117 protein-coding genes and 4 tRNA genes (2 of these 121 cut by a window edge) are annotated in these 109,462 nt (G+C 71.0%); 66 read left to right on the forward strand and 55 right to left on the reverse strand.

The window, feature by feature from the left end; genetic code table 11:
• On the forward strand, positions 1-903 hold the 3' portion of the coding sequence (locus tag ABJI51_RS20790; RefSeq protein ID WP_348952812.1) for a M28 family metallopeptidase. 639 nt of this gene lie to the left of the window's left edge; the window shows 903 of its 1,542 coding nt (coding positions 640-1,542); its start codon lies beyond the left edge, outside the window; it ends in the stop codon at positions 901-903.
• A gap of 48 nt (positions 904-951) precedes the next feature.
• On the opposite strand, the gene ypfJ is transcribed toward ABJI51_RS20790, so the two are convergent.
• A complete protein-coding gene (gene ypfJ, locus ABJI51_RS20795) occupies positions 952-1,887 on the reverse strand; it encodes a KPN_02809 family neutral zinc metallopeptidase (RefSeq protein WP_348952814.1) in 936 nt (311 codons plus the stop codon).
• Between the two features lie 511 nt (positions 1,888-2,398).
• Here ypfJ and ABJI51_RS20800 point away from each other — a divergent pair.
• A complete protein-coding gene (locus ABJI51_RS20800) occupies positions 2,399-2,872 on the forward strand; it encodes a MarR family winged helix-turn-helix transcriptional regulator (protein ID WP_348952816.1) in 474 nt (157 codons plus the stop codon).
• A gap of 32 nt (positions 2,873-2,904) precedes the next feature.
• On the opposite strand, the gene ABJI51_RS20805 is transcribed toward ABJI51_RS20800, so the two are convergent.
• Both ABJI51_RS20805 and ABJI51_RS20810 read right to left on the reverse strand, forming a co-directional pair.
• Positions 2,905-2,991 (reverse strand) — tRNA-Ser (locus ABJI51_RS20805).
• 54 nt (positions 2,992-3,045) lie between these two features.
• Complete coding sequence (locus ABJI51_RS20810; RefSeq protein ID WP_348952818.1) at positions 3,046-3,522, reverse strand: hypothetical protein; 477 nt, start codon at positions 3,520-3,522, stop codon at positions 3,046-3,048.
• Positions 3,523-3,592: 70 nt separating this feature from the next.
• On the opposite strand from ABJI51_RS20810, the gene ABJI51_RS20815 reads away from it, so the two are divergent.
• Positions 3,593-4,027 (forward strand): VOC family protein, encoded by a 435-nt coding sequence (locus ABJI51_RS20815; protein WP_348952820.1) that lies wholly within the window; start codon positions 3,593-3,595, stop codon positions 4,025-4,027.
• Position 4,028: 1 nt separating this feature from the next.
• Here ABJI51_RS20815 and ABJI51_RS20820 read toward each other — a convergent pair whose 3' ends face one another.
• Positions 4,029-4,310, reverse strand: coding sequence for a DUF2277 domain-containing protein (locus ABJI51_RS20820; protein ID WP_348952822.1), 282 nt, complete (start codon positions 4,308-4,310; stop codon positions 4,029-4,031).
• A gap of 102 nt (positions 4,311-4,412) precedes the next feature.
• On the opposite strand from ABJI51_RS20820, the gene ABJI51_RS20825 reads away from it, so the two are divergent.
• Positions 4,413-5,354: an Ldh family oxidoreductase gene (locus ABJI51_RS20825; protein WP_348952824.1), complete on the forward strand. Its 942-nt coding sequence runs from the start codon at positions 4,413-4,415 to the stop codon at positions 5,352-5,354.
• 139 nt (positions 5,355-5,493) lie between these two features.
• On the opposite strand, the gene ABJI51_RS20830 is transcribed toward ABJI51_RS20825, so the two are convergent.
• Entirely contained in the window at positions 5,494-5,718 is a 225-nt protein-coding gene (locus ABJI51_RS20830; protein WP_348952826.1) for an RNA-binding S4 domain-containing protein, read from the reverse strand.
• Positions 5,719-5,735: 17 nt separating this feature from the next.
• Positions 5,736-6,533, reverse strand: a complete 798-nt coding sequence (locus ABJI51_RS20835) for a trypsin-like serine peptidase (protein WP_348952828.1) — start codon at positions 6,531-6,533, stop codon at positions 5,736-5,738.
• Positions 6,534-6,669: 136 nt separating this feature from the next.
• Between ABJI51_RS20835 and ABJI51_RS20840 the strand changes: the two genes are divergently transcribed.
• Together ABJI51_RS20840 and ABJI51_RS20845 are read left to right on the forward strand one after the other, a co-directional pair.
• Positions 6,670-7,488, forward strand: a complete 819-nt coding sequence (locus tag ABJI51_RS20840; protein ID WP_348952830.1) for an SDR family oxidoreductase — start codon at positions 6,670-6,672, stop codon at positions 7,486-7,488.
• Positions 7,489-7,579: 91 nt separating this feature from the next.
• Complete coding sequence (locus ABJI51_RS20845) at positions 7,580-8,209, forward strand: hypothetical protein (RefSeq protein WP_348952832.1); 630 nt, start codon at positions 7,580-7,582, stop codon at positions 8,207-8,209.
• A 1-nt stretch (position 8,210) separates the two neighbouring features.
• On the opposite strand, the gene ABJI51_RS20850 is transcribed toward ABJI51_RS20845, so the two are convergent.
• Positions 8,211-8,870, reverse strand: a complete 660-nt coding sequence (locus ABJI51_RS20850) for a response regulator (protein ID WP_348952834.1) — start codon at positions 8,868-8,870, stop codon at positions 8,211-8,213.
• Positions 8,867-10,450, reverse strand: coding sequence for a sensor histidine kinase (locus ABJI51_RS20855; protein ID WP_348953045.1), 1,584 nt, complete (start codon positions 10,448-10,450; stop codon positions 8,867-8,869). Before ABJI51_RS20855 ends, ABJI51_RS20850 begins: the two co-directional genes overlap by 4 nt.
• A gap of 191 nt (positions 10,451-10,641) precedes the next feature.
• Here ABJI51_RS20855 and ABJI51_RS20860 point away from each other — a divergent pair, with 191 nt between their 5' ends.
• From ABJI51_RS20860 to ABJI51_RS20875, 4 genes are all read left to right on the forward strand, one after another.
• Positions 10,642-11,448, forward strand: coding sequence for an ABC transporter ATP-binding protein (locus ABJI51_RS20860; RefSeq protein ID WP_348952836.1), 807 nt, complete (start codon positions 10,642-10,644; stop codon positions 11,446-11,448).
• Complete coding sequence (locus tag ABJI51_RS20865; RefSeq protein ID WP_348952838.1) at positions 11,438-12,325, forward strand: ABC transporter permease; 888 nt, start codon at positions 11,438-11,440, stop codon at positions 12,323-12,325. The genes ABJI51_RS20860 and ABJI51_RS20865 overlap by 11 nt, the downstream gene beginning before the upstream one ends.
• Before the next feature lie 23 nt (positions 12,326-12,348).
• Positions 12,349-13,380: an ABC transporter substrate-binding protein gene (locus ABJI51_RS20870; protein ID WP_431605643.1), complete on the forward strand. Its 1,032-nt coding sequence runs from the start codon at positions 12,349-12,351 to the stop codon at positions 13,378-13,380.
• 220 nt (positions 13,381-13,600) lie between these two features.
• Positions 13,601-14,308 (forward strand): G1 family glutamic endopeptidase, encoded by a 708-nt coding sequence (locus ABJI51_RS20875; protein WP_348952842.1) that lies wholly within the window; start codon positions 13,601-13,603, stop codon positions 14,306-14,308.
• Position 14,309: 1 nt separating this feature from the next.
• Here ABJI51_RS20875 and ABJI51_RS20880 read toward each other — a convergent pair whose 3' ends face one another.
• The gene (locus tag ABJI51_RS20880; protein WP_348953046.1) at positions 14,310-14,918 is read right to left on the reverse strand and encodes a hypothetical protein; all 609 of its coding nucleotides are present in this window, start codon (positions 14,916-14,918) and stop codon (positions 14,310-14,312) included.
• Positions 14,919-15,099: 181 nt separating this feature from the next.
• On the reverse strand, positions 15,100-18,009 hold the full coding sequence (locus tag ABJI51_RS20885; protein ID WP_348952844.1) for an ATP-binding protein: 2,910 nt from the start codon (positions 18,007-18,009) through the stop codon (positions 15,100-15,102).
• 445 nt (positions 18,010-18,454) lie between these two features.
• On the opposite strand from ABJI51_RS20885, the gene ABJI51_RS20890 reads away from it, so the two are divergent.
• Positions 18,455-19,558 (forward strand): S1 family peptidase, encoded by a 1,104-nt coding sequence (locus tag ABJI51_RS20890; RefSeq protein WP_348952846.1) that lies wholly within the window; start codon positions 18,455-18,457, stop codon positions 19,556-19,558.
• 210 nt (positions 19,559-19,768) lie between these two features.
• Here the strand turns inward: ABJI51_RS20890 and ABJI51_RS20895 are convergent, their stop codons facing one another.
• The 3 genes from ABJI51_RS20895 to ABJI51_RS20905 form a co-directional block, all read right to left on the reverse strand.
• Positions 19,769-20,173, reverse strand: a complete 405-nt coding sequence (locus ABJI51_RS20895) for an SsgA family sporulation/cell division regulator (RefSeq protein WP_348952847.1) — start codon at positions 20,171-20,173, stop codon at positions 19,769-19,771.
• 155 nt (positions 20,174-20,328) lie between these two features.
• Positions 20,329-21,567 carry an MFS transporter gene (locus tag ABJI51_RS20900; RefSeq protein ID WP_348952848.1) on the reverse strand — a complete coding sequence of 413 codons (1,239 nt, stop codon included), beginning with the start codon at positions 21,565-21,567 and terminating at the stop codon, positions 20,329-20,331.
• A gap of 38 nt (positions 21,568-21,605) precedes the next feature.
• A complete protein-coding gene (locus ABJI51_RS20905) occupies positions 21,606-22,079 on the reverse strand; it encodes an Lrp/AsnC family transcriptional regulator (protein ID WP_348952849.1) in 474 nt (157 codons plus the stop codon).
• Positions 22,080-22,280: 201 nt separating this feature from the next.
• On the opposite strand from ABJI51_RS20905, the gene ABJI51_RS20910 reads away from it, so the two are divergent.
• A complete protein-coding gene (locus ABJI51_RS20910; protein ID WP_348952850.1) occupies positions 22,281-23,270 on the forward strand; it encodes a beta-ketoacyl-ACP synthase III in 990 nt (329 codons plus the stop codon).
• Here the strand turns inward: ABJI51_RS20910 and ABJI51_RS20915 are convergent.
• Positions 23,258-24,757 carry an adenylate/guanylate cyclase domain-containing protein gene (locus ABJI51_RS20915; RefSeq protein WP_348952852.1) on the reverse strand — a complete coding sequence of 500 codons (1,500 nt, stop codon included), beginning with the start codon at positions 24,755-24,757 and terminating at the stop codon, positions 23,258-23,260. The two genes, ABJI51_RS20910 and ABJI51_RS20915, sit on opposite strands and share 13 nt — an antisense overlap.
• A gap of 64 nt (positions 24,758-24,821) precedes the next feature.
• On the opposite strand from ABJI51_RS20915, the gene ABJI51_RS20920 reads away from it, so the two are divergent.
• Positions 24,822-25,319: an FBP domain-containing protein gene (locus ABJI51_RS20920; protein WP_348952853.1), complete on the forward strand. Its 498-nt coding sequence runs from the start codon at positions 24,822-24,824 to the stop codon at positions 25,317-25,319.
• Here the strand turns inward: ABJI51_RS20920 and ABJI51_RS20925 are convergent.
• Together ABJI51_RS20925 and ABJI51_RS20930 are read right to left on the reverse strand one after the other, a co-directional pair.
• Positions 25,316-26,128: a class I SAM-dependent methyltransferase gene (locus ABJI51_RS20925; RefSeq protein WP_348952854.1), complete on the reverse strand. Its 813-nt coding sequence runs from the start codon at positions 26,126-26,128 to the stop codon at positions 25,316-25,318. The genes ABJI51_RS20920 and ABJI51_RS20925 overlap by 4 nt on opposite strands.
• 2 nt (positions 26,129-26,130) lie before the next feature.
• Positions 26,131-26,820, reverse strand: coding sequence for a FadR/GntR family transcriptional regulator (locus ABJI51_RS20930; RefSeq protein WP_348952855.1), 690 nt, complete (start codon positions 26,818-26,820; stop codon positions 26,131-26,133).
• Positions 26,821-26,863: 43 nt separating this feature from the next.
• Between ABJI51_RS20930 and ABJI51_RS20935 the strand changes: the two genes are divergently transcribed.
• Together ABJI51_RS20935 and ABJI51_RS20940 are read left to right on the forward strand one after the other, a co-directional pair.
• Positions 26,864-27,487, forward strand: a complete 624-nt coding sequence (locus ABJI51_RS20935; protein WP_348952857.1) for a GNAT family N-acetyltransferase — start codon at positions 26,864-26,866, stop codon at positions 27,485-27,487.
• A 142-nt stretch (positions 27,488-27,629) separates the two neighbouring features.
• On the forward strand, positions 27,630-28,367 hold the full coding sequence (locus ABJI51_RS20940) for a hypothetical protein (RefSeq protein ID WP_348952858.1): 738 nt from the start codon (positions 27,630-27,632) through the stop codon (positions 28,365-28,367).
• Between the two features lie 31 nt (positions 28,368-28,398).
• Here the strand turns inward: ABJI51_RS20940 and ABJI51_RS20945 are convergent, their stop codons facing one another.
• Both ABJI51_RS20945 and ABJI51_RS20950 read right to left on the reverse strand, forming a co-directional pair.
• Positions 28,399-29,196 (reverse strand): hypothetical protein, encoded by a 798-nt coding sequence (locus ABJI51_RS20945; protein ID WP_348952860.1) that lies wholly within the window; start codon positions 29,194-29,196, stop codon positions 28,399-28,401.
• Positions 29,193-29,723 (reverse strand): SigE family RNA polymerase sigma factor, encoded by a 531-nt coding sequence (locus ABJI51_RS20950; protein WP_348952861.1) that lies wholly within the window; start codon positions 29,721-29,723, stop codon positions 29,193-29,195. Before ABJI51_RS20950 ends, ABJI51_RS20945 begins: the two co-directional genes overlap by 4 nt.
• A 138-nt stretch (positions 29,724-29,861) precedes the next feature.
• On the opposite strand from ABJI51_RS20950, the gene ABJI51_RS20955 reads away from it, so the two are divergent.
• Both ABJI51_RS20955 and ABJI51_RS20960 read left to right on the forward strand, forming a co-directional pair.
• Positions 29,862-30,623, forward strand: a complete 762-nt coding sequence (locus tag ABJI51_RS20955; protein ID WP_348952863.1) for a sulfite exporter TauE/SafE family protein — start codon at positions 29,862-29,864, stop codon at positions 30,621-30,623.
• Positions 30,624-30,656: 33 nt separating this feature from the next.
• Complete coding sequence (locus ABJI51_RS20960) at positions 30,657-31,016, forward strand: hypothetical protein (protein WP_348952865.1); 360 nt, start codon at positions 30,657-30,659, stop codon at positions 31,014-31,016.
• Here the strand turns inward: ABJI51_RS20960 and hisC are convergent.
• Positions 31,006-32,061 carry a histidinol-phosphate transaminase gene (gene hisC, locus ABJI51_RS20965; protein WP_348952866.1) on the reverse strand — a complete coding sequence of 352 codons (1,056 nt, stop codon included), beginning with the start codon at positions 32,059-32,061 and terminating at the stop codon, positions 31,006-31,008. The two genes, ABJI51_RS20960 and hisC, sit on opposite strands and share 11 nt — an antisense overlap.
• A gap of 138 nt (positions 32,062-32,199) precedes the next feature.
• On the opposite strand from hisC, the gene ABJI51_RS20970 reads away from it, so the two are divergent.
• The 5 genes from ABJI51_RS20970 (at position 32,200) to ABJI51_RS20990 (ending at position 36,919) form a co-directional block, all read left to right on the forward strand.
• Positions 32,200-32,829, forward strand: coding sequence for a dienelactone hydrolase family protein (locus tag ABJI51_RS20970; RefSeq protein ID WP_348952868.1), 630 nt, complete (start codon positions 32,200-32,202; stop codon positions 32,827-32,829).
• A gap of 85 nt (positions 32,830-32,914) precedes the next feature.
• Positions 32,915-34,894: an acetoacetate--CoA ligase gene (locus ABJI51_RS20975; RefSeq protein WP_348952870.1), complete on the forward strand. Its 1,980-nt coding sequence runs from the start codon at positions 32,915-32,917 to the stop codon at positions 34,892-34,894.
• A 37-nt stretch (positions 34,895-34,931) separates the two neighbouring features.
• Positions 34,932-36,644: a phosphatidylglycerol lysyltransferase domain-containing protein gene (locus ABJI51_RS20980; RefSeq protein WP_348952872.1), complete on the forward strand. Its 1,713-nt coding sequence runs from the start codon at positions 34,932-34,934 to the stop codon at positions 36,642-36,644.
• Positions 36,645-36,709: 65 nt separating this feature from the next.
• A tRNA-Ser gene (locus ABJI51_RS20985) sits at positions 36,710-36,799 on the forward strand.
• Positions 36,800-36,845: 46 nt separating this feature from the next.
• Positions 36,846-36,919: transfer RNA gene (locus ABJI51_RS20990), tRNA-Arg, on the forward strand.
• Between the two features lie 79 nt (positions 36,920-36,998).
• On the opposite strand, the gene ABJI51_RS20995 is transcribed toward ABJI51_RS20990, so the two are convergent.
• Positions 36,999-37,334, reverse strand: a complete 336-nt coding sequence (locus ABJI51_RS20995) for a winged helix-turn-helix transcriptional regulator (protein ID WP_348952874.1) — start codon at positions 37,332-37,334, stop codon at positions 36,999-37,001.
• A 90-nt stretch (positions 37,335-37,424) separates the two neighbouring features.
• Here ABJI51_RS20995 and ABJI51_RS21000 point away from each other — a divergent pair, with 90 nt between their 5' ends.
• From ABJI51_RS21000 to ABJI51_RS21020, 5 genes are all read left to right on the forward strand, one after another.
• Positions 37,425-38,066, forward strand: coding sequence for an NADPH-dependent F420 reductase (locus ABJI51_RS21000; RefSeq protein WP_348952876.1), 642 nt, complete (start codon positions 37,425-37,427; stop codon positions 38,064-38,066).
• A gap of 65 nt (positions 38,067-38,131) precedes the next feature.
• On the forward strand, positions 38,132-39,124 hold the full coding sequence (locus ABJI51_RS21005) for an ArsR/SmtB family transcription factor (protein WP_348952877.1): 993 nt from the start codon (positions 38,132-38,134) through the stop codon (positions 39,122-39,124).
• 91 nt (positions 39,125-39,215) lie between these two features.
• Positions 39,216-39,602, forward strand: a complete 387-nt coding sequence (locus ABJI51_RS21010) for a hypothetical protein (protein ID WP_348952878.1) — start codon at positions 39,216-39,218, stop codon at positions 39,600-39,602.
• 239 nt (positions 39,603-39,841) lie between these two features.
• Entirely contained in the window at positions 39,842-41,467 is a 1,626-nt protein-coding gene (locus ABJI51_RS21015) for a glycosyl hydrolase family 18 protein (RefSeq protein WP_348952879.1), read from the forward strand.
• Between the two features lie 11 nt (positions 41,468-41,478).
• Complete coding sequence (locus tag ABJI51_RS21020) at positions 41,479-42,825, forward strand: cellulose binding domain-containing protein (protein WP_348952880.1); 1,347 nt, start codon at positions 41,479-41,481, stop codon at positions 42,823-42,825.
• Between the two features lie 60 nt (positions 42,826-42,885).
• Here the strand turns inward: ABJI51_RS21020 and ABJI51_RS21025 are convergent, their stop codons facing one another.
• Positions 42,886-43,374, reverse strand: coding sequence for a hydrogenase maturation protease (locus ABJI51_RS21025; RefSeq protein ID WP_348952881.1), 489 nt, complete (start codon positions 43,372-43,374; stop codon positions 42,886-42,888).
• A gap of 27 nt (positions 43,375-43,401) precedes the next feature.
• Positions 43,402-44,445 carry a tetratricopeptide repeat protein gene (locus tag ABJI51_RS21030; RefSeq protein WP_348952883.1) on the reverse strand — a complete coding sequence of 348 codons (1,044 nt, stop codon included), beginning with the start codon at positions 44,443-44,445 and terminating at the stop codon, positions 43,402-43,404.
• A gap of 176 nt (positions 44,446-44,621) precedes the next feature.
• On the opposite strand from ABJI51_RS21030, the gene ABJI51_RS21035 reads away from it, so the two are divergent.
• Together ABJI51_RS21035 and ABJI51_RS21040 are read left to right on the forward strand one after the other, a co-directional pair.
• The gene (locus tag ABJI51_RS21035; protein ID WP_348952884.1) at positions 44,622-45,308 is read left to right on the forward strand and encodes an HNH endonuclease family protein; all 687 of its coding nucleotides are present in this window, start codon (positions 44,622-44,624) and stop codon (positions 45,306-45,308) included.
• A 9-nt stretch (positions 45,309-45,317) separates the two neighbouring features.
• On the forward strand, positions 45,318-45,956 hold the full coding sequence (locus ABJI51_RS21040) for an alpha/beta fold hydrolase (RefSeq protein WP_348952886.1): 639 nt from the start codon (positions 45,318-45,320) through the stop codon (positions 45,954-45,956).
• Here the strand turns inward: ABJI51_RS21040 and ABJI51_RS21045 are convergent.
• From ABJI51_RS21045 to ABJI51_RS21055, 3 genes are read right to left on the reverse strand one after another with little or no spacing between them, the layout of a single operon-like run.
• Positions 45,943-46,488 (reverse strand): SMI1/KNR4 family protein, encoded by a 546-nt coding sequence (locus ABJI51_RS21045; protein WP_348952887.1) that lies wholly within the window; start codon positions 46,486-46,488, stop codon positions 45,943-45,945. The two genes, ABJI51_RS21040 and ABJI51_RS21045, sit on opposite strands and share 14 nt — an antisense overlap.
• A complete protein-coding gene (locus ABJI51_RS21050) occupies positions 46,485-47,120 on the reverse strand; it encodes a nitroreductase family protein (RefSeq protein ID WP_431605644.1) in 636 nt (211 codons plus the stop codon). The genes ABJI51_RS21045 and ABJI51_RS21050 overlap by 4 nt, the downstream gene beginning before the upstream one ends.
• Positions 47,121-47,130: 10 nt before the next feature.
• Positions 47,131-48,108, reverse strand: a complete 978-nt coding sequence (locus tag ABJI51_RS21055; protein WP_348952890.1) for an aldo/keto reductase — start codon at positions 48,106-48,108, stop codon at positions 47,131-47,133.
• Positions 48,109-48,149: 41 nt separating this feature from the next.
• Here ABJI51_RS21055 and ABJI51_RS21060 point away from each other — a divergent pair, with 41 nt between their 5' ends.
• Complete coding sequence (locus ABJI51_RS21060; RefSeq protein WP_348952891.1) at positions 48,150-48,635, forward strand: MarR family winged helix-turn-helix transcriptional regulator; 486 nt, start codon at positions 48,150-48,152, stop codon at positions 48,633-48,635.
• Here ABJI51_RS21060 and ABJI51_RS21065 read toward each other — a convergent pair whose 3' ends face one another.
• The 3 genes from ABJI51_RS21065 to ABJI51_RS21075 all read right to left on the reverse strand — a co-directional run bounded on the left by ABJI51_RS21065 (position 48,636) and on the right by ABJI51_RS21075 (position 50,313).
• Positions 48,636-49,055: an ATP-binding protein gene (locus tag ABJI51_RS21065; RefSeq protein WP_348952892.1), complete on the reverse strand. Its 420-nt coding sequence runs from the start codon at positions 49,053-49,055 to the stop codon at positions 48,636-48,638.
• A gap of 62 nt (positions 49,056-49,117) precedes the next feature.
• Positions 49,118-49,900 (reverse strand): SigB/SigF/SigG family RNA polymerase sigma factor, encoded by a 783-nt coding sequence (locus tag ABJI51_RS21070; RefSeq protein WP_348952893.1) that lies wholly within the window; start codon positions 49,898-49,900, stop codon positions 49,118-49,120.
• On the reverse strand, positions 49,897-50,313 hold the full coding sequence (locus ABJI51_RS21075; RefSeq protein ID WP_348952894.1) for an anti-sigma factor: 417 nt from the start codon (positions 50,311-50,313) through the stop codon (positions 49,897-49,899). The genes ABJI51_RS21070 and ABJI51_RS21075 overlap by 4 nt, the downstream gene beginning before the upstream one ends.
• 164 nt (positions 50,314-50,477) lie before the next feature.
• Between ABJI51_RS21075 and ABJI51_RS21080 the strand changes: the two genes are divergently transcribed.
• The 4 genes from ABJI51_RS21080 to ABJI51_RS21095 all read left to right on the forward strand — a co-directional run bounded on the left by ABJI51_RS21080 (position 50,478) and on the right by ABJI51_RS21095 (position 52,885).
• Positions 50,478-50,786: a WhiB family transcriptional regulator gene (locus ABJI51_RS21080; protein ID WP_348952896.1), complete on the forward strand. Its 309-nt coding sequence runs from the start codon at positions 50,478-50,480 to the stop codon at positions 50,784-50,786.
• A 230-nt stretch (positions 50,787-51,016) separates the two neighbouring features.
• A complete protein-coding gene (locus ABJI51_RS21085) occupies positions 51,017-51,370 on the forward strand; it encodes an STAS domain-containing protein (RefSeq protein ID WP_086862300.1) in 354 nt (117 codons plus the stop codon).
• Positions 51,371-51,424: 54 nt separating this feature from the next.
• Positions 51,425-52,213: a metal-dependent hydrolase gene (locus tag ABJI51_RS21090; RefSeq protein ID WP_348953047.1), complete on the forward strand. Its 789-nt coding sequence runs from the start codon at positions 51,425-51,427 to the stop codon at positions 52,211-52,213.
• A gap of 120 nt (positions 52,214-52,333) precedes the next feature.
• Positions 52,334-52,885, forward strand: coding sequence for a TetR/AcrR family transcriptional regulator (locus ABJI51_RS21095; protein WP_348952897.1), 552 nt, complete (start codon positions 52,334-52,336; stop codon positions 52,883-52,885).
• Here ABJI51_RS21095 and ABJI51_RS21100 read toward each other — a convergent pair.
• On the reverse strand, positions 52,785-54,053 hold the full coding sequence (locus ABJI51_RS21100) for an MFS transporter (protein ID WP_348952898.1): 1,269 nt from the start codon (positions 54,051-54,053) through the stop codon (positions 52,785-52,787). The genes ABJI51_RS21095 and ABJI51_RS21100 overlap by 101 nt on opposite strands.
• A 140-nt stretch (positions 54,054-54,193) precedes the next feature.
• On the opposite strand from ABJI51_RS21100, the gene ABJI51_RS21105 reads away from it, so the two are divergent.
• Positions 54,194-54,520: a hypothetical protein gene (locus ABJI51_RS21105; RefSeq protein ID WP_348952900.1), complete on the forward strand. Its 327-nt coding sequence runs from the start codon at positions 54,194-54,196 to the stop codon at positions 54,518-54,520.
• A gap of 39 nt (positions 54,521-54,559) precedes the next feature.
• Complete coding sequence (locus tag ABJI51_RS21110; RefSeq protein WP_348952901.1) at positions 54,560-55,027, forward strand: hypothetical protein; 468 nt, start codon at positions 54,560-54,562, stop codon at positions 55,025-55,027.
• On the opposite strand, the gene ABJI51_RS21115 is transcribed toward ABJI51_RS21110, so the two are convergent.
• Together ABJI51_RS21115 and ABJI51_RS21120 are read right to left on the reverse strand one after the other, a co-directional pair.
• A complete protein-coding gene (locus tag ABJI51_RS21115; RefSeq protein WP_348952903.1) occupies positions 55,024-56,625 on the reverse strand; it encodes an ABC transporter permease in 1,602 nt (533 codons plus the stop codon). The two genes, ABJI51_RS21110 and ABJI51_RS21115, sit on opposite strands and share 4 nt — an antisense overlap.
• Positions 56,622-57,518 (reverse strand): ABC transporter ATP-binding protein, encoded by an 897-nt coding sequence (locus tag ABJI51_RS21120; RefSeq protein ID WP_348952905.1) that lies wholly within the window; start codon positions 57,516-57,518, stop codon positions 56,622-56,624. The genes ABJI51_RS21115 and ABJI51_RS21120 overlap by 4 nt, the downstream gene beginning before the upstream one ends.
• A 93-nt stretch (positions 57,519-57,611) precedes the next feature.
• Here ABJI51_RS21120 and ABJI51_RS21125 point away from each other — a divergent pair, with 93 nt between their 5' ends.
• Positions 57,612-58,100: a GbsR/MarR family transcriptional regulator gene (locus tag ABJI51_RS21125; RefSeq protein WP_348952906.1), complete on the forward strand. Its 489-nt coding sequence runs from the start codon at positions 57,612-57,614 to the stop codon at positions 58,098-58,100.
• On the opposite strand, the gene ABJI51_RS21130 is transcribed toward ABJI51_RS21125, so the two are convergent.
• Positions 58,097-58,660 (reverse strand): TetR/AcrR family transcriptional regulator, encoded by a 564-nt coding sequence (locus tag ABJI51_RS21130; RefSeq protein ID WP_348952908.1) that lies wholly within the window; start codon positions 58,658-58,660, stop codon positions 58,097-58,099. The two genes, ABJI51_RS21125 and ABJI51_RS21130, sit on opposite strands and share 4 nt — an antisense overlap.
• Positions 58,661-58,741: 81 nt before the next feature.
• Between ABJI51_RS21130 and ABJI51_RS21135 the strand changes: the two genes are divergently transcribed.
• From ABJI51_RS21135 to ABJI51_RS21150, 4 genes are all read left to right on the forward strand, one after another.
• Positions 58,742-59,353 carry an NAD(P)-dependent oxidoreductase gene (locus ABJI51_RS21135; protein WP_348952910.1) on the forward strand — a complete coding sequence of 204 codons (612 nt, stop codon included), beginning with the start codon at positions 58,742-58,744 and terminating at the stop codon, positions 59,351-59,353.
• Positions 59,354-59,362: 9 nt separating this feature from the next.
• A complete protein-coding gene (locus tag ABJI51_RS21140; protein WP_348952911.1) occupies positions 59,363-60,028 on the forward strand; it encodes an SGNH/GDSL hydrolase family protein in 666 nt (221 codons plus the stop codon).
• Positions 60,029-60,452: 424 nt separating this feature from the next.
• Entirely contained in the window at positions 60,453-61,058 is a 606-nt protein-coding gene (locus tag ABJI51_RS21145; protein ID WP_348952913.1) for an RNA polymerase sigma factor, read from the forward strand.
• Complete coding sequence (locus ABJI51_RS21150; RefSeq protein WP_348952915.1) at positions 61,055-61,528, forward strand: carboxypeptidase regulatory-like domain-containing protein; 474 nt, start codon at positions 61,055-61,057, stop codon at positions 61,526-61,528. Before ABJI51_RS21145 ends, ABJI51_RS21150 begins: the two co-directional genes overlap by 4 nt.
• A gap of 4 nt (positions 61,529-61,532) precedes the next feature.
• Here the strand turns inward: ABJI51_RS21150 and ABJI51_RS21155 are convergent, their stop codons facing one another.
• Both ABJI51_RS21155 and ABJI51_RS21160 read right to left on the reverse strand, forming a co-directional pair.
• Complete coding sequence (locus ABJI51_RS21155; RefSeq protein WP_348952916.1) at positions 61,533-62,306, reverse strand: polysaccharide deacetylase family protein; 774 nt, start codon at positions 62,304-62,306, stop codon at positions 61,533-61,535.
• A 109-nt stretch (positions 62,307-62,415) separates the two neighbouring features.
• The gene (locus ABJI51_RS21160; RefSeq protein WP_348952918.1) at positions 62,416-62,853 is read right to left on the reverse strand and encodes an SRPBCC family protein; all 438 of its coding nucleotides are present in this window, start codon (positions 62,851-62,853) and stop codon (positions 62,416-62,418) included.
• A 68-nt stretch (positions 62,854-62,921) separates the two neighbouring features.
• On the opposite strand from ABJI51_RS21160, the gene ABJI51_RS21165 reads away from it, so the two are divergent.
• Positions 62,922-64,889, forward strand: a complete 1,968-nt coding sequence (locus tag ABJI51_RS21165) for an FUSC family protein (RefSeq protein WP_348952919.1) — start codon at positions 62,922-62,924, stop codon at positions 64,887-64,889.
• Between the two features lie 23 nt (positions 64,890-64,912).
• Positions 64,913-65,110, forward strand: coding sequence for an antitoxin (locus ABJI51_RS21170; protein ID WP_348952920.1), 198 nt, complete (start codon positions 64,913-64,915; stop codon positions 65,108-65,110).
• Here ABJI51_RS21170 and ABJI51_RS21175 read toward each other — a convergent pair whose 3' ends face one another.
• The 3 genes from ABJI51_RS21175 to ABJI51_RS21185 form a co-directional block, all read right to left on the reverse strand.
• Positions 65,111-66,064, reverse strand: coding sequence for a prephenate dehydrogenase (locus tag ABJI51_RS21175; protein WP_348953048.1), 954 nt, complete (start codon positions 66,062-66,064; stop codon positions 65,111-65,113). It lies immediately after the preceding gene.
• 112 nt (positions 66,065-66,176) lie between these two features.
• Positions 66,177-68,189, reverse strand: coding sequence for an FAD-dependent oxidoreductase (locus ABJI51_RS21180; protein WP_348952921.1), 2,013 nt, complete (start codon positions 68,187-68,189; stop codon positions 66,177-66,179).
• On the reverse strand, positions 68,186-68,731 hold the full coding sequence (locus ABJI51_RS21185; protein WP_348952923.1) for a PadR family transcriptional regulator: 546 nt from the start codon (positions 68,729-68,731) through the stop codon (positions 68,186-68,188). Before ABJI51_RS21185 ends, ABJI51_RS21180 begins: the two co-directional genes overlap by 4 nt.
• A 106-nt stretch (positions 68,732-68,837) precedes the next feature.
• Here ABJI51_RS21185 and ABJI51_RS21190 point away from each other — a divergent pair, with 106 nt between their 5' ends.
• The gene (locus tag ABJI51_RS21190; protein ID WP_348952924.1) at positions 68,838-69,776 is read left to right on the forward strand and encodes a patatin-like phospholipase family protein; all 939 of its coding nucleotides are present in this window, start codon (positions 68,838-68,840) and stop codon (positions 69,774-69,776) included.
• On the opposite strand, the gene ABJI51_RS21195 is transcribed toward ABJI51_RS21190, so the two are convergent.
• The 3 genes from ABJI51_RS21195 to ABJI51_RS21205 form a co-directional block, all read right to left on the reverse strand.
• Positions 69,759-70,226 carry a hypothetical protein gene (locus tag ABJI51_RS21195; protein ID WP_348952926.1) on the reverse strand — a complete coding sequence of 156 codons (468 nt, stop codon included), beginning with the start codon at positions 70,224-70,226 and terminating at the stop codon, positions 69,759-69,761. The genes ABJI51_RS21190 and ABJI51_RS21195 overlap by 18 nt on opposite strands.
• A gap of 89 nt (positions 70,227-70,315) precedes the next feature.
• Positions 70,316-71,158, reverse strand: a complete 843-nt coding sequence (locus ABJI51_RS21200) for an SAM-dependent methyltransferase (protein ID WP_348953049.1) — start codon at positions 71,156-71,158, stop codon at positions 70,316-70,318.
• Positions 71,159-71,195: 37 nt separating this feature from the next.
• On the reverse strand, positions 71,196-71,654 hold the full coding sequence (locus ABJI51_RS21205; protein WP_348952927.1) for a MarR family winged helix-turn-helix transcriptional regulator: 459 nt from the start codon (positions 71,652-71,654) through the stop codon (positions 71,196-71,198).
• A gap of 151 nt (positions 71,655-71,805) precedes the next feature.
• Here ABJI51_RS21205 and ABJI51_RS21210 point away from each other — a divergent pair, with 151 nt between their 5' ends.
• The gene (locus ABJI51_RS21210; protein ID WP_348952928.1) at positions 71,806-72,768 is read left to right on the forward strand and encodes an alpha/beta hydrolase; all 963 of its coding nucleotides are present in this window, start codon (positions 71,806-71,808) and stop codon (positions 72,766-72,768) included.
• A gap of 135 nt (positions 72,769-72,903) precedes the next feature.
• Entirely contained in the window at positions 72,904-74,112 is a 1,209-nt protein-coding gene (locus ABJI51_RS21215) for an alpha/beta hydrolase (RefSeq protein ID WP_348952929.1), read from the forward strand.
• Positions 74,113-74,375: 263 nt separating this feature from the next.
• Here the strand turns inward: ABJI51_RS21215 and ABJI51_RS21220 are convergent, their stop codons facing one another.
• Positions 74,376-75,260, reverse strand: a complete 885-nt coding sequence (locus tag ABJI51_RS21220) for a serine hydrolase (RefSeq protein ID WP_348952930.1) — start codon at positions 75,258-75,260, stop codon at positions 74,376-74,378.
• Positions 75,261-75,450: 190 nt separating this feature from the next.
• Between ABJI51_RS21220 and ABJI51_RS21225 the strand changes: the two genes are divergently transcribed.
• Positions 75,451-76,092, forward strand: a complete 642-nt coding sequence (locus tag ABJI51_RS21225; protein ID WP_348952931.1) for a DUF4383 domain-containing protein — start codon at positions 75,451-75,453, stop codon at positions 76,090-76,092.
• Between the two features lie 16 nt (positions 76,093-76,108).
• On the opposite strand, the gene ABJI51_RS21230 is transcribed toward ABJI51_RS21225, so the two are convergent.
• The 3 genes from ABJI51_RS21230 to ABJI51_RS21240 all read right to left on the reverse strand — a co-directional run bounded on the left by ABJI51_RS21230 (position 76,109) and on the right by ABJI51_RS21240 (position 79,318).
• Positions 76,109-77,116 carry an SCO0930 family lipoprotein gene (locus tag ABJI51_RS21230; RefSeq protein WP_348952933.1) on the reverse strand — a complete coding sequence of 336 codons (1,008 nt, stop codon included), beginning with the start codon at positions 77,114-77,116 and terminating at the stop codon, positions 76,109-76,111.
• A gap of 117 nt (positions 77,117-77,233) precedes the next feature.
• Positions 77,234-78,676: a nitrosuccinate lyase gene (locus tag ABJI51_RS21235; protein ID WP_348952934.1), complete on the reverse strand. Its 1,443-nt coding sequence runs from the start codon at positions 78,674-78,676 to the stop codon at positions 77,234-77,236.
• Between the two features lie 99 nt (positions 78,677-78,775).
• Positions 78,776-79,318, reverse strand: a complete 543-nt coding sequence (locus ABJI51_RS21240; RefSeq protein ID WP_348952935.1) for a DinB family protein — start codon at positions 79,316-79,318, stop codon at positions 78,776-78,778.
• Positions 79,319-79,490: 172 nt separating this feature from the next.
• On the opposite strand from ABJI51_RS21240, the gene ABJI51_RS21245 reads away from it, so the two are divergent.
• Both ABJI51_RS21245 and ABJI51_RS21250 read left to right on the forward strand, forming a co-directional pair.
• Positions 79,491-80,324 carry a COG1361 family protein gene (locus tag ABJI51_RS21245; RefSeq protein WP_348952936.1) on the forward strand — a complete coding sequence of 278 codons (834 nt, stop codon included), beginning with the start codon at positions 79,491-79,493 and terminating at the stop codon, positions 80,322-80,324.
• Between the two features lie 144 nt (positions 80,325-80,468).
• A tRNA-Lys gene (locus ABJI51_RS21250) sits at positions 80,469-80,541 on the forward strand.
• A gap of 234 nt (positions 80,542-80,775) precedes the next feature.
• Here the strand turns inward: ABJI51_RS21250 and ABJI51_RS21255 are convergent.
• Positions 80,776-81,204 carry a hypothetical protein gene (locus tag ABJI51_RS21255; RefSeq protein WP_348952937.1) on the reverse strand — a complete coding sequence of 143 codons (429 nt, stop codon included), beginning with the start codon at positions 81,202-81,204 and terminating at the stop codon, positions 80,776-80,778.
• Between the two features lie 374 nt (positions 81,205-81,578).
• Positions 81,579-82,766 (reverse strand): site-specific integrase, encoded by a 1,188-nt coding sequence (locus ABJI51_RS21260; protein WP_348952938.1) that lies wholly within the window; start codon positions 82,764-82,766, stop codon positions 81,579-81,581.
• Positions 82,767-82,893: 127 nt separating this feature from the next.
• On the opposite strand from ABJI51_RS21260, the gene ABJI51_RS21265 reads away from it, so the two are divergent.
• Positions 82,894-83,280, forward strand: coding sequence for a GntR family transcriptional regulator (locus tag ABJI51_RS21265; RefSeq protein ID WP_348952939.1), 387 nt, complete (start codon positions 82,894-82,896; stop codon positions 83,278-83,280).
• An 11-nt stretch (positions 83,281-83,291) separates the two neighbouring features.
• On the opposite strand, the gene ABJI51_RS21270 is transcribed toward ABJI51_RS21265, so the two are convergent.
• Positions 83,292-84,218, reverse strand: a complete 927-nt coding sequence (locus ABJI51_RS21270) for a hypothetical protein (RefSeq protein WP_348952940.1) — start codon at positions 84,216-84,218, stop codon at positions 83,292-83,294.
• A complete protein-coding gene (locus ABJI51_RS21275) occupies positions 84,215-84,724 on the reverse strand; it encodes a DUF6932 family protein (protein WP_348952941.1) in 510 nt (169 codons plus the stop codon). The genes ABJI51_RS21270 and ABJI51_RS21275 overlap by 4 nt, the downstream gene beginning before the upstream one ends.
• Before the next feature lie 489 nt (positions 84,725-85,213).
• Here ABJI51_RS21275 and ABJI51_RS21280 point away from each other — a divergent pair, with 489 nt between their 5' ends.
• Positions 85,214-85,411 carry a hypothetical protein gene (locus tag ABJI51_RS21280; protein WP_348952942.1) on the forward strand — a complete coding sequence of 66 codons (198 nt, stop codon included), beginning with the start codon at positions 85,214-85,216 and terminating at the stop codon, positions 85,409-85,411.
• A 245-nt stretch (positions 85,412-85,656) separates the two neighbouring features.
• On the opposite strand, the gene ABJI51_RS21285 is transcribed toward ABJI51_RS21280, so the two are convergent.
• Positions 85,657-86,277: a DUF2625 family protein gene (locus ABJI51_RS21285; RefSeq protein ID WP_348952943.1), complete on the reverse strand. Its 621-nt coding sequence runs from the start codon at positions 86,275-86,277 to the stop codon at positions 85,657-85,659.
• A 13-nt stretch (positions 86,278-86,290) separates the two neighbouring features.
• On the reverse strand, positions 86,291-86,761 hold the full coding sequence (locus ABJI51_RS21290) for a contact-dependent growth inhibition system immunity protein (RefSeq protein WP_348952944.1): 471 nt from the start codon (positions 86,759-86,761) through the stop codon (positions 86,291-86,293).
• Positions 86,762-86,852: 91 nt separating this feature from the next.
• Between ABJI51_RS21290 and ABJI51_RS21295 the strand changes: the two genes are divergently transcribed.
• The 5 genes from ABJI51_RS21295 to ABJI51_RS21315 all read left to right on the forward strand — a co-directional run bounded on the left by ABJI51_RS21295 (position 86,853) and on the right by ABJI51_RS21315 (position 92,429).
• Entirely contained in the window at positions 86,853-87,356 is a 504-nt protein-coding gene (locus tag ABJI51_RS21295; protein ID WP_348952945.1) for a SixA phosphatase family protein, read from the forward strand.
• A 56-nt stretch (positions 87,357-87,412) separates the two neighbouring features.
• On the forward strand, positions 87,413-89,755 hold the full coding sequence (locus ABJI51_RS21300; RefSeq protein WP_348952946.1) for a xanthine dehydrogenase family protein molybdopterin-binding subunit: 2,343 nt from the start codon (positions 87,413-87,415) through the stop codon (positions 89,753-89,755).
• The gene (locus tag ABJI51_RS21305) at positions 89,752-90,594 is read left to right on the forward strand and encodes an FAD binding domain-containing protein (protein ID WP_348952947.1); all 843 of its coding nucleotides are present in this window, start codon (positions 89,752-89,754) and stop codon (positions 90,592-90,594) included. The genes ABJI51_RS21300 and ABJI51_RS21305 overlap by 4 nt, the downstream gene beginning before the upstream one ends.
• Positions 90,591-91,058 (forward strand): (2Fe-2S)-binding protein, encoded by a 468-nt coding sequence (locus ABJI51_RS21310; RefSeq protein WP_348952948.1) that lies wholly within the window; start codon positions 90,591-90,593, stop codon positions 91,056-91,058. The genes ABJI51_RS21305 and ABJI51_RS21310 overlap by 4 nt, the downstream gene beginning before the upstream one ends.
• A gap of 87 nt (positions 91,059-91,145) precedes the next feature.
• Positions 91,146-92,429, forward strand: a complete 1,284-nt coding sequence (locus ABJI51_RS21315; RefSeq protein WP_348952949.1) for an alginate lyase family protein — start codon at positions 91,146-91,148, stop codon at positions 92,427-92,429.
• Between the two features lie 45 nt (positions 92,430-92,474).
• On the opposite strand, the gene ABJI51_RS21320 is transcribed toward ABJI51_RS21315, so the two are convergent.
• Complete coding sequence (locus ABJI51_RS21320; protein WP_348952950.1) at positions 92,475-93,191, reverse strand: S1 family peptidase; 717 nt, start codon at positions 93,189-93,191, stop codon at positions 92,475-92,477.
• Positions 93,192-93,453: 262 nt separating this feature from the next.
• Between ABJI51_RS21320 and ABJI51_RS21325 the strand changes: the two genes are divergently transcribed.
• Positions 93,454-95,346, forward strand: coding sequence for an ArnT family glycosyltransferase (locus ABJI51_RS21325; RefSeq protein WP_348952951.1), 1,893 nt, complete (start codon positions 93,454-93,456; stop codon positions 95,344-95,346).
• A gap of 3 nt (positions 95,347-95,349) precedes the next feature.
• Here the strand turns inward: ABJI51_RS21325 and ABJI51_RS21330 are convergent, their stop codons facing one another.
• Together ABJI51_RS21330 and ABJI51_RS21335 are read right to left on the reverse strand one after the other, a co-directional pair.
• Positions 95,350-95,721, reverse strand: coding sequence for a hypothetical protein (locus ABJI51_RS21330; RefSeq protein WP_348953051.1), 372 nt, complete (start codon positions 95,719-95,721; stop codon positions 95,350-95,352).
• Between the two features lie 22 nt (positions 95,722-95,743).
• The gene (locus ABJI51_RS21335; protein WP_348952953.1) at positions 95,744-96,109 is read right to left on the reverse strand and encodes a hypothetical protein; all 366 of its coding nucleotides are present in this window, start codon (positions 96,107-96,109) and stop codon (positions 95,744-95,746) included.
• Positions 96,110-96,556: 447 nt separating this feature from the next.
• Between ABJI51_RS21335 and lanKC the strand changes: the two genes are divergently transcribed.
• The 4 genes from lanKC to ABJI51_RS21355 all read left to right on the forward strand — a co-directional run bounded on the left by lanKC (position 96,557) and on the right by ABJI51_RS21355 (position 103,230).
• Positions 96,557-99,121 (forward strand): class III lanthionine synthetase LanKC, encoded by a 2,565-nt coding sequence (gene lanKC / locus ABJI51_RS21340; protein WP_348952954.1) that lies wholly within the window; start codon positions 96,557-96,559, stop codon positions 99,119-99,121.
• Between the two features lie 37 nt (positions 99,122-99,158).
• Positions 99,159-99,302, forward strand: coding sequence for a SapB/AmfS family lanthipeptide (locus tag ABJI51_RS21345; RefSeq protein ID WP_348952955.1), 144 nt, complete (start codon positions 99,159-99,161; stop codon positions 99,300-99,302).
• Positions 99,303-99,430: 128 nt separating this feature from the next.
• Positions 99,431-101,098, forward strand: coding sequence for an ABC transporter ATP-binding protein (locus ABJI51_RS21350; protein ID WP_348952956.1), 1,668 nt, complete (start codon positions 99,431-99,433; stop codon positions 101,096-101,098).
• Positions 101,095-103,230 carry an ATP-binding cassette domain-containing protein gene (locus ABJI51_RS21355; protein ID WP_348952957.1) on the forward strand — a complete coding sequence of 712 codons (2,136 nt, stop codon included), beginning with the start codon at positions 101,095-101,097 and terminating at the stop codon, positions 103,228-103,230. The genes ABJI51_RS21350 and ABJI51_RS21355 overlap by 4 nt, the downstream gene beginning before the upstream one ends.
• 237 nt (positions 103,231-103,467) lie before the next feature.
• Here ABJI51_RS21355 and ABJI51_RS21360 read toward each other — a convergent pair whose 3' ends face one another.
• The gene (locus ABJI51_RS21360) at positions 103,468-103,881 is read right to left on the reverse strand and encodes an acyl-CoA thioesterase (protein ID WP_348952959.1); all 414 of its coding nucleotides are present in this window, start codon (positions 103,879-103,881) and stop codon (positions 103,468-103,470) included.
• Positions 103,875-105,155, reverse strand: a complete 1,281-nt coding sequence (locus ABJI51_RS21365) for a hydroxyacid-oxoacid transhydrogenase (protein WP_348952961.1) — start codon at positions 105,153-105,155, stop codon at positions 103,875-103,877. Before ABJI51_RS21365 ends, ABJI51_RS21360 begins: the two co-directional genes overlap by 7 nt.
• 134 nt (positions 105,156-105,289) lie before the next feature.
• Between ABJI51_RS21365 and ABJI51_RS21370 the strand changes: the two genes are divergently transcribed.
• The 5 genes from ABJI51_RS21370 to ABJI51_RS21390 form a co-directional block, all read left to right on the forward strand.
• Positions 105,290-106,948, forward strand: a complete 1,659-nt coding sequence (locus tag ABJI51_RS21370) for a thiamine pyrophosphate-binding protein (protein WP_348953052.1) — start codon at positions 105,290-105,292, stop codon at positions 106,946-106,948.
• Positions 106,949-107,162: 214 nt separating this feature from the next.
• Positions 107,163-107,336: a hypothetical protein gene (locus tag ABJI51_RS21375; RefSeq protein ID WP_348952962.1), complete on the forward strand. Its 174-nt coding sequence runs from the start codon at positions 107,163-107,165 to the stop codon at positions 107,334-107,336.
• Between the two features lie 207 nt (positions 107,337-107,543).
• Positions 107,544-107,747, forward strand: a complete 204-nt coding sequence (locus ABJI51_RS21380; RefSeq protein ID WP_086855961.1) for a cold-shock protein — start codon at positions 107,544-107,546, stop codon at positions 107,745-107,747.
• A 320-nt stretch (positions 107,748-108,067) separates the two neighbouring features.
• The gene (locus ABJI51_RS21385; protein ID WP_348952963.1) at positions 108,068-109,102 is read left to right on the forward strand and encodes an ATP-NAD kinase family protein; all 1,035 of its coding nucleotides are present in this window, start codon (positions 108,068-108,070) and stop codon (positions 109,100-109,102) included.
• A protein-coding gene (locus ABJI51_RS21390) for a thiamine pyrophosphate-dependent dehydrogenase E1 component subunit alpha (RefSeq protein ID WP_348952965.1) crosses the window boundary here: on the forward strand, positions 109,099-109,462 show its start. Its footprint extends 530 nt past the window's final position; only the first 364 of its 894 coding nucleotides appear in the window; the start codon lies at positions 109,099-109,101; the stop codon falls past the right edge of the window. Before ABJI51_RS21385 ends, ABJI51_RS21390 begins: the two co-directional genes overlap by 4 nt.

Raw genomic sequence — 109,462 nt, forward strand, 5'->3', positions numbered from 1 at the left:
GGCGTGACGGCGGCCGCGGGGGCGCAGCTGGCCACGCTCGGCGGGCAGAACGTCACCCTGGAGCTGCGTGCCTTCCAGGAGGCGCGGACCAGCTACAACGTCATCGCCGAGACCAAGACCGGGCGCAAGGACAACGTGGTGATGCTGGGGGCGCACCTCGACAGCGTCCCGGCCGGGCCCGGCATCAACGACAACGGCACCGGCTCCGCCGCGCTGCTGGAGACGGCGCTGCAGCTGGGGAGCAGCCCGAAGGCCAACAACGCCGTCCGCTTCGGCTTCTGGAGCGCGGAGGAGTTCGGCCTGATCGGCTCCACCTACTACGTCGACCAGCTCAGCTTCGAGCAGCAGCTGGACATCGCGCTGTACCTGAACTTCGACATGATCGGCTCGCCGAACGCCGGCTACTTCGCCTACGACGGCGACAACTCCGACGGCGTCGGCGCGGGCGCCGGCCCGTACGGCTCGGCGCAGATCGAGAAGACCTTCGTCGACTTCATGCAGGCCGCGAAGGGCGTTTCGGTGGAGGGCACCGACTTCACCGGCCGTTCGGACTACGGCGAGTTCATCGCCGTCGGCATCCCGGCAGGCGGGCTCGACACCGGCGCCGAGGTGCTGAAGACCGCGGCGCAGGCGGCGAAGTGGGGCGGCACGGCGGGCGTCGCGTTCGACCCGTGCTACCACCAGGCCTGCGACAACCTCGGCAACATCGACCGGGTCGCGCTGGAGCGCAACTCCGACGGCGTCGCCTGGGCACTCGGCGTCTACGCGACGAGCACCGAGAGCATCAACGGCGTCAAGCCCGGCCAGGCCGCGGCGAAGTCGCTGACCGCGCAGAAGCGTTCGGCCCAGCGGTCCCTCACGGCGCACGCCGTGTCCGGTGACCCGCACGCGTTGACCGCCTGATGACACGAGAGGGGGCCGTCCCAGCCGGGACGGCCCCCTCTCCGTGTCTCAGCCCAGGTTGTTGGTGCCGAACGTGTCGCAGCGGGCGGGCTCGCCGGTCTGGAACCCGGTGGTGAACCACTTCTTGCGCTGCGCGGACGTGCCGTGCGTGAACTTCGACCGGTCGACCTGGCCGCCGCCGAGCTTCTCCTGGATGTAGTCGTCGCCGATGCGGGACGCGGTGTCCAGCGCCGAGGCGACGTCGTCCTGGGTGACGTCGGTGATCAGCGGCTTGCCGGACTCGGTCGGCGTCGTCGAGGCGTGGTTGGCCCAGACACCGGCGTAGCAGTCGGCCTGCAGTTCCAGGCGCACCGAGCCGGACGTCGGGCCGGTGCCGGTGCCCTTGCGGGACGTGCCGAGCAGGTTCTGCACGTGGTGGCCGTACTCGTGGGCGAGCACGTAGGCCTCGGTGAAGAGGCCGCCCTGCGCGCCGAAGCGGGTCTTCAGCTCGTCGAAGAAGGAAAGGTCGATGTAGACGTCGGAGTCGGCAGGGCAGTAGAACGGGCCGGTGTCGGAGGTGGCGCTGCCGCAGCCGGTGCGCACGCCGCCGTTGAAGAACTTCGTCGGCGCGGGCCGGTAGGTCGAGCCGGAGCGCGCGAACTGCTGCTTCCAGTAGTCCTGCACGGAGTTGACGATCGCGACGATGGCGCAGTCGTGGTTCTTGTTGGCGTCCGCGCCGGTCTTGCACTCGCTTTCGAGCCGGGAGTTGTCGATCTGCTGGCCGGAGCCGACGCTGCCGAGCCCGCCGCCCAGTGCGCTGCCGCTGCCGCCGCCGATGCTGACCCCGCCGAGCTGGGACAGCACGAAGTAGATGATCAGGCCGACGACGCCGAGCCCACCGCCGCCGAGCGCCACGCGGCCGCCGATCCCGCCGCCGCCTCCACCGCTTCCGCGCAGGTCCTGGACTTCGGAGGTGTCCAGTCCGGCGTCGTCGTCGAATCTCACCCGCCAAATAGTAGTGAGCCTGGGCACGGTCGTCGCGCTGACGCCGTACCCAGGCTTGTACCGAGGTTATGTCTTTCGTCGAGCGGCTGGCCGCGTCCGGGCCGGCGTTCAGGCGCTGTCGTCACGGCTTCCGAGGCCGCGACCGGAGCCAGGCCCGATCGACGCCGAATGCGTGAACGCACCATAGAAGCCCGCTCGTCGCTGTTCACAATCGCGGCCGACCCGGTCGTTGTCCGTTCCGGTCGCGGGGACGCAGCTGGCGGTCAACCGCATGAACCACCCGTCACGCAACCACCTGACCTCTCCTGGCGGAGTGCCGGGCCGGCTCGTCACCGGCGTCGAGCCCGTTTACCCTGGCCAACCGTCCGCCGACAAGCAGAATGCGCCTTTTCCGGCCGAGTCTCAACCTTTTCGTAACCCCACCTTCGGGCGATGTTGCGACGGGGTTTTCACCGGCAGGCGGAACGGACTCGGACCGCGCGGTCCGTTGATCACCGTTCTAGGCTGTCTTATGACCGAGGTGCGGCCTGTGCGGTGGTTGAACGATGCCGAGATGGCGGCGTGGCGCTCCTACGTCGTCGCGACGCTGCGGTTGCGACAGCGCCTGCACCGCGACCTGACCGAACGCCACGACGTGTCGCTCACCGACTACGAGGTGCTCGTCTGCCTCGAAACCCAGCCCGGCCACCGGATCCGGATGTCGGAGCTGGCCGAGTGGATGGGCTCGACCAAGAGCAAGCTCTCGCACCAGGTCGGCCGCCTGGAGGACGCGGGCCTGGTCCGCCGCGTGCGCGACCCGGAGGACAAGCGCGGCGTGCTCACGGAGCTGACCGACGAGGGCATGGCCGTGCTGGAAACGGCGGCCCCGACGCACGTGGAGGGCGTCCGCGAGCACCTGATCGACCTGCTGAGCCCGGCGGAGCAGGCCACGATCGCCACGGCGTTCGAGCGCGTGCTGGAGCACCTTTCGGCACCGGAGAGCTGAGCCCGGGCGCGGCCGCGCCCGGGCACTCAGTGCGGTAGCGGTGGGATTCGAACCCACGGAGAGGTTGCCCCCTCGCATGTTTTCAAGACATGTTCCTTCGGCCGCTCGGACACGCTACCCCTGCCCACGAGGGTAGCCGACGCCCTCGCGGGCACCCGGCCCCTAGTCCCAGCTCAGTGTCGCGCCGCGCCCTGTGCCCGCCCGGCTTCGGCGGCCGGGGTGCGCGTCGACGGGTCCAGCGGTTCGGCCCGATCGCCGCCAGTGCCTGCTCGTCCGGGGTGACCAGTGCGATCTCCGCACCCCCGCGCCCAGCCCGGCGAGACCGCGCGGCGGTCGGCTTCGGGCACCGTGTCCGCGGCCGGCGCCGGCCTGCCGACCGCCTGCCGCACCTCGGCGGGCGTCGTGGCGCCGGTGACCGCGCCGCCGAACTTCGCGGCGAACTCTTCGAGGTCGACGTCGGCCGGGATTTCCGGGGCCTGCCGGGCCGGGTCGGCCTGGCGGGCGAACAGCTCCGCCAGCGACAGGCCGCTGGTCACCTGGGCCGCGACCGCGGCACCCGCGGACGTCCCGACGATCAGGTCCGCGCCGGTGAGGTCCTGGCCGTGCTCGGCGACCCCGCCGCCGCCGAGCACCAAAGCCTGTCCGCCCATCCGGGCACCCTATCGGGCTGGGAAAACGCCCGTCGCGGTCTTACCCTCCAGGTCGGCGAAAGGAGCGGGGATGACCGCGAAGATCGAGGGTTTCCACCACGTCAAGTTCCCGGTGCGCGACCTGACGCGCAGCCGCGAGTGGTACGAGCGCGTGCTCGGTCTGCACGTCACCCACGAGTTCCCGGACGACGACGGTGTCGTGCGCGGTGTCGGAGGGACCGTCGACGGCGTGCCGGTGGCGTTGCGCGTGCAGGAGCGGGCCGCCGAAGGACTCGCCGGGTTCGACCCGGTGTGCTTCTCGATCGCCGACCGCGCGGCCGCCGAAGCCTGGATCGCGCGGCTGGACGAACTCGGCGTCGAGCACCAGCCGCTGTTCGAGGCCACGACCGGGTGGATGGTGCGCTTCAACGACCCCGACGGCACCGAGATCCGGCTCTACAGCCTCACCAAGGACGGCGGCGCCGACCGCACCGGCGAGCCCGGCTACGCGCAGCGCGTGGGCTGAATCAGGGCTGCCGCAAGGCTTTCGCGGCGATCCGGGCCTGCACTTCCGGGCGGCGCAGCGGCGGCACGGTCGCCGGTGGCTGGCGGCGGGCGGGCAGCTGTTCCAGCAGCCGCGCGGTGATTTCCGCGATCTCGGCGACCGCGGCCTCGAACGGCTCGCGCGTGGCGTCCGAAAGCGACTGCACGCCGGTGACCTTGCGGACGTACTGGCGGGCCGCGGCCTCGATCTCCTCGCCCGTCGCGGCCGGCTGGAGCCCCCGGAGGGTGGTGATGTTTCGGCACATGCCGCCCAGGGTACGTCTCTCCGGACCCGTCGATCACACGGTCGGGTAGGCCCGGCCCGGGCGCGTTGACGCCCGAACCCCAGCTTGGGCAATGTCGGGGAAGTGCCCCTCAGACCGCGATCGTTCCGTTCCGCCCGCCCCGAACCCGGCACTCTCGAAGAAGAACCGCCGGAAACCCCGATCCCGGAACAGGCCTGGCCCCGCGTACGGGCCGACGAGCTGGTCACCCTCGTGGCGCACGTCTTCGCCGCGCACGGGCTCCCCGAAGTGCGGGCCCGGATGGCCGCCGAAGCGCTGTGCCACGGCGATCTCACCGGGTCGCCGGAGACCGGGGTCGCCGAGCTGACCCGTGTCCACCTGCCGCTGCTGAAGAACGGGCTCGTCGTCCCGCACGCGGAGCCGCTGATGATCGCCGACCGCGGCGCCGCCGCGCTGATCGACTACCGCCGCGGGCCGGGACTGTGGGCGGTCGGCGACGCGATGGACCGCGCGGTGGCCCGCGCCGGCCGCTTCGGCGTCGGGCTCGTCTCGATGCGCGGTGTCGGCCCGTTCGGCCGGGCAGGTCACCACGCGGCGCGCGCCCTGCCGCACGCGATGATCGGGCTGGTGCTCGCCGCGGGCGGCGAACCCGGCCAGCCGATGAACCCCCTGGGCATGGCGGCTCCGGGCGGCGCGTACCCGGAGTTCGTCTTCGACATGGACCGGCCCGGCTCGGAAGCCGCCGGGCTGACGCTGCTGGTCGAGGTGCTCGCCGGGGTGCTGTCCGGGGTGGCCGACCACGAGCACGACACGGGCCTGCTGGTCCTGGCGATCGCGCCGACGACGCTGCGCAGCCCGGACGGGTTCTACCGCGCGGCGAGCGCGCTGTTCGGCAGCATGCTGGGCTGGGAGGACGGCACGCCGATCCGCTACCCCGGCTGGCGCGAGGCCCAGCACCTGGAGCAGTGCCGCGCCCTCGGCGTGCCCCTGGCCGGGCCGGTACGCCGCGAGCTGGACGCCCTGGCGGCCTCCCTCGGCCTCCCACCGCTGACAAGCGTCGGCTGACGCCGGCCCCAAGCGCCCCAAGGCGGCCTTGGGTGCGTTGGGTGCACCGAAGGCCACCTTGGGTGCGTTGGGTGCACCGAAGGCCACCTTCGTTGCATTGAGCGCACCGAAGGCCACCTTGGGGCGCTCGGGACCCGGCTCAGCGGACCAGGACGACCCGCCCGCGGTCCTCGCCGACCGCCACGATGTCGCCGTCGGTCAGCTGGCGGCCGCGGCGGGTCTCGACCTCGCCGTTGACCCTGACCTCTTCCGCGTCGATCAGGTCCTTGGCGTGGGAGCCGTCCTCGGCGAGGCCGGCCAGCTTGAGGAACTGGCCGAGGCGGATCGGCTCTCCGGTGATCGGTACGTCGACGGGGTCGCTCATGCCCGCATCATGCCGCGTCACAGGCGGGCGGTCGTCTGGCGGTACAGCGCCTGGACGTCCGTGTCGAAATAACTCGAGTACGACGTGTCGGGGTCGTCGCCGCCGGACTCGAAGCCGCCGATCACGCCGATCACCGTGCCGAGGCGGGTTTTCGGGTCCTGGCCGGTGACCCACGGGCCGCCGCTGGTGCCCGTCGGGAAGCCCGCGCAGTCGACCTTCAGCTGGTAGGTGTCCTGCTTGCTCGTCGTGTTCCGGCAGACCGCGGGCACCTCGGAGTCGTCCGGGTAGCCGGTGAGCGTGATGGCCTGCTCGTACGGCGTGCCGGTGGCCAGCAGGTTCGCGCCGACCAGGCTCTCCAGCGTCCGCGTGGTGCCCGCCTGGTGCGCGGTCGCGAAGCCGACGTCGAGGTCCGGGTCCGACGACGCGATCCAGCCCGGCGCGACGAGCTCGTCCGACACCGTCCAGTACCCGAACGGCGCAACGCCGTCGTGGTAGCCCGGCGCGAACGTGATGCCGGGGATGTAGTCGCCGCCCTCGCCCTCGTGGATGCAGTGCGCCGCGGTCAGCAGCACGTCGCCGCGCTCGCTGTGCACGACGCTGGCCGTGCAGTAGTGCGTTCCCTCGACGAACAGCGCGCCGACCGCGGGACTCGACACCGCAGGCAGGTCGGGGGTCGACACCGGGGCCGCCTCGACCGTGCCCGCGTCCGGTGCCGCCGCGTCCGCGGACCGCGGCTGCCGGTCGACGAACACGACGAAGGCCGCGCCGACGAGCAGGATCGCGGCGATGCTGAGCAGGACGGCAGGCCGCCGCACGGAACATCGCCTCCCGGGTCTCGTGACTTTCCGACGAGATCAACCATAGGACGAGGGACCGACACATTCAGCACACCCACAGCAAGCTCACAGCCGCTAGTATCCGTAACTCACGAGTAACAGCCAGGGAGGGCCGATGAAGCAGTTCGCGGGCAAGGTCGTCGTGATCACCGGGGCGGGGTCGGGGATCGGCCGGGCGCTGTCGCTCGAATTCGCCCGCCGCGGCGCCCGCGTGGCCCTCTCCGACGTCGACTCCGCCAACGCGGAGGAGACGGCGAAGCTGGCCGGCGACAACGCCCGCGCGTACACCCTCGACGTCGCCGACCGCGCCGCCGTCCTCGCGCACGCCGAGGAGGTCGCCGCCGGCTTCGGGCGCGTCAACGTCGTCGTCAACAACGCGGGCGTGGCGCTCGGCGCGACCGTCGAGGAAATGAAGTTCGAGGACTTCGACTGGCTGATGGGCATCAACCTCGGCGGCGTCGTGAACGGCACGAAAGCGTTCCTGCCGCACCTCATCGCCTCCGGCGAGGGACACGTCGTCAACATTTCCAGCGTCTTCGGCTTCGTCGGCGTGCCGACGCAGAGCGCGTACAACGCGGCGAAGTTCGCGGTCCGCGGATTCACCGAGGCACTGCGCGAAGAAATGCTCATCGCGCGTCATCCGGTCGCGGTCAGCTGCGTGCACCCCGGCGGGATCAAGACCAACATCGTGCGCAACGCGCGCAGCATCGCCGACGACCAGGAGCAGGCCGCGCAGGGCTTCGAGCGGATCGCCCACACGACACCGGAGAAGGCGGCGCAGACGATCCTGCGCGGCATCGAGCGGAAGTCGGCGCGGATCCTCATCGGCCCGGACGCCTACGTCATCGACGCCATTCCGCGGGTGCTCGGCTCGGCGTACCAGCGGCCGCTGGCGATGCTCGCCCGGCTGGGCCTGAAGCAGATGGGCAGCTGACCTTCACTCAATGGAGTTGCGTTTCGGACAGGCCCGTCCGAAATGGTCCAGAATGCGTGTGGTCCGCGAGCGCCCGTACCGGAGGTCCCCGATGCTTCGCACCGCACAGCGCAGTGCGACCCGTTCGTCCAGCGACCGCACCGCGGTGGAGCTGCTGGACCGCACCGGCATCGTCGCGGCGAGCCTGCCCCGGCGCCGCCGCACCGACGACACCGCCCCGCCCGCCGAGCCGATCTACACCCGGCCGCCGGTGTGCGACCAGGACCTCCGCCCGAAGTCGGTGGTGATCCGGCGGCGGGCCCGCACGTGGCTCGGCGGCGGCGCCGCGGTGCTGCTCGTCGCCGCGGGCTGGCTGGGTGGCGGGCTCTTCACCGGCGGCCTGTCCGCGCCGTCGCCCGCCGCCGACGTGGCCCAGCCGGACCCGCGCCCGGCCGTCGCCGCGGCTCCCGCGCCGGAACCGGACGCCCCGCAGGCGCCGGTCGTCGTCACCCCGCCGCCGAAGACGGTGTACGTGCCGGTGCCCGCGAAGCCGGTGCCGAAACAGGTGCAGGCGCAGGCGAAACCGCAGCCGAAGAAGCCGCCGGTGCCCGAGGACGAGGCCCGCGTCGACCTGCCGCCGTCGTCGTCGCCGACCACGACGAATCCCGTCCAGGTGTGGTTCAACGTCGCCGAGGGCTATCTGCAGCGCTACTACTCCGGCGGCCCGGCGACCGGCCGCTGAGTCAGGCGCCGGTCCAGCGGTACTCGTGCTCGGGGCGCCCGGTGGCGCCGTAGCGCAGCCGCATCTGGACGGTCCCGGACTCCGCGAGCGCGGTGAGGTACCGCTGCGCCGTCGCCCGCGCCATGCCCAGCTCGCCGGCGACCTCCGCGGCCGACAGCGGACGGCCGGCCTTGCGCAGCTGCTCCGACACCAGCCGCGACGTCGCCGTCGACTGGCCCTTCGGCGCGGACGTGCGGTCCTGGTCGTGCAGCACCCGGTACGCGCGGTCGACGTCGTCCTGTGCCAGTGCCCGGTCTCCGGCGAGCAGCCCGCGGAAGCGTGCGTACGACGTCAGCCGTTCCGCGAGCTGGCGGGTGGTGAACGGCTTGATGAGGTAGTTCAGCGCGCCGGCCCGGATCGCCGCCGCCACCGACGCGCTGTCGGTCGCCGCGGACAGCACGATCGTGTCGGTCTGCAGCTCGGGCAGCACGACCAGGCCGGACTCGTCGGGCAGGTAGACGTCGAGCAGGACCAGGTCCGGTGCCAGCTCGCGGACGCGGGCGCGGGCCTCGGCGGCGGTGTGCGCGGTGCCGACCACCGCGAAGCCCTCGACCTCCTCGACGAACCCGGCGTGCACCCCGGCGACCCGGAAGTCGTCGTCGACGATCAGCGTGCGGATCATCCGTCCTCCGTCAGCATTCCGGGCAGTTTGGCGACGAACAGGGCACCCGTCTCGCCGGTGCCGGGGTCGGCCAGCCAGACGTCGCCGCCGCGGGCGCGGGCGGCCTGCCGGGCGAGCGCGAGGCCGAGGCCGTGCCCGGGCGCGATCTTCGTCGAGACGCCTTCGTCGAACAACGTCCGCCGCAGCTCGGCGGGGACGCCAGGGCCACTGTCCACAACGGACACGTGCAGGGTGCCGCCCTCGGCGAGCAGGCCGACCTCGACGGTCGCCGGCCGCCGCGGGCCCATCCGGGCGGCGTGCAGGGCGTTGTCGACGAGGTTGCCGATGACGGTGTTCGCGGCGATCGGGTCGGTCACCGTCGACGGCACCCAGGTGTCCTCGGCGAGCTTGAGCGTGAGGCCTTTTTCCTGCGCCTGCTCGGTTTTCGCGACGAGCAGCGCCTGCAGGTACGGGTCGGCGACCGCGTCGCCCAGCTCGCTCGGCCGCGCCGACGACGAGTCCGTCAGCGTCTGCAGGTACTCGACGGCCTCGGCGTGATGGCCGAGCTGGAGCAGCCCGTAGAGGGTGTGCAGCCGGTTGGCGAACTCGTGCCGCTGCGCCCGCAGGCCGTCGGACAGCGCGCGGATGCCGTCCAGCTCGCGGGTGAGCGTGTCGAGGTCGGTGCGGTCGCGGAAGGTCAGGACCGTCCCGATCGGCCGGTCGTCCAGTCGCACGGCCCGTGAGTTGATCACCAGCACGCGGTTCCCGGCGACGGCCAGCAGGTTGTCGACCGGACGTCCTTCTGCGACGGCCTTGTGCAGGCGCGGCGACAGCTCCAGTTCGGACAGTGCCGCGCCGATCGGGAGTTCGGTGCCGAGCAGGCGTTCGGCTTCGTCGTTGCGCACCGACACGCGGTTGGCCTCGTCGACGGCCAGCACGCCTTCGCCGATGCCGTGCAGCACGGCTTCGCGTTCGTAGAGCAGCTCGGTGAGTTCGTGCGGTTCGAGGCCGTGGGTGACGCGCCGCAGCCGCCGGTTCAGCAGCGCCGACGCCCCCGCGCCGAGCAGCAGCGCGCCACCCGCGAACAGCAGCGTGATCACGAGCTTCCGGTTGAACGCGCTGATCGGCTGGGCCACCTCGAAGCCGACACTCACCTCGCCGACCACCCGGCGGTGATCGGGCGTCCAGATCGGCGTCTTGCTGCGGACCGAGAGGCCGAGGGTGCCGCTGGCCACGGTGTTCACGTCGTCGAACCCGGCAAGCGCCCGGTCCGGCGAGGTGGTCACCCGCTTGCCGATCTCGGACAGCGTCGGGTGGGCGAGCCGGATGCCCCGGTCGTCGGTGATCACGACGAACAGCGCGTCGTTCGCGGCCGTGACGGCGAGGACGCGGTCCTCCAGCGCCCCGCCGGGGATCTTCGCGGCCGCGTTCGCCACGACGACCGGGTCCGCGGCGACGGACTTCGCGATGGCCAGCGCACGCTGGCTGAACTGCTCGGTGAGCGTGTCCCGCAGGAGCACGCTGACCAGGGCGACCCCGAGTCCCACGACCAGGGCGACCACGCCGATCTGCAGCAGCAGCACCTGCCTGCTGAACCGCATCCGCGGGAAGAGCGCCCACTTTGGCATGGCCGGGACCATACCCCCAGGTCACGGCGGTGCGCTAAATGAGCAAAACATTCAGAACGTGCAGCTGCGACGCAGAACGTCGACAAGCTTCACCTCGGCGCCACACGTCCTTAACGTCCTTCCCCAACGTGAGCCCCACCACGTGACGAAGGAGTCACCTCCCCATGGTTCCCCCACTGATCGAACTCATCGGAGCCACCAAGCGGTTCCCGAGCGGGTCCGGTTCCGTGCACACGGCCGTCCGCGATCTGACCATGTCCGTCCAGCCTGGCGAGTTCGTCGCCGTCGTCGGCCCCACCGGCTGCGGCAAGTCGACGACGCTTTCGCTGGTCTCCGGGCTGCAGCCGCCGTCCGCCGGCCGGGTGCGGGTGAACGGCCATGACGTGAAGTCCATTCCGGACGGCGTCGGCTACATGTTCCAGACCGACGCCGTGATGCCGTGGCGCTCGGTGCTGGACAACGTCGCCTCGGGCCCGCGCTTCCGCGGGGTTTCCAAGGCGGAGGCCCGCGAGCAGGCCGTCGACTGGATCGCCCGCGTGGGGCTCGCCGGGTTCGAGAAGTACTACCCGCACCAGCTCTCCGGCGGCATGCGCAAGCGGGTCGCGCTGGCCCAGACGCTGGTCACGAAGCCGAAGATCCTGCTGATGGACGAGCCGTTCTCGGCACTCGACGTCCAGACGCGGGCGCTGATGCAGGACGAGCTGCTGCGGCTGTGGTCCGGCTCCGGCGCGGCGGTGATCTTCGTGACCCACGACCTCGACGAGGCGATCGCGCTGGCGGACAAGGTCGTCGTGCTGACGACCGGCCCGGCCACCGTGAAGGACGTCTTCGAGATTCCCCTGGAGCGGCCGCGGAAGGTGGAGGAGCTGCGGCTCACCGAGGACTTCCGCAAGCTCTACGCCGACATCTGGGAATCGCTGCGCAGCGAGGTCGACAAGGCCCGCGAGAAGGGAGCGACCAGTGTCGCTTGAGACCCCCGCGGCCCCGGCCGCGCCCCTCCCCGTCCTGGAGACCGAGCAGGACATCCTGGCCCGCGCGAAGCAGGCGGCCACCCGCCGCAAGCGCAACATCTGGCTGCTGCGCCTGGCGATCGTCGTCGTGTGGCTGGGCAGCTGGGAGCTGACCGCGACGTACTGGATCGACCCGTTCTTCTACTCGAAGCCGTCGAAGATCTGGCAGCGGCTGGTCGAGTGGTTCACCACCGGCACCGACTTCGGCTCGATCTGGTACCAGATCCTGGTGACCGTCGAGGAGGCCGCGCTGGGCTTCGTCATCGGCGCCTTCTTCGGTGTCGTGTTCGGCGTGATCCTCGGCCGCAGCGCCTACCTCGCGCAGGTGCTGGCGCCGTTCATCAAGGCCGCCAACGCGTTGCCGCGCATCGTGCTCGCGGCGCTGTTCGTGATCTGGTTCGGGCTCGGCCTGTCGTCGAAGGTCGCGACGGTCGTCGTCCTGGTGTTCTTCGCGGTGTTCTTCAACGCCTTCACCGGCGCCCGCGAGGTCGACCGCAACCTGATCGACAACGCCCGCATCCTCGGCGCGACCCGCGGCCAGGTGCTCAAGTCGATCGTGCTGCCCAGCGCGACGTCGTGGATCCTGTCGTCGCTGCACGTGGCGTTCGGCTTCGCGCTGATCGGCGCGGTCGTCGGCGAGTACACCGGTGCCAAGGCGGGCATGGGCTTCCTGATCGCCAACGCCCAGGGCACGTTCGACACGGCCGGGGTGTACGCCGGGATGCTGATCATCACGGTGGTCGCGCTGCTGGCCGAGTGGGGCATCAGCACGCTGGAAGGCAGGCTGCTGCGCTGGCGCCCGGGTGTCGCTTCCGACGACGGACGGCGTGATATCTGATGCGTCTCAAAAGGACAGTCGGCGTGGTGGCCGCGCTCGCGGTCACCCTTGCCGGGGTCACCGCCTGCCGCGACTCGCGGGAGATCGCGCTCGGCACCACCGGCAAGCCGCACATCAAGATCATGGTCGGCGGCCTGTCGAAGGTCATCTACCTGCCCGGCCAGCTGGCCCAGCAGATCGGCGCCTACCAGCGGCAGGGCCTCGACGTGGAGCTGTTCGACCAGCCGTCCGGCGCGAACGCCGAGACGTCGCTGCTGGCCGGTGAGGTGCAGGGCGTCATCGGGTTCTACGACCACACGATCGACCTGCAGGCCAAGGAACAGTGCATCGAAAGCGTGGTGCAGTTCGCGAACGTGCCGGGCGAGGCCGAGATGGTCGCCACCGCCAAGGCCGGGCAGATCAGGTCCGGCGCGGACTTCAAGGGCCGCAACCTCGGTGTCACGTCGCTGGGCTCGTCGACGGACTTCCTGACCAAGGCGCTGGCCCTGCGCGGTGGCGTCACGTCGAAGGAGTACACGCCGGTGAAGGTCGGCGCCGGCCAGACGTTCATCTCGGCGATGAACCAGGGTTCGATCGACGCGGGCATGACGACCGACCCGACGATTGCGCAGCTGACCAACACCGGGCAGGCGAAGGTGCTCTACGACATGCGCACGGTCGAAGGCACGAAAGCCGCGCTGGGTGGGTTGTACCCGGCGAGTTCGCTGTACATGGGCTGCGAAATCGTGAAACGCTATCCGGACATCGTGCAGAAACTGGCCAATGCGTATGTCGAGACCCTGAAGTGGATTTCGACGCATTCGCCGGAACAGGTCGCCGCGATGATGCCGCCGTCGTTCGCGGGCGGGGACAAGGCGCTGTACGTCAAGTCGCTGCGGGACAGCCTGCCGATGTTCACCAAGGACGGGCGGATGGACCCGGCGGGCGCCCAGAACGTGCTGAAGGTGCTCGGGGAGTCGTCGAGCAACGTCAAGCCCAAGAAGGACAAAATCGACCTGTCGCAGACGTACACGACGAAGTTCGTGGACGCCGCGCACGCGCAGGCCGCGCAGTGACCCCGCTCACCTGACCGGGCGGTAGGTGAGTGTCATGACCCGTGAAGGCCTCTTATCCCCCGCGGAGGCCTTCACGGGTCTTTTCCGGCCAAAACCGGCAAATTGGTGACTCTTTCCCGGAATGTGAAGACCCTTCGAAAGTAGCTACCTTCACGTCGGCGCGGTTCCGACACTGGGCGCACGGGTTTTCCCGGGTCCCCACGGTGAACGGAGTCTCCGCATGTCCGGATTCGTTTCTTCGCGCCCTGTCCGCGTTCTCACGGTCGCCGCCGCCGCGGCGGCTTCGCTGGCCTTCTCGGGTACTGCCCACGCCGCCGTGTTCGGCGCGCACTTCCACGGACACCAGTTCTCCGGCGGCAACTGGGGTGGTTACGTGAGCTTCGGCAGCTTCACCACGGCCACCGCGAGCTGGACCGAACCGTCGGTGTCCTGCACCTCCACCGACGACCTGTTCGCGCCGTGGGTCGGCATCGACGGCGACGGATCGTCCACTGTGGAACAGACCGGCGTCGCCACGGACTGCTCCAGCGGCCGCCCGGTGTACCAGGCGTGGTACGAGATGTACCCGGCCGCGCCGGTGTACTACTCCTCGCCGGTCAGCGCGGGCGACCACATCACCGCGACGGTGACGCGCACGGCCACGAACACCTACCGGCTGGACATCAGCGACACGACCAAGGGCTGGTCGAAGAGCGTCACGAAGTCGCTGACCTCGCAGCACGCGTCGGCGGAGGCGATCATCGAGTCGCCGACCGACTCCTACCCGTCGATCTCCGGCGGCATCAAGTTCACCGGCGTCAAGTTCAACGGGACGAACCTCGCCTCGACGAACCCGTCCGGCCTCGACGCCGACGACCAGGGCACCTACACGTGGAGCCCGAGCGCCATCGGCTCCGACGGCCAGAGCTTCACGATGACGCGTCACTGAGTCATTTCAGGCCGCCGACCGCCCAGGCGACCACCATCAGGGCGAGCACCAGCGAGATGGCCGCCTGCAGCATCATCGTCATCTTGGCCCAGATCCGCAGGGGCATGACGTCGGTGGGGCTGAAGGCGGCCGCGTTGGTGAACGAGAAGTACAGATAGTCCAGATAGGACGGTTCCCAGTCGCGGTGCGCGAGGTCCGGGTCGGCCATCTGCGGGAACTGCAGGTCGGGGAACTCGGCCCGGCCCGCCGCCCGCCTGCCCGGACCACCGCGGTCGAACTCCCAGTACCAGAGGGAGAAGACGACGACGTTGGTCCAGTAGACGACACCCCCGGTGACGAGCACGGCGCCGGCCCGGTCCCCGATCGTGCCGGTCCCGATGCCGTAGCCGAGGCTCGCGGCCGACCAGGCGTTGACCACGGTGACGAGCCCGACGATGAGCAGCGAGATGGTCCGCTCGACGGCACTGAACTGCGTCATCCGGCCGGGATTGACCAGCAGCAGGGCCACGACGAGCAGCACGGAGACACCGGGCAGCAGCCACCACGGCCGCAGCGCCATGTCGGCGGGCAGGGCAACCTGCAGGACGAGCGTCACGACGACGACGCCCATCGCGGGCCACCGGGTCTCCCCGGAAGTCCGCCGCCGCCAGGCGGGAAGTGCTTCTTCTGTCACCGGCCCACGTTAGGTCCGCCCCGCCCCGCCCGCCAGCGCGCCCCCACGTCTTGAATGAGTCATTCAGGACCTCCGAAGACCTGAATGACTCATTCAAGACCTTTGCGGCGGGCCGGGCTCAGCCGGCGGGGGCCGTGGTGACCGTCCCGGGAAGCTTGCGGGCCACGTCCGTCCGCGACCGCGCCCCCAGTTTCCGCAACACCTTCGCCACGTGCTGCTCCACCGTCCGCGGCGAAAGAAACAGCCCGTCCGCGATCTCCCGGTTCGTCCGGCCCTCCGCCAGCATCCGCGCCACTTCGCGTTCCCGTGGCGACAACTCGCTGCCGTAACCTCGCCGCCCGCGTTGGGATGGTGCCCAGGCGCCGTGCTCCCGCAGCTGGTGACGGCAACGTCCCGCATCCCGCGTTGCCCCCAGCTGCTCGTACGACTCCGCCGCCGCCGTCAGCTCGCCCACCGCCGAGCGGTTGCCCGCGGCGAGGCGGCACATTGCCGCGCGCTCCCGCATTGCCGTTGCCGGGTACGGCATCGGGAGTGCCGCATACCCCGTCGCGGCTTCGTCGAACAGGGCCGCCGCGGCCAGGTGCTTTCCGCGGGCCTCCAGCAGCACCGCGCGTCCGGCCACCAGTGCGGCCGCCGCCACCGGGGCGTCGCGGCCCTCGATTCCGCGGGCGAACGCCTCCACCACGTTGTCCGCCTCCGGCCAGCGGCCTGCCCGCGCGTACGCCTGTGCCGCTTGCGGAACCAGCGCCGCCGCCCAGATCCAGACGCCCTTGCGGCCGGCCGCCGCCACCGCCGTGTCGGCTGCCGCGCACGCGCCGTCGACGTCGTCGGTGGCCAGCAGGACCGAGATCAGCACCCCGGCCGCCGACAGCACCACCGGGATCGGCCCGCGGTCCGGGGCGTGCACGCTCGCCGCGGCCAGGTGCCGCCGGGCCGCGGCGAACTCGCCGCGCACGGCCGCGAGCCCGCCGAGGACCAGCGACGACTCCATCACGATCGGGCCCAGCTCCGGATAGCTGTCCCGCAGCTGCTCGGCCGCTTCGGCCAGGCCGGTCCAGCGGCCGCGGACCCAGTCCAGCCGGACGCGCGTGCCCTGGATCAGGCCGATCGCGTACAACGCGCCCGCGTCGGTCGCGCGCCGGACGCCCTCGGTCACCAGCCGCTCGGCGCGGTCGAGGTGCCCGGCCCACGACTGGCCGTCGGCCAGGTTGCACCACAGCCGGGCCAGCTGGACGCGCTCGGCGACCGTGCCGACCGTGTCCGACATGGCCTCGAACTCCGTCCACGCCGAGCCGTCGCCGACGTGCGACGCGGCCGCGATGCGGTCCACGGTCAGCGCCAGCCGCAGTTCCGGGTCGTCGAGCTGCTCGTACACCTCGCCCGCGCGGGCCCGCCAGGTTTCGTGCCACGACAACGGCGTCAGCCCGTCGATCGGCTGGGCCAGCAGCGTGATCCCGCGAGCGGCGAGGTCCGGCCGGTCGGTCAGCTCGCCGATCGCCCGCTCGACCTCCAGCCGTCCGCGGCCGAGGCCGCCGATGGTCCGGACCAGCAGCATGCCGAGGCTCAGCCGGATCGAGCCGCGCACCGACGGCGGCAGCGCCACCTCTTCCAGGACGCGTTCCAGCGTGCCGATGACGTCGGGGCGGAACCCGCGCAGCGCCACCTGGCTCAGCTTGCCCGCGACGCGCCCGATGTCCGCCTGCCCTGGCCCTGGCTCGGCGAGCACCGACTGCAGGAGGTCGATCGCGCGGGACGTCTCGCCGCGGGTGATCGCCTCGTCGGCGGCCGCCTCCGCGTAGTGCCGCCACTGGTCGACGCGGCCAGCCGCGCGGGAGTGCCGGGCCAGCAGCGTGAGCGGCGGTGACGGCTGCGCGGCCAGCACGCGGATCGCCTGCGCGTGCAGCAACGCGCGTTCGGGCCCGCTCACCGTGTCGTAGACCGCCTTGCGGGCCAGCGGATGGCGGAAGCCGTACTTGCCGTCGCCGGCTTCGCCGAGTATCCCGCCGGACAACGCGGCGAGCAGCGCGCTGCGGAGGATGTCGTCGGGCAGCCCCGCCAGCTCGCCCAGCACGGCGGCTTCGGCGCCGACGCCGAGAACCGCGGCCGCGCCGGCGAGGCGGACCGCGTGCTCGGGCAGCGTGGCCAGCCGTTCGGTGACGGCTTCCCGCAGCAGGACCGGGACTTCGAGGTTCTCCAGCAGCCGGTCGGAGAGCACTTCGCCGACCGGCAGCCGCTCGGCGGCCTCCTTCAGCGCGCGCAGTGTTTCCTCGACCACGAACGGGATTCCGGCGGTGCACTCGTGCAGCTTGGCCGCGAACTCGCCGGTGACGCGGGGCAGATCGAGGATTTCGACGGCGAGCCGGCGCACGGCGGCGACGTCGAGGGCGCCCAGCGCGACGCGGGCGGAGTGCACGGCCGGGTCGGTCCGGAACGGCGCGCCGAGCGGCCCGCGCCGCACGTCGGTGCCCGACCGGCAGGTGGCGACCACCGCCAGCTGCGGCGGCATGGCCGCGGCGAGGAACCGCATGAGGTCGCGGGTGTCCTCGTCGGCCCACTGGAGGTCGTCGATCAGCACGAGGGCAGGCCCGCACGCGTGCAGGAGCTCCCGGACCGCGCGGAACACGCGATGCCGCTCGGCCACGGGGTCGGCGAGCGGTTCCGGACGAGGGGGAAGCGCTTCCTCCAGTTCGGGCAGCAGCGGGCGCAGCACGCCGGCGACCGGGCTGAGCGGGCCGAGCGGTGCGTCGCCTGCCGAGCGGAGCGCCTCCAGGACCGGGCCGTAGGGAAAGGGCTGCCGCAGGGGCTGGCAGGCGCCGGTGAGCACGCGGCCGCCCGCGAACTCCTTGCGCCGCGCGATCTCGGCGAGCAGCCGGGTGCGGCCCATGCCGGGTTCGCCTTCGATCAGCACCGCGGCGGGGCGGTGCCGGAGCACGTCGACGATCGCGTCGAGCTCGGCGTCGCGGCCGGTGAGGCGGGCGGGTGCCGAGCGGATGGAGACCGTTGTGGAGCGGGGGGCGGTCAGCCACATATGACCTCCTCAGCGCACCGGGGACACTCCGCCGGAGCCTAAGCAGCGCCGATGGCGTCCGTAAACCTTTCACCGAATACGCTGCCGCTGCTTGACTCCCGCGTCCGCCTACCCCCTGTCACCGGTTTGCTGCGGGAAACGGCCCGCCGGGGTCACTGCGCGTGGGAAACGTCGGCGAATCCCTCATTCGAACGTTGGTTAACGCCTTCGTGTACTAACCGTGACTACTGAAAGTAATTCACGAAAACCCTACTTCCGGACCTGTCCGACCGGGTGACGGCAGGGCGTGACGCCGGCTGGAGCAGGGGATTCGTCCGCAGGGAATGCGTATACCCAATCGCCGGCCGCCCGGATTGCACCGTAATGCCCACGCCGGGGACGCTCACCTGTGGGAGTACCACTGCGTGGCCAGTGCGGAGCCGCGCGTAACCACCTAGGGAGAAGCATGAAGATCGCGAGACTTCTCGGTGCCGCTGCCACCGCGGTGATGACGACCGGCGCGCTCGCCGCCGTCGCCGTCCCCGCGTCGGGCCAGGACCTGCTGAACCCCGACATGGTGCCCGCGCTGCAGCGGGACCTGGGCCTGACCCACGACCAGGCGGTCGCGCGGCTCAAGAGCGAGGACGCCGCGAACAAGATCACCGAAGCGGTCAGCGCCGCGCTCGGCGACGCCTTCGGCGGCGCGAGCTACGACGCCGCCACGGGCAAGGCGCGCATCGCCACGACGAACCCCGCGCTGACGGCGAAGATCCGCGAAGCCGGTGCCGAAGCGGCGGTCGTGAAGTTCAGCGCCCGCCAGCTCGACTCCACTGTGGACAAACTGAACGCCGGCGAGAAGGCGGCACCCGCGGCGATCACCGGCTGGGGCGTGGACTCCGCGGCCAACCGCGTCACCGTTTCGGTGCTGCAGGGCCAGCGTGGCACGGCGGACGCCTTCCTCGCCAAGTCCGGTGTGGACAAATCAGCGGTGACGGTCGTCGAGACGGCCGCGCAGCCTTCGCTGTACTACAACATCCGCGGCGGCGACGCCTACTACATCGGCGGCTCGGCCCGCTGCTCGGTCGGGTTCTCCACGACCACCGGCTTCCTGACCGCGGGCCACTGCGCGGCGCTCACCGGGGCCGGCGCGCTGACCGGGTCCAACGGCGTCTCGCTCGGCTCGTGGGGCCGCTACAGCTTCCCGACCAACGACTACGCGGCGGTCCGGACCAACAGCAGCTGGACCCCGCTGGCGCAGATGAACAACGGCACGGCGGTGCGTGGCTCGTCCAACGCGGCGACCGGCACGTCGGTCTGCAAGGCCGGCTCGACCACCGGCTGGACCTGCGGCACCATCGGCGCCAAGAACCAGACGGTCCGCTACTCCGAGGGCACGGTCTACGGCATGACCGCGACCAACGTCCGCTCGGCGGCCGGTGACTCGGGCGGCGGCTTCATCGCCGGCAACTACGCGCAGGGCATCCTGTCCGGCGGCAACACGTCCGTGACGTACTTCTTCCCGATCGGTGCCGCGCTCTCGGGCACCGGGACCACGCTGAAGACCAGCTGACCCCTGACAAGGCGGAAGGGCGGGGTTGGGGCGCCGCCCCCCCCCCCCCCACCCCCCCCCCCCCGCCCCCCCCGGGGCCGGGCGGGGGGGGGGGGCCCCCGCATCACCCCCCGAGCCCCCCGCCAAGGGGGTAGGGGGGGGTGTGGGGCGCCTCCAGCGCGCCCGAAACCCGCCCTTCGTTCCTCGCCGCGGGAATGGGAGGTCTGCGGGTCAGACGTTGCTGATCTCCTCGATCAGCCCGTCGACGTCGAAGTGCGCGCTCTCTTCGCCGAGCGGCACCAGCTCGTAGGACGCCTCGAGGAACGTCCGGATGTCTTCGATCTCCAGCTCGAACGACGCGTAGCCGTCCGGTGACTCGATTTCCAGGGTCAGGAAGTCCTCGTCCTCGGACAGGTCCGGGCGGATCCGGACGTCGCCCAGGCCGGCAGGCTCGTCGAGACCGGCCACGAGCAGGTCGCGGGCGAAGGTCCATTCGATCCACCGGCCGCGCTCGGTCCGGAAGGCCACGGTCACCGCGAACGGTTCGTGGGCGTGGTAGGACAGGCGCGACAGGACGGGCGTGGTGCTCTCGTTCAGCAGCACGAACTGGCTCTGGTGTACGGCGTCGGTGTGCACGGCCCCTCCTGGAGTCTCGCTGGCGGTTCGCGCGGCGCGAACTCTTCGGCAAGGAGATGACCGGGGCCTGCGCCCATGACGGAGAAATTCTCACGTTCACTTGATCGGTTGCATCCGTCCATTGTGGTGTAACGCCGGGCACATACCCCTTGCGCTCACGCGGGCACAGGTGGTGACGGCTCGCGCAGTGCGTCCGGCAGCTTCTTCCGCAGCACGAGCAGCGCGGGAACGGCGGACGCGCAGGTCAGCGCCAGGATCGACCAGGTCAGCGCGTTGCTCATGCTGAGCAGGACGGCCAGCAGGCCGGGTGCCACCGCGACCGGCAGTCCCCAGGACAGCTGGAAGAGCGAACTCGCGCGGCCTTCGGCGCCCGGGGGAGCCGCCGCGGCGGCCGCGGCCGTGGCGGTGGGGCCGAACATCGCTTCCGCGATCGCGAAACCCAGGCTCGTCACGAGGATCAGCCCGGTCGCAACTTGCAGAGGGACGCTTGCCAGCGGGACGAGCAGCGCGAAGCACGCGGAGAACAGCACGGCGGCACCGATGAGCCCGGCGGTGCGGCTGCGGCCCGCCAGCATCGCGACGATCGGCCGCTGCGCCGTGACGACGACCACCGTGCCGAGCGTGATGGCCGTCCCGGCAATCCACTGTGGACCGTGCAGCAGGTCCCGCACGACGATCGGGAGCACGGCGAACTTGCTCGCGCTGGCGAGGGTGAACGCCAGGTGGGTCCCGCAGAACCCGAGGAACGCCCGATCCCCGAACACCGCCCGCCACCCGCCGAAAGGGACTTTCGGTGCATCCGGCGGGCTGAAAGGGACGTTCGTGGCAGCTGGTGCGACGAACGTCCCTTTCAGCAGCCGGAGCAGGAGTGCCGCGGCCGCGAAGCTCGCCGCGTTCGCGTACGCGAGGAGATGGAACGCCCACGGGCTGGTGAACGGCGGCAGCAGCGCCATCGCCGCCGCGCCGACGCCCGCGCCCGCGAAACGCCCGGCGGTCTGCGTCGCCAGCATGCGGTCCGTGTCGCTGCCGGTGGTGAGCAGGGCCGCCATCGGCGCGTTGCACGTCCAGAACAGCCGGTCGCCGAAGCCGGCCACCGCCGACACCGCGGCCACCGCCCAGCCGGTGTGGACCAGCGGGTAGGCCGCGAACGCCCCCACCCGCACCAGGTTGCCCGCGACGAGCAGAGCGCGTGGCCCGAACCGGTCCATCGCCATGCCGGCGACCGGGCCGGTGACCAGCGCGAGCAGGGCGCCGGCACTCAGCGACGTGCCCGCGTCGACCAGGCCCATGCCCTGGCCGTGTACGAGGAACAGCAGGGCGAACGGGACCCACAGCCCGCTGCCGAGCGCGTCGATCAGGGTGGCGGCCAGGAAGAGCCGTCGGTTCCGAAGCACGCTGCGTGTCCTTCCCCCCAGGTGGGCAGCGCTCCAGCTTACGGCTCCAGCGGCAGGGTGAGGCCCACTTTCACGCGATCCATCGCCACGCTCGTGGTGAAGTGCCGGACGTTCGGGTTGTCGAAGAACATCCGCCGGGTGAAGACCTCGAAGCCCGCCATGTCCGGGCACGTCACGATCAGCACGAAGTCCGCGGTGCCGGTGACGTAGTAGCACTGCTGCACGCAGTCGTCGGCCAGTACCTGGCGGCGGAACGCGTCGAGCACCGCGAGGTTCTCCCGCTCCATCTCGACCATGACGACGAACGTCATGTTCAGGCCGAGTGCCTCCGGCGCCAGCACCGCCACCTCGCGTTCGATGACGCCCGTCTCGCGCAGCCGCTTGATCCGCCGCTGCACCGCCGCGGCCGAGAGACCGACCTTCGCGCCGATCGTCTCGGCGATGGTGCGGGCGTCCGCCTGGAGGCAGGCGAGGATGGCGATGTCCAGCTGGTCGAGGTCGGGAGTCTGCACTCCAGCAGGCTAACCGGCACCCCCGACAGTCCGCCGCCGTTCACTCCTCCGTGACGCGGCTCACTACTCCGTTCACGGCGAAAGTGAAACAACTTTTTTCGTGACCTGGAACACAACTGGCCGGTCTACCAGGGGGTAGCCCATAGAAGTGGAAGACCAGCCGGTCGTCCCGCCAACCCGCCGGCGTGGGGAGGCTGTCCCGTGCCCGCACCTGCCGCCGTGCTGACCGGCCTCGGCTCGTGGTTGCCGACGAAAGTCCTGGACAACCACGAGATCGCGGCCCGGCTCGACACCTCGGACGAGTGGATCCGGACCCGCACCGGGATCCGGGAGCGCCGCGTCGCCGGGCCGGGCGAGTCCACTGTGGACCTCGCCGTCGGCGCGGGCCGCGAAGCGCTCGCGGGCGGCACCGCCGACGCCGTCGTGCTCGCCACCGCCACCCCCGACCAGCCGTGCCCGGCGAGCGCGCCGCAGGTCGCCGCCCGGCTCGGGCTCGGCACGGCCGCGGCGTTCGACGTCAACGCCGTCTGCAGCGGCTTCGTCTACGCGCTGGCCACGGCCGCCGGGTTCATCGCGGGCGGGCTCGCCGAGCGCGTCCTCGTCATCGGCGCCGACACCTTCACCACGCTGGTCGACCCGGGCGACCGCACCACGGTCCCGATCTTCGGCGACGGCGCGGGCGCGGTCCTGCTCCGGGCGGGCGAGGCCGGCGAGCCCGGCGCGTTCGGGCCGTTCGACCTGCACAGCGAGGGCGAGCACGCCGAACTGCTCTGGGTCGAGGCCGGCGGCGCCCGCAAGCGGCTGTCCGACACTCCCGCCGACCGGTACCTGGCGATGCAGGGCACGACCGTGTTCCGGCACGCCTGCGCGCGGATGGCGGAGTCCTCGCGCACGGTCCTGGAGCGCGCGGGCTGGATGGTCGGCGACGTCGACCGCTTCGTCGGCCACCAGGCGAACATCCGCATCCTCCAGGGCACAGCGAAGCAGCTCGGCATGCCCGCCGACGCCGTCGTGGCCAACATCGACCGGGTCGGCAACACCAGCGCGGCGTCCATCCCGCTCGCCCTGGCCGACGCGAACGCCGACGGGACGCTCGTCCCGGGGCACCGCGTCCTGCTCAGCGCGTTCGGCGCGGGCCTGACCTGGGGTTCGACGGTGCTGCGCTGGCCGGACCTCGGTCAGCCGTCCTGAGGTTGCGGGCCGGTCGTCCAGGTCGGCGTCGCCTCCGCGCGGCCCCGCAGCTCCAGCTCGCCGTGCTTCTCCCAGTGCGCGGCCTCGCTCGGCAGGGCCGCGGAGACCACGGCGTCGCTGGCGAGGACGCGGGCGGGCACCGACTTGGCCAGCTCGGTCAGCCGCGCGGCCTCGTTGACCGCGTCGCCGATCACGGTGTACTCCAGCCTGCTGCTGGTGCCGAGCTGCCCGGCGAACACCGGGCCGCTGGAGACGCCGATGCCCAGGTCCAGCTCGCCGGCGTCGCGGACGGCGTCCCGGATGGCCCGGGCGGCGGCCAGCGCGGCGGTGGGCGCGTCCGACAGCCGCGTCGGCGCGCCGAAGATGCACAGCGCCGCGTCGCCCTGGAACTTGTTGACCAGCCCGCCGCGGGCGTTGACCGCCGACACCACGGCCGCGAACAGCCGGTTCAGCTTCCCGACCAGCTCCTCGGGCGGGGTGCGGTAGGCCAGCGCGGTCGAGTCGACGACGTCGACGAACAACGCCGTGACCTCGCGGACATCACCGGACAGTGACGCGCCGTACTCGAGGGCGTGCCGGGCGACGTCGGCGCCGACGTGCCTGCCGAACAGGTCCCGCATCCGTGCCTGCTCGCGCAGGCCGGCCGCGAGCTGGTTCACCGACGTCTGGAGCAGGCCGATCTCGCTGGAGTCGTCGACGTCGACCGCGACGTCGGTGTTGCCGCGCGCGATCTCGTCGAGCGCCACGCGCAGCCGGTGCAGCGGCGCCGCGACCGCCCTGGCCAGCAGCGCGGTGCCGATCGCGCCGACCGCGAGGCCGGTCACCGACAGCATGACCAGGCTCGCGGTGTGGTTGCCGGTGCCCAGGTCCGGCGGGGTGGCCAGGAGCAGCACGCCCACGAACGGGACGCCGCTGGCCAGCGCCCACGTCACCACCAGCCGCGTCAGCACGGTGACCGGCAGCGAGCCGCGCGGCGGCAGGACGTCGAGGGCGATCGTCATCACCGGCCGCGCCACCCACTCGGCCGCGAGGTAGGTGAGCCCGACGGTGGTCAGCCCGCCGAGCCCGATCACCGTGGCCATGCCGACGGCGTCCTCGGCCGAGCCGAGCACCCCGGCGAGCACGGCCAGGACCACCGTCCCGATCAGCCACAGCGTGCCGCTGACCACGGCCATGTCCACCGGCAGCCGCAGCGCACGGCGGGCTTCGCTCTCCGACGGCGGACGGCCGAAGACGAACCAGATCGCGGTGCGGCGCTGCAGCCACGCCGTCCACAGTGTCCCGGTGAGCAGGGCCGCGGCGACGATCCCGGCGGCGGTCAGGCCGAGCATCCAGCCGCGGTCGCCGACGTCCTTCGGCAGGCCCTGCAGCAGCAGGAGCAGTGCCACGACACCCGATCCGGCCACACTGGACCCGACCCCCAGCCCGGCGAAGCCCAGGCTGGTACGCAACACCACCCGGAAGTTCCCCACGGCGATCCTGCGCACGGCGTCGATCGTACGGCGGAAAATGCGTGGCCACTGCCCGTGGCCGCCGATTACCGTGCGGAACATGGACCCACTCGGCCAGGACGAGATCCGGGCCTCGTTCGTCAACTGCACCCGCGGCGAAGCCAAGGGCGTCACGCTGCCCGCCCGGCCCGGCGAGATCCCGTGGGAGCGGCGGGAGTTCCTCGGCTGGCGAGACCCGAAGGCGCCGTCGCGCGCCTACCTCGTGTTGCCGTACGGCGGCGAGGTCGTCGGGCTCGCCCTGCGCGCCGCCGCGCCGCCGAAGTCACGCCTGCGCAGCAACATCTGCGGCTTCTGCACCACGGCACACGGGCTCGCCGACATCACGCTGTTCTCCGGCAGGCGGGCCGGGAAGCCCGGCCGCGAAGGCAACACGCTGGGCATCTACGCCTGCGGGAACCTGGCCTGCAGCCAGTACGTCCGCGGCGAGCTGAAGTCCGACGTGCCCCAGCCGTTCGAGACGCTGACGCTCGACGAGCGCGTCGCCCGGCTGCAGGAGAAGCTGCACAGGTTCGTGGCGCGCGTGCTGGAGCCGCGTTAGAAGCGGTACCGGACGATGTGCGCGGTCCGGGCCAGGGCCGGGATCACCTTCAGCAGCCGCAGCTGGAACCGTGTGACCGGGCCCAGCCGGGCCAGCACCTCCGGGGTCGCCCAGTGTGCGGCGTCCAAAGAGGACACCAGGGTGAGGCCGTGGCGCTCCAGCTCGTGCGGGTCGTCGACGCCCCAGTACAGTGTCGCGCCCGCCTTGCGCACCGGGGCGTTGAGCTTCTGCATCCGGATGGCGGTCCGGCTGAAGAGGTCGCAGATCAGCTCGCCCGACGGGAACCGCGCGACGAGCCTGCGGACCAGCTCGGTGCCGCTTTCCGGCTTCAGGTACATCGTGAGGCCCTCGGCGACGATCAGTGCCGGCCGGTCGTGCGGCACCTGGCCGAGCCAGCCGAAGTCGGTCACCGACGAGCCGATGTTCGTGTGGTTCGGCGCGCCGGGGTACAGCTTTTCGCGCAGCTCGACGACCTCGGGGTAGTCGACGTCGTACCAGTGGACGGTCTCCGGCGGCGCGAGGCGCTGGAACCGCGTGTCCAGGCCGCAGCCGAGGTGCAGCACGATCGCGTCCGGGTGATCGCGCAGGTACTCGGCGGCCCAGTCGTCGATCGGCTTCGCCCGCAGCACGACCGAAGCCGCCCGGTCGCCGGAGATGCCGATCTTCGTGAAGTCGTAGTCGATCCGGCGGACGGCGTCGTCCGCCGCCTTGTCGCCGAGGATCGGGTGCGCGCTGCGGTAGTCGAGCGCGCGGCCGTACAGCGTGGCCAGGTTGGTGGCCTTCTCCTCGGTGAAGTGCACTTTTTCCATCGCTACCGTTCCTCGTGACGCGCGGCGAAGTCGTGGGCGTAGGTCTTGGCGTCGACCAGGTGCTTGAGGGTCAGCTCCCGGGCCGCGGCCGGATCGGACCGCCGGATGGCGTCGAGGATCGCGCGGTGGTCGTCGACGGCCTTGCGGATCTGCCCCGGCAGCCGCAGCGCGGCCCGCCGCTCCTCGCCGACCAGGGCGAGGACCGACCGGAGCAGCCCGGCGACGTCGTCGTTGCCCGCGTTCTGCGCGATCACCCGGTGGAACTCGGCATCGGTGGCGATGACCCGCAGCATGTCCCCGGCTTCGGCCGCCTGCGCCATCTCGGCGACGTTGTCCTCCAGCCGCCCGACGGTCTTCGCGGTGGCGTGCCGCGCCAGCCGTTCGGCGAGCGTGGGCTCGACGGTCGCCCGCAGGTCGAACAGCTTCTCGACGAGCTGGTCGTGCTCGGTGAACCAGCTCCGCAGCGGCTGTTCCTGCTGCTCACGGACGTAGGTCCCGGAGCCGGCCCGGATCTGGACGTACCCGATGGAGTCTAGGACGCGCAGAGCCTGCCGCAGCGACCCCCGGCTGATGCCGAGTTCTTCGCAGAGCACGCGTTCGGCGGGCAGCCGCGACCCGGGCGGCAGGTCACCGGAGTCGATCCGCGCCCGCAGCCGCTCGACGGTCGCGCTCCAGACCTGCTCGGTGTCCACGACCCCATCCTCTCAGCTCCCGGAATTGTCGGGGGTGGCTGCCATGATCACGGACATGGAGATCCTGGGGGCATGGGTGCGTGGCTGGACGGTGTCCCGGGCGACGCCACCACCGGTCGCCGAACCCGACGGCTACCGCGTCGACGTCGGCTTGCCGGGACACCGGGTGCGGTACCTGCTGCGCTCGCCGTCGGCAGTGGCAGCACGGGCCAGGACGGCGGCATCGCCGGGCACGTGGCTGAAGACGTGCGGCGCGCGCGGCGAGGTCGTGGCCGGGCTGACATCGGAGTGGGAGGTGGGAGAGACGGAGTACCTGATGACGTTCGAGGGGGCACTGCCTCCGGTTTCGGTGCCGTCGCCGTACGCGGTGACGGTCAGTGGAGACGGGCCGGTGTGGGACGTGGCCGTGTCGTGCGCCGGAGCCCCGGCGGCCCGGGGGAGGGTCGCGGTGGCGTCGGGCGTGGCGGTGTTCGACCAGATCGAGACGCAGCCACAACACCGCCGCCGCGGCCTCGGCCGGGTGGTCATGCACCACCTGAGCGCCGCGGCGGCGGCGGAGTCGAGCGCGTTGCTGGCCTCCGAGGCCGGGCGAGGCCTGTACGGCGCCCTGGGGTGGCGGGTGGAGTCCGAAGTGGTCCCGGCGCATGTCCCGGAAGGAGCGTCATGACCGCGCGCCCGGTCAGGTCCGCCGGGACTCGCGCGAGATTCACTCGGTCGGCGGGCAACCACGGACCGATGCGCTGCGTAGACATTCAGTCACCCGTCGCGCCCATGAGGCGCACAGAACCGATGCGAGGGGGAGCGCAGACGTGGGTCGCTGGATCACCAAGAACGGAAACCGGGTTTACCTCGAGGATGGCAAGGGCGGTTCGGGTCCGTTGGTGGCGGTTGCTGCCGCGGTGGTCCTCGCCGGAGGCGGCGTCGCCGGGGTGGGCGCGGGCGGTCTCTTCGCGGGTGGTGGTGGCGGAGCAGGAGCGGCATCCGAGGCATTCGCCGGCAATGCCGCCGGCGACGTCGTCGACTCACTGCCGGGACGGTCGATCAAGACCCGCCGGGCCGAAGCCGGCGAGTCGGCGAAGAAGGGCAAGCCCGACGAGGCGTGGAGCAAGTTGAAGGTCAAGCAGCTGCGACGAGAGGTCCACGACCTCGAGCACGCGGCCGAGTGCGTCGCAGCCGCCACGGGCAAGGTGCGGGAGTTCCTGATGAGAACACCGTGCTCGTCGCTGCATCGGATGCTGCTGGCTGTCGGTGACGGGCATCGCAACGCCGCGGTCATTTCCGTGGTGCGTGTCGGGTTCCGGAGCAGAAAGCAGGCTGCCGCGTTCGAAAAGGTCGAGCGGGTGCACGGAAGCGGAGATGTGCGGCCGCTGGACGTCGCGGTGGTGCTCGGGGTGGCCGGGGTGAAGATGACCGGGCTGCACTACGCCTCCCGCCCGGAGGGCTACGGCATGGTGGTGGCCGAAGCCGACAACGCCACCGGCCATTTCGACGACGAGACACTCGACGCGCTGGCCGAGGTCGCTTCCTGGATGCCTGTCAAGAAGTGACCTGCGCCGAGCCGTCGTCCCGGCCGCCCGGCTACAGCGTCAGTCCCGGGTCGCCGGCCACCGTGGTGAGCTGGTCGGCGGTCAGCGGCAGCGGGGCTTCGACTCCCGGCGAGTTGAACACCGTGGCCACGACGAACGTGCCGTCCGCGCGGAAGTCGGTCACCGAGATGCTGTGCTGCCTGGTGTTCGCCCGGTCCACGGTGTCCGTTTCCGCCACCACCCGGGCCCCTCCCGCGCCGACCTCGAAGTAGCGGCACGTCGTTTCCGGGCTGATCTGCTTCTTCAGCTCCGCGCACAGCTGCACCGGCTGGAACCGGGTGACCGGGACGGCCGGCACGAACACCTCCACCGAGATGAAGTAGCCGCCGTCCTCCGGGCCGCCGTGTTCCTGGGTGCGGACGCCGACCTGGCTCGGCGGCAGCACGCCGCCGAAGCGGCCCGAGTCGTTGGAGCGGCGGCGGAGCTGGTCGGCCGGGGGCACCATCGTGCGCAGGACCGCCTCGAGATGGTCGGCGACCTCCGGGGCGCGGGCCCGCAGCCGCGCTTCGGTCGGCTGGGCGATGTCACCCGGCGGCCACCAGCGATGTCCGTCGGACGGCGTGACCGTCTGCGCTCCGGCCGGCTGGACCGGGGCAGGAGCCGCCGGTCCGGTGAGCGTGATCGCGACAGCGGCGAGTGCCGCCACCACGGCGGCCCCGGTGAGCAGGCTGTTCCGGCGGCGACGGCGCCGCCGGCCTGCCCGGGTGACGACCTCGTCCGGGTCGAAGCCCAGCGGCGGTTCGGGGTGCACGGCCGCGGTGAACTCGCGGGCCAGGGTCTGCTCGTTCATTGCAGCTCGCTTTCTGCCAGGAAACCGGATTCGGCGGGGTAGACGCCGCGCAGCGTCTGCAGGGCCCGTGCGGTCTGGCTCCGGACCGTTCCTTCGGAACACCGCAGTTCGCGGGCGGCGTCGGCGACCGGCAGGTCGCAGAAGTACCGCAGCACCAGCACCGCCCGCTGCCGCGGCGCGAGGGCCGCCAGCGCCGTGGCCAATTCGGGGCGCAGGCCGGCCGGGTGGCGGGACGGATCCGCCGTCTCGTCCGCGACTTCCGGCAGCGCGTCGGTGTGGTGCTCGGACCGCCGCCACGGCCGCCGCCGCTCGTCGAGCCAGCAGCGGGTCAGCGTCCGCCGCGCGTAGCTCATCGGGCGGTCGGTGCCGCGGATCCGCGGCCACGCGCCGTACATCTTGTACAGCGTGGTCTGGACGAGATCCTCGGCCAGGTGCCAGTCACCGCACAGCAGGTAGCCGTACCGGCGCAGCATGACGGCGTTGCCCCGGGCGAACTCGCGAAACCGATCCTCGTCGGCTGCCCGCATCGGGCCTCCTTCTTGTCAGGTACCGCTGCTTACGCACGGCGCGGCCGGGACGCTGCATCGCCGTGGTGAGTGTCTGCCCAGACACATCTGCGTCGCGGGACCCGCCCACGATGCTTAGGCTCCGCACGTGATTGCTTCATGACGTGGTGGCACGCGGTGATCGTCGTGGTCGCCGGGATCTGGGCGGGCACCATCAACGCCGTCGTCGGGTCGGGGACCCTGGTGACGTTCCCCGTGCTCGTCGCGCTCGGCTATCCGCCGGTGACGGCGACGACGTCCAACGCCATCGGCCTCGCGCCCGGCACCCTCAGCGGTGCCTGGGGATACCGGCACGAGCTCAAGGGCTACTGGCCGCAGACCGTCAGGTTCGCCGTCGCGTCCTTCCTCGGCGCGATCGGCGGCACCGTCCTGCTGCTTTCGCTGCCGAAGGACGCCTTCGAAGCCGTCGTCCCCGTGCTCGTCGGGCTGGCGGTGGTCCTGGTGATCGTCCAGCCGAAGGTGTCGAAGTGGGTGGCCGCCCGCCGCGAGGCCAACGGCACCGAGCACAAACCCGGCCCCCTGCTGATGTTCTTCGTCTTCCTCATCGGCATCTACGGCGGGTACTTCACCGCCGCACAGGGCGTGATGCTGATGGCCGTGCTGGGAATGCTGCTGAGCGAACCCCTGCAGAAGCTGAACGGCGTCAAGAACGTCCTCGCCGCCGTGGTCAACGTCGTCGCCGGCGTGATCTACGCGTTCGTGGCCCCGATCAGCTGGCCGGTGGTGCTGTGGCTGGCGGTCGGCTCCACCGCCGGCGGCTTCCTCGGCGCGAAGATCGGCCGCAAGCTGCCGCCGGCGGTACTGCGCGGCGTCATCGTGGTGATCGGCGTCGCCGCGGTGATACAGCTTTCGCTCAAGTAGGGCGGCCCCTCCGGGCTCGGTACGATTCGATCCATGACGGACCCGGAAGACCTCGACCGGCGCGTTCGGGTGCTCGAAGCCGAAGTTCTGCGACTCCGCGACCAGTTCACGGTCGCCGCGTCCGACGCCGCGGCGGCTCGCAGTGACGCCGCCGCGGCTCGTGTCCTTGCCGGTGGCGCCGACCGGGATGCCGCCGACCTGCGAGACGAGCTTCGAGCGCACAACCAGACCCTCAACGCCCTGCGCGAAACCCAGCTCGAGCACGGCCAAGCGATCGCCGAGGGCTTCGCCAAAACCGACGAGAAGTTCGCCACCATGGCCCAGGGAATGGCGCAGATCCACACTCTCCTGGAACGCCTGGTCCCGCCCGGACCAGCGAACTTCAGCGACTGAAGTCGCGCGCCGCGGACAGGAAGAGGTCGTTCTCCTCGCGGGTGCCGATGGTCACGCGGACGCCGTCGCCGGCGAAGGGGCGGACCACCAGCTTGCGGTCCAGTGCGTGCTCGGCGAACGGGACCGCCTGCTCGCCCAGGGGCAGCCACACGAAGTTCGCCTGCGTCTCCGGCACCTGGTACCCCGCCGCGATCAGCGCGTCGCGCACCCGGCCGCGCTCGGCGACGATCTCCTTGCAGCGCTCCAGCAGCTCGTCCGCCGCGTCGAGCGAAGCGAGCGCGGCCACCTGGGCCAGCATGTTCACCGAGAACGCCACGTACACCTGGCGGATCGCGTCGGCGATCGGCTCCGGCGCGATCGCGTACCCGACGCGCAGGCCCGCGAGGCCGTACGCCTTCGAGAACGTGCGCAGCACCATCACGTTCGGCCGGGTGCGGGTGTACTCGACGCCGTCGGGGACCTCGGGGTCGGTGACGAACTCCTTGTACGCCTCGTCCAGGACGACCAGCACGCGCTCCGGGACCGCGTCCAGGAAGCGCTCCAGCTCTGCGCGGCGGATCGCCGTCCCGGTCGGGTTGTTGGGGTTGCAGACGAAGACCACGCGCGTGCGGCCGGTGATCGCCGCGGCCATCGCGTCGAGGTCGAGTTCCTGGCCCTCGGTGATCGGGACCTTCACCGACACCGCGTTCGCGACCTGCGTGACGATCGGGTACGCCTCGAACGAGCGCCAGCCGAAGATCACCTCGTCGCCGGGCGCGCACACCGCCTGGATCGTCTGCTGGCACAGCGACACCGAGCCGCAGCCGATCGCGACGCGGTCCACCGGCACGTCCAGTTCGCGGGCGAGCCGCTCGCGCAACGCCTGCGAACCCGTGTCCGGGTAACGGTTGATGCCCGCCGCGGCCTCGGCGATCGCCCGCGCGACGCTCGGCAGCGCGCCGCCGGGCACCTCGTTGCTCGCCAGCTTGATCGCGCCTTCGATCGTCCGGCCGGGGACGTATTTCGGCAACGATTCGAGATCGGCACGCGGGGACACGGACGGCATCTTCGGCGCTCCTGGAATTCGACGGGACGACCCGGTCACCGTATCTTTTCCGCCCGCCGCCGCGCGACTCCCTTCAGGCGGTCCCCGGTGGGACACTGGGGGTATCTCCCGTTCACCTCCAAGTGATTGAGTGACGGCATGACCTCGACCAGCACCGTGGACTACCAGCGCCCCGGCGGCCCTGCCCTGCGCCTGACCTGCTCGGAACCCGAAGGGTCGCTTCGCGGCGGCCTGGTGGTGCTGCACGAGGCGGACGGCGTCACCGACGGCGTGAAGCTGCTGCTCGCCGGCCTCGCCACGGAGGGCTGGCTGACCGTCACCCCGCACCTCGACGACGCGCGCCTCACCCAGCAGGACCTGCTCGACGCGACCGACCTGACCCTGGCCTGGCTCGTCGAGCGCGGCGTCCAGGCCGACCTGCTCGGCGTGATGGGCTTCGACCTCGGCGGCACCGCGGCCCTCGTCGTCGCCTCGCACCGGAAGCTGGGCGCCGCGGTCAGCGTCGGCGGGCAGCAGGCCGCCGAGCTGCCCGCGCTGGTCGAGATCGCCGGGCGGCTCACCAGCCCCTGGCTCGGCATGTACGGCGACGCCGGCGACGAGGCGGGCGGCGCCGACGTCGAGCAGCTGCGTGACGCGGCCGCGTCGGCGAAGGTCGCCACGAACGTCGTCCACTACCCGGGCGCCAACCACCGCTTCGACGCCGACCCTGGCGCGGCCGCGGAGGCGTGGCAGCGCACCCTCGACTGGTTCGACGCGCACCTGCGTTAGGTGTGGGCGAGCACCACCTCCGACCCGGGTTCCGTGTGGGTTCCGGCCACAGTGACTTCGCGTTCGGAAGGATTAGGCTCGGAGCGTGACGCACACCGCCGACGCCCCCGAAGTGCTCTGGCGCCCCGAGCCGGGCCACGTTGCCGACACCAAGATCGAAGCCTTCCGCCAGTGGCTGCGCGCCGAGCGCGGCGTCGAGGTGGACGACTACCGCTCGCTGTGGGAGTTCTCGGTCGAGCGCGGCCCGGACTTCTGGGCCGCGGTCGCGGACTTCCTCGGCGTCCGCTGGCACGACCAGCCCGGTGAGGTGCTCCAAGGCGCGATGCCGGACGCCGTCTGGTTCGAGGGCGGGACGCTGAACTACGCCGAGCACGCGCTCACCCCGGGCGTCGCGGGTGCCACGAAGGCCGACGACGAAACCGCGGTGATCTTCCATCGCGAGGACGGCCTCGCGAGCCACCTGACCTACGGCAAGCTGCGTGCCCAGGTCGCCGCGGCCCGGGCGGCGCTGCTGGAGCTGGGCGTCGGCAAGGGCGACCGCGTCGTCGCGCTGGCGCCGAACTGCCCGCAGACGCTGGTCGCGTTCCTCGCCACGGCGAGCATCGGCGCGATCTGGTCGTCGTGCTCGCCGGACTTCGGCGTCCGTGCGGTCGCGGACCGCTTCGTGCAGATCGAGCCGAAGGTGCTCTTCGCGGTCAACGCCTACGCATACAACGGCCGCCAGTTCGACATCCGGACGACGATCGCGGACCTGCAGGCGAAGCTGCCGTCGCTGGCCGCGACGGTCCTCGTCGAGTACGTCGGCGAAGGCCGCATGGACGGCACGCTCGACTGGGACCAGCTGCTCGCGAAGCACGAAGGCTCGACGCTGCTGTTCGAGCCGGTCGAGTTCGCGCACCCGCTGTGGGTGCTCTACTCCTCCGGCACCACCGGCCTGCCGAAGGGCATCGTGCACGGCCACGGCGGCATCACCCTCGAACACCTCAAGGCGCTCGCGCTGCAGACCGACCTCGGGCCCGGCGACCGGTTCTTCTGGTTCAGCACCACCGGCTGGATGATGTGGAACTTCCTCATCTCCGGCCTGCTCGTCGGCACCACGATCGTGCTCTACGACGGCAGCCCGGGGTATCCGGACCTCAACGCGCTCTGGCACCTCGCGGAACAGCACCGCGTCACCTACTTCGGCACGTCGGCGCCGTTCATCCAGAGCTGCCTCAAGGCGGGCATCAAGCCTGCCGAGCGCTACGACCTGACGGCGCTGCGCGCACTCGGCTCGACCGGCGCGCCGCTGAGCGTCGAAGGCTTCCGGTGGATCGCGGACGAGGTCGGGAAGAACGTCCAGATCTGCTCGGTCTCCGGCGGCACCGACCTGTGCGCGGCGTTCGTCGCGTCGGCGCCCGACGTCCCGGTCTGGCTCGGCGAGCTGTCCTGCCCGGCGCTCGGCGCCGCGGTCAAGGCCTTCGACGAGGCGGGCAACGCCGTCGTCGAGGAGGTCGGCGAGCTGGTGATCACCCAGCCGATGCCGTCGATGCCGGTGTTCTTCTGGAACGACCCCGACGGCTCGCGCCTGCGTGAGGCGTACTTCGAGATGTATCCCGGCCTGTGGCGCCACGGCGACTGGATCCGGATCACCAACCGCGGCTCGGCGGTGATCTACGGCCGCAGCGACTCGACGCTCAACCGCGGCGGCGTCCGGATGGGCACGGCGGAGTTCTACCGGGTCGTCGAGGGGTACGACGAGATCCTGGATTCCCTGGTCGTGGACACTTCGGCCGCCGGGAACGAGGACGGGCAGCTGATCTGTTTCGTGGTGCTCGCCGACGGCGTCGCGCTCGAAGACGTCGAACCGGCGCTGCGGAAGGAACTGCGTAGCGCGCTGTCACCACGCCATGTACCCGATCGGTTCGTCGTGGTTTCCGAGATACCTCGTACCTTGAACGGTAAGAAGTGTGAGGTACCGGTGAAGAAGATCCTCGCCGGTGTGGCTCCCGACCGGGCCGTCAGCCGCGACGCGCTGGCCAACCCGGCGGCACTGGCGCCGTTCGTGGAGCTCGCCGGGGGGTAGATGGGGGAGGCAGGATGGGCCACGGCAGGGTGCACAGGTGGTGACGGGGACACGCGCGCAAATCACCTGGAAGGTGGCGGGGACCACCACTGTGGGGGTGATCACCTGGGTGACCCGGCTCGCGGGCCTGCTCACCGTGGCGTCGGTCCTCGTGCCCGCCGGCCGGAACCTGCGCGGGCACCTCTCGGAGTGGCTGGAGCTGCCGCAGGAGGCCACGGTGGCGGCGGCGACCGTGGCGCTGGTCACGGGCGTGCTGCTGGTGATGCTGGCCGCGGGCCTGCGGCGCCGCAAGCGCCGGGCCTGGCAGCTGGCGATCGGCGCGACGGTGCTGCTCACGGTGTCGCACATCGGGCTCAAGCACGTCTTCGGCGCCGGCCTGGTGTCGACGGTGCTGCTGGCAGGCCTGATCGCGAACCGGCGGTACTTCGTCGCGAAGCCGGACCCGGTCGTCGGGCGCTGGCGGGCGGTGCGGGTGTTCCTGCAGCTGGTGCTGGCCGGGTTCGTGATCAACGTCATCCTGCTGTCGGTGGCGTCCCGGACGGTGCTGGAGCCGATGAGCTTCCCGGACCGGGTGGCGGAGTCGGCGCTCGCGCTCGTCGGCGTCAGCGGGCCCGCGGTGTTCCACCAGCTGTGGCTGGAGGACCTGACCGCGGCGGTGGGCCTGCTGTTCGGCCTCGCCGCGGTCGGGGTGTCGGCGTACTTCCTGCTGCGCTCGGCCGAGCCGGCGCCGCGGCTGTCCGACGACGAGGTCGACCGCCTGCGCGGACTGCTGGACGAGCACGGCGAGCGTGACTCGCTCGGCTACTTCGCGCTGCGGCGGGACAAGTTCGCGGTGTTTTCGAAGACGGGCAAGGCCGCGGTCACCTACCGCGTGATCGCCGGGGTGGCGCTGTGCTCGGCCGACCCGCTGGGCGACCACGAGGCGTGGCCCGGCGCGATCGAGGAGTACCTGGAGGTCTGCCGCCGGGGCGGCTGGGTCCCGGCCGCGATGGGCGTCTCCGAGCTGGGCGCGACGGTCTGGGCCCGCTTCGGGCTGGAGGTACTGGAGATCGGCGACGAAGCGGTGGTCGACGCCGACGAGTTCACCCTGGACGGCCGCAGCATGCGCGGCGTCCGCCAGGCGGCGGCCCGCACGAAGCGCGCGGGCTACAAGGTGCTGGTCCGCCGCGCCGAGGACCTGCGGCCCGGCGAGCTGGACGAACTGGCGGCACTGGCGGCGAACTGGCGCGGCACGGACACCGAGCGCGGCTTCTCGATGGCGCTGGGCCGCATGGGCGACCCCGGCTCGGTCCTGGTGACGGCCGAGCAGGGCGGCCGCGTGCGCGGCGTGCTCCAGTTCGTCCCGTGGGGCACGACGGGCCTGTCGCTGGACGTGATGCGCCGCGACCGCACGGCCGACAACGGCGTCAACGAGCTGATGATCTCGGAACTCCTCCTGGCGGCCCGCCACCACGGAGTCCGCCAGGTGTCCCTGAACTTCGCGGCGTTCCGCGCCCTGATGGAGCAGGGCCGCCGCATCGGCGCGGGCCCGGTGGCGAAGGCGGCGGCGAAGGTCCTGCACTTCTTCTCGCGCTGGATCCAGATCGAGACGCTGTACCGCTTCAACGCGAAGTTCCAGCCCCGCTGGGTGCCCCGGTACCTGGTGTACCCGGGCGTCCGCGAGCTGCCGAGGGTGGGCATTGCAACCTTCGAGGCAGAGGGCCTCGGAGGCCGCTCTCCGCGCCTGCTCAGGCTGCTGCGCCGGGCGTAAGGGGGGTCGGGTTCGGGGGTGATCGGGGGGTGTGTAACCTATCTGAGCAGTGGTCGTTGGGCCCAGGAGGCTTCGCCTAGTCTGGTCTATGGCGCCGCACTGCTAATGCGGTTGGGGGTAACCCCCCCTCCCGGGTTCAAATCCCGGAGCCTCCGCTGGCCCCCGGTTCGCCGGGTGCTAGGTTAGAGAACAACTGAACAAGCGCCCGTAGCTCAGCTGGATAGAGCATCTGACTACGGATCAGAAGGTCAGGGGTTCGAATCCCTTCGGGCGCACGTCTGGTTGAGACAGCAAAGAAGCCCCCCTCGCGAGAGGGGGGCTTCTTTCTTGTTCCGGCAGGAAAAGCGACGGACGTCACCCGGCGATTTCGTCCTGGTGTTCCGCCGCCCACCGGGCCAGCTGCGCGAGCGGGCCGCTCGCGAACGACTCGCCCAGTGCGGTCAGCTCGTACGTCGCCGCGGTTCCGCCGCCGTCCTGTTTGGTGGCGAGGCGTCGTTCCGTGAGGCGGCGCAACGACTCGGTCAGCACTTTGTCGCTGATGCCCGCGATGCGGGTCAGCAGGTCGTTGCGTCGCGTCGGGCCGCGGCGCAGGGCCGACAGCAGGACGGGATCCCACGTGTGGCTGATCAGTTCGACCGCCGCCCGGACATGGCAGTCGGACGCGAAGGGCGGGCAGATTCCGTCGGTCACGGCGGCCAGTCTGGCACCTCTTGTCCTCCCGATCGGTAGGAACGGGCTCCCTAACGTGGCCGGCAGACCCGTTCGAAGTAGGAGGTAGCCGTGCACGTGGGAATTCTGGGGACCGGGAACTTGGCTGTCGCGCTCGGGAAAGCATGGCTCGCCGCGGGCCGTGCGGTGGTGCTCACCGGCCGGGACGCCGATCGGGTCCGGGCCGCGGCGGCCGAGATCGGCGCGGAAGCCGTTGCGCCGGACGAGTTCGCCGCCCGGGCCGGCGTCGTGCTCGTGGCGGTCGCCTACGACGGCTTGGCCGGCGCGCTGTCCCTGGTCGGCGCCGACCGGGGCGGGCTGGGCGGGAAGACCGTGCTCGACTGCACGAACGCCGTCGACTACGCGACCGGCCGGTTGCGTCCGGCGTCCGGCTCGGCCGCGGAATTCGTCGCCCGCCACGCGCCGGGTGCGCACGTGGTCAAGGCACTGCACCTGTTCGCCGGGACCTCCTGGCCACACACTGGTCCGCGGCGGCCGGTGGTGGCGCTCTGCGGGGACGACCCGGGCGCGCTCGGCCATGCGGCCGAGCTGGTCGCGGACCTCGGCGGTGAGGGTGTGGTGGTCGGCGGGCTCGACGCGGCGCGCCAGCTGGAAGAAGCGGCCGGATTCGTCATGCGCGTCGTCGCCGCAGGCGCCAACCCGCGCCTGGCCGTGCCCGATGTCGAGCCCCGCCGGGTTGCTCCTACCGGCTGACTTCCGTACCCGGGCGGCGTTCCGGCGACACCTGAAGCGCGGAACGTGCTTCCAGGGGGGACGACGTGCCGCAGCTGCGCATCCACTTCACCGACGCCGATCTCGCGCGGACCCGGCTGAAGCTGGACATCGACCTGATGTGGGAGATCGTCGGCAGCGTGCAGGCGCTGCAGCACTCCGGCGGTGGCCTGGCCTTCGAGGCGTGGCGGCGGCGGGTGCGCGAACGCGTGCGCGGGGACCGGCGGCTGCAGGCCGCGGTGCAGCTGCTGATGACTGTCGCTCCGCATGCCGCGTACTTTCCGGACTTCCTGACGCCTCCGGAGGACGTGCCCGACGTCCGTACCGCCACCGAACTCGTCCTCGCGACGCCCGCGCGGCGACTGCGGGCCGAAGTCGGGCGGCTGGAGCCCGTCTGCGGGCCCGCTGCCGCCTGGCTCGGCGAACTGGCTGCGGCGAAGCCCTCCGCGACGGGGGAGCTGCGGCGGGCGCTGCGGCTGTACTTCCACGCGCTGATCGAGCCGCAGCTCGACGTCGTCGGCGAAGGACTGCGCATCGAATGTGCCGCCGGGGTTCAGCGTTACCTGCACGGTGGGCCCGAAGGGCTGCTGCGGTGGCTCGGGCCCGCCACCCGCTGGCAGCCGCCGGTGCTCGCGGTCGGGTATCCCGTCGATCGCGACCTGCACCTCGACGGCCGGGGTCTCGTGCTCATCCCCAGCTACTTCGGCGTGCAGCATCCCGTCGCGCTCGCCGACCCGCGGCTGCGTCCGGTGCTGGCCGTGCCGATCCGGCCCGGGGCGCGGCTGCTGGCCGCCCGGGAACGCGGTGATCACCTGAGTGCGCTGCTGGGCGCCACCCGGGCCACCATCCTGCGCTCGGCCGTCCGCGGCAGCACCACCACCCGGCTGGCGAAGCAGGCCGGGGTCGCGCCGGCGACCGTCAGCCACCACACGAACGTCCTGCGCGACGCAGGCCTCATCACCACCGACCGGCACGAGAACCTCGCCACCCACCTCATCACGCCGCTGGGCCTGGCCGTGCTGGACCGCGGAAGTCGTTAGAGCCTGTTCGAAGCACGCCGTTCGCGCGCGGCCGCGGTGGCAGGGTCGCCCGGGTCAGGAAAACCCGACGCGAAGGGGGAACGACATGAGGATGCTCAGGACTGCAGCCGTGGCCGGGGTACTCGGCCTGCTGGTGGCCGGCGGCGCGACCGCCACCGCGAGCGCCGCGACCGGGACGGACGCCGCCCGGCCCGCCGCCGCCGGCCAGCGGCTCGCCCTGCCGTGCGAGAACTGGACGCTCAAGATCAGCGAAGGCCACGCCTCGGGCACGTGGTGCAACGACTACCGGACCGTCAGCGGGAAGGTGACCGACGACAAGGCCGACGGCCGGTGCCCGTACGTCCGGTCGCACTGGAGCAACGGCGGCGTCAGCGACGGGCCGTGGGTGGGCCCGAAGGGCGCGTCGAAGTCCTTCACGCTGAACGCCCCGTCGGGGACCTACTCGACCCAGGTCAGCATCCACTACGTCAACTGCTGATCGCCGTACCGCCGCCAGCCGGGCCCGGGAAACCGGGCCCGGCTGCTTTGCGTAACCGGTCTGGACCAGTTCGGTGCGCGGACCGGCCATTGGTCTTGACCACTAACCACGCTCCGTGGTGACGCTTCCATAATTGGTCTGGACCACGTACCGTTTCCGCAAACGGCGCAAAACACCGCCCGGATCCCCGCCGGTGGTGTTGGTGTCTGCCGTCCCCGCACCTGGCTCAAAGGAGAGCGATGTCCAGAAAGAGATGGCACCTCCTCGGTCTGTTCACCGCGGTCGGCGCGCTCGCGGTCGGCCTCGTCACCGTGCCCGCGAACGCCGCCGGTGGCGTCGGCGCCACCTTCACGAAGGGCTCCGACTGGGGTACCGGGTACGAAGGCAAGTACACGATCAGCAACGGCTCGGGCTCGACGCTGCCGAGCTGGACGGTCGAGTTCGACCTCCCGTCCGGCGCGAAGATCTCGTCGCTGTGGGACGGCAGCTACACCGCGTCCGGCCAGCACGTCACCGTCAAGAACACCTGGAACGGCAACGTCGGCAACGGCGGCACCGCCAGCTTCGGCTTCAACGTCAGCTACTCCGGCACCTACTCCGCGCCCGCGAACTGCCGGCTCAACGGCGGCTCCTGCGACGCCGGCGGCAGCACCCCGACCACCACCCCGACGACCCCGACCCAGCCGACCACCACCGTCCCGACCACGCCGACCACCCCGCCGACGACGACCACGCCGCCGCAGCCGGGTGGGCTGAAGAACGTCGGCTACTTCGTGCAGTGGGGCGTCTACGGGCGCAACTACCACGTCAAGAACATCGAAACCTCGGGCTCGGCGAGCAAGCTGACCCACATCAACTACGCGTTCGGCAACGTCAAGAACGGCCAGTGCAGTGCCAACGACGACCCGTACGCCGACTACCAGAAGACCTACGACGCCGCGGGCAGCGTCGACGGCGTCGCCGACACCTGGGACCAGCCCGTCGCCGGCAACTTCAACCAGCTGCGCAAGCTGAAGAAGCTGCACCCGGGCCTGAAGGTGATCTGGTCGTTCGGCGGCTGGACGTACTCCGGCGGCTTCGGCCAGGCCGCGCAGAACGCGGCCGCGTTCGCGCAGTCCTGCTACAACCTGCTGAAGGACGCGCGCTGGGCCGACATCTGGGACGGCATCGACATCGACTGGGAGTACCCCAACGCGTGCGGCCTTTCCTGTGACACCAGCGGGGCCGCGGCCTACAAGAACCTGATGGCCGCGCTGCGCGCGAAGTTCGGCTCCTCGTTCCTGATCACCTCGGCCATCTCGGCCGACGGCAGCAACGGCGGCAAGCTCGACGTCGCCGACTACGCGGGCGCCGCGCCGTACGTCGACTGGTTCAACGTCATGACCTACGACTACTTCGGCGCGTGGGCCGCGCAGGGCCCGACCGCTCCGCACTCGCCGCTGACGTCCTACGCGGGCATCCCGACCGCCGGCTTCTACTCCGACGCCGCGATCCAGAAGCTCAAGAGCAAGGGCGTCCCGGCGAGCAAGCTGTTGCTGGGCATCGGGTTCTACGGCCGCGGCTGGACCGGCGTCACGCAGGACGCGCCGGGCGGCACCGCCACCGGACCAGCGCCGGGCACCTACGAGCAGGGCATCGAGGACTACAAGGTCCTCAAGAACAGCTGCCCGTCGACCGGCACGATCGCCGGCACCGCGTACGCGAAGTGCGGCAGCAACTGGTGGAGCTACGACACCCCGTCGACCATCGGCGGAAAGATGTCCTACGCCAGGCAGCAGGGCCTCGGCGGCGCCTTCTTCTGGGAGCTGACCGGCGACACCAGCAACGGCGAGCTCATCACCGCCATGCGCAACGGACTGTCCTGAAAGGACCGATCATGAGGAAGTGGTTGTCCGCACTGGGACTGACCGCCGTGGCCGCCACGGTCGGCGCGGTGGTCGTGATCGCGCCGGCGAACGCGGCGGGCGGGGTCTCGGCGACTTTCAGCAAGGGCTCCGACTGGGGCACCGGGTACGAAGGCAAGTACACGATCAGCAACGGTTCCGGCTCGACGCTGCCGAGCTGGACGGTCGAGTTCGACCTGCCGAGTGGCGCGAAGATCTCGTCGCTGTGGGACGGCAGCTACACCGCGTCCGGCCAGCACGTCACCGTCAAGAACACCTGGAACGGCAACGTGTCCAACGGCGGTAGTGCGAGTTTCGGGTTCAACGTGACGTACTCCGGCACGTACGTCGCGCCGTCGAACTGCCGGCTGAACGGGGGTTCCTGCGACGCCGGGGGCACACCACCGACGTCCACACCGCCGCCTACGACGACACCACCCCCGACCACCACGCCGCCGCAGCAGCCGGGCGGCCGGGGCGCGCCGTACCTGTACATGGGCTGGGGCAACCCGCCGAGCCCGCAGACGGTGATGAACGCGACCGGCGTCAAGTGGTTCACCATGGCGTTCGTCAACGCCTCCGGTGGCTGCACCCCGGCGTGGGACAGCAGCCGTCCGCTGCAGGGCAGCGCGGACGCGAACGCGATCGCGCAGATCAAGGCGGCGGGCGGCCAGGTGGTGCCGTCGTTCGGCGGCTGGAGCGGGAACAAGCTGGGCCCGAACTGCTCGACGCCGGAGGCACTGGCCGGCGCCTACCAGCAGGTGATCAACGCCTACGGGCTCAAGGCGATCGACATCGACATCGAGAACTCCGACGAGTTCGAGAACGAGACCGTGCAGGACCGCATCCTGGGCGCGCTGAAGATCGTCAAGCAGAACAACCCGGGCATCCAGACGATCCTGACGTTCGGCACGTCGACGACCGGCCCGAACTACTACGGCAACCGGCTCATCGACCGGTCGAAGGCCCTCGGCGCGAACGTGGACGTGTTCACGATCATGCCGTTCGACTTCGGCGGCGGCGCGGACATGTACGCGAGCACGGTGAGCGCGGCCAACGGCCTGCGCGACAAGCTGAAGTCGACGTTCGGCTGGAGCGACGCCACCGCGTACAACCACCTGGGCATCTCCGGCATGAACGGCCTGTCCGACCAGCAGGAGCTGACCAGCGTGGACACGTGGACCCGGATCACCACCTGGGCCAAGGCGAACAACATCGGCCGCCTGGCGTTCTGGTCGGTCAACCGCGACCGAGGCTGCCCTGGCGGCGGCGTCCAGTCGGCGTGCAGCGGCATCGCCCAGAACGACTGGGACTTCACGAGGGTGACGGCGGGTTTCTGACGCCGTCGTGAAACGGCCTCCTTGCCGGCTCCCCGGGCCGGCAAGGGGGCCCTTCGCGTTTCAGACCTCGGTCGATTGCGACAGGACAGGCAGCTCCGGGCTCGCGCCCCACGCCAGTTCGGTCACCGCGCGCACCGCCGCCGGGACCGCGGCCGCGACCTGCGGGGACAGCCCGATTCCGCCGTCGACGCAGGCCGGCTCGCAGCCGAGGACCAGGACGCGGCCCGCGTCGCCGCCCAGGAGCCGCAGGAGGCGGAAGACCGCGTCGCCGTGCAGGCCGTGCGCGTCCAGTGCCGAGGCCGCCGTCAGGTCCTCGGTCAGGGACAGCGTGCCCGGTGGCCGGCCGTGCGGGGTGGCGTCCAGCAGGATCGTCGTGTCGTAGCCGCCCGTCAGGTCGTAGGCCAGGTGGACCGCCGCGATGTCGTAGTCGGCGATCTGCACCCACGGGGGCAGGCCGGCCCGGTCGAGTTCCTTGAGCACTTCGACACCGAAGCCGTCGTCGCGCAGGAAGACGTTGCCGATGCTTGCGACCAGGACTCGTGGCCTCATCCGTCCAGGCTAGAACTGTGAAGTGGATCACACAATAGGTTCGCGGTCGTCCTCGATGTGTTCGGCGCGGGCCAGCCACAGCTCGGCCTCCTGCGCCGCGCCCCGCGACCGCAGCATGCGGGCCAGGCTGAGCATTCCCTGGACGTCGCCGGTCTCCGCGGCCCGCCGGAACCAGTCCTCGGCCTCGGCGAAGTCCTCCCGGTGCTCGGCCAGGTGGCCGAGGTTCGTGAGCGCCGGGATGCTGCCGTGCTCGGCGGCCTTGCGGTACCAGGCGGCCGCTTCGCCGTCGTCGCCGCGGGTGCGGGCCAGGACGCCGAGGTTCGTCATCGCCGCCGGGTCGCCCTGCTCGGCCGCGTCGAGGTACCAGTTCTCGGCCTCCTCGACGTCGCCGCGGCGGTGCAGCAGCAGGCCGAGCCGGACCGCCGACTCGACGTGGCCGCCCGCCGCGCCCTGGCGGTACCACGACTCCGCGTCGCCCGGCCTGCCGAGCCGTTCCGCCTGCCTGCCGAGCTGGCAGGCGGCCGCGAGGTCGCCGGCGAGCACCGCGGACCGCCACCAGCGCGCCGCCTCCGCGGCCTGGCCACGGTCGCGCAGCACCAGGCCCAGGTCGATCATCGCGCCGGTGAGGCCGGTCTCGGCGGCCTGCCGCAGCCACGGCTCGGCCGCTTCGCCGTCGCCCTGCTCCCGCAGCAGCCGCCCGAACGCGGCCATCGACGGCGCGTCGCCGGTGCGCGCGGCCTCGCCGTACCAGTGCAGGGCGTCGTCGCGCCTGCCGCGCCGCTCGCAGGACCGGGCCAGGTTCAGCATCCCGTGCGGCTCGCCGGCCAGCGCCGCTTCGTGGTACCAGCGGTCGGCTTCCTCCTGCGCGCCGCGGTCGGCGAGGAGGTGGGCCAGCGCGGTCATCGAGACGCGGTCGCCGCCCATCGCGGCCCGGCGGTACCAGGACTCGGCTTCGGCGAGCTCCCCGCGTTCCCGCAACGCGGCGCCCAGCCGGGCCATGGCCACGACGTTGCCGCCCTCGGCCGCCTTGCGCTGGAAGAACTCGTCGAACTTCTTGAGCCGACCGGGCATCGGCTGCTCCCTCCGGCTGGTCCTGCCCCGGTAGTCGCAGTTCAGCGGCCCGGTGTGACACCTCCGCCGTGGGTGGGCGAGATCACATTCGCGCCAGGTCGTCGTGTCGGCGCGGTTTTCCGGGCCGGCAGAGGTGAGACTACGCCGCGCGCACGCGCAGGTGAGAGGAGAAAATCGTGGCCGCCCGCAGCTTTCGGCTCAGCGTGACGCAGCGGATCCTGCTGGTAGCCGCGATCCTGGCGGTCGCCCTCTTCGGCTACTGGGTGACGAGCAGGGGTGCGGGCGCGACGCCGCCTGCGTCGTCATCGTCGTCCTCGGCCCCGGTCCCGGTCAGCGCCGCCGACGCGCAGAAGCAGCTCGACGAGCTGACCATCGCCGCGCGGACGTCCATGGACGGCTACTCGCGCGAGAAGTTCAAGCACTGGGACAGCCAGGGCGCCGGCTGCGACACCCGCGAGGTCGTGCTCAAGCGTGACGGCAAGGACGTCCGGACCGACAAGGAGTGCCGCCCGACGTCGGGCACCTGGACCAGCGTGTACGACGGCGAGACGTGGACCAAGCCGACCGACCTCGACATCGACCACATGGTCCCGCTGGGCCAGGCGTGGGCGAGCGGCGCGAAGACGTGGACGGCGGAGAAGCGCGAGCAGTTCGCCAACGACCTGACCCGCCCGCAGCTGTTCGCCGTCACCGACAACGTCAACCAGCAGAAGAGCGACAAGGCCCCGGACCAGTGGAAGCCGCCGCTGGTGTCGTTCTGGTGCACGTACGCGACCGACTGGATCGTCGTGAAGCACTACTACGGGCTGACGGTGACGCAGGCGGAGAAAACCGCCTTGACGGACATGCTGCGCCGCTGCTGAGCTGGCGGCGTGACGACGTTCGCGCTGATCCACGGAGGCGGCGGCAGCGGCTGGGACTTCCACCGGCTCGTCCCGGAACTGGCGGCCCGCGGCCACGACGCGGTCGCGCCCGACCTGCCCATCACGGACCCGTCGGCGGGACTGGCCGAGTTCACGGACACGGTCCTGTCGGCCCTCGGCGACCGCACGGACGTGGCGGTCGTCGGCCATTCGTACGGCGGCTTCACGGCACCACTGGTCGCGGCCAAGGTCCGCGCGCGGACGCTGGTGTACCTGGCCGGGATGATCCCGGCACCGGGCGAGCCGCCGGGGCAGTGGTGGGGCAACACGGGCTTCGCGGCGCCGGCGGGACTGAGCGAAACCGAGCAGTACTTCAACGACGTCACCCCGGAACTGGCCCGGGAGTGCCAGTCCCGCGGGCGCGACCAGGTGAGCAAGGAGTGGGACGAGCCATGGCCCCTCCCGGCCCACCCGGACATCCCCACGCATGTCCTGCTTTGCCGCGACGACCGGTTCTTCGTCCCGGACTTCCAGCGCCGGGTGGCCCAGGAGCGCTTGGCAATCACCCCCGACGAGATCGACGGCGGCCACTGCGTCGCACTGAGCCGGCCCGCCGAACTGGCCGACCGGTTGATCAGCTACCTGTAGGAGCTTCGAGCCAGTTCAGGTACCACTCGCGGAAACCGACGCCGCAGGGGGAGAGGCCGCCGTCGGAGACGCGGTCGTCGAACCACAGGCGGCCGCGCTCCGGGCCGGTGACGACGAGCCGGTAGTAGGCGCCGCAGCCCTGGTGGCACAGCATCAGCGAGCCGGTGATCCACCGCTCGTCGAAGTAGCGGTCGTCGGGGATCTCGCCGCCGTCCGGGTGGTTCCACGCGCTCGTGTGCGGGAACGGCGTCGCGAGGAAGCCGGGCGGCCTGCCCGGTTCGTCTCGGCATTCCGGCGCGCCGAGCCGGTACAGGCCGTAGTCCGGCCCGGCGCCGCTCTCGCCCACGGTGAGCAGGAAGCTGCGGTACTCCTCCGGCAGCGTCACTCCGTGCCGCGCCTCGAACTTCGCCACCGCCTTCTCCGGCAGCGGCCGGGAAACCTCGTACCGGTGGTGCCCGGCCCCGAACCGCCGGAGTTCCGGGTCGGCGGCCGCCAGTGCGGCCAGCCGTTCCCGGACTCCTCTCCAGCTCACCACCGGTCCAGGTGGAGGACCTCGTCCAACGGCTGCCGTGCCGCGGGCTTGAACGTGTCACCCGTGTAGAACGCCGTCGGGATCAGTGCTGCCTGGTGGACATTCGGCGGCAGTCCCAGCACCTCCGCCGCCTCGCGTTCGTACTTCAGGTGCAGCGTTGTCCACGCCGTGCCCAGCGTCACCGAACGGGCCGCCAGCATGTAGCTCCACACCGCCGGCAGCAGCGACGCCCACAGCCCGGCCTGGTTGCCCGGTGGCAGTTCCGGTGACGACGTCTCCAGGCACGGGACCACCAGCACCGGGACCTCGCCCATCCGGTCGGCCAGGTACTCGATGCTCGCCCCGACCCGCTGCTGGACCGCCGCCCTGACCGGGTCGTCCGCGAACAGCTTGGCCGCCGCCTGCGGGGACTCCAGGTACTCGTGGCACGCCCTGCGGTAGATCTCCCCGAGCGCCGCGCGCCGGTCCGCGTCCGTGACCACCAGCCAGTGCCAGCGCTGGGTGTTCGAACCGCTTGGGGCCTGCATGGCCACCTGGATGCAGTGTTTCACCAGGTCGAGCGGCACGTGCCGGTTCAGGTCGAGGCGCCTGCGGACCGTGCGGGTCGTCGTCAGCAGCTCTTCGGGGGTCATCATCGCCGGCCTACCAGCGGTCGTGGACGAGCGGGCGGACGAGTTCGTCGTACGTCTCGCGGACGCCGTCCAGCGCCTCCGCCGACAGCGGGGGCAACGCCGCCGCCGCGGTGTTCGCCGCCGCCTGGGACGCGTTGCGGGCGCCCGGGATCACCGTGCTCACGCCCGGCTGGTCGATGATCCAGCGCAGCGCGAACTGCGCCAGCGTCTGCCCGGCGGGCACCAGCCCGCGCAGCCGCTCGACCGCCTGCAGCCCGACCTCGTACGGCACGCCGGAGAACGTCTCGCCGACGTCGAACGCCTCGCCGTGGCGGTTGTAGGTGCGGTGGTCGTTCTCGGCGAACGTCGTGTCCGCCGTGTAGCGGCCGGACAGCAGGCCCGACGCCAGCGGCACCCGCGCGATGATCCCGGCGCCCGCCTCCGCCGCCGCGGGCAGCACGCGCTCCAGCGGCTTGAGCCGCAGGCAGTTCAGGATGATCTGGACCGAGGCGACGTTCGGCCGCGCCAGCGCCGTCAGCGCCTCCTCGCACGTCTCGACGCTCACGCCGTACGCCTTGATCCGTCCCTCGGCGACCATCTCGTCGAGCGCGTCGTACACCGCGTCGGACGAGTACACCGGCGTCGGCGGGCAGTGCAGCTGGACCAGGTCCAGCGTGTCGACGCCCAGGTTGCGGCGCGAGCGGTCGTTCCACTCGCGGAAGTTCGCCCGGACGTAGTTCTCCGGCACCTGCTCGAGCCGCCGGCCCATCTTCGTCGCCACGAAGACGTCGCCGCGTTCGGCGAGGAACCGGCCGACCAGCCGTTCGCTGCGGCCGTCGCCGTAGACGTCGGCGGTGTCGAAGAAGGTGACACCGTTGTCGGCCGCCGCGTTCAGCACGGCCAGTGCGTCGTTCTCGTCGACCTCGCCCCAGTCCGCGCCGAGCTGCCAGCAGCCGAGCCCGACGACGGACACCTCGCGGCCGAGGCGGGTGATCTTCCGGTTCTCCATGCCGCGATCCAAGCACACGGGCGCGCCTATGATCGGCCGTCATGGCCATCACATCGGGTCCGGAAGGGCTGGGGACCCGGATGCGGCACGTCCTCGAGATCCTCGACGGCGACGTCGCACGGTTCCTCGCCGACCTCGGCCTCGGCGACTACCGCCCGCGGTACTCCCCGGTGGTGCGGGCGCTGCTGCAGCACGGCCCGCTGTCCATCCGCGACCTCGCCGAAGCCATGCGCGTGACGCACTCGGCGGCCAGCCAGACGGTCGCGCAGATGAACCGGGCCGGCCTGGTCAGCCTCGAACCGGGCGCCGACGCGCGGCAGCGGATCGTCTCGCTCACCCGGAAGACGCGGGAGCTGCTGCCGCTGATCGAGGCGGAGTGGACGGCCACGACCGAAGCCATGGCCGCGCTGGAAGCCGAGCTGCCGTACTCGCTGCGTACGCTGCTGGACGCCGTCGCCGAGGCACTGGAGCGCAAGCCGTTCCGCGAGCGGATCGGGGAGACCGAAGCCGCGCGCGAGGTGCTCTGATCAGGCGTCCGGGATCCGGAAGACGGCCCAGACGTACTTGCCGCCAGGGCAGCGCTCGAACCCCCAGTCCACCGACAGCGCCTGCACCAGCACCAGCCCGCGGCTGCGGGCCTCGGCCGGGGACGGCGCCCGCAGCTCGGGCAGCAGCGCGCCGGTGTCGTGCACCCGCAGTGTCAGCTGCCCGTCGTCGTACTCCAGCTCCAGCCGCTGGGGCCGCTCGCCGTGCTCGAAGGCGTTGGTGACCAGCTCCGACGTCGCCAGCAGGACGTCGTCCAGCTGGCGCTCGTGCAGGCCGCGGCCGAGCAGCTCCGCGCGGACGCGGTGCCGCGCCAGCGCCGGGGCCGTGACGTCGGCGGGGAGGAGCACCTTCACGGGGACGGCTGCCGCCGCCGTCCGCTGCGGCATCCTCGACGTCGTCATCCGGTCCCCCTCCCAGTGAGTTCGGTACCGCCCGCCAAGTACCCAGGCGGCCGAGCGGCTAATCAGGTGCCGTCGGCCAGCTCGGATTCGTCCAGGCCCGAACGCAGTTTCTTCAGCGTCGCAGCCAGCAACCGCGACACCTGCATCTGGGACACCCCGACGCGGCGCGCGATGTCCGACTGGCTCATCCCCGACCCGAACCGCAGCGCGACGATCTTGCGCTCCCGCTCGGGCAGGCTCTCCAGCATGGGGCGCAGCGCCTCGCGCAGCTCGGCCTGCCCCAGCTCGGCGTCCGGCGCCCCGAACCGCGTGTGCGCCGCGTTCTCCAGCAGGTGGTCCAGCGACGCGCCGTAGCGGCCCTGACCGGCGCGAAGACCTTCGTAGACGTCCTCGACGGGCACGCCGAGCCGGGCGGCGATCTCACTGGGCTTCGGCGCGCGCGACAGCTGGACGGTCAGCTCCTCGCGGGCGGCGGAGATGTTCGCGTTCAGCTCCTTGAGCCGCCGCGGCACCCGCACCGACCAGCTGTTGTCCCGGAAGTGGTGGCGCAGCTCGCCGGAGATCGTGGGCACCGCGAACGCCAGGAAGTCCGTCCCCTGGCCGGGGTCGAACCGGTCGACGGCGTGGATGAGCCCGACCGTGGCGATCTGGACCAGGTCCTCCATCGCCTCGTCCCGGTTGCGGAACTTCCTGGCCAGGTTGCGGGCCAGTTCGAGGTGGGCGCGCACGAGGGTGTCCCGGATGCGTTCCCGCTCCGGCGAGCCCGGCGGCAGCGTGGCGAGCCGGGCGAACAGCGCGCCGGTGTCCGGCTCGTCCTCCCCGCGGCCGTCGGCGGGATCGGTCACGAGGTCGCCGCCTGGCTCTCCCGGACGAGGTCGACCCGGGAGAGGTACCGGCCGTTCTCCGGCGTGATCGTGCGCTCGGCCGTCGTCGCGAGCGCGGTGAGCAGCTGCCACGACAGCCCGGCGTCGTCCTCGTGCTCCGCGGTGTCCGACAGCACCGAGACGGACACCTCGATGCGCGGCCCGCTCCAGGAGAAGGTGCAGGTCAGGCGGCCGTCGGCGCTGGCGGGGAGGAGCAGCGAGCAGGCTTCGTCCACCGCCATCCGGAGATCCTCGACGGCGTCGAGGTCGAAGTCCTGGCGCATCGCGATGTCGGCCACGATGGTCCGCAGCGTGGGCACGACGTGCGGGATCGCGGCCGTCCGCACCTCGATGACCTGCGCGCCTTCCGGGACGAGCGGGGCGTTGTCCTCCACGTTTGTTCCTTTCTCCGGCTCGCGCTCAGGTGTCGGCGGTGTCCTCTCCCGCGCCCGTCGGCGAGATGCCCGTGGTGTGAGCAAACCAAACCCGGGTTTGATCCGCTCCACCGGCGGGCATGTAGCTCCTCGACACGGGAGATCCTGGGAAAGGCAGGGACGACATGGCTGACGTGAGCCGGCTGCCCAACGTGGTTGCTGAAGAGTGGGAATGGCAGCTGCGCGGCTCGTGCCGGGGTGCGGACAGCAGCCTTTTCTTCCACACGGACAACGAGCGGGGTTCGGCGCGGGAGCGGCGCGAGTCGCGCGCCAAGGCCATCTGCCAGACCTGTCCGGTGCTGGCCCAGTGCCGCAAGCACGCCATGACCGTCCAGGAGCCGTACGGCATCTGGGGCGGCCTCGGCGAGATCGAACGGCGGCAGCTCTTCCTCCGGCAGCGCCGGGAAGCGCGGAAGGCGATGAGTGCGCACTGACCGAAGCGCTGACCAGGCAGGATTTGATCGCAGGTGAGCAGTACACGCGAAAGGGCGGCGGCCGTGGCGGGCTCGGCCGCTTCCTGGGTTAGGGTTGGCGCCGGAGTTGCCGTCACGGTGTCCGGCGCGGGGTCCTGCCCCGGGCCGCGAAAGGCACGGTGACACGGATGCCGCTTGAGACACCAGGCGCGTACCCGGCGCAGGAGCAGCGCCTGACGAGGAGAAACTGCATGCCCGCAGCCGACCAGAACGCCACCCCGCCCGGGTTCGGCATCACGCTGGACACCGACGCGACGGAGCCCCGGGTGGTGGTCACCGGCGAGCTCGACCTGCTGACCAGCCCGCAGCTGCAGGAGGCCCTGGCCGGGCTGATCGCGGACAAGCGCGCCCAGCGGGTCGTGGCCGATCTGACCGGGGTGACCTTCTTCGATTCCTCCGCGCTGAACGTCGTGCTCCGGGCACAACGCCAGGCCGGCGAGCAGGACGTCGAGCTCGAGGTCGTCCCCAGCCCCGCCGTGAGCCGGGTGATCGAGCTCACCGGCGTGGCCGAACACCTGAGCGTGTCGGAGGACCCCCAGGCCTGACCGCCCGCTACGGTTCCGCGGACCGGTTTCGCGGACGTTGGGGGCGGCACGATGATGGGGCGGACGCATGCCCTGACCGGCTGGTGCGCGGGCCTGGCACTGGCGCCCGCGGTCGGCGCGGGTTCGGTGCACCAGGCGGTGGTCTTCGCGGCGACGACGGCGGGGTTCGCCCTGCTGCCCGACCTCGACCACCCGGGCGCGAGCGCGTCCCGCCTCCTCGGCTGGCTGACGGGTGCGCTGTCCTGGCTGCTCCGCCGCGTGTCGGCGGCGGTCTACGCGCTGACCAAGGGTCCGCGCGACGAGAAGGTCACCGGCAAGCACCGCCACCTGTCCCACACGGTCCTGTTCGCGGCAGGCCTCGGCGTGGTGACGTCCTGGGGCACGGCCGAGGGCGGCCCCTGGGCGGTGGTCGGCGTGGTGGTGTTCGGGCTGATGCTGGCCGAGGGCGCACTCGGCGACTGGCTCCTCCCGGTCAGCGGCGCGGCGGTGGCCTGGTGGTTCTTCACGGCCCCACCGGACCGCGCGGGCGAGCTGACGGCCATTTCCGGCTGGCTGGGCATCGCGGTCGCGGCGGGCTGCGTGACGCACTGCCTGGGTGACGCGCTCACCGAGTCCGGCTGCCCGTTCCTCTTCCCGGTCCCGATCGCCGGGGAGACGTGGTACGAGATCCGGCCCCCGAAGGCGCTGCGGTTCAAGACGGGCAAGAAGGTCGAGAAGCGGCTGATCTTCCCGGTGTTCGCGCTGCTGGGGGTGCTGCTGGTGCCGGGCGTGTGGACGTACACGGTGGACACGTTCCAGCGGTTGTTCATTCCGCCGTCGAGCCAGCAGGCGACCACGCCCTGAGCCGCTCGTCGTCCGGACACCGTCTTCGGGAAGTGCGGAAGCGGTGCGCGGCAGCGGAATTCTCCTGCCAGACTGGGCGTTGAATCGGAACGGTGGGCCCGCTTACGCCGAGGAGACGTCATGGAGAAGATGCGCGCCGACGCGCGGCGCAACCGGGCCAAGGTGCTGGCCGCCGCCGAGGAGGCGTTCGCCGTCGACGGGCTTTCCGTGCCGCTCGATGACATCGCGCGGCTGGCCGGGGTCGGGGCCGGCACCGTCTACCGGCACTTCCCCAGCAAGGAGGCGCTTTTCCAGGCGGTCGTCCTCGACCGGATCCAGCAGTTCGCCGACGAGGCGCGGGAGCTGGCCGCCGCCGAGGATCCCGGTGGTGTCTTCTTCGACTACTTCGTCCGGGTGGTCCGGCAGGCGTCGCTCAACCGGGCGATCTGTGACGCGCTCGCCGAGTCCGGCGGGCATGCCTTCAAGGCCGGGGCGGGCGAGGAGTTCCGTGCCGCGCTGGCCGAGCTGCTGGCCCGGGCTCAGGCCGCCGGTGCGGTCCGCCCGGACCTCGACGGCGACGACCTGCGGGCGCTCATCGTCGGCTGCCTCGCCGGCGAGCGGTACGCGCCGGGGAGCCGTCACCTGCTTCGCGTGGTGGTCGACGGGATGAAGCCCGCCGCAGCGGCCACATGACCACGGCCGCGGCCAGGACGCCGGCCGCCGCGACGTGCAGGGTTGCCCGCATGCCGAGGACACCCGCCAGTGCGCCGCCGAGGAGGCTGCCTGCCGGGGTGACGCCGTAGAACAGCGTGTTCGAGATCGCGTTCACCCGGCCCAGCAGCTCCGGTGGCGTCGCGGTCTGCTGGAAACTCAGGCCGAAGACCCGCAGCACGATCACGCTGTAGCTGGTCAGGAATCCGGCGGCGACGTAGCACGCGAGTGCCCAGCCGCGGCCGGTGAGCGGGTAGAGCTGGTACGCCAGGCCGAACAGCACCGCCGCGCCCCACAGGGCCCGCGCGTCGCCGAGCCGCTCGCCGAGCCGTCGTGCGGTGAGCCCGGCAGTGAGCGCGCCGGTCAGCGACGCGGTGCCGAGCAGCCCGATCGTCCACGGGGACAGCCCGAGGTCGCGGGCCAGGAACACGATCACGATCGCCAGGTGGGCGGACTGGAAGAAGCCCGACACCGTGCCGTGCGCGGTGATCGCCAGCAGGACGCGGTTGCCGCGGACCACGCGCACGCCTTCGCCGATTTCCTTCAGCAGCCGCCGTTCCCGGAGTGCCGGCCGCTCGTCGGGCGTCCGGATCCGGGCCAGCCACAGCGCCGACCACAGGAAGCTGACGGCGTCGGCGGCCAGTGCCGCCGCCGCGCCGAGTGCCTGGACGATCAGCCCGGCCAGGCCGGGGCCCGCGACCGCGGCCATCGACAGGTTGGTCTGCAGCCGCGCGTTGGCGGCAGGCAGCTGCCCCCGCGGCACCAGCCGCGGGACGTAGGTCTGGTGGGCGATGTCGAAGAAGACGCCGAACAGCCCCATCCCGAGCACGACGACCAGCAGCTGCGGCAGCCCCAGCACGCCGGACAGCGCGGCGACCGGGACCGACGCGAGCAGCAGCGCCCGGCCGGCGTCCGCGGCGATCAGCACCCGGCGGTGCCGCATCCGGTCGCACCAGGCGCCGGCCTGCAGGCCGATCACCAGGTACGGCAGGGTCTCCGCGGTCCGCAGCAGGGAGACCTCGAAGACGGACGCGCCGAGCGTGGTGGCCGCGAGCAGCGGTACCGCGAGCACGTCGATCCGGCTGCCGAACTGGCTCACGAGGTCGGCGGCCCACAGCCGCCGGATGTCCGCGTCCCTCAGTACCCCCATGATCCCAAGCTGGCAGGTGCGTGGGCTAAGCGCAAGAAACTTGAGTCAAACACGCTCAAGGCGAACGGTGGGTAACACGACGTAAGATCAACGCGAGTCAGTCCTCGTACCTGCGCTGCGCGTGGCGAGGAGGTGCCCGGATGAGTGGCCGTCCTACGTGGGGTTCTGCCGCCGTGACCGGGCTCGCCGGCTTCGCCACGGGCCTGCTGGTCGCCGCGGTGCTCATCGCCGGGCGGACCACGCCCCGGCCCGCCGACACGACGACGGTGCCGCCGACCCGGACCGTTTCCGCGGTGCCCGTCACCGTGACGTCGTCGGCCCCGCCGTCGACAGTCACGTCGGTCGAGACGTCCCCGCCGACGACCACCACCAGCTTCGTCGAGGTGACGCTGCAGCCGTCGACCTCGGGCACGCCGACGTCGTCGACGACGCCCGCGTTGCCGCTGCCGAGCAGCTGGCGCGACTGACGAAGCAACCCATCCGGACGTGGATTCCGTCCGGGAGGCATGCGCTTCGTATCGTGCTGTGCGCTGGTGCTGGCCCTCGCCGCGGGCTGCGGTCAGCCGGAGACGGCCTGCCCGGCGATCGGCTACCTGACCGGCATCGGCCTGTCGATCTCCTCGCCCGCGGGCATCACCAAGGCGACGCTCGAAGCGTGCTGGCGCGGCCACTGCGTCACCAGCCCGGTCTTCCTGCAGCCCGAGTCGACGGTGGGGGCGACGACCTGCGCGGGCACGGGCCCGGACAGCCCGTGCGGCGCGTCGATGGTCCCGACCGGCGGCCTCCACGGCTTCGCCGACGTCCCCGGCCTGCCCGCGGAGTCGGTCCGGGTCACCGTCCGGTTCGACGACGGCGTGCCGCACACCGCCGAGGTGACCCCCTTCTTCAGCGAGCCGAACGGCTCGGCCTGCGGGAAGGCGGGCCCGCAGGCGAACCTCGTGGTGGGCCCGGACCGGCAGCTGCGGCCCGCCTAGCCGACGTCCCGGCGCCGCCAGCCCGCGAGCCCGGCGACCAGGGCCGCGAGCGCGACCGCCGTCAGCCACACCAGCGGAGTCGCGGTGAGCTCCTGGCCGGGGAGCTTCGGCGGGTGCTGGAACGGCGAGACGTCCAGCAGCGCCTGCGGCAGGTTCACCACCGGGCCGAACAGGCTCAGCAGCAGCGCCAGCGCGCCGACCGCCCAGGCCGCGGCCGAAAAGCCCGGCAGCAGCCCGAAGATCGTCACCGCGAGCGCGACCACCACCCACGCCGCGGGCAGCTGGACGAGCATGCCGGTGAGCGTGTCGCCGATCGAACCGCCGGTGTCGCCGGTGCGCAGGCCGTTCGCCAGGCCCATGAACAGCCCGCCCACCAGCAGCAGCGCCGCCGTGCCGAAGAAGGCGAAGACCAGGTGGCCTGCCGCCCAGCGCAGCCGTCCGACGCCGGTGGCCAGCACCGGTTCGAGCCGGACCGCGGTCTCCTCGCCGCGCATCCGCAGTGCCGCCTGGATGCCGTACAGCGACGCGACCATCGCGAACATCCCGGCCATCGCGGCGAGGAACGCCTGCGTCAGCGCGTGGCTGCCGCCGAGCCGCTGGAAGATCTGCTGTGCCTGCGGGCTCGACCCGACGAGGTCGCCGATGCCGCTGGCAATCGAGCCGAACACCGCGCCGGCCACGGCCGTGCCGATCATCCAGCCGAGCAGCGGGCCGCGGTGCAGCCGCCAGGCGAGCGCGAGCGGCGAACGCAGTCCTGGCGCCGCCGTCGCCGGGCCCGGCCGGGGCGGCAGGATGCCGACGCCGACGTCGCGGCGGGGCAGCAGCCAGAACCCCAGCGCGCCGGTCACCAGCGCGAATCCCGCCGGCAGCAGGAGCACCCACCAGCGTTCCCCGGCGAACGCGCGCACCTGCTGCGTCCAGCCGATCGGCGACAGCCACGACAGCCAGCGAGCGTCCACAGTGGAGTCTCCGGCGCCACGCAGCAGGAACGCCGTGCCGACGACCGCGGTGCCGATCCCGTTGGCCGTGCGGGAGTACTCGGCGAGCTGGACGGCGACCGCGGCGACCGCGGTGAACACCAGCCCGGTCAGTGCTTCCGCCGCGCCGAAGGCGGCCGAACCGGCCGCGGGCAGCCCGGCGCCTGCCATGCTGCCCGCCTGGATCAGGCCGATCAGCACGCTCGCCCCGCCCGCCACCAGCACCGACGCCGTCAGCGCCGCGTAGCGGCCGACGACCGCGGACGCCAGCAGCTCCGCGCGCCCGGTGTCCTCCTCGGCGCGGGTGTGCCGGGTGACGGTGAAGACGGCCATGAGCCCGATGAGCAGCGCCAGGAAGCCGCACATGCGCCAGGCGACGAACCCGCCGGGCGTGGTGAGGTCGAACGGCGGCCCGTAGAGCAGCGCGTACGACGGGTTCGCGCTCGCCCCGGCCTGCAGCGCGAGCCGGTCGGCGACGGTCGGGTAGAACTGCGTGAACGTGTTGACCGTGCTCGCCGGGACGACGCTCAGCAGCACGATCCAGATCGGCAGGACCACGCGGTCGCGGCGCAGCGCGAGCCGGGTCAGGTGCCAGGTCCCCGCCAGCTCGTGGGCGGTCATTTCGTGCTCGCTTCGGTGGTGTAGTGCCGCAGGAACAGCTCTTCGAGCGTCGGCGGCTGGCTGACCAGGCTGCGCACGCCCACTTCGGTGAGACGGCGCAGGGCTTCGTCGAGCGAGCGTGTCTCGACGTCGAAGCGGACGCGGTTGCCGTCGACCTTGAGGTCGTGGACGTTGGCCAGCTTCGTCAGCCCGTTCGGCGGCCCGGCCAGCTCGGCGGTGATCGACGTCCGGGTGAGGTGGCGCAGCTCGGCGAGCGTGCCGGATTCGACCGTGCGGCCGTTGCGGATGATGCTGACCTTGTCGCACAGCGCCTCGACCTCGGCGAGGATGTGGCTGGACAGCAGCACGGTCCGGCCCTGCTCGCGTTCCTCCTGGATGGCGTATTGGAACGTCGCCTCCATCAGCGGGTCGAGCCCGGACGTCGGCTCGTCGAGGATCAGCAGGTCGACGCGCGAGGCGAGCGCGGCGACGATGGCGACCTTCTGTCGGTTGCCCTTCGAGTACGTCCGGCCCTTCTTCTTCGGGTCGAGGTCGAACCGCTCGATCAGGTCGTCGCGGCGCTTGCGGTCGAGCCCGCCGCGCAGGCGGCCGAGCAGGTCGATGACCTCGCCGCCGGAGAGGTTGGGCCAGAGGTTGACGTCGCCGGGCACGTAGGCCAGGCGGCGGTGCAGGCTCGCGGCGTCCTTCCAGGGGTCGCCGCCGAGCAGCCGGACGTCCCCCGAGTCCGCGTGGAGCAGGCCGAGCAGCACCCGGACGGTGGTCGACTTCCCGGCGCCGTTGGGGCCGAGGAAGCCGTGCACCTCCCCAGCGGGTACCTGCAGGTCGAGGCCGTCGAGGGCCTTCGTCCGGCCGAACGACTTGTGCAGGTCGATGACCGAAATGGCGTTTTCCATGGTTCGGAAGCTACACTCGGTTCACGAAGTTGTGAAGTTAAGAAAATGTCTGGATCGAGTGATCGTGGGGGACGGGTACGGGAGGATGGGCCGATGACGACGCCTGACACGAAGCGCGACGAAGACGCCGTCCGCCGGTACGTGGAGAGCCTCGGGCTCGTGCTCTCCCAGATCGGGATGCAACGCATGTCCGCGCGGGTGTTCGCCGCGCTGATGACGACCGACGAAGGCCGCCTGACCGCCGCGGAGCTGGCGGCGCAGCTGTCGGTCAGCCCGGCGGCCATCTCGGGCGCGGTGCGCTACCTCGAGCAGATCGGCCTGGTCGCCAAGGAGCGCGAGCCCGGCGAGCGCCGCGACCACTACCGCCTCTACGACGACCTCTGGTACGCGACGTTCCTCAAGCGCGACCGCATGATCATCATGTGGCGCGACGCGGCCGAGAACGGCATCGAAGCACTGGGTGAGGACACCCCGGCGGGCAAGCGGCTCGCCGAGATGCGCGACTTCCTGTCCTTCATGCTGACGGAGCTGAACGGGATGTACGAGCGCTGGCACAAGCTCCGCGAGGAGAAGAACGCCTAGAGCGCGGCGAGCAGCGTGTCCGCGAGTCGCTCGGCGAGGTCGGCGGGCTCGCGCTCTTCGAACGTCGCCAGGAACGCCTGCTGGAAGCACGCGCCGAGCAGCAGGGACGCCGCGGCCTCGACGTCGGTGCCCGGCTTGAGCCGGCCCAGCGCGACCTCGGCCCGCAGGTAGTCCGCGACGCCGTCCAGCAGCACCCGCGGGCCGTGGCCGCCGAGTCGCTCGCGGTGGGAGCGCAGCAGGTCGCGGGAGGAGAACACCGAGACCGCGATCGGGAACCCTTCGAGGTAGAAGGCCAGCCCGAGCCGGGCGATGCGGACGACGTTGTCGCGCAATGGCGCCTGTCCCGGGTCCGCGGTCAGCTCGCCCAGCGTTGCGCCGAGGGCGGGCAGCTGCTCGGTCAGCACGCTGAGGAACAGGTCGGTCTTGTCCCGGAAGTGCTTGTAGAGCATCGCCTCCGAGTAGCCCGCCGTCTGCGCGATGACCTTGGTCGTCGCGTGCGCGTAGCCCTGCTCGCGCATCACCTTCGCGGCCGCGGCGACGATCTCTTCGCGGCTTCCCATGGCGGCTCCTGAGTGCGTTCTCAGCTCGGTTAGTGAACACTCACCCTACCTGGTGAGTGTTCACTAACCGAGGAGGAACCCATGAAGATCACCGTGCTGGGAGCGACCGGCGGGGTCGGCACCGAGGTCGTCGGGCAGGCACTGGACCGCGGCTGGCAGGTCACGGCCGTCGTGCGCGACCGGTCCCGGCTGCGGCTGCCCGCCGACGTCGTCGTGGCCGGGCTGCACGAAGCGGACAAGCTGGCGGCCGCGGTCGAGGGCCGCGACGCCGTCGTCTCCGCGCTGGGCGCGCGCGACCGCGGGCCGACCACGGTCTGCACCGACGGCGCCCGCGCGGCTATTGAAGCCGGGGCGAAACGCCTGCTCGTCGTCAGCGCCAGCGGCCTGGACGCCGACGGCGACGGGTTCTTCACCCGCACGCTCGTGAAACCGCTGCTCGACCGGGTCCTCAAGCACGGCTACGCGGACATGCGTGCGATGGAGGCGCTGGTCATGGCCAGTGCGGTGGACTGGACGATCGTCCGCCCGCCGATGCTGCTCAACGGCCCGCGGACCGGTGCCGTGCGGAGCCGGCTCGACGGCAACGTCCGCGGCAGCTACACGATCCGCCGCGCGGACGTCGCCGCGTTCCTGCTCGACGCCGTGGCCGATCCCACGCTGATCAGGCGGAAAGTCTCGATCGCCCACGGCTAACGTCGAGCCATGGTGATCCTGGCCCAGGCCGTGTACGTCAAGAAGACCACCCCGCGGCTCCCCGGCGCCGCCGGGCCTGCCGAGGGGCTCGTCCCCGGCACGGGCGAGCCGTTCCGGCTGGCCGTCCTCGGTGAATCCACAGTGGACGGCGTCGGCGCGGCGACCCACGAGGAAGCGCTCACCGGCTGCCTCGCCCGCGAGCTGGCCCGCGACGGCCGGGCGGTGCGCTGGCAGGCGGTCGGCCGGACCGGCGCCAACGCCCGGGTGACGCGCACCGAGCTGGTGCCGCTGGTCCGGCCCGCGGACCTCGTCGTGGTCGCCCTCGGCGTCAACGACACCATCGAGCTGCGGACCGGCCCGGCCTACCGCCGCGACCTGCTCGCCCTGGTCGTCGAGCTGCGGCGGCGGCTCGGGCCGGTCCCCGTCCTGCTGGCCGGGGTGCCGCCGATGTCCCGGTTCCCCGCCCTGCCCCGGCCGCTGCGGGACGTCCTCGCCGCGCGGTCGGCGGCACTCGACAAGGCCGCCGCGAGCCTGACGAGGGTCCCCGGCGTCACCCACGTCCCGATGGACCCCGCGCTGCTCGACCCCGCCGCGTTCGCCGCCGACCGGTTCCACCCGGGACCCGGCGGCTACGCCCGCTGGGCCCGCTCCTTGGCACCCGCGGTGATCAGTTAGCCGCGCTGCGTCGATCTTCGAAAAAACTCGGGGATTCGTGTATCTGGCCGCGGGCCCACTGCGTCCTGTGGAGCAGCCAAGCACGGAAGAACACGGCAGGGGGTGTCGCGTTCGGGAAAACGCGGTGGCCGGGAGCCGAGGGGGCTTCCGGGCGCCGTTCGGCCGGATGGCCTTTCGGGGGAGGGGACATCCGGTGAGGGCCCGTTGGGGAGCGGGTTCCTCGAGGGAGGGGAGTATCGGCCGGCGCGGGTCCACCCGCCTGCGCCGGCCGGTGCCTCCCCCTTGTGTCATGTGACCGGTAGTGCACCACCGACGAAGTAAGTGACCGATGTATCCGAGATCCGCCTGCACGCTCCTTCCCCCCGAAGGACCCGCGATACTGCCATTGCCGACTCGAAGACTCTTCCGAAGAGGGGCAGATACCGTGACCGACGTGCAAACCACCGAGGTGGACCCACCCTGGGAAGGCCTGACCGGCGCCGAGCTGCACGCTGCCTGCATGGCGGCCGCGCGGGCCGGGGACCGCCGGGCGATGGACCGTCTCGTGGCCGAGCTGACCCCGCTCGTCTGGCACGTCGCCCGCGCCAACGGCCTCGACCGCTCGGTCGCCGAGGACGTCGTGCAGACCGTCTGGCTGGCCCTGTTCAGCCAGCTCGAGAAGCTGCGCGACCCGAAGGCGCTGGCCGCCTGGCTGATCACCACCACCCGCCGCGAAGCCACCCACCCGTTCGGCCGCCGGATCCAGCCGGTGCCGCTGAGCGACGAGGTCGCCGAGGCGATGCCGAGCACCCAACCGGCACCCGAAGACGAAGCCGTCCGCGCCGACCGCGACCGCCGGGTCTGGCGCGCCTTCGTCCGGCTGCCCCACCGCTGTCAGGAACTGCTCCGGCTGACCGTCCTCGCCGGTCGCGCGGAGTACCAGCTCGTCGCCGAGCAGCTGCGCATGCCGCGCGGCAGTGTCGGACCGACCAGGGGGCGCTGCCTCGACCAGATGCGCGATCTCCTCGCCAGTGAAGGGGGAAGCCGATGAACGACCTCGGGGCGCCGGGAGAGGCCTTTTCCGACGAGGTGATCCTGGCCGGTGTCGGCCGCTTCCTCGACGAGCTCGACCCGCCACCGGGTGACCTGGTGCAGCGGGTCCAGTTCGCGCTCGCGCTCGAAGACCTCGACGTCGAGGTCGCGCGGTGGGAGCGGCTGGACGACCTCGCCGGCGTCCGCGGCGGCGGTACCGGCACGATCACCTTCACGGTCAGCGACCTGACGGTGATGATCAACCTGACCAAGATCGGCAAGCTGCACCGCATCGACGGCTGGCTGGTGCCCGCGGGGCAGCACGCGGTCGAGGTGCGCGTCGCCGAGCACGGCACGTCGTCGACGACCGCCGACGAGGGCGGCCGGTTCGTGCTCGACAACGTGCCGCGCGGGACGACGCAGATCCTGGTGCACCTCGGGGACGTGTCGTGCCGCCGGACCGTCGTGACGCCGACGGTCGTGCTCTAGCGGCTCAGCCGAGGAAGTCGGCCAGCGGGACGGGCGTCAGTCCGTCCTTCTTGGCCTGTTCGACGAACGCCGTGTAGTCCTCTTTGAAGGTCTTGCGGAAGTGCATCAGCACGATGTCGCCGGGCCGGAGCTTGTCGCCGACCTGGAACTGGACGTGCCCGTCGTTGACCGCGGCCGTCCACAGCACGGACACGCGCATGCCGCACGCCGCCGCCGCGCGCAGCGTGTTCTGGTCGTAGTTGCCGAACGGCGGCCGGAACAGCGAGGGCCGGACGCCGAGGTCGCGCTGGAAGGCGTCCGCGTCGTCGCAGATCTGCTTGCGCTGGAACTCGTACGGCTTGCCCTTGAGGTTCGGGTGGTCGACCGTGTGGTCCCCGAGCGTGGCGCCGGTGGCGTCGAGGATCTGCTTGAAGTAGGCCTCGTGGCCCTTCACGTACTTCTCGTTGAGGAACAGCACCGGGTGCGTGTTGTTCTCCTGCATCAGCTTCAGCGCGTCGGGGTCCTTGACCGCGCCGTCGTCCATGGTGAGGAAGACGTACGGCTTGTCGGTCGGGATGTGGCGGACCACCGGGACCTGCCCGTCGGTGATCGCGGGCGCCTTCTGCTGCACCGTGCCGAAGGGGTAGGGCGCGGACGGCGACTCGGCGGGGCCGCCGCCGGGAGCCGGGTTGGGCTGGCTGACGCCTGCCTGCGGTTCGTCCGTCCCGTGCGTCGAGCAGGCCGCGAGGGCCAGCACCGCCGCGGCCAGGCCCGCCACCATTCGCTTGCTGCCGGACATCTCGCGTCCCCCTTTCGCTGCGGTAGTCGTAAAGACCACCCGAAAGTGTGACGCCTGGAAGCGCGAGACGTTGCGCCGGGCGATCTTGCTGTGGCCCGGCCCACCCAGGTCAGCGCCCGGTTTCGGCCGCCCTGACCAGCTTGGCCGAGAACAGGCGAATCACTCGTTCGAGCAACGCGGCGAGGGCCGGTCCGGTGCCGCGGACGGGCTCGGTGAACGACCCGGTCCAGCGCAGGTGCGTCCCGCCGCCGTCGGCCGGGGTGACGAGGACCTCGGCGCGGTAGTCCTTGAGGGGCCTCGGCCCGGCGAACCCGTAGACGTGCCGACGGCCGGGCTCGTACTCGAGCGTCTCCTCGCGGAACAGGACCGGCCACATCCCGACCTCGCGGACGGCGCCGACGCCGGGGCCCGGCCGTGCCCAGCGGGCCTGCACGATCAGTGGCTTTCCCCACTCCGCCCAGCGCGGGCCGTCCGCTTCGAGGGCGGCCAAGGCCTCCGGCGGTGCGGTGCTCGTGCGGTTGACCTCGAAGGAGAACTTGCGGCCCACCGGAACCTCCCACGTTGTTGACAGATTGATAATTAAGCCTTCCCGGCAGCGTAGGTCAAGATGAGGCGGTGAGCACGCCGCGCCCCGACCTCGCCGCGCCGCACTGGCTGGTCCAGCTCCTGCGCAGCGCTCCCGTGCCCGTGCCGTGGAACATGGTCGCCCGCGCCGTCGTGGCACTGGCCGTGCCGCTCGCGGTGGCGTACGCGGCGGGCGACATCGCGGTCGGCGCGCTCGTCTCGACCGGGGCCCTGCCGACCGTGCTGTCCGAATCGGCCGGGCCCTACCGCTACCGCGCCCGGCGGCTCGGCGGGGCGACGCTCGCCGCGACCGCGGGTTACCTCGTCGGGCTGCTCACCGGCGGCACGCCCGCGCTGTCCGTGCCCGCGGTGATCCTGGTCGCCGCGGTGTCCGCGGTGATCAGCGCGGCAGGCAGCAACGCCTCGGTCGCCGGGCTGCAGATGCTCGTGTTCTGCGTGCTCGGCACCGGCCAGCACGCGACCGGCGTCCGCGTCGAAGTCCTCTTCGGCTGCTTCTGCCTCGGCGCCGCCTGGAGCCTGCTGGTCGCGCTGGTCACCTGGACCGTCCGGGCGACCAGCCCGGAACGCACCGCCGTCGCGCACGTCTACGTCGAGCTGGCCGCGATGCTCTCGGCGACCGAGGAGGCCGTCTCGCGGGTGGCCCGCCACCGGCTGACCACGGCGATGAACACCGCCTACGACCAGCTGCTCACCGCGCGCTCCTGGCTGTCCGGCCGCGACGCCGCCTACCGGCAGCTGCTCAACCTGCTGTCGGCGACGACACCCGCGGTCGAGGCGTCGGTGGCGATGATCAACGCAGGCCGTCGCCCGCCGCAGGAGGTCATCGACCACTTCGTCGCGCTGTCGGCGGCGGTGCTGGCCGCCCAGCCACTGCCGCAGCCACCGCCGTCGCCGCCCGGGGAATCCGACCCGGTGCTCGCCGCGCTGTACGCGGGCCTGGTCCGGATCGGCAAGGGCGACGACCGCAAGCGCCGCGAGCCGACGCCGTGGCACCGCCGCCTGCGGGACTGGGCGGGCTCGCTCGCGTCCGGCCCGCTGACCTGGATCGCCGCGCTGCGGCTGACGCTGTGCGTCGCGATCGCCGAGGTCGTCGGCCTGCTCGTGCCGCTGGAGCGGTCGTACTGGATCACCCTGACCGTCGGGATCGTGCTCAAGCCCGACTTCGGCTCGGTCTTCGGCCGCGCGCTGCTGCGCGGCATCGGCACGGTCGTGGGCGTCGGGATCGGCGCCGTCGTCCTCGCGCTCGGCGCGCACGGCTGGGCGCTGGTGGTGCTGAGCGCGGTCTTCGCCGGCGGCATCGCCTTCGGGAAGGTGCGCAACTACGGCGTCCAGAGCGCCTTCGTGACGCCGTTGATCATCCTGCAGATGGGCCTGGCCCACACCGGGAACTGGACCGTGGTGCTGGCCCGGCTGGTCGACACCGTGCTGGGCTGCGTGATCGTGCTGGTCTTCGGCTACCTGCTGTGGCCGGGCAGCAGGCGCCCGCAGGTGGGCGGGCGGCTGGCCGACGGGCTGGCCGCGGTCGCGAAGTACGTCCGGGCCGCGCTGGTCGAGGCGTCGTCGGGCGAGGCGCGGCTGGCCCGCTCGCGCGCCCGGCGCGGTGCCTACCGGGCACTGGCCGACCTGCGGACGGCGTTCCAGCAGGCCGTCGTCGAGCCGTCCGCGAACGGGCGGCAGGCGGTGGCGTGGTGGCCGGTGATCGCCGCGCAGGAACGGGTGGCGGACGCCGTCACCGAGGTCGGCGTGACGATCGGGCGCGGCGTGCCCCCGCCGGACCCGGCCGACGTCGAGCTGCTGACGGCGGCACTGGACGAGCTGGCCGCGGCGATCCGCGAGCAGCGCGAGCCGCGGTCGGTGCCGCTGCCGGACTCCGACCAGCTGTCCGGCGTGGTCGACCAGCTGGAGTCGGCGTTCGACGCCGTCCGCGGCCCTGACCTGGTGGAACGCACGCCGCCGCGGCTCGTCCGGCGGTTCCTGCCCTACCACAGGCGCACCTGAGGTTCGTGCGGTTCAATGCACGCATGGGAATCGACTTCGAGGCGTTGAAGGGCAAGGCCGAAGAGGCCCTGCGCGAGCACAACGACAAGATCGAGGAGGGGCTCGACAAGGCGGCCGAATTCGCGAAGTCGAAGTTCGCGGGCCACGACTCGCAGATCGACACGGGCGTCGAGAAGGCGAAGGACTTCCTCAACAAGTTCGACGACACGCCGGACCGGTAGCTACTGGACCTCGCCCGTCGCGATCCCGTCGGACAGCCCGGTGATCCGGCCGCCGCGCTCGCCGAGCGCGATCAGGCCCTGCCGGGCGTCCGGCGCGGACAGGCTGATCCGCACGCCTGCCCGCTCGACGTCCAGGCTGGCCGCAAGCGCTTGCGCCCCTTCGTATCCCGCGTTGATCGTGGCCGCGAGCCCGCCGGTCGAGGCCAGCGAACCGCGGGCCGCGCCGAGCCGGCCGAGTGCCTCGTCGACGATCGGGAGCAGCGCGTCCCGGTTGCCTTCGGTCATGGCGCGGACGAGCTGCGGGTTCGACCCCGCGACGCGCGTGCCGTCGCGGTAGGACCCGGCGGCCAGCGACATGGCCAGCGGCCCGCCCTCGGCGCCGATCGTCGCGAGGATGGCCGCGAACAGGTGCGGCAGGTGCGAAATCCGGGCCACGGCCTCGTCGTGCGACTCCGCGGGCAGCGGCACCACGTGCGCCCCGACGTCGAGCACCAGGCGAGCCACTTCGGCCCAGGCTTCGAGGTCGGTGTCCTCCTCGACGCCGACCACCCAGGCCGCGCCCTGGAACAGCGCCGCGTCCCCGGCCAGCCAGCCGGACTTCGACGTCCCGGCCATCGGGTGCCCGCCGACGTACCGCGTGTACGGCACGCGGCGCCGGACCGCGTCGAGAACCGGCGCCTTCACGCTGGTGACGTCGGTGAGCAGGCAGTGCGACGCGTGCTGCGAGACCAGCCGCAGCAGGTCCTCGACGGCCGGGAGCGGCACGGCGAGCACGACCATCGCGTCCTCGGCCGCGGCCCGGTGCAGGGCCGCTTCGACGTCGGTCGTGACGTCGTAACCCGCCCTGCTGGCCGCGTCGGCGTCCCCTTCGGAAACCGCGGCACCCCAGCTCGTGCGGCCGCTCGCGGCCGCCGCGCGCAGCAGCGACCCGCCGATCAGCCCGAGCCCGATCACGCATACGTCTCGCACGGGGCCCATCCTGCCAGTAACAACCGGGGCTCCGCCCCGCGCCGGGGGCTCCGCCACCCGGACCCCCGAAAGAAAAATGTGCCGGACGCCTGAGGGGCTACAGCGCGGCGGCGAGCCGCGTCCCCTGGTCGATGGCACGCTTGGCGTCGAGTTCCGCGGCGACGTCCGCCCCGCCGATCAGGTGCACCGGCAATCCGGTGGCCCGCAGCTCGTCGGCGAGGTCCCGCACCGGCTCCTGACCGGCGCAGACGACGACCGTGTCGACCTCCAGCAGCCGCGGCACGCCGTCGACGGTGATGTGCAGGCCGTCGTCGTCGATCCGCTCGTAGGTGACGCCGGGGAGCTGCTCGACGCGCTTGGCCTTGAGCGCGGCCCGGTGCACCCAGCCGGAGGTCTTGCCGAGGCCGGAACCGATCCCGGTCTTCTTGCGCTGCAGCAGGTACACCTGCCGCGGCGACGGCTCCGGCCGCGGCGTGCCGAGCCCGCCCGCCGCCTGTTCCGGATCGGTGACACCCCACTCCGCCATCCACGCGTCGCGGTCGAGGGCGGGGGAGCCGGCGTGTGTGAGGAACTCGCTGACGTCGACTCCGATGCCGCCTGCCCCGATCACCGCGACCCGCGCGCCGACCGGCTTGCCGTGCTTGACGACGTCGACGTACGACAGCACCTTCGGGTGATCGATGCCGGGCAGCGACGGCACCCGCGGCGCGACGCCGGTGGCGAGCACGACCTCGTCGAACCCGGTGAGGTCACCGGCCGCCGCCCGCTTCCCGAGGTGCAGCTTCACGCCGGTCACTTCGAGGCGCCGCCGGTAGTAGCGGATGGTCTCGGCGAACTCCTCCTTGCCGGGGATCTTCCGCGCGATGCCGAACTGGCCGCCGATCTCGTCGTCGGCTTCGAACAGCTCGACGCTGTGCCCGCGGTCGGCCAGCGCGGTCGCCGCGGACAGCCCGGCGGGCCCGGCGCCGACGACGGCGATGTGCTTCGACCGCCGTGCCGGGGAGAGCGTCAACGTCGTCTCGTGCCCGGCGCGCGGGTTGACCATGCAGGACACGAGCTTGCGCTTGAAGGCGTGGTCGAGGCAGGCCTGGTTGCAGGCGATGCAGGTGTTGATCTCGTCCTCGCGGCCGGTCTCGGCCTTGCGGATCCACTCGGGGTCGGCGAGGAACGGCCGCGCCATCGAGACGAGGTCCGCGTCGCCGCTCGCCAGTGCTTCCTCGGCGACCTGCGGCATGTTGATCCGGTTCGAGGTGACGACCGGGATCGTCACGTGCGGCTTGAGCTTCCCGGTCACCCAGGTGAACGCGGCCCGCGGCACCGACGTCACGATCGTCGGCACCCGGGCCTCGTGCCAGCCGATGCCGGTGTTGATGATCGTCGCCCCGGCGGCTTCGACCTCCCGGGCGAGCGCGACGACGTCGTCCCAGCGCTGGCCGCCGGGCACGAGGTCGAGCATGGACAGCCGGTAGATGATGATGAAGTCCTCGCCGACCTTTTCCCGCGTCCGCTTGACGATCTCGACGGCGAACCGGCGCCGCTTCTCGGGCGTGCCGCCCCAGGCGTCGGTGCGCCTGTTGGTGCGTTCGGCGAGGAACTGGTTGATCAGGTAGCCCTCGGAGCCCATGATCTCGACGCCGTCGTAGCCCGCTTCGCGCGCGAGAGCGGCGCAGTCGGCGAAGGCGCGGATCTGCTGGCGCACGCCGTACCCGGTCAGGGCGCGCGGCCGGAACGGGTTGATCGGCGCCTTGATGCTCGACGCGGACACGCTCAGCGGGTGGTAGGCGTACCGGCCGGCGTGCAGGATCTGCAGCGCGATCTTGCCGCCCGCGTCGTGCACCGGCGCGGTGAGCTGCCGGTGTTCCCGCGCTTCCGCCGACGTCGTCAGCTTCGACGCCAGCGGCAGCAGCCAGCCGGTCCGGTTCGGCGCGAACCCGCCGGTGACGATCAGGCCGACGCCGCCGCGGGCGCGTTCGGCGTAGTACTCGGCGAGGGCGGGGAAGTGCGCGGCCTTGTCCTCCAGGCCGGTGTGCATCGACCCCATCAGGACGCGGTTGCGCAGCGTCGTGAAACCGAGGTCGAGCGGCGCGAGCAGGTGCGGGTACGGGCTCATCGGGCGTCCTTCGGGTCGGGGAGTGCGGCGAGGACCTCGTCGAACCAGCCGACCTGGCCCTCTTCGAAGCGGATGCCGCCGCGCAGGACCAGGTACTGGTGGAGCTGCCGTCCGGTCAGCGCGTCCGGCGCGGGGAAGTCGCGCTTCTCGATCTGGCGGTAGACGTCGAGGCGTTCGGCGTGCTTCGCGCGGTGCCGGAAGATCTCCTCGGCGACCTTCGCCGGGTCGCCGAAGGTGGCGCCGCGGATCTTCACGGCGAGTTCGACCGGCCCGGCGCCCGGGTCGGGCTCGGCGAGCCAGCGGACCAGTTCGGCCTGGCCGTCCGCGCTGACCGTGTAGACCTTCTTGTCCGGCCGTCCCGATTGCGCGACGACGTCGACGGCGACCCAGCCTGCCTCTTCCATCCGCTTGAGCACGCGGTAGATCTGCTGGTGGGTGGCGCTCCAGAACAGCCCGATCGACTTCTCGAACCGGCGCGTCAGCTCGTAGCCCGAGCCGGCGCGCTCGGACAGCGAGACGAGGATCGCGTGCTCCAGTGCCATGCGGCTCAGCATGGCTATGCAACCAGTTGCAGTGCAACGAGGCGCATGTCACTTCACCCGTGGGGGTGGGGCAAAACGGGTCGACTCCGCGCGGAAAACGACCAGGATGGGAGGAGTGCACCCGGTACTCGAACTGATCTCCGAACGGATGGCGGCGGGCAGTGTCCCGGGAGAACGCACCGACGGCAGGCGCCTCGCGCTCGCCATCGAGGGCGGCAGCAGCCGCGGCACGTACTCCAGCGGCATGGTCCTGGCGCTCGACGAACTCGGCGTCACCCCCGCGTTCGACGCGGTCTACGGCTCGTCGGCGGGTGCGCTCAACGGCGCCTGGCTGCTCTGCGGCCGCTCGTCGACCGGCGTCCGGACCTGGTGGAACCCGGTCGTCATGCGCCGGATCATCAACCCGCTGCACACCCTGCGCGGCCGCGCGGTCATCGACCTCGAATACCTCGTCCACCAGGTCTATTCGGTGCTGGAGCCGATGGACTTCCCGGCCATCCTGGCCAACCCGGTGACGTTCCACCCGCTGGCCACCGACGCCGACACCGGCGAGTCCACCGACCTGCACCCGTTCCTGACCGACGTCGACGCGATCAAGGTCGCGCTCGCGGCGTCGTCCTGCATGCCGGTGCTAGCCGGGCCGCCCATCCCGATGGCGGGCCGCCGGTTCGTCGACGCGGGCGTGGCCGAGCCGATCCCGTACCGCACCGCGCTGGCCCAGGGCGCGACCGACGTCCTGGTGCTGCGCACGCGCCGCGCGGACGAGCAGCCGCTGCCGCCGCCGCGGGTGCACGACGTCGTGGTGCCGCGGTTCCTGCGCCGTCAGGCACCCGGCGCGATCCCGGCGTGGCGCGACACCTACCGCCGCGACGTCGAGGACGCGCAGGTCCTGGCGGCCGACCCGCGGATCCTCACCGTCCGGCCGCCCGCCGGCTCGCCCGACGTGATGGTGCTGGAGCGTGATCCCGAGGTATTGCGCAAGGCCGTCGACCTCGGCCGCAGCGCGGTCCTCGACGTGCTGGAGGGCCTACGCGAGGCTTCCTGACCGGGTGGCCCGCGACTGCACGACCAGCCGCTGCACGCCGAGGGAAACCGCAAGGTAGAGCAGGATCGACCCGGCGCCGAGCCCGGCGGCGGCGCTGCCGAACAGCGCGTCCAGTCCGATGTGGACACCGAAACCGCCCGCCCACAGCACGACGGTGAGCCAGGTGCCCTGGCGCCACAGCTGCCCGTCCTGCCGCCAGATCCGGACGCTCAGTGCCCGGACGACCCCGAAGCCCGCGGCGAGCAGCAGCGTGGTCACGAGAGCGACGACGACCGCGACCGACGTCGACGCGGTCTTGAAGTAGAAGCTCAGCTGGACGATCCCGACCACCAGCAGGATCACCAGCACGACCGGACGGCGGCCCTCCCGGACCAGGCGCTTCTGCGTCTGCCGCCACACCAGCAGGGCCAGGACGGCGAGGCCGAGGACGATGTTGGCCGTGGTGTTCACGAGGTTCCCTCCGCGGTGGTTTCCGTTGCCCACCACGGTGCCCGTGCGCGGCCGCCCCGGCGTCAACCCGCGGGTTGACGCCGGGTGGATCACGGCTTGCGCGCGACACCGCCGATCACCCGCGACTCGGACGGCGAAGCCGCGAACACGGTGTGCTCGTCCGGATGCCACGCCGGCGCGTAGACCAGGCCCGGTTCGAGCATCGGCCAGCCGCCGAAGAAGCGCTCGAACTCCGCCATCGTCCGCAGGAACCCCGGGTTCGTCGTGGTCTCGTAGTACTCGAGCAGGTCGATCAGCGCCTGCCGCTCGTCTTCGTTGACCGGGTTCTCGTTGGTCATCTGCGACAGCACCAGCAGCGAGCCGGGCGCCAGCCGGTCGCGGTAGAACGCCAGCAGGTGGTCGGGGTTCTGCTCGTCCTTGACGAAGTGCATGACCGCGTTGATCACCAGCGCGATCGGCTCGCGCACGTCGATGACGGGCGACGCGCTCACGCGGTCCCAGAGGTCTTCCGGTTGCAGGAAGTCCGCGGCGATGGCCTGGTGGCGGTCCGGGTCGGCGGTGTCGGCGAGCAGCAGCGTCGAGTGCGCCAGCGCGATGGGCTCGTTGTCGATGTAGAGCACGCGCGTGTCCAGCTCGGGCCGGGTCTCGTCGGCGACCTCGTGGACGTTGCCCGCGGTCGGCAGGCCGGAGCCGATGTCGACGAACTGCCGCAGCCCGTTGCGCACGCATTCGCGCACCGCCCGGCCGAGGAACTGGCGGCTGGTCAGGCAGTACTCGCCGATGAGCGGCAGCCGGGCGCGGACCTTCTCGGCGAAGTCGCGGTCGATCGCGTAGTGCGTGTTGCCGCCGATGAAGTAGTCGTAGACCCGGGCCGCGGACGGCCGGTCGAGGCTGCTTTCGACGGCCTTCAGCGCGTCGTCGTGGTTGATCATGATCATCCCCTTCGTGGTCATGCTGCCACGGGAACGATCACGCCGGGGACAACGCCTCCCGATAGGCGTTCACCGACTCCGTCAACCGGTCCAGCTCGCGGCGCATCCGGGCGAGCCCGGCCGCGTCCAGGCCCATCGCCTCGCCGATGACGTCCGGGATGCCGACGGCCTTCTCTCGCAGCGCCTTCCCGGCGTCGCTGAGGCTGACCCGCACCGAGCGCTCGTCGTCGGCCTGCCGCGTGCGGTCGACCAGCCCGGCCGCTTCGAGCCGCTTGAGCAGCGGCGACAGCGTGCCCGAGTCGAGGTTCAGCTCGGCGCCGAGTTCCTTGACCAGGCGGTCGTCCCGCTCCCAGAGCGCCAGCATCACGAGGTACTGCGGGTAGGTCAGGTCGAGTTCCGCCAGGACGACCCGGTAGAGCGACGTCACCGCCCGCGAAGCCGAGTACAGGCCGAAGCAGAGCTGGTCGTCCAGGCGCAGTGAGCCGGTGTCGGTCATGGCGGCTCCTCTCTCGTGACTCTCCATGTTCCCGCAGGCCGGAGGCGGCAGCAACTCAAGTGCCGTAAATCTCATTGGAAGCAATTCAGTTGTGCGCAACTCAGTTGCGAGCTACCTTCATGGCATCGGCTCGCACCTTCAGGAGGACGAAATGACCGCCAACCCGCACAACCTGGCGCTGGAACCGGCCGCGCAGGCGTTCGCCGAGGCCACCGACCAGCCGCCGTACCTGTTCCAGCTGCCGCCGGCCGAGGGGCGCAAGGCCGTCGACGGCGTCCAGGACGGCGACGTCGCCATGCCCGCCGCCGAGATCGAGGTGCTGCAGGTCCCCGGTGGCCCGAATGGTGACGTCGAGACGCGGATCGTGTGGCCCGCCGGCGTCGAGGGCCCGCTGCCGGTGATCGTCTACATCCACGGCGCCGGCTGGGTGTTCGGCGACTTCCACACCCACCAGCGGCTGGTGCGCGAACTGGCGGCGGGCACCGGCGCGGCCGTGGTGTTCCCCGAGTACAGCCGCTCCCCGGAGGCGCGTTACCCGGTCGCCATCGAGGAGAACTACGCCGTGGCGAAGTGGGTTGCCGAGCACGGCGCGGAGAAGGGGCTCGACACCTCGCGCATCGCGATCGCGGGCGACTCCGTCGGCGGCAACATGACCGCGGCGCTGACGCTTCTCGCGAAGCAGCGCGGCGACGTGAACTTCGTCCAGCAGGTGCTCTTCTACCCGGTCACCGACGCGAACTTCGACACCGAGTCGTACCTGAAGTTCGCCGAGGGCTACTTCCTCGGCCGCGAGGGCATGAAGTGGTTCTGGGACCAGTACACGACCGACCCGGCCCAGCGCGCGGAGATCACGGCGTCGCCGCTGCGCGCGTCGCTCGACGAACTCGCCGGGCTGCCGCCTGCCCTGGTGATCACCGGCGAAGCCGACGTGCTGCGCGACGAAGGCGAGGCGTACGCGGCGAAGCTGCGTCAGGCCGGCGTTCCCGTCACCGCCGTCCGGTACCAGGGGATCATCCACGACTTCGTGATGGTGAACGCGTTGCGCGAGACCCACGCGGCGGAGGCGGCGATCACCCAGGCCGTCACCGTCCTGACCCGCGCTTTCGCGCAATAACTGAGAGAACGCTGAGTTGCGGCCCTATGACAGAACTCACAGGGCCGCAACTTGTCCGGCTGCTCAGGCGTGATATATACGCGAGTCCCGTGATCCGGGCGCGCATTCCCTGCCCGCCCGGAAGGACCGTCAATCATGCACCTGAGCAGCATCCGGCTCGACTCGCCGGTCAACATGATCGTGGTGGTCGTGCTGACGCTGCTCGCGATCATCGCGGTCCCGTGGTTCTGGGACCGCTGGAAGCGCAAGCGGCTGTGGCGCAGTGCCACGATCCTGCTCGCCACCGTCCTGCTGGTGCTCAGCACGGGCATGGCGGGCAACATGATCGGCGGGTTCTTCCCGACGGTCGGCTCCCTTCTCGGAACTGGCTCGTTCGCCGGCCAGGGCACCGACGCCGAAGCGGCGGAGAACGGCGAAGACCTCGAAAAGCTGCGCGACACGGGCGTCGCCCACGCCCGCGACGGCAAGGGAACGGTCGTCCACATGAAGGTGACCGGACGCCGCACGAAGATCACCCGCGACGTCACGGTGTACCTGCCGCCCCAGTACTTCGACGCGGCGTACAAGGACCTGCGGTTCCCGGCGATCGAGTGGATCCCGAACTACCCGTCCGGCCCCGAGGTCTTCACCAGCGGCTACCACATGCCGGAGCAGCTCGACGCGGCGATCGCCAAGCGCGCGCTGCCCCCGACGGTGGTGATCGTCCCGGACCCCACGGGCGTCCCGAAGGTCGGCCACGACACGGAGTGCGTCGACGAGGTCAACGGAACGGCGAACGACACGTACCTGACGGCGGACCTGCGCGACTGGGCACTGCACAAGCTGGGCGTCTCGCAGAACCGCCGCGCCTGGACGATCGCGGGCTGGTCCTCGGGCGGCTACTGCGCGATGAACCTGGTGACCCGCCACCCCCAGTGGTACGGCCAGGCGGTGAGCGTCAGCGGCTACGACAAGGCCCAGGTCGACGCGGAGACCGAGGATCTGTTCCACGGCCGCCAGGACATCAACGACGCGAACAACGTCCGCGTGAACGTCCGCCTCCACCCGTCCCCGGTGGAGATCCTGGCAATTTCGGGCGACAAGGAGAGCTACGAGAGCTTCGCGATCGACCAGATCCGCGCGGCGGCCCGGCCCCCGGTGCAGTTCTCGTCGTGGCGCATCCCGGACGCGGGGCACAACATGAACACGTTCAAGTCCCAGATCCCGGACGTCCTGGCCTGGATCGGAGCCCACACGACAGGCCCGGCCCCGGCAGGCCGCCAGACGGAGACAACGGGCGGAGTACTGCCCTGGCCCCTGCCGCATTCGGGAGCCCGCGGAGCGTTGTCGGACACGGACCAGTAGGCGCGGTCGTTCTCTCGGCCAACCACTCGTCCTCGCCCGCTCCTAACCTTCCCCACGCGCGCGGAAGTCCCGGCGTCGGTCGAGCACGCCGGGGCTTCCCCGAGCAAGCGCGGGGCCGTCCGCGCGACCGCCCAGCCCCGCTCGTCCGGCAGTCTCGGCCAACTACTCGTCCTCACCCGCTCCCCACCTTCCCCACGCGCGCGGAAGCCCCGGCGTCGGTCGAGCACGCCGGGGCTTCCGCAAGCCTGTCCGCCTGCCGCTCCTCAGCCGAGCAGCGCGGAGACGACGTCCGTCACCCGCTTCGAACCGGTCGCGTAGTCCACCGAGCTGGGCTGCTCGCTCAGCACCACCACGATGTAGCGGTCCTGCTCGCCGACCACGCCCGACGTGTGCAGCATCCGCGTCGGACGGCAGCACGACCAGCCCTGCTTGATCGCCCACGGCCGCCCATTCGCGGCGTCCGGGATGCCGAAGTACTGCCGGAACCCGTCCGAGCCCCGCTCGGTCGCCGCCCGCAGTGCTTCGAGGACCGCGCCGGGCGCGTGCGCCAGCACGTACTGGTAGATCCGCACGACGTCCTTCGCCGTGATCCGCGTGTCGCCCCAGCGGCCGGGGTCGGACGGCGGCCGGGTTCCGGTCAGGCCCATCTTCGCGGCCCAGCGCGACACGATCGCCGGCCCGCCGTAGGCCGTCCACAGCCGGCTGGCGAGGTCGTCGTCGCTGCGGGACAGCATCCGCTGCACCTGCGCGACCGGCCCGTCCTGCTCCAGCGCGGACAGCGCGATGAGCAGCTTCACCAGCGACGCCGACGTGTACGCCCGGTCCGGCCGCACCGAGACGGTCGTCGTGTCGCGCTGCCGGTCGAACACCACGGCACTGACGGTCCCGTCGCGCATCAGCCGGTCCAGCGACGCCGCGTCGACGCCGGGCGCCGGGCCCGTCTTCGGCTTCGACGCCGGCGTGGCCGTGACGCTCGGGGTCGGCTTGGGTGTCGGTGTCACGCTCCCGGGCACCGTTGGTTCGGACCGCGGCGTCGCCACCGCGATCGGCTTGGGGGCGGCGGCCGAGCCGTTACCCGCCGTGATCACCACTGCGCCGACGGCCCCCAGGCACAGCCCCACCAGAAAGATGCTGCTCAGCTTGCGCATGCTCGGGATTGCCGGTGGCGCCCGCCGCTGTTCGCTGAATCAGGTGAATCTGTGGGATAGGTCTCGACCGGGGCCCGAATCGGGAACGCTTCGGGGCCCTGCGGGCAAGCACTATCGTTTCGCTCCCTGTGTCCGCGGGGTACCCGTGAGCGGTGACGGTCGTCACCACCCGCTGGGAAGGACTGGAGTCATGGTTCACGCGAAAGGCGCACGCATCCGGGTCCGAGGCCTGCAGCCGGCGCAGGTGCTGGCCGGGCTGGCCGGGCTCGCATTCCTCGTCGTCGGCATCGTCGGGCTCACCCGCACCGGCTTCGGCAACTTCGCCGGGCACCACGACGCGGGCTTCTGGCGGTTCTCCGCCAATCCGCTCATGAGCGTCGTCCGCGTCGTCACCGGCGTCGTCGGACTGCTGCTGGCGTTCGGGTCGGGCCGCGCACGGACGTTCGGCTGGCTGCTGTTCATCGGCTACGGCCTGCTGTTCGTGTGGGGCCTGATGATCGACGGGCTCATTTCCACCAACCCCTTCGCCACCGCCGGCAACCCGATGGACCTCGGGCCCGCCGACACGTGGCTGCACCTCGGCGTCGCCGCGCTCGGCCTGCTGATCGCGGTGCTGCCGGCCCGCCGCGCCGTCCTGCTGCCCGAAGACGAGACGGTCGCCGAGCCCGCGGTCGCCGAGCAGCGCACCGAGGTCATCGACCGCACGGACCGCACCGATCGGACCGACCGCGTCGCCGACGAGCCGCGCCGCCGGTCGTTCCTGCGTCGTGACCACACGGGACGAGGCCCGGAGGTCACTCGCGAAGAGCGTCCGCCGGGCCTCGCCCACTAGCAGTTCCGGGGTGGCTTCAGTAGGTGGTGCCACCGGAGCCGGAGGAGTTCGCGGCGCCCGCACCGCTGTCGGCCGGAGCCTGGCCGGCGGCGGTGCCTGCGCTGGTGCCCACCTTGCAGCCGTTGGGCTCGATGACGAACCAGGTGCCGTTGACGCCCTGGCCGTTCGCGTCGCCGGGCTTGGTGTCCTTCGCGAAGGTGTAGACCGGCCAGCCGCCGATGGTGACCTGCTCGGTGCCGTCCGCGCGCTTGATGCTGCCGAGCAGCTTCGAGTCGATGCCCTGCAGCTCCACCTTGCCGTTGGAGAGCACCGCCGGCCAGGTCTTGGCGCAGTCGCCGTTGCAGGCCGACGTCTTGGCCTTCTTGGTGTCCTTCTGGAACAGGTAGAGCGTCATGCCGTTCTGGTCGACGATCGCGTCGCCGAGCCCGTCGATCTTGCTGGCGCTCAGCTTGACGACCCCGGCTTCGGCCGACGCCTGCCCGGCCTTGCCGCCCTTGGCGTTCGCCGCGTACCAGGCGCCACCGACGCCCTGGCCGGTCGCGTCGCCGGGCTTGGTGTCCTTGGCGTAGCGGTAGAGCGCCCACCCGCCGACGGTGACCTGCTCGGTGCCGTCGGAGCGCGTCACCTTCCCGACGAGGCTCTTGTCGACCCCCTGGACCTGCACGTCCCCGGTGGCCAGCACCGGTGGCCAGGCCTTGGCGCAGTCACCGTCGCAATTGGACTTCGGCGGCTTGGCGGTGTCCTTGTCGAACCGGTACAGGGTCATGCCGTTCTCGTCGGTGATGACCTGCCCGATCTCCGCGACGTCCGCGACGACGAGTTTCGCGTCGGTCGACGCCGGAGCGGCGTTGCCCGCCTGGCCGGCACCGGCCTGGCCGTTGCCACCGATCTGCCCGCCACCGGTGCCCCCAGCCGCCGCAGGAGCGACAACCGGCTGCGCAGTCTCGACGCCCGAGCAAGCGGTGAGCACGGCCAACCCGGCTGCCGCAGCGGCGACGGAGACGGCAATGCGCGTGCGAAGCATGGAAGTTCTCCTTGTGTCCGTTGGGGTTTCCCGCCGCTCGGTGCGGCTGCCTGATACCCACTACACGGACCCCCGGCGAGGGCGGTTCAAAGAATTTTCGCCGGGTCGCCGAGCCTCCTACTCCACAGCCGGCGCGCCTGCCGGGCCACTGTCGCCGAGGGCAGAGTCGTCGAGGGCACTGTCGCCGAGGGCACGGTCGACCAAGGCGCCCGCCGCACCGGTGTACCCGGCGGGGTCGAGCAGTTCGTCCAGCGCGGCCGGCGTCAGCACGCCGGTGACCGCGGGCAGCTCGGCGAGCACGTCCCGCAGCGGCCGGTCGTCCCGCACCGCCCGCTGCGACGCGGCACCCAGCAGCTCCTTGGCCGCCGCCTTGCCGAGCAACGGCGCGAGCACGGCCGACAGCCGCTCGGACACGATCAGCCCGTGCGTCGACGCCAGGTTCGCCCGCATCCGCCCGGGCTGCGCATTGAGCCCGCGCGCCAGCTCGACGGCGGTGTGCGCCGCACCCCCGGTCAACCGGAGGCACTCCCGGACCAGCTGCCACTCCGCATGCCAGACCCCGGCCGACCGCTCGTCCTCGGCCGCCATCGACTGCGTGACGCCGGCGGCCAGCACCGGCACCTGCAGCGCGGCCGACCGGATCAGCGTCGCCAGCACCGGGTTCCGCTTGTGCGGCATCGCCGACGAGCCACCCCGGCCGTCGGCGGCCGGTTCGGTGACCTCACCCAGCTCGGTCCGCGTGAGCGTCTCGACGTCGACGGCCAGCTTCCCCAGCGCCCCCGCGGTGAACGCGAGCGCGGCCGCGAGGTCCGCGACCGGCGTCCGCAGCGAGTGCCACGGCAGCACCGGCGCGGCCAGCCCGGTTTCCCGGGCGAACGCGTCGGTCAGCCGTTCCGCATAGCTGTCGGCCTGCGCGTCACCAGCGAGGCGCGCGTACTCGACGTACGCCGCCAACGTCCCGGCCGCACCACCGAGTGACACGGGCAGCCCGCCGTCGAGCACCCGCCGGACCCGGACGGCCGCGTCCAGCACCAGCTGCCGCCAGCCCGCGGCCTTGAGCCCGAACGTCGTCGGCACCGCGTGCGCCGTCAGCGTCCGCCCGGCCATGGTCGTGTCCCGGTGCGCGCGCGCCAGCCCGGCCAGCGCCTCGGCGGTGGCGTCGAGGTCGGCCGCCAGCGGACGCAGCGTCCGGTCGGCGACCAGCATCATCGCGGTGTCGAAGATGTCCTGGCTGGTCGAGCCGCGGTGCACGTACTCGGCCGCGCCGGGAGCGATCTCGCCGACCGCCGCCGTCAGCGCCTTGACCAGGCCGACGACCGGGTTCGCGGTCGCCCGCGACCCGCGCGCCAGCTCGGTGACGTCGATCCGCGCGCTGCCCGCCGCCTCCGTGATCGCGTCGGCGGCCTCGGGCGGTACCGTCCCGAGCCGCGCCTGCGCCCGCGCGAGCGCAGCCTCGGCGTCGAGCATCGCACGCACCCAGGCTTCGTCACCGGTCGACGCTTCGGCCGGCGTACCGGCCCGCACCGGGGACAGCAGTCCGGAATCGGGGTCGACGGTCATGGCGCCAGCATCGCACGCGTCCGCGCAGCCGTCGCGGAGTCAGGGCCTGCGTGCCCGGCATCGTTCGTGGTTGACCCTCCTTTCGCCGTGTGGTGGCCGCTATTCGCCGGTGACGCCGTCGATCCGTTCGCGGACCAGGTCGGCGTGGCCGAGGTGGCGGGCGTACTCGCCGATCATGCGCAGCATCAGCCAGCGCAGGGTGAACGGTTCGCCGGTGCTGCGCCGGATTCCGGTCTGGTCCATGGACGAGGCCGCGACGATCTGCCGGGATCGCTCGCATTCGGCGTGCCACAGTGCGAAGGCCTCGTCGACGTCACCGTCCAGGTCGGTGAAGTCCTGGTCCGGGTCGTCGTCGGAGTAGTAGAGGAGCGGGACGTCCTCACCGGCGAACTGCATGCGGAACCACCAGCGTTCGCAGCCGGTGAGGTGCCGCAGCAGCCCGTGCAGGGTGAGTGCCGACGGTGGTACCGAGCGCTGGGACAGCTGCCCGGGGTCCAGACCGGCGCATTTCAGTGCGAAGGTGTGCCGGTAGTAGTCGAGGCTTCCGGCAAGGGCCTGCCGCTCGTCCGCGAGCGGATCGGGGTCCGTGCGATCGCCGGTCAGCCGGGTCGGGGCGATGGTCGGGGTGGTGTGTTCGGTCATGCGCGGAGCGTGCCACAGGGGTCCGACAATTTCGGAGCCCCGCGGCGTCCTGTGGCCGGGTAACCAGGTCGAATCCCCAGGTCAGAGCCGGTTTTTCGAATCCGGTAACGAATCTTCGCCGACGCCGATCTGATCTTCATCCCCCCGTCGGTTCGGACCAGGAGATCAGGACATGCAGCGAACCGGAGTACTGGCCGTGCTGACAACGGCGGCGCTGTTCGCCGCGCCGGCGGTGGCCGCCGCGGCGACGGCGCCCAGCACGATCAGCGTCAGCGACACGACGCTCCACGCGGGTGACACGTTCACCGTGACCGAGCAGCTGTACAACCCCACGGACTTCACGGTCACGGGCGCGAAGGCGGCGTTGTACGCCAAGGAGAAGCCGATCGTCGAGCTGGCCGACCTGGTCTCCTGCACCGGCACGGTCGGCTGCGACCGCTACCTCAGCAGCTTCCGCGGCGGCGTCGGCGACCTGGGTGCCGGGGAGAGCCGGACGGTGACGTTCACGCTCCGCGTCAAGGAAGGGGCCGAGCCGGGCCAGTTCACGCTGCAGCACCAGTTCGCCGGCGACAACTACGCGTTCGGCGTCGAAGACGGCCCGGCCGTCACGATCGCCGCCCCGGCCGCGGCCGACGTCAAGGTCGCGCTGACCGCCACCCCGCGCTTCGGTTTCGTAGGCCGCGTCGACTACGTGATCAAGGTGTCGAACACGGGCCCGGCCACCGCAACGGGCATCCGCGTGACGGCAACCCCGGGAACGGACCGCACGATCACCGCGACAACCGGCTGCACGCGCGCGGGAGCGGGTCTGACCTGCCCGATCGGCACGCTGGCCCCGGGCGCCTCGGCCACGGCGAAGTTCACGTCGGAGGGCGGTTTCCTGGCCTGGGGCCCGTTCACGGCGACGGCCCAGCGCGTGGCGAGCGCCCCGGCCGACCCGGACGCGGCCAACGACAAGGCGTCGAAGAAGTGCACGGCGTACACGGGTCTCTTCGTGGAGTGCTGAGTCACGAAAGCCGTCGAACGGGCCCGCCGGCGCACCTCGCCGGCGGTCTGTTCGACGGTGTCCATGACGTGCGCGGTCCCGCGCAGGCCTCAGCCGGACCCGGTGTGGAGGCGGGGGAGGGGGACCTGGCTAAACTGGGGGCGCGGGCCGTTAGCTCAATTGGTAGAGCTGCGGACTTTTAATCCGTAGGTTCTGGGTTCGAGCCCCAGGCGGCCCACTCAAACTCCCTGGTCAGCGGCCTGCCGGTCGCCGCAGGTCAGGATCGGCTCCCCGGGTTATCCCGGGTTCGGGGGCTGAACAGGTTAACCTTGAACGACGTCACTCGTTGTTGTTACGGAGCCTGTCTGTTCGAGTGTCCGCCTGTTGGCTTCCGGGCGATGCCTCCGGTGTGCAGGTCGATGTCCAGCTTCTGTGACATGCGTCACATGTCGGCGAGTTCGGTGTGTTCGACTCAGGTTGGATCATCCAGTTGAGCATGTGGATGCAGGAAGAATATTGTTGCCGCGGATTTCTGTAGAGTGTCGGGGATCGGCTCGATTGCGCCAAGATCGGTTCGCATTAGTGCGATTAGTTTCATTCGTGTAAGGTTTAGGTCTTCTGCCATCTTTGATGGTAAAAGTGGGGCAAGGTCATTCAGCGCCCTCATTGCTTCTTCATCATCTTTCTTTGCTTGAATCAGTATCTCTTTCAAGCGTTTCTCAAGTTTTTCTAACTCTCGTTTGCCTTGGTCTGCATACTCGTTCATCTTCTTGAAGAGAGTTAGGAGTGCTGTTATTGACCCAGCTGACCCAATTAGGGTCATTTTTACGGCCAGTTCCTGAATTCCGTCGAGTATTTCAGACTGACGTTCTGCGAGTGGAGGGACTTCGGCCATTTTCATGACCGATTTCGACGAGATTTCCCTAGCTGTCTGGGTGAACAACGTCGATTTTGCAAGGATTTGGTCATATAACTCAAGTCTGTGTGTATAAAGGTGACGCTTTCGTTCTATTTCTGAAGCGTGCTCGAGTTCGCGAAGTTGCCGTGCAGCTGCTTGCTTGTTCGTGTGGTTGGAGGTGAGCCAGGCTGCTGTGAGCGTCAGGCCGCCGGTTACTAGTGCTGTGACCAGTACGAACCACCATGGAGAGCTGTTAATCGTAATCCCCTTCAGGCTGGCCGGTTTGCCGGATAACTCTAAGTCGCCCAGGGGTTGTTGCCTGTTACGGGCTTCGGCTCCATTCTGGTCGACGGGTTGGGGTGTACGTGATTAAGTCTTCAGTCAGCAGAATTGCTGCGGAGCTTGATGTCAGGCTCTAAGAGTCCCTCAAGGGCCTGCGCCGTGATCGGGTCGACCGTCTTCCGGCCCAGGTAAGTGTCTTGCGTCATCGACACCCGCGAGTGTCCGAGATGATCCGCGATCAGCCGTGTCGGGATGCCCGCGTCGTCGAGGGCAGTCGCCGTGGTCTTCCGGAAGTTGTGCGACGTCAGCCACAGGAAGTCGTCCGATCCCCGGATTTCACGGAGCACCCGAAGGACGTTGTTCGGGTCCCGCAGCGTGCCGACCGTGCTGGCGAAGATCGAGCTTGCCAGAGGCCGGCCATCCGCCTTCGCCTCAGCCCACCGCCGCTCCAGCAGGGCGAGCGCCCACGAGGGTAGGGGAAGTGCGCGCATGCTCGACTCCGTCTTCGGACGAGGCTTGCGGAGCAGGCCCTCACCCTTGACCCGGACGACCGTATGCGTGATGTCGACCGTCCCCGCCACGAAGTCGACGTCCTCCCAGAACGTCGCCAGCGCCTCACCGACCCGGACGCCCGCCGCCATCATGAAGCGCGAGAGGTCCGGCAGGTCCCAGCGCCGCGCCTTCTCGTTCGCCTCGACCCGCGCCAGCCACTTCGTGCGCTCCTCCGCGTCCAGTGCGCGAGGCTTCTTCTTGCTCTTCGGGATGCGCCGCGTGTCTCGCGTCGGGTTGCTGTCGATCGCGTCGTACCGCGCGGCCAGGCCGAGCATCCCGGACAGCGCCGTCCTCGCGGTCTTGGCCGTCGACGCCCCGACGGTCCGTTGGAGAGCGCCGAGGAACCGGTCGAGCCGCATCACGGTCGCCTCGCGCACCCGCAGCTCACCCATTCCCGGGACCACGTGCCGCTTGAGGACGGACTCATAGGTGTTGATGGTCGTCGGCGACTTGGTGCCCTCCCGAACGTCCTGCTGGACCTGTTCGATCCAGACGGCGGCGAGATCTTTGAGCCGGGTCTCCCGCGTGATCTCCCCGGCCGTCGAGCCCTGCCAATTGAGGAAGGCAGCCCGAAGCCGGTTCGCGGCTTGGGTTTTCGTCTTCCCCGAGCGTTCGACCTCGCGCGTCTGGCCGTCGAAGTCGCGGAAGAGAGCGCGGGCCCGCCAACCTTTCGCGGTTGCCGAATAACGGATCTTTCCGTACGTCCCGATTTCCAGCTGAGGGCGAGGCATCACGCCACCTCATCCGACAGCTGGTCCACCCACGAGCGGACGTCCTCCTGGCGGTACCGGACGTACTTGCCGATCCGACGGCCGGCCGGACCGTAGCGAGCGGCTGGGCATCAACGAGGGCGACCCGGTGACCTGCACCCGCTACTTCATCCGGATGGGGAACCCGCCGCAGCCGGTCACGAGCAGCCTGGCGTGGGAGCCGCTGGCCATCACGGGCGGGACGGACATCGAGCTGCCACATGAGGGGCCCCATGCCGACAGGGGCATCGTCGACCGGTTCTCGGCGATCGGGCACGAGGTCAACCAGGTCGAAGAGCGCCTCGACATCCGAACGCCCACCGTCGAAGAGGCGAAGCTCCTTGATATTCTAGCGAGCCGCCCAGTCGTGCAGATTACGCAGACGTTCCGCGTTGCTGACCGAGTCGGCGCTGAAGATGATCTTGCTGCGGAGACCGCTGATATCCTATTTCCAGCTTATCGGTATGAACTTCGTTATGTGATGGAAATTCGCTAAGGCAGCGTCGTCTATGTCTCGATTGGTACGATCCGAATGGCTTCGAGTCGGTAATGCTTTGTTGCTCTTCCGCCGCCCCGGTGACGTGTCGTGGTTACCCCGAGATCGATTTCAACTCGCCGGTCTGTAAAGCTCTGAATGTCTGAAACCTCAAGCGAGTCGCCGACGACTCCCTCGATCTCCGAGTTGTCGTCGGATATGAAGTAGAAAACTTTACGACTAGTCCGATAGCCGTCAAGTACTCCGGTTCTTGTTTCCGTTGAGAGTGATTCCTCCTGCTGTGTCAGTGCTTCTTTGAGAAGTGCTGCGCGTTGACCTGTAAGGGATCCAGACAACTTGGAGCCGTCCGCTTTATCTAGGGCAAGTTGTAAGTCAATTCGTTCTGCTGCATCATGTTCAACTAGGTCGCGAATTGCTCGTCGCAAGACTGGTGTTGTCGTCAAGATGTCATCAATGAGGTGAGCGTCAGAAAGATCATCCTGGCTCAATATCTGAATCAGTCGAGTGAACGCGATATCTAGTGGTGTAATTCGGGCGGCGAATAGGGCATCCTTTGGGTCGAGTACCGGGGTGCCTGATATTTGCACCGTTAGAGAGCCGCCGACTGCGCCTGCAATTCCAAGATTTACGGCTGCGCGATCGTCCGCCGTGAGTCTTGTTTGAACATTCGAGCCGCGACGCGCTGCTCGATAAAGGCGCGCTGCGGCATCATGCAATCCTGCGAGGACCTTGGATATCGACCACGGGTCTAGAAGAGAGCCCGCGTGCTCTGTGTCTCGCATGCTGGCGGTCAGTTGTGATCCAAGAGGCTTCCAGGCAGGATCTGTCTTCGTCGCTAGGGCGGATAGTGACTGTCTTGCCAGGCGCGACGCAAAGTCGTCACCCGCTGTGGCATCCCAGGCCTCACGGAAGCTGGGGTTCTCGTGAGGAGCGGTCACCACGTCACCTCCAAGTAGCCCTTCCGCTTGCCGGGGATGATCTTGCGATCTGGCCCGGTAACCATGCTCCACGTATTATCCCAGGTTTCCACCGCGGATGGCACGTCAGAAGGCACGAAGAAGGCGTCGATCAGACCGCCCATCGGCTGGACTCGGTCGACGAATCGCCAATGTGGCTGGACTGCGCTGACACCCTGCAGCGTCAGCAAGCTCGCTACGGTCACAAGTTGCTCTTGCCTGAGACCATTTATCGCCTCGCAGGGCACGAGGTACGCCAGGTCGGCGTCCTTCGGCGCTGCCCAGGTCTTGTGGGTCGTGAAGCCGCCGTTGATCCAGAGTTCTCCGCCATCGGGAAACAAGCTAGTCATCAGCTGGAAGTGAAGGCGAAGAGCATCGAAGATAACAGCGCGTTCCGTCGCGAATGGCGCATTCTTCACGAACACGCGCTCGACATCCTCCCAGCCCACCTGGTGGCGGCCCTCGGGAAGTCGTCCGTCGTCAATCATGTCCGGTAGCACGCCACACCTCCTGAGCTAGCCGCTGCCGAACTTGGCTCTATGGGATCAAGTGCGCCGCCGCCGGGCGGCGCGTCGGTCGTCTGGCGTAGCTGCTCACGTTGGCGACCACGCCTATCCCCGGCACGGCCGGCTCCGCTCCGCTCTGCCGACAGGCCGGGCGGCGCGGCCGCCTTCGGTGCAGCTGGGCAGCGCCGCCCATCGACGGCGCGTTTGAGCCATTCCGCCAACGTCGAGCCTCCTCCCCGGTGAGTCGTACACGTGCGGTCGTCGTCAGCCTGTACCGCGTTACGCCTAGTCGGCGGTTAGCACCACCCCGAAGCCTGATCGTGACAACGGCCGGTAACGCCGCGTCAAGGCGGGAAAGCGTGCCTTGACCCGACGTCACCGGCCGCGTGCTGGCTTCGTATCGGGATGGTGGGAGGGGTGTGGATGTTGTCAGGCGCGCACGGGAGCGGCTAGCGTTGGTCTGTTGGTGGGTTGAGCCCGGCGATTAGCTGGGTCTCGGCGCTGCTCGCTGTCATGTTGATCCAAAACCTCGCTTCCACCCTCAACCTCGACAAGCTGATGAGGAAGGCGGTCAAGCGTATGAAGAAGATCATCAAGAAGTGCGTGGCCTTTGTACCTGCTGCGGTGAAGCTGGGCATCTTGCACAACCTCATGGCAGCGTCGAGCTGAGCCCACCAGCTCGTGTCGAGGCATGATCATCTCCCCGGTTTTCTCCCGGGAAACGACGCGGAACGACGAGAACCAGCGACCGAGCATGATCGTTTGGCGCGGACGTCCGTGCAGGTGAAGACTGGTATCGACAGATGACGAGAAACAGTCGCTGACCTGGGCTTATTCTCCGTAGGTTCTGGGTTCGAGCCCCAGGCGGCCCACTTTGAGGACGTGCCCACCTTTTGTTTGCCGGGCAGGTGAGGTCAGGGTTCCTGGCCGTTCAACTGCCGCGCGGTGTCCTGGTGGAACGACACCAGCTCGGGCAACGCGACGACCGCGCGCGACACCGTCGAGAGGTCTTGGCCCTCCTGGCTCCAAGGCGGCGGGAAGGTGTGAATGCCCTGGTCGGCCGCGACCGCGCTGACCTCGTTCTCCCAGCCTGGCCAGCGCAGGTTCTCGTAGAACCTGCCGAGCGACCCGGCGAGCACCGCGTGCAGCCAGTCGGCGTAGCCCTGTTCGAGGTCTTGCCATTCGAGGAGGTCCGGCCCGAAGTAGTGGATGGTCGGCCGGCCCGCGGGATTGACTGCCCAGATGTAGACGCCGCCCAGCACGTCGTAGGCGACAGGCAAGCTGCCGGACGCGGGTTCGGCGCGATCCAGGATGTCGGGCAGTGCCTCTGTGCCGCTGCCGAGCACCCGCAACCAGCCGTGGTCCACCAGCAGCCCACCGGTGTGGCCGACGACGGCACCCAACCACGAGTTGGTCGTGATGCCCAGTTCGCGCAGGCAGCGGGCAGCACGCTCGCTGTCCGGATCGAGCGCGACTACCGGATACGGTGCTGCCGCGACCACTGCGGATATTTCGTCCCATGCCGATGTCGTCACGTCGAAGAGCCTGTCAGACGACGGCTCGATCACCGAGCAGGCCGGAGCATTTCCCGTGAGACGACGAGAACGCGTGGATCCGCTGCCGGATGGTTTCGTGTGGCGCGCCGTGGTCGTCCAGGTTGCCGAGGGCTTCGACCGCGGTGACCACGGCCTCGACACGGCGACGCTGGCCGAGGTGCTGCTGCCAATATGCCCGGGGGATCTGTAGTACGGCGGCGAGCAGGTCGCCGGGGTGGAAGTCGCCTTCGGCGAGCGGGTTCTGCTCGAGGCGGGCCAGTGCGATGGGGACCAGCACGGCGAGGCTCACTTGCTGGAGCAGGAGGACCCGGAGGTCTTCGATGGCCAAGGAGCCGATCGGTTTGTGCCGAAGCGCGTGGACAGTCTTGATCAGCCGGGTCGCGTCAGCTGGTGGGCTGCCCCACCTCCGGTCTTCGATCTGCTCGAGGGAGAGCGATTCGTCGACGTGAGGGCTGGTCCCCATGGCTCCTCGTCCTCGAAGGCGGCAATCCGCGCATACCTGCTACCCAGTGTAGTCGCTCATGAAGCGGAGAGGACGCCATATCCTGGCCGTCATGGATGTGACCAGGTGGCTCGTCGTTCTCCGCCACGCCAAGTCCGACTGGTCCCACGATCTCCCCGACCACGAACGTCCCCTCGCCGCCCGTGGGGTCCGGGATGCTCCCCGGCTCGGGCGGTGGCTCACCGAGACCGGGCACGTCCCCGACCTGGTCGTCTGCTCCACCGCCGTCCGGACGCGGGAGACCTGGCAGCGCGTCGCCGGGGAGCTGCCGGAACCTCCATCCGTCGAGTACGACGAAGACCTCTACGGCGGTGACGTCGGCGACTTCCTGAACGCCGCCCGCCGCACTCCGCCCGAGGTCACCACCCTGGCCCTCGTCGGGCACGAACCCGGCGTCAGCGATTTCACCCTCCACCTCGCCGGGCACGGCGAGGACACTCGCCAGGTCCAGGCCAAGTTCCCGACCGGTGCCGCCGCCGTGCTCGCCGCCACCGGCAGCTGGGACGCCCTCAGCGCAGCGCGGCTCGTTGCCTTCTTCCGGCCTCGCGACGTCTGAAGATTCGCCCTTCTGTACGGCGCGCGCCCACCGGGGGAGATGGCACCGTAAAGAGCGTGGACGGACTGATCGGGGCGCCAGTACGCCGCACGGAGGACCTTCGGCTGCTCACCGGCCGCGCGCAGTTCGTCGATGACGTCGGGCTTCCGCGGATGCTGGAGGCCGCCGTCCTGCGCTGTCCGCTGCCGCACGCGCTGATCACGCGGATCGACACCCGCGCTGCCGGGCGGGTGGCCACCGTGCTGACCGGGGCCGAGGTCAAGGCCGCCGTCGTGGCGCCGCAGCCCGTTGTCTGGCGGAACGCTCCCGACATGCGGCTCACCGAGAGCTATCCGCTTGCCGTCGACCGCGTTCGCTACCCCGGGCAGGGCGTCGCCGTCGTGGCCGCCGAAAGCCGGGCTGCCGCCGAGGACGCCCTGGAACTCGTCGAAGTCGAATACGAAGAGCTTCCGGCGGTCAGCACGCTCGAAGAAGCGCTTGCCGAGGGCGCGCCGCGGCTTTACGACGACTGGCCCGACAACGTCTGCGCCCGCACGACCGTCGCCGCCGGGGACGTCGACGCCGCCTTTGCCGAGGCCGATGTCGTGCTCGCCGAATCGTTCCGGTTCGCGCGGCAGATGGGGACGCCGCTGGAGACCCGGGGCGTCGTCGCGAGCTGGGATCCGTTCACCGGGAAGCTCGACGTCTGGCTCGCCACGCAGGCGCCGAACTTCGCCCGCGAAATGCTCGGGGAGGTCCTCGGCCTGCCCGTGGCCAAGATCCGCGTGCGCACGCCGGACGTCGGGGGCGGGTTCGGCAACAAGTTCGACTTCTACGGCGAAGAAGTCCTGGCCGCGCTGCTGTCCCGGCGCACCGGACGGCCCGTGAAGCTGATCGAGGACCGCGTCGAAAGCTTTGTCGCCAACGCCCACTCCCGTGAGCAGAAGATCGACGTCGAGTACGCCGCGAAGGCCGACGGCACGATCACCGGTGTGCGCGGCACCGTGCACGGCGTGCTCGGCGGCGAACTCGGGTCGATCGCGTTCGGGCCCTGCTACATCACCGCCGCGTGCCTCACCGGGCCGTACGCCATTCCCGCCGTGCGGATGGACGTCGTCGCCGTCGTCACCAACCGGACGCCGTACGGCTCCTATCGCGGCTGGGGTCTGCCGAAGGCGAACTTCGTGCAGGAACGGATGGTCGAGCTGCTCGCCGCCCGGCTCGGCCTGGACGCGCACGCCGTTCGGCGCAGGAACTTCGTTCCCCCGGAAGCGTTTCCGTACCAGAGCCCGGTGTTCGTCTACGACAGCGGTCGCTATGCCGACTGCCTCGACCTGTGCCTGGAAGCCGTCCGGAAAGCCGGCTGGGCCGAGCGGGTCGCCGAGGCCAGGGCACGCGGTACGGCCGCCGGGATCGGGTACTCCTTCCACAACGAGATCACCGCGTTCGGACCGACTCGGATCGTGAACCTCAGCGGCCTGCTGCACTCCGGGTTCGACGAGGAGATCGTCAAAGTGGACGCCACCGGTCACGTGATCGTCCACACCGGACAGTCCGCGATGGGCCAGGGCATCCACACCGCGCTGGCGCAGATCGCCGGCCACGCGCTAGGCGTCCCGCTCGACCACGTCACGGTCGTCTCCGGGGACACGGATTCCTGTCCCTACACCGGATACGGCACCGGCGCGAGCCGTGCGGCCGCGGTCGGCGGCGCCGCCGTGCTGACCGCGGCGACCCGGCTCAAGGCGAAGGTGCTGCGGATTGCCGCCAACCTCCTCGAAGCCTCGCCGGACGATCTCGTCGTCGAGGACGGCCGGATCTTCGTCGCCGGCGTGCCGCACCGGTCGGTCGGGATGGCCGAGGTCGGCGACGCGGCGTACCGGCGGCTCGAAGGACGCCTGCCCGAGGACGAACTGCCGACGCTGTCCGAACGCGAGGTCTACGACCCGGTCAACATCGCGACCGCCTTCGGCTGCACGGCCGTGCTCGCCGAGGTCGATCCCGAAACCGGCGTCGTGACGCTGCTGGACTACCTCATCGCGCACGACTGCGGCACGGTGATCAACCCGCTGATCGTCGACGGCCAGCTGCACGGCGGCGCGGCACAGGCCATCGGCGGCGCCCTGTACGAAGAACTGTCCTATGGAGACGGTGGCCGGATGCTGACCCGGACGTTCCGCGACTACCTGATCCCGTCGGCGACCGAGATCCCGCCGTTCACGCTCGCGCACATGACCACCCCGGCCGACCACATTCCCGGTGGCTTCAAAGGAATGGGCGAGGCCGGCGTGATCGGCGGCGGCGCCGCGATCGCGCACGCCGTCGAGGACGCGCTGCGCGACTACGGCGTCAAGATCACCGCGTTGCCGATCACGCCACCGCGCCTGCTGGCCGCGATCAAGCAGGCGAGCGCTCGATGAAGGCGGCGGCGTTCGACTACGTCCGCGCCGGTTCGGTGGACGATGCGGTCTCCGCGCTGGCCGCCGACGGTGCGCAGGTGCTTGCCGGTGGGCAGAGCCTGGTGCCGCTGCTGAACATGCGGCTCGCGCGGCCGTCGCTGCTCGTCGACGTCAACGGTCTCGAGGACCTCGCGTACATCCGCCGGGACGGCGAGCACGTCGAGATCGGCGCGCTCACCCGGCAACGTGCCGTCGAGACGTCCGATGTGGTGCGTCGGGACGTCCCGCTGCTCGCGCAGGCGCTGCGGCACGTCGGGCACGTCGCGACGCGTAACCGCGGCACGCTCGGCGGCAGCCTCGCCCATGCCGATCCGGCCGCCGAGCTGCCCGCCGTCGCGGTCGCCCTCGACGCGGAACTGGTGGTGCGCGGACCTCGCGGCGAGCGGGTGGTCGCGGCGGCCGACTTCTTCCACAGTCCATTCAGGACAGTGGTGGCGCCGGGGGAGCTGCTGGTGGCGGTGCGGTTCCCGGTGCTTCCGGCAGCCTGTGCGATCGAGGAGCTTTCCCGGCGCAGCAAGGATCTCGCGCTCGTCGCGGTGTTCGTCGCGCTGGAACGCGAGGACGGCCGGTGCTCGCGCGCCCGGATCGCCGTCGCCGGTGGCGGCCCGACGCCGATCCGGGCGCGCGCGGCCGAGGAACTCCTGCGGGGACAGCCGCTCACCGGCGACGTGATCGCTTCCGCCGCGCAGGAAATCGCGGCGGCCACCGATCCGCCGTCCGACCTGCACGCGCCCGCCGCGTACCGCCGGGAAGTCGCCGCGGTGCTCGGACGGCGGGCCCTCACGAAGGCGGTCCGATGAAGGTCACCCTGACGGTCAACGGCCAGGTGTGCAGCGCCGACTGCGAGCCGCGCCGGACGCTGGCCGACTTCCTGCGGCACGACCTCGGCTTCACCGGCGTGCACGTCGGGTGCGAGCACGGCGTCTGCGGCGCCTGCACGATCACCCTCGACGGCGCGACCGCGCGGGCGTGCTGCCTGCTCGCCGTGCAGGCCGAGGGCGCCGAGGTCACGACCGTCGAAGGCATGGCGGCCGGTGGCGAGCTGACGCCGTTGCAGCAGGCGTTCCGCGACCACCACGGCCTGCAGTGCGGCTTCTGCACGCCCGGGATGCTCGCGACGGCGGCCGAGCTGCTCGCGGCCAACCCGGACCCGAGCGAAGCCGAGATCCGCGAGGCGCTCGCCGGGAACCTCTGCCGGTGCACCGGCTACCAGTTCATCGTCGACGCTGTCCGCGCCGCGGCCGCCTCGGCCCGAAAGGTCTGAACCTCGGGGCATTGCCTCAGCGGTGTTCACGTGCGTACCCTCCATTCACTCACGAGTCTGACGTTCATGTTTGTGAATGGAGCGGACATGGTTCTCCGCCACACCGTCGTGGCCGCGCTCGCTGCGCTCGGCCTCGTCACGACGTCCTTCGCAGCGCCCGCCGCGGAAGCCGCGCACCGCAACTGCAGTGTCCCGGTCATCGGTCCCGTCTGCGCTCCCGACACCGTCGTCCTCGACGGCAAGCGGCTGCTCCAGGCGAAGTTCGCCGGCGACCGGACGGCGTTGCGCGCCCTGCTGGCCGCCGCGGACACCGACCTCACCACGGGACCGTGGAGCGTCACCGCCAAGAAGCAGATCCCGCCCAGCGGGGACAAGCACGACTACCTGAGCCTCGCGCCCTACTGGTGGCCGACCACGCAGCCGACCGCGGAGAACCCGTGGGGCTGCCCGTTCGTGCAGCGCGACGGCCAGCGCAACCCGATCGTCGACGAGATCACCGACCACGCCTACCGCGGCGAAGCCTTCGAGGCGATCTACCGGCTGTCGCTGGCGTGGTACTACACCGGGGACGCCCGCTACGCGCGGCGCGCGGCGCTCGACCTGCGCACGTGGTTCCTCGACGCGGCCACGAAGATGAACCCGAACCTGAACTTCGCGCAGGGCATCCCGTGCAAAGTGGACGGACGCGGCATCGGCATCATCGAGTTCTCCTACACGCTGACCCAGGTCGTCGACGCCACCGCGATCCTCGCGACCGGCGCGCCGGGCTGGACGAAGGCCGACCAGGCAGGCATGACCGGCTGGTACACCCAGTTCCTGGACTGGCTGCGCACCAGCAAGAACGGCACCGACGAGGCCGCGGCCCAGAACAACCACGGCAGCTTCTACGACATGCTCGTCGCCGCGCTCGCTCTCGGTACCGGAAGGCGGGATCTCGCCGCGGCCATCGCGCGGGACGCCGGGCCGAAGCGGATCGCGCCGCAGATCCAGGCGAACGGCTACCAGCCGCAGGAGGCGAGCCGGACCCGCAGCTGGCACTACTCGGCGTTCAACCTGGTCGCGCTGACCCGGCTCGCGCAGATCGGCAAGCACGTCGGCGTCGACCTGTGGCACTACACCGCGCCCAGCGGGGCCACGCTGTTCGCCGCGGCCGGCTTCCTGATCCCGGCGGCGACGCAGGGGCAGCAGGCCTGGCCGTATCCGGAGCTGGATTTCCGGCAGTACGCGGCGCTCGACGTGCTGCACGCGGCCGCAGACGCGGGTGACCGGGAGGCGCGGGCGGCGCTGCCGAAGGTGCCGGTTCCGCCGGGCGGCGATCTCTATCCGGTCCGGCCTGCCGCCGAACAACTGGACGACATCGCCAAGTCCTGACGAGGAAAATGGGCCCGGCCGCGCCGCCGGGCCCATTTTCCGTGATCAGACGCCTGCCACCTGGGAAATCCAGCTGCGATAGCGCGTGATGTTCGTGTACGCGGTGTTGTTCGACCGGTCGCTGGTCGACGCGACGCCGACCTGACGGCCGGAGGCGAACATCGGACCACCCGAGTCGCCGCCGGCGGTGATGCCGTCGACGCGGTTCGCGCACACCGCGACGCCGCCGGTGTAGTCGCTGCAGCCGATCGAGTTGACCCGGACCGTCGCGACCTTCAGGTACCGCGACTGGCAGTTGATCTCGGAGCCGCACTGGCTGGTCGCGCCCCAGCCGTAGACCGAGACGTTCTGGCCGACCGAGACATCGCCGACGCTGCCGAGCGGCGAGTAGGTCGCGCTCACCGATGTGGTGAGCCGGACGATCGCCAGGTCGGCGGCGCCGGGGTACCTCGTGATGGTGGCGCCGGTGGCCAGCGTCCCGCCGCTGGTCTGGTCGAGGCTGCCGATCCGGAACGTGTAGGTGCCGGAGCTGCTGACGCAGTGCTTGGCGGTGAGGATGTACTGCGGCGCGATGATCGTCGCGGTGCAGTTCTGCCGTCCGTTCACGAACAGCCGGGCCGCCCAGGGACCGCTCGTGGCGGTGCTGCCGCCGATGATCGACGGCTGGGCCTGCGGGGTGCCGGCGGCGGCGGCCGGGCCGCCGAGGCCGGCCACGGCCAGCGCGGTACTTGCGGCCAGCAGGACGAACTTGCCGAATTTCACGCTCACTCCTTTTCGCGCGGAGAACCCGCGCGGGAAAGCCGGTGGGGACCGAACGACGAAGATTGTCCGAGCCTGCGGTGAATGTCCGGAACCGACGAAAGTCGCCGGTCGAATCCGTATTTATTTCCGGCCGCGGGCTACGGGCAGTTCCCCGTACTGTTCCGTTCTCAACCCTTGGGTGGACGAAGATCGACCCCCGGCTTGAGGACTCCGGCGTCGCGCCGCCCTAGCGTTCTTCGGCAGGGGAACCGAAGGGGGAGACATGGCGCCGGCGGCCGGGGTACGGACGGGGCGCGGCGAGCGGATCGGCCTGGGGGCGGTCCTGGTCGTCGCGGCGGTGGCGTGGGTGTGGGCGCTGGGCAGCCGGACGCTGCAGCCGTACTACGCGGCCGGCGTGCACACGATGTCCCGCGAGGGGCCGGCGTTCTTCTTCGCGGGCTTCGACCCGGCGGGGGTCGTCACGGTCGACAAACCGCCACTGGCGTTCTGGACGCAGACGCTCGGCGTGGTTCTGTTCGGCTTCCATCCGTGGGCGATCGCGCTGGTCCAGGCGGCCGAGGGCGTCGCCGCGGTGTTCGTCCTGCACCGCGTCGTGCGCCTCTGGGCCGGGCCGCCGGCCGCGTTGCTCGCCGCCGCGTTGTTCGCGCTGACGCCGATCACGGCCGCGGTCAACCGCGGCAACCAGCCGGACACCCTGCTGGTGCTCCTGCTGCTGATCGCCGCGTACTGCGTCACGCGAGCGATCTCGGACGCGCGGTGGCTGCCGTGGGCCGGGGTGTTCGTGGGCCTGGGCTTCCTGACGAAGATGCTCGCGGCGTGGATCGTGCTGCCCGGACTGGCACTGGTGTACTTCGTGGCGGCGCCCGGATCACGCGGACGGCGGCTCGCCCGGCTGGCGCTTGCCGGAGGTGTGATGCTGGCCGTGTCGCTGTCGTGGCCGGTCGTCGTGAGCCTGTGGCCGGGGGCGAAGCCGTTCGTCGGCAGCACCACGGACGGCTCGATCTGGCAGCTGGCCTTCGGCTACAACGGCCTGACGCGGCTGGTCGGCGGCACGACCGGGATCGGCGGCGGCTTCGGCGCCACGGCCGGCGCGGCGCTCGGCGGCGGACCCGGGCCACTGCGGCTGTTCGACACCGAGATCGGCGGCCAGATCGCGTGGCTGCTCCCGCTCGCGCTGGGCTCGCTGGCCGTCGCGGCATGCCGGGCCAGGGGCGCGGCGCCGGAGACGAAGGCGGGCTGGGCCCTGTGGGGCGGCTGGCTGGTCGCGGGTGCCGCGGTGTTCTCGTTCACCGGCGGGATCTTCCACGCGTACTACACCGCCGAACTCGCCCCGGCCATCGCGGCACTCGCCGCGGCCGGGCTGGTCACGGCCTGGCGGTGGTACCGCTCGACGGGACCGGCTCGCTTCGTGCTCCCGGCCGCGGTGGCCGGGACGGCCGTGTTCGCCTACGTCCTCCTCGACCGGACACCGGACTGGGTGCCGTGGCTGCGGTACACGGTCCTCGCGCTGGCGTTGCTCGCCGTCGTCGCGGCGCTTTTGCGCGCTTCGCGGGTCGCCGTCGTGACCGGGCTGGCCGCCGTCGTGGCCGGGCCCGCGGCCTACGTCGGCGAGACCGCGGCACGGCCGGTCAGCGTCCTGGAGGCCGCCGATCCGCGTGCCGGACCGCCGTCGGCCTCCGGGCTGGACACGGTGGTCGCCGTCAACACGCGCGCCGAGGCCGCCTACGTCCGGTTCATCGACAGCGCGTACCGGCTCGGCCCCGGACAGCGTGAGGTGCTCGCCTACGCCCAGGCCCAAGCGCCGTCCGCGGCGATCACGCTGGCCGTCGAGGGCGGGACGTACGGCGCGGACCCGTTCCTGCTCAACACCGAGGCCCGCGTGGCCGCGCTCGGCGGTTACCTCGGTTTCGACCCGGCGCCGTCCGCCGCCGGCCTGGCGACGTGGGTGTCGGCCGGGAAGGTGCGGTTCGTGCTGCTGCCGCGGGTGTTCACCGAGATCGGCCACGCCGGGGGAGACCATGCCACCGTCGGTGACGACGCCGCCGAACTCACCCGCCGGATCGGCTGGGAGGTGCAGCACTGCCGCCCGGTACCGCCGGAGCGGATCGGCCCGGACGCCGCGACGGCCGGAGTGCTGTTCGACTGTGCGCCGTGAAGGTCAGGCGGAGACCTTGGCGGGAGCCGACTTGCGCAGCCAGTAGAGCCCGATGACCGGCAGGACCAGGGGGATGAACAGGTACCCCTCGCCGTAGACCGACCAGACGGTCGGGTGCCGGAAGGCGGCCGCGTCGACGAGGCTCAGCGTGCCGATGGTCAGCACGCCCAGCAGTTCGATCGAGCAGGCCACCAGTGCCACGCGCCACCAGCCGTCGCCACGGCGGGCCAGCGCGATCGTCGCGACGATGTAGACGACCGCGGCGAACGCCGAGAGCAGGTAGGCCAGGGGCGCTTCGTGGAACTTCGTGCCGATCTGGACGCCCGCCCGCGACGTCGCGGCCAGCGCGAAGATCGCGTACACGGCGACGAGCACCCGTCCGGGGCCGCTGGCCGTCCTACGCTGTTGCTCCACTCCACACCTCGTTCAGTCGCAGCACCATCACCGGGATGGCCAGGCAGGCGATGCCGAGCACGGCCGTGCTCGACCGGCTCCGCTCGGCCAGCGCCCAGGCGGCGCCGACCGGCAGCACGACCAGGCTGCCGATCAGGTAGGCCAGGTAGGTCGCCAGGCTGCCCGGCCGGTCACCGCCGGCGAGCAGCACGATCCCGATCACCAGCTGGACGACCAGCAGCAGCTCGACGACCGCGAGCGCGATCAGGAGCGGATTGTCCGGAAGCCGGTTGCGGGCCGACTGGACGAAGCTCCAGAGCGCGACGAGCGTGGCGGCCCCGGCGACCGTCACGGCGAATCCGAAGATCACCCGTTCCTCCTTCCGCTCCGCCGGCCGTCAACTTACTCCGGGGTACCGGCGGACCTGCCCGCCGAGGTGTCCCGGCGTGGTGCGGGCCACGCCGTGCGTCCACAATAGACGATCGAGACCACGTGACCTGCGCATATCGGTGAAAATTGATCACCGCGGAGGTTGATGGCATTCTGCCAATTCCGTGGTTTAATCGGGGGCGACGCGCGCGTGGACCTGCGGGAATGAAGGAAGAGCTTTCGCGTTACACCCCGACAGAGTGGTTGGCGGATCACGCCAGGATCACGCTGGGTTCGTCTACTGGCCGGTAAGGGTCCTTTTTGCCTACCTCGGATAGCCCAGTTGAACCCCCGGGTTGGCGGATTGGCGCAGAGCTGTCCGGCGTGGGGGAATATTCCTCGTACCGGCGCTGGTGGCACGCCGGGGTGGCACGGAGGGGTGTCTCGAATGGACCTGCGCTACGAAGCTTTTTGCTTCGCCGATCCGTTGTTCTACGACGAACAACAGGAAATCGGGGCGCAGGCCGACGATTTCGCCACGGCGCTGCCCGTGCCGGAGACCGGCTGGGTGACCGCCGGCCGCGGGGTCTGGCGTGTGCTGCACCCCGAGGGCCGGACGCTGCCGGGTCAGGGGTGGAAGATCCACGTTTCCGCTGGTCTGGACAACGCGTTGCGGGTGCTCGTGCAGGTCCACGAGTACTGTGTCGAGCATCGGATCGCCTACAAGCACCTCCGCTCGGTGCTGACCTTGCTCGCCCGGAATTCCAAATACGCGCCCCGCGACGGCAGCGCCAAGCTGGTGACGATTTACCCCGTCGACGACAACGAGCTCGAGCAGGTTCTCGAAGACCTGTCCGTGCGACTCGAAGGCGAGCACGGCGCCTATATCCTGAGCGACCTGCGATACGGAAACGGGCCGTTGTACGTCCGCTACGGCGGCTTTGCCGAACAGTGGGTCGAGCACGACGGCAACCGTGTCCTGGCGATCCGCAAGCCGGACGGCAGGCTGGTGCCGGACAAGCGGGAGCCGAAGTTCTCCGTGCCCGACTGGGTCAAGATTCCGGCCTGTCTGCAGAGCAGCATCGCGGCGCGCAAGGCAGGCGACCCGGACCAGTTCCCGTACCAGGTGACGAAGTCCCTGCACTTCTCCAACGGGGGCGGGGTCTACCTCGCCGACCCCAAGGCAGGCGGCGACCAGGTCGTCCTCAAGGAAGCCCGCCCGTACGCCGGCCTCGACCGGGCACGCATCGACGCGGTCGAACGCCTCCGCCGCGAACACCAGGTGCTCGACCGGCTCGCCGGCGTCCCGGGGGTGCCGCGGGTCTTCGAGCGGTTCACCGTCTGGGAGCACCACTACCTGGCGATGGAGTACATGCCGGGTATCTCGCTGGGCAACTGGCTGGCCCGCAACTATCCGCTGACCCGGCGCGGCACGACGGACGCCGACCTCGCCGCCTACGCACAGCGCGCACAGGACATCGTCGCCCGCGTCGAGGAGACGATCGAGGCGATCCACGCCCGCGGCGTCGTCTTCGGCGACCTGCACCCGCTGAACATCCTGATCGACGAAGACCACGACGACCGGATTTCCCTGATCGACTTCGAGATGGCCTTCGACGTCGAGTCCGGCGACCGCCCGGCCCTGGGCGCGCCCGGGTTCCGTGCCCCGGCCGACCGCGCCGGTTTCGAGATCGACGAGTACGCCGTCGCAGCCCTGCGGCTGTGGCTGTTCCTGCCGCTGTCCCAGCTGACGGAACTGGCCCCGGCCAAGCTGCGCGGTATCGCCGACTTCGCCGAACGCCGGTTCGCGCTGCCGGACGGCTATGCCGACACCGCAGTCACGGTGCTGGCCCCGCGTGCAGCCTCCGCGGAGCCGGCACCGGCCCACACCGAGCTCGACGAGCAGGAACCGGACTGGTCGTTGGTCCGCAAGCAGATCGCCGAGGCGATCCTGGCCAGCGCGACACCCGGCCGCGAGGACCGGTTGTTCCCCGGCGACATCGAGCAGTTCCGGGTCGGCGGTGCCTGCTTCGGTGTCGGAGCCGCGGGGGTGCTGCACGCTCTCGACGTCGCTGGCGCGGGCCGGTTCCCCGAGCACGAGCGCTGGCTGATCGAGTCGGTCCGCCGTGACCCGCCGACCCGGCCCGGCTTCTACGACGGCAGCTACGGCATTGCCTACGTGCTGGAGAACTTCGGGTACCGTGACGAAGCGACCAAGCTCCTGGCGTCGTCCGCCCGGCTCGTCGAGCAGACGACCGAGCACGCCCTGGACACCGGGCTCGCCGGCATCGGCCTGACCATGCTGCACTTCGCGACGGTCCGCCAGGACAACGAGTTCGGCCGCCAGGCACTGTCCACGGCAGTCCGCCTGGGTGAAGCCCTGGAGACGGCGGCGCCACCCGGCAACTTCGCCCGCGCCGGCCTGTTGTCCGGCTGGTCTGGTCCGGCGCTCCTGTTCATCCGGCTCTACGAGCGCACCGGCGAACCGGCCTGGCTGTCCTTCGCCGACCAGGCACTGACCCGCGACCTCGAGGAGTGCGTCGAGGCCGACGACGGCTCGCTGCAGGTCCGTGACGGCGCGGTCCGCACGCTGCCCTACGCCGGTATCGGCAGCGCGGGGATCCTCCTGGTCGCCGAGCAGCTGGCCCGGCACCGCCCGGACGCCGTCGCCTGCGAAAGCCTGCCCGGCCTGCGCGAATCGTGCCGTGGCGAGTTCGTCATCCACCCCGGCCTGCTCTACGGCCGGTGCGGCCTCGCGCTGGCGCTGGGCATGGACCCCGACCCGGCCCAGCCGATCCGCGAGGCGATCGACCTCCACCTGGCACGCCTGGCCTGGTACGCGGTGCCGTTCAAGGGCGGCCTCGCTTTCCCCGGCAACCAGCTGCTGCGCCTTTCGATGGACGTCAAGACCGGCAGCGCGGGTGTCCTCCTCGCGCTCGCCGCACTCCTCGACGGCAAGGAGGCGCTGCCCTTCCTGGGCAGCACGCCGTCACCCCAGACCACCGGTCGCTGACCGGCGGACCCGAAGAAAACCGAAGGAAGGAACACCGATGGAACTCGTTCTGGAGCTGCAGGCCATGGAGACGCCCGAGGTCCTCGACGGCGGCCACGGTGGCGGTGGCGGCGGCGCGTCGAACCTGAGCCTGCTCGCCTCGTGCGCCAACAGCACCGTCAGCCTGCTGACCTGCCACTGACCTGGCGGATCGCCGGCAAGTAGTGCCGAGGTGAACGGTGCGGGAGCGGCACAGGCCAAGTGCGCCGCTCCCGCACCTTCATTCTGGCCCCGGTACCGCCCCGGCGGTACCTCATCCGAAGGAGTGAGATGCGCGGCTCCGCCGATCGGCTGCTGGTCAGGGTGGCCGGACTCGACCGCCTCCGGCTGGCTGCCGTCGTCGGTACCGCGCTGGTCGCCACCGCGGCCGGTCTCCTCCTGCCCGGTGCGCTCGCGGCCGCGGTCGACACCGTGGTCGCGGGCCGTCCGAGCGGGCGCGAAGTGTCCTGGCTGCTGTTCGTCGGTGGTGCGGAGATCGCCGCCGACGTCGTGGGCGGGATCCTGACGACCCGCCTGACCGCGACGGCGTCCGCCTGGCTGCGCCGCACTCTGTCGGACAAGCTCTTCGCCCTGGGCACACGCTCACGGCTCGCCGAGGGCGACGCGATCAGCCGTCTCACCGGCGACTGCACCGGTGCCGGCGGCATCGTGACGATCGTCGTCCAGTGCGGCTCGATGCTGGTCATCTCCTCGGGTGCCGTCGTCCTGCTCGCCCTGCTGGACTGGCGGCTGGCGCTCGTGTTCCTCGGCAGCATCCCCTTCGCCCTGCTGCTCGCCCGCAGCCACCTGCGCCGCACCGCCGACGACGTCCTCACCTACCAGCGTGTTTCCGGTGAACTCGCGGCCAGGATGGTCGACGCGGTCGCCGGCCTGCGCACGATCGCCGCGTCCGGCACCGCCGACCGCGAAGCCGAACGTGTCCTGCGCCCGCTGCCGAGACTGACGCTCGCCGGGCAGGGCCTCTGGCGCACGCAGGCCAGGATGGTCTGGCGGGCCGGCCTGCTGACGCCCGCGGTCGAGCTGTCGGTGCTGGCCGCCGCCGGGTTCGGCGTGCTCGCGGGCCGGCTGAGCGTCGGCGACGTCGTGGCCACCCTCGGCTACGTCGCACTCGGCCTCGGCCTCGTCACCCAGATCCCGCTGCTCACCATGCTGTCCCGGGCACGCGGCTGCGCAGAACGGCTCGTCGAGGTCCTCGACGAGCCCGAACCGGCGCCCGGCGTCCTCTCGCTCCTGCCCGGCGACGGCACGGTCGAGCTCCGCCACGTCACCGTCGCCGGCGCGCTGGCGGAAATCGACCTGCGCATCGACGGCGGCACCTTCCTCGCCGTCGTCGGCCGCTCGGGCGCGGGAAAGTCCGCGCTGACCGCGGTACTCGGCGGCCTCGTCCCGCCCGACGAAGGCCAGGTCCTCCTCGACGGCCGTCCGCTCGACCGGATCCGTCCCGGGGAACTGCGCGCGGTCGTCGGCTACGCCTTCGAACGGCCCGCCCTCCTGGGCGCGACGGTCGCCGACGCGGTCGGCTACGGCTCGTGGGCCGGCGAGTCCGCGGTCCGCGCGGCCTGCCGGACTGCCCAGGTTGACGACGTCGTCGTCCGGCTGCCCCAGGGCTACCGCACGCCGTTGACCGAGACGCCGCTTTCCGGCGGCGAAGCCCAACGGCTCGGCCTCGCCCGGGCGATCGCGCACAACCCGCGTGTGCTCGTCTTCGACGACGCCACGGCCAGCCTCGACACGGTCACCGAGGCGGCGGTCGAGCGCGCCTTGGCCGGCGCGCTGCCGGGCCGCACCCGGGTCGTGGTGACCCACCGCGCGGGCACGGCCGCCCGTGCCGATCTGGTGGTCTGGCTCGAGGAGGGCCGGATCCGCGCGGTCGCCCCGCACGCCGCCCTCTGGCGCGAGCCGGGCTACCGGGGCGTCTTCACGGAGGACGACGAGTGAGCCTGCGCCGGTTGTACTGGTCCGCACTCGCCGGGCAGTGGCGTGGCGGTGCCGTGTTGCTCGCGTGTTCGGTGCTCGAAGGCGTACCTGCTTTCTTCTCGGGACGGCTGGTCGAGCTGTCCGTGGACCGTGGCTTTTCGGTGGGCGCCCCGGCGGCCGGGCTCGGGTGGCTGGCGGTGTTCGGTCTCGCCGCCGTGCTCGGCGCGTTCGGTGCCCGGATGGTGTGGCACCAGCTCGGCAGGGTCGTCGAACCGCTGCGCGACGCCCTGGTGACGGCTGTCGTCCGAGGCGTGCTGCACGACGCGTCCCCGCCACGCAACCAACCCGACTCCAGCGGCGTCGCCCGGATCACCCAGCACGTCGAGGTGGTCCGCGACGCGACCGCAGGTCTGCTGGTGCAGGCCCGCGGCATGCTGGTGACGACGGCCTCCGCACTCGCGGGGCTCGTCACCGTCGCGGGCGCGCTGGTCCTGCCGGTCGCGGTGCCGGTGATCGCCGCGCTGATCGCCTTCGCCTGCCTCCTTCCGTCCCTGGCCCGCCGCCAGCGCGCCCTCGCGCTGGCCGACGAGCACACGGCCGCGACGGCCGGCGCCTCCCTCGCCGGGATGCGCGACATCGTGGCCTGCGGAGCCGAGCCGATCGCCGCGCTGGCGATGGACGAGGCGGTGGACGCCCAGGCGAAGGCCGCGATCCGCGTGGCCCGCTCGAGTGCCCTCCGCGCTCTGGTCATCTCCCTCGGCGGATTCGTTCCCCTGCTGCTCGCGCTGGCTCTGGCTCCCGGGCTGGTGGCCCGCGGCGAACTGACCGCGGGCGCCGCCCTGGGCGCGCTCGTCTACCTGGCCACGACGATGCAGCCGGCGCTGCGTGGCTTGGCGGCGACGGCCGGAACCGTCGTCCTGCGCCTGCTCGTCGCCCTCCGTCGCTTGGCGGAGACGGCCGAGCTGCCCGCCGCCCCGGACGGGACGGCGACCCCGCAGGGCACCGGCATCGAAGTCCGGGGCCTGACGTTCGGCTGGGGTGCGTCGGCCGAGCCCGTGGTCCGTGGACTGGACCTGGTGCTGCGGCCGGGGGACCACCTCGCCGTCGTCGGGCCGAGCGGCATCGGCAAGTCGACCTTGGCCGGCTTGCTGACCGGGATGCTCGCGCCTCAGGAAGGCCGGGTGCTGCTGGGCGGTGTCCCGGTCCAGGACGTGCCCGCGGCGCTCCGGCACGAACTCGTGGCGCTGATCCCGCAGGAGGCGTACGTCTTCGCAGGCACCGTGCGGGACAACGTGAGCCTGTTCGCCCCGTCAGCCTCGGACGACGCACTGGCGGCCGCCGCCGAAGCGGTGGGCGCGGGTGCGCTGCTGAAGCGGCTGGGCGGCCTCGACGCCGAGATCGGTCACGGCGGCGAAGGCGTCTCCGCAGGCGAAGCACAGCTGCTCGCGTTGGCCAGGGTGTACGCCAGTCCGGCGCAATTGGTGATCCTCGATGAAGCCACCTCCCATCTCGACCCGGTCGCGGAAGCCCGCGCGGAGCGGGCCTTCGCCGCGCGGGGTGGTGTCCTGGTGGTGATCGCGCACCGGCTTTCTTCGGCGCTGCGCGCGAATCGTGTGCTCGTCATGGACGGCCGCGAAACCGCTCTGGGCAGCCATGCCGAACTGCTGGCAGGCTCCCCGCGGTACGCGGAACTCATGCAGGCGTGGGCGACACCGGTGACCGGCGAAGCGGTCACCGGTGCCACCCGGACGGCAGGTGCAGGCAGCGAACCGGCGGGTACCTTCGCCGGGTCGCTTGTGGACGGAGATACGGTCGGCACCGGGGCGCCTTCCGGTGCCGAGGCCGCACCTTCCGCCAGGTCGTCCGCGGTCAGGGACGCGGTCGTTGCCGGGGCGCCTGCCGCCAACGGATCCGCAGCCCCTGCCGAGCTGCCTGCAGGCAGTGACGTCGTGTTCGTCGGCGGGGCGCCTTCCGGCGACGAGCCCGCTGTCACTGCCAACCCACCTGCGGACAGTGGTCCCGTGACCGGTACCGGGGCGCCTTCCGGTACCGGACCCGTGGCCACTGCCGCGCCGTCTGCTCACCACGGTGGCGGTGCCGCCGGGTCGACGCCTAGGTCGTCACCCGTGCCGCGCACTGCTCGTGTGAGCTGATTGCCCGTCCACTGTGGACTGAATTTGACGGTGCCTTCAGCTTATCGCCGTCGAGGGGCCGCGGAACCCCTCGATGTGAATCTGTGGATAACTCGGCGATTTTCGATCAATTGTGGATAACTCCCGGCCGATCGACCGGTTCTGTCGGTGCCGTGCGGCATGATCGGAAGCACCGGAAGAACGCGGCCCGGAAGCGGCCGCACCGCCAGGAAGGAGGTGACCAGCCGGCGGTGCGACTCAGCCGGGAAGCAGGGCTTCCAGTGCCTCGCGCAGCTTGCCGGAGACCGGCGTCGGCCGGCGGGACTCACGGTCCACGAAGACGTGCACGAAGTGCCCTTCGGCGACCAGGGACTCGTCGGCGGCGTACATCCCGATTTCGTAGCGGACGCTGGACTTCCCGAGGTGCGCAACCCGTAGTCCGACTCGCAGTGAACCAGGAAAGGAGACCGATGAGTGATACGTGCAGTGCGACTCGACGCACAGCCCGATCACCGCCCCGGCCTCGATGTCGAGCCCGCCTTGCTCGATGAGCCACGTGTTGATCACGGTGTCCATCAGCGAGTAGTGCACGACGTTGTTGACGTGCCCGTAGACGTCGTTGTCCTTCCAGCGCAACGGAACCGTCTGCCAGTGTGCGTACCCGTTCACCACAGGGTCACCGATTCGCGCAGGATGTCCGAGAGGTCGTCCGCGGACGCCTCGCGCGGTGCGGTGGCCAGGAGGCGCTGCTGCTTCAGCGTTCCCTCGACGAGTGAGTCCACATCGGACTCCGTGTAGCCGACGGCGCCGATGCCGTCCGGGATGCCGATCCGCCGCATGAGGTCGATCAGCACCGCGGGCAGGTGGTCGGCGAAGTCGCCGGGCCACTCGAAGTCGGGCGCCAGCAGGCGGGCGACACGCAGGTGGCGGTCCGGCGCCGCGTCGAAGGTGAAGCGGAACGCGGCGGGCGCGGTCAGGGAGACGGCCATGCCGTGCGGCACCATGGGCTCTTCGCCCGGGTAGCCGTCCGGGTGGAAGTCCCTGACCTGCCCGGCGATCGGGTAGGCGTTCGCGTGCGGGATGTGCACACCGGCGTTGCCGAACCCCAGTCCGGCGAACGTCGCGGCCAGTGCCATGGCTTCGCGGGCCTTGAGGTCGGAGCCGTCGCGCACCGCGGCGGGCAGCGCCCACGACAGCAGCCGCAGCGACTGCTCGGCGAACATGTCGGCCAGCGGGTTCGACCCGCAGTACGGCACCCGCTGTTCCGGGCGCTTGCGCTCGAACTCGGTGTACGGCTTGGCGGTGTAGCTCTCGGCGGCGTGGCACAGGATGTCCATGCCACTGGCGGCGGTGACGGCGGGTGGCTGGCTGACGGTCAGCCGAGGGTCGACGACGGCCAGCGTGGGGCGCAGCCGCAGGTGGCTGATCCCGCTCTTGACGCGTAGCGACAGCACGTCGAGCACGCAGACGGTGGTGCTCTCGGAACCCGTGCCGGTGGTGGTGGGCACGGCGACCAGCGGCTTCAGCGGGCCGGCCGGTGCGCGGCCGCCGCCGACGGGTGCGTTGACGTAGTCCATCAGCTCGCCGTCGTTGCTGGTGAGCAGGTTCGCCGCCTTCGCGGTGTCGATGGCCGAACCGCCGCCGACGGCGACGAAGGCGTCGTACGGACCGGTTCCGCGGGCGAAGTCAACCGCCTTCTGCATGCTGACATCGGTGGGTTCGACGTGTACGCCGTCGAAGATCTCGGTCTCGATGCCGTACCCGGCGATGCCGTCGGCGATGCGGCGCGGCCAGCCGGTCGCGGCGACCTGCGGGTCGGTCACGAGCAGCACGCGGTGCGCGCCGTACTGCGTCAGGTCGTAGCCGATCTCGTCGCTGGCTCCGGTGCCGTACTTCAACGCCGGTGCGCCATAAGTAAAAACGGTTTCATGTTCGGTCGCGGTCAAGTCTGCGTCCTCGCTCCCGTGATCGGCTGATAGTCGGTCAAAGCGGACATTCAGCCCATTCTTGCCGGGTTTCGGCGAAGATCACTTGACTGCACTGAACGGTGCCCGCCTAAGCTCTCCTCATTAGATACCAACTGGGAGCGACCGTCGCCCAGACGGCCGTGCGGATCCTGACCGAGGCGCGTGTCCGCCGCGTGTACGCGGTGGTCGGTGAGTCCTTCCTGGAACTGCTCGACGCCCTGCAGCGCGAGCGGGAGATCACGCTGGTCTCCGCTCGCCACGACGCGGGCGCGGCGTTCATGGCGGAGGCGGAGGGCAAACTCACCGAACGTCCCGCCGTGCTGCTCGCCAGCCGCGGGCCGAGCGCGGCGAGCCTGGCGATCGGTGTCCAGACGGCCTACCAGGACGAGACGCCGATGGTCGTGCTGCTGGAGACGCCGGCGATCGAACCGGTGGTGTCGTCGTCCGGCGAGCTGCCGACGGCCGACCTCACCGCGATGTTCGACTCGATCGCCAAGTCGACACTGCGGGTGACCGATCCGGACGGCCTGCCCGGCCTGCTCGCGCACGCGCTGACGACGTCGCAGGAAGGACGGCCGGGGCCGGTGGTGCTCGGCGTGCCCTGCGACATCTGGGGGATGCCCTACGACGCGGCGAAGCCGATGGCGCGGGTGCGGCCGCCGGCGTCCGGGACGCTGGGCCGCCCGGCGGACGCCGTGGCGCAGCTGGTGGACGAGGCGAAGTATCCCGTGGTCATCGTGGGTGGCCGGGCGCGGTCCGCGCGGGACGAGCTGATCGCCGTCGCCGACGAGCTCGCGCTGCCCGTGTACAACGCGTTCCGGCGGCAGGACGCCTTCCCGGAGAACCACGCGCGCTACGCCGGTCACCTCGGGCTGGGCATCCCGGCCCGGCAGCTGGACGCGCTCGAGCGCGCCGACCTCGTGCTGGCGCTGGGCACGCAGCTCGACGAGGTGACGACCCAGGGCTACCGGTACCCGACACCCCAGCAGACGCTGGTCATGGTCGGCACCGGCATCGACGTCAGCCCGAAGCGGCGGGGGCTGACCTTCCGCGTCGACTCCGAGGTCGAGCCGTTCCTGCGGGAACTGCGCGCGGTGGCGTCGCCGCGGGCGCGGCGGGCTTCCGCGGCGAACGCGGCCGTGCACACCTTCATGACCCCGCCCGACACCAGCGGCAACACCCGGGTGCATCCGGTCGACGTCGTCCGTGCGCTGCGGAAGCTGGCGCCGGAGGACACCATCGTCACCAGCGACGCGGGGAACTTCGCGCAGTTCATGCACCGCTACTGGTGCTTCACCGCGCCGCGCAGCCAGCTCGGCCCGAGCAACGCCGCGATGGGCTACGCCGTGCCGGCCGCCGTGGCGGCGAAGCTGGCCGAGCCGCGGCGGACCGTCGTGGCCATGGCCGGGGACTCCGGGACGCTGATGACCGGCCAGGAGATCGAAACGGCCGTCCGCTACCGGGCGCCGGTGACGGTGGTCGTCTTCCAGAACGGAGTGCACGGTGCGCTCGCGATGCACCAGGCCCGCACCTACGGACGGCTCTCGGGGGTGTCCGTCCCGTTGACCGACTTCGCGTCGTGGGCGCGTGGGCTGGGCGCGGCCGGGTACACCGTGGACGATCGTGAAGAGCTCGAGCCCATCATCGCCAGCGCGCTCGTGCGGCAACGGCCGTGCGTCATCGACGTGCGGACCGACCCCGATGTGGTGACCCCGGACGTGCGGTTGTCGGCCCTGCTCAGCCAGGCGCGTCCGCAACCTCCCGCCCAGTAAGGGTTTTGCCGCGTTTCAATCACGAAAACGCCGGGAATGTCGTGTGGTAGCACGGCGTTGGCTCGGGTAGCCTGGCGGTGTTCCGGTGGTGGTTCGCCGCTGAACCTTCCCGTCCGGGTTCCGGCGGGAGGCAACCGGTTTCTGTCGGTGCCGCACGGCACCATCGCGGTCATGACCCGCGCCTCAGCGGGCAGGGAACGAGGGGAGTTTCGACGTGACCGATCACCAGCACGCATCCGAACCCGCGCGGAAGACTTCCGGCGTCGTACCGGTGCTGTTCAGCGCCTCCGCGGAGGCTCACGACGACGCCGTCATCGCGGCGGAGCGCGACGCGGCCTGGCGTTCGCCGTTCTCGACGGAGGGACTGCGCCCGGCCAGTGGCGAGTAACTCACCTCGCCCGGGTGAAGATGGCTTGTCCGCCCTGCTCAAGGTGTGCTTTACTGCTGTTGGTCACGTTTTTTGTGTTCGTGTTGAGTCACGCTCGCAGAATTCAGCGGGCGTAGTGTCTCCTCACCGAGGAAGCAAACCGCCCGGACGTTGACCCGGGTCGCCGAAGTGGCTTCCTGTTTTTGGTGTTACACATGGAGATTTTTGATGACTCAGGGCACTGTGAAGTGGTTCAACTCCGAGAAGGGGTTCGGCTTCATCACCCCCGACAACGGTGGCGGCGACGTCTTCGTTCACTACAGCGAGATCCAGGGTAGCGGCTTCAAGAGCCTCGAGGAGAACGCTCGCGTCGAGTTCGAGATCGGCCAGGGCCAGAAGGGCCCGCAGGCCACGTCGGTCACCGTGATCTGACTTTGATCTTGGGAAAGGGCCGTCACCCGTTCGGGGTGGCGGCCCTTTTCGTTTGCTCCACACGGTCACCGGCGAGGTCGCGGCGTCGCCCGGGGTGACCGAAGTGGACGTCGCAGCCGAGGGTTGGTAACCCGCTGCCGCCCCGGTTGGTTCTTCTCCAGCTGCTTCCCGAGTGGACAGTCCACTGAAGAGGGAACCTGCGCTGTGATCTTCGCCGCACGGGTCGTGCGCTGCTGCCTGTGGGCGAACTGCAACGCCCTGCAACCCTTTCGTGGGCGCCTCGCGCGGCGTCTCCTGATCTCCGGCGAAGAGGAGGTCAGGTGGGCGAAACGGTGGCGGGGATCGTCGCGAATCCGGCTTCGGGGCGGGACATCCGCCGGCTGGTCGCCCAGGCGTCGGTGTTCCCCACCGCGGAGAAGGCGAACATGGTCCAGCGGCTGCTGGCCGCGTTCGCCGTGACCGGGCTCGACCGGGCCCTCGTCTCGACGGACCTCGGCGGGATCTCCGCCGCGGTCCTGCAGGCGCTCGGCCGGGGTGGTACCTGGCCCGAAGTCGACTTCTGCGACGACGATCCGCTGACCGGCACCGCGGCCGACACGACGAACGCCGTGCGGCGGATGGTGGCGGCCGGTGCCGGGGTCATCGTCGTCCTCGGCGGCGACGGGACCGCCCGCGTCGCCGCCGCGGCCTGCGAGGACGTGCCGATCCTCGCGCTCTCCACCGGGACCAACAACGCGTTCCCGCAGATGCGGGAAGCGACCGTGGCCGGCCTCGCCGCCGGGCTGATCGCCACTGGGCAGCTCGATCCGGACCTGGTCACCCACCGGGTCAGCGTGCTGGAGGTGGTCACCAAGGCGCGTCGCGAGATCGCGCTCGTCGACGTCTGCGTGTCGCTGAGCAGGCACATCGGGGCGCGGGCGCTGTGGGATCCCGCTTCGCTCACCGAGCTCTACTGCACCTTCGCCGAGCCGGACGGCATCGGGCTGTCCAGCGTGCCCGGGCAGCTCTGCCCGAGCCCGCGGTCGAGCCCGGACGGCGTCGCATTGCAGCTCGGGCCGGTCGGGGAGACGCCGTATGTCGTGCACGCGCCGATCGCGCCCGGGCTGGTGCGGCCGGTCGGCGTCAAGGGCTGGGGCGTGCTCCGGCCCGGCGTGCGGGTGGAGCTGGCCGCCGCCGGTGGGGTCATCGCGCTCGACGGGGAGCGCGAACTCGAGCTGAAGCCGGGGGAGAGCGCGTTCGTCGAGCTCAAGCCGGACGGGCCCTGGGTCGTGGACGTCCGGGCGGCGATGGCGGAAGCGGCGCGGAAAGGCCTGTTGCGCACGGAAACCGAACTGGGCAAGGAGCGTCGACGATGACCGGCACCCTGCGGGAGGCGTACCGCCTGATGCGGACCATCCGGGCGTTCGAAGAGCGGGTGCACGAGGAGTTCGCGGCCGGCGAACTTCGGGGGTTCGTGCCTGGCCACGCCGGTGAAGAGGCCTCGGCCGCCGGAGTCTGCCTGCACCTCGACGACCGTGACGCGATCGCCGGGACCCGCTGCGGGCACGGCATCGCCAAGGGCGTCGATGTCAAGGCCATGATGGCCGAGCTCTACGGCCGCCGGACCGGAATCTGTCACGGCAAGGGCGGCTCGACGCACCTCGCCGACCTGGCGAAGGGGCTGATCGGGGCGAATGGCGTCGCCGGCGGCGGGCCGACACTCGTCTGCGGCACTG

Source organism: Amycolatopsis melonis (assembly GCF_040064235.1).
In the GTDB taxonomy this organism is placed as follows: domain Bacteria; phylum Actinomycetota; class Actinomycetes; order Mycobacteriales; family Pseudonocardiaceae; genus Amycolatopsis; species Amycolatopsis melonis.

Coding starts and splice junctions, on each gene's coding strand:
- ABJI51_RS20925 (WP_348952854.1), bottom strand. CDS start 26,128: ATGGAAAAAGTGCACTTCACCGAGGAGAAGGCCACCAACCTGGCCACG.
- ABJI51_RS21120 (WP_348952905.1), bottom strand. CDS start 57,518: ATGGAAAACGCCATTTCGGTCATCGACCTGCACAAGTCGTTCGGCCGG.
- ABJI51_RS21155 (WP_348952916.1), bottom strand. CDS start 62,306: ATGTCCGGCAGCAAGCGAATGGTGGCGGGCCTGGCCGCGGCGGTGCTG.
- ABJI51_RS21125 (WP_348952906.1), top strand. CDS start 57,612: ATGACGACGCCTGACACGAAGCGCGACGAAGACGCCGTCCGCCGGTAC.
- ABJI51_RS21275 (WP_348952941.1), bottom strand. CDS start 84,724: ATGATTGACGACGGACGACTTCCCGAGGGCCGCCACCAGGTGGGCTGG.
- ABJI51_RS21325 (WP_348952951.1), top strand. CDS start 93,454: ATGGCGCCGGCGGCCGGGGTACGGACGGGGCGCGGCGAGCGGATCGGC.
- ABJI51_RS20945 (WP_348952860.1), bottom strand. CDS start 29,196: ATGAACGAGCAGACCCTGGCCCGCGAGTTCACCGCGGCCGTGCACCCC.
- ABJI51_RS21220 (WP_348952930.1), bottom strand. CDS start 75,260: ATGCGCAAGCTGAGCAGCATCTTTCTGGTGGGGCTGTGCCTGGGGGCC.
- ABJI51_RS21060 (WP_348952891.1), top strand. CDS start 48,150: ATGGCCATCACATCGGGTCCGGAAGGGCTGGGGACCCGGATGCGGCAC.
- ABJI51_RS20920 (WP_348952853.1), top strand. CDS start 24,822: ATGGACCCACTCGGCCAGGACGAGATCCGGGCCTCGTTCGTCAACTGC.
- ABJI51_RS21185 (WP_348952923.1), bottom strand. CDS start 68,731: ATGGCACTGGAGCACGCGATCCTCGTCTCGCTGTCCGAGCGCGCCGGC.
- ABJI51_RS21200 (WP_348953049.1), bottom strand. CDS start 71,158: ATGATCAACCACGACGACGCGCTGAAGGCCGTCGAAAGCAGCCTCGAC.
- ABJI51_RS20875 (WP_348952842.1), top strand. CDS start 13,601: ATGTCCGGATTCGTTTCTTCGCGCCCTGTCCGCGTTCTCACGGTCGCC.
- ABJI51_RS20845 (WP_348952832.1), top strand. CDS start 7,580: ATGCTTCGCACCGCACAGCGCAGTGCGACCCGTTCGTCCAGCGACCGC.
- ABJI51_RS21350 (WP_348952956.1), top strand. CDS start 99,431: ATGCGCGGCTCCGCCGATCGGCTGCTGGTCAGGGTGGCCGGACTCGAC.
- ABJI51_RS21050 (WP_431605644.1), bottom strand. CDS start 47,120: ATGACCCCCGAAGAGCTGCTGACGACGACCCGCACGGTCCGCAGGCGC.
- ABJI51_RS21025 (WP_348952881.1), bottom strand. CDS start 43,374: ATGAGGCCACGAGTCCTGGTCGCAAGCATCGGCAACGTCTTCCTGCGC.
- ABJI51_RS21055 (WP_348952890.1), bottom strand. CDS start 48,108: ATGGAGAACCGGAAGATCACCCGCCTCGGCCGCGAGGTGTCCGTCGTC.
- ABJI51_RS20955 (WP_348952863.1), top strand. CDS start 29,862: ATGACGTGGTGGCACGCGGTGATCGTCGTGGTCGCCGGGATCTGGGCG.
- ABJI51_RS21065 (WP_348952892.1), bottom strand. CDS start 49,055: ATGACGACGTCGAGGATGCCGCAGCGGACGGCGGCGGCAGCCGTCCCC.
- ABJI51_RS20935 (WP_348952857.1), top strand. CDS start 26,864: ATGATCACGGACATGGAGATCCTGGGGGCATGGGTGCGTGGCTGGACG.
- ABJI51_RS21100 (WP_348952898.1), bottom strand. CDS start 54,053: ATGGGGGTACTGAGGGACGCGGACATCCGGCGGCTGTGGGCCGCCGAC.
- ABJI51_RS21345 (WP_348952955.1), top strand. CDS start 99,159: ATGGAACTCGTTCTGGAGCTGCAGGCCATGGAGACGCCCGAGGTCCTC.
- ABJI51_RS21085 (WP_086862300.1), top strand. CDS start 51,017: ATGCCCGCAGCCGACCAGAACGCCACCCCGCCCGGGTTCGGCATCACG.
- ABJI51_RS20960 (WP_348952865.1), top strand. CDS start 30,657: ATGACGGACCCGGAAGACCTCGACCGGCGCGTTCGGGTGCTCGAAGCC.
- ABJI51_RS21030 (WP_348952883.1), bottom strand. CDS start 44,445: ATGCCCGGTCGGCTCAAGAAGTTCGACGAGTTCTTCCAGCGCAAGGCG.
- ABJI51_RS21380 (WP_086855961.1), top strand. CDS start 107,544: ATGACTCAGGGCACTGTGAAGTGGTTCAACTCCGAGAAGGGGTTCGGC.
- ABJI51_RS21305 (WP_348952947.1), top strand. CDS start 89,752: ATGAAGGCGGCGGCGTTCGACTACGTCCGCGCCGGTTCGGTGGACGAT.
- ABJI51_RS21260 (WP_348952938.1), bottom strand. CDS start 82,766: ATGCCTCGCCCTCAGCTGGAAATCGGGACGTACGGAAAGATCCGTTAT.
- ABJI51_RS20970 (WP_348952868.1), top strand. CDS start 32,200: ATGACCTCGACCAGCACCGTGGACTACCAGCGCCCCGGCGGCCCTGCC.
- lanKC (WP_348952954.1), top strand. CDS start 96,557: ATGGACCTGCGCTACGAAGCTTTTTGCTTCGCCGATCCGTTGTTCTAC.
- ABJI51_RS21015 (WP_348952879.1), top strand. CDS start 39,842: ATGTCCAGAAAGAGATGGCACCTCCTCGGTCTGTTCACCGCGGTCGGC.
- ABJI51_RS20800 (WP_348952816.1), top strand. CDS start 2,399: ATGACCGAGGTGCGGCCTGTGCGGTGGTTGAACGATGCCGAGATGGCG.
- ABJI51_RS21210 (WP_348952928.1), top strand. CDS start 71,806: ATGACCGCCAACCCGCACAACCTGGCGCTGGAACCGGCCGCGCAGGCG.
- ABJI51_RS20880 (WP_348953046.1), bottom strand. CDS start 14,918: ATGGGCGTCGTCGTCGTGACGCTCGTCCTGCAGGTTGCCCTGCCCGCC.
- ABJI51_RS20810 (WP_348952818.1), bottom strand. CDS start 3,522: ATGGGCGGACAGGCTTTGGTGCTCGGCGGCGGCGGGGTCGCCGAGCAC.
- ABJI51_RS21010 (WP_348952878.1), top strand. CDS start 39,216: ATGCTCAGGACTGCAGCCGTGGCCGGGGTACTCGGCCTGCTGGTGGCC.
- ABJI51_RS21180 (WP_348952921.1), bottom strand. CDS start 68,189: ATGAGCCCGTACCCGCACCTGCTCGCGCCGCTCGACCTCGGTTTCACG.
- ABJI51_RS21095 (WP_348952897.1), top strand. CDS start 52,334: ATGGAGAAGATGCGCGCCGACGCGCGGCGCAACCGGGCCAAGGTGCTG.
- ABJI51_RS21110 (WP_348952901.1), top strand. CDS start 54,560: ATGCGCTTCGTATCGTGCTGTGCGCTGGTGCTGGCCCTCGCCGCGGGC.
- ABJI51_RS21235 (WP_348952934.1), bottom strand. CDS start 78,676: ATGACCGTCGACCCCGATTCCGGACTGCTGTCCCCGGTGCGGGCCGGT.
- ABJI51_RS20885 (WP_348952844.1), bottom strand. CDS start 18,009: ATGTGGCTGACCGCCCCCCGCTCCACAACGGTCTCCATCCGCTCGGCA.
- ABJI51_RS20850 (WP_348952834.1), bottom strand. CDS start 8,870: ATGATCCGCACGCTGATCGTCGACGACGACTTCCGGGTCGCCGGGGTG.
- ABJI51_RS20855 (WP_348953045.1), bottom strand. CDS start 10,450: ATGCGGTTCAGCAGGCAGGTGCTGCTGCTGCAGATCGGCGTGGTCGCC.
- ABJI51_RS21315 (WP_348952949.1), top strand. CDS start 91,146: ATGGTTCTCCGCCACACCGTCGTGGCCGCGCTCGCTGCGCTCGGCCTC.
- ABJI51_RS21290 (WP_348952944.1), bottom strand. CDS start 86,761: ATGGGGACCAGCCCTCACGTCGACGAATCGCTCTCCCTCGAGCAGATC.
- ABJI51_RS21115 (WP_348952903.1), bottom strand. CDS start 56,625: ATGACCGCCCACGAGCTGGCGGGGACCTGGCACCTGACCCGGCTCGCG.
- ABJI51_RS20860 (WP_348952836.1), top strand. CDS start 10,642: ATGGTTCCCCCACTGATCGAACTCATCGGAGCCACCAAGCGGTTCCCG.
- ABJI51_RS20830 (WP_348952826.1), bottom strand. CDS start 5,718: ATGAGCGACCCCGTCGACGTACCGATCACCGGAGAGCCGATCCGCCTC.
- ABJI51_RS21130 (WP_348952908.1), bottom strand. CDS start 58,660: ATGGGAAGCCGCGAAGAGATCGTCGCCGCGGCCGCGAAGGTGATGCGC.
- ABJI51_RS20890 (WP_348952846.1), top strand. CDS start 18,455: ATGAAGATCGCGAGACTTCTCGGTGCCGCTGCCACCGCGGTGATGACG.
- ABJI51_RS21245 (WP_348952936.1), top strand. CDS start 79,491: ATGCAGCGAACCGGAGTACTGGCCGTGCTGACAACGGCGGCGCTGTTC.
- ABJI51_RS21215 (WP_348952929.1), top strand. CDS start 72,904: ATGCACCTGAGCAGCATCCGGCTCGACTCGCCGGTCAACATGATCGTG.
- ABJI51_RS21150 (WP_348952915.1), top strand. CDS start 61,055: ATGAACGACCTCGGGGCGCCGGGAGAGGCCTTTTCCGACGAGGTGATC.
- ABJI51_RS21230 (WP_348952933.1), bottom strand. CDS start 77,116: ATGCTTCGCACGCGCATTGCCGTCTCCGTCGCCGCTGCGGCAGCCGGG.
- ABJI51_RS20840 (WP_348952830.1), top strand. CDS start 6,670: ATGAAGCAGTTCGCGGGCAAGGTCGTCGTGATCACCGGGGCGGGGTCG.
- ABJI51_RS21020 (WP_348952880.1), top strand. CDS start 41,479: ATGAGGAAGTGGTTGTCCGCACTGGGACTGACCGCCGTGGCCGCCACG.
- ABJI51_RS21090 (WP_348953047.1), top strand. CDS start 51,425: ATGGGGCGGACGCATGCCCTGACCGGCTGGTGCGCGGGCCTGGCACTG.
- ABJI51_RS21190 (WP_348952924.1), top strand. CDS start 68,838: ATGGGAGGAGTGCACCCGGTACTCGAACTGATCTCCGAACGGATGGCG.
- ABJI51_RS21310 (WP_348952948.1), top strand. CDS start 90,591: ATGAAGGTCACCCTGACGGTCAACGGCCAGGTGTGCAGCGCCGACTGC.
- ABJI51_RS21170 (WP_348952920.1), top strand. CDS start 64,913: ATGGGAATCGACTTCGAGGCGTTGAAGGGCAAGGCCGAAGAGGCCCTG.
- ABJI51_RS21140 (WP_348952911.1), top strand. CDS start 59,363: ATGGTGATCCTGGCCCAGGCCGTGTACGTCAAGAAGACCACCCCGCGG.
- ABJI51_RS21295 (WP_348952945.1), top strand. CDS start 86,853: ATGGATGTGACCAGGTGGCTCGTCGTTCTCCGCCACGCCAAGTCCGAC.
- ABJI51_RS20950 (WP_348952861.1), bottom strand. CDS start 29,723: ATGCGGGCAGCCGACGAGGATCGGTTTCGCGAGTTCGCCCGGGGCAAC.
- ABJI51_RS21225 (WP_348952931.1), top strand. CDS start 75,451: ATGGTTCACGCGAAAGGCGCACGCATCCGGGTCCGAGGCCTGCAGCCG.
- ABJI51_RS21135 (WP_348952910.1), top strand. CDS start 58,742: ATGAAGATCACCGTGCTGGGAGCGACCGGCGGGGTCGGCACCGAGGTC.
- ABJI51_RS21240 (WP_348952935.1), bottom strand. CDS start 79,318: ATGACCGAACACACCACCCCGACCATCGCCCCGACCCGGCTGACCGGC.
- hisC (WP_348952866.1), bottom strand. CDS start 32,061: ATGCCGTCCGTGTCCCCGCGTGCCGATCTCGAATCGTTGCCGAAATAC.
- ABJI51_RS21105 (WP_348952900.1), top strand. CDS start 54,194: ATGAGTGGCCGTCCTACGTGGGGTTCTGCCGCCGTGACCGGGCTCGCC.
- ABJI51_RS20820 (WP_348952822.1), bottom strand. CDS start 4,310: ATGTGCCGAAACATCACCACCCTCCGGGGGCTCCAGCCGGCCGCGACG.
- ABJI51_RS21080 (WP_348952896.1), top strand. CDS start 50,478: ATGGCTGACGTGAGCCGGCTGCCCAACGTGGTTGCTGAAGAGTGGGAA.
- ABJI51_RS20815 (WP_348952820.1), top strand. CDS start 3,593: ATGACCGCGAAGATCGAGGGTTTCCACCACGTCAAGTTCCCGGTGCGC.
- ABJI51_RS21255 (WP_348952937.1), bottom strand. CDS start 81,204: ATGAAAATGGCCGAAGTCCCTCCACTCGCAGAACGTCAGTCTGAAATA.
- ABJI51_RS21205 (WP_348952927.1), bottom strand. CDS start 71,654: ATGACCGACACCGGCTCACTGCGCCTGGACGACCAGCTCTGCTTCGGC.